Origin of the sequence: Chromohalobacter sp. 11-W (assembly GCF_029889905.1) — a bacterium.
Taxonomy (GTDB): Bacteria; Pseudomonadota; Gammaproteobacteria; order Pseudomonadales; family Halomonadaceae; genus Chromohalobacter.
The window spans coordinates 114477-229521 of sequence record NZ_JARANZ010000007.1 but is presented as its reverse complement, the minus strand read 5'-3'; the positions used below and the strand labels follow the sequence as shown (position 1 = coordinate 229521).

General features: G+C 63.1%; 97 protein-coding genes and 3 tRNA genes (2 of these 100 only partly in view). 60 read left to right on the top strand and 40 right to left on the bottom strand.

The features are described from left to right. The 4 genes in view from OP494_RS11915 to OP494_RS11900 are tightly spaced (at most 26 nt apart) and all read right to left on the bottom strand, a layout consistent with a single transcriptional unit that may run on beyond the window. Nucleotides 1-606 carry the 5' portion of an ABC transporter substrate-binding protein gene (locus tag OP494_RS11915; RefSeq protein WP_280541021.1) on the bottom strand. Its footprint begins 333 nt before the window's first position, so only the first 606 of its 939 coding nucleotides appear in the window; it begins with the start codon at nucleotides 604-606; its stop codon lies off the left edge, out of view. A 26-nt stretch (nucleotides 607-632) separates the two neighbouring features. Then, nucleotides 633-2225, bottom strand: coding sequence for a 5-guanidino-2-oxopentanoate decarboxylase (locus tag OP494_RS11910; RefSeq protein WP_280541020.1), 1593 nt, complete (start codon nucleotides 2223-2225; stop codon nucleotides 633-635). After that, the gene (locus OP494_RS11905) at nucleotides 2222-2800 is read right to left on the bottom strand and encodes an HD domain-containing protein (protein WP_280541019.1); all 579 of its coding nucleotides are present in this window, start codon (nucleotides 2798-2800) and stop codon (nucleotides 2222-2224) included. The genes OP494_RS11910 and OP494_RS11905 overlap by 4 nt, the downstream gene beginning before the upstream one ends. Beyond that, on the bottom strand, nucleotides 2797-3960 hold the full coding sequence (locus OP494_RS11900) for a TauD/TfdA family dioxygenase (protein WP_280541018.1): 1164 nt from the start codon (nucleotides 3958-3960) through the stop codon (nucleotides 2797-2799). The genes OP494_RS11905 and OP494_RS11900 overlap by 4 nt, the downstream gene beginning before the upstream one ends. 128 nt (nucleotides 3961-4088) lie before the next feature. Here OP494_RS11900 and OP494_RS11895 point away from each other — a divergent pair, with 128 nt between their 5' ends. Then, on the top strand, nucleotides 4089-5102 hold the full coding sequence (locus OP494_RS11895) for a GlxA family transcriptional regulator (RefSeq protein ID WP_280541017.1): 1014 nt from the start codon (nucleotides 4089-4091) through the stop codon (nucleotides 5100-5102). Nucleotides 5103-5185: 83 nt separating this feature from the next. Then, complete coding sequence (locus tag OP494_RS11890; RefSeq protein WP_280541016.1) at nucleotides 5186-5857, top strand: fumarylacetoacetate hydrolase family protein; 672 nt, start codon at nucleotides 5186-5188, stop codon at nucleotides 5855-5857. Nucleotides 5858-5889: 32 nt separating this feature from the next. On the opposite strand, the gene speA is transcribed toward OP494_RS11890, so the two are convergent. From speA to OP494_RS11870, 4 genes are all read right to left on the bottom strand, one after another. Beyond that, complete coding sequence (gene speA / locus OP494_RS11885) at nucleotides 5890-7791, bottom strand: biosynthetic arginine decarboxylase (protein WP_280541014.1); 1902 nt, start codon at nucleotides 7789-7791, stop codon at nucleotides 5890-5892. Nucleotides 7792-7884: 93 nt separating this feature from the next. Then, nucleotides 7885-8190, bottom strand: coding sequence for a hypothetical protein (locus OP494_RS11880; RefSeq protein WP_280541013.1), 306 nt, complete (start codon nucleotides 8188-8190; stop codon nucleotides 7885-7887). A 107-nt stretch (nucleotides 8191-8297) separates the two neighbouring features. Further along, the gene (locus OP494_RS11875) at nucleotides 8298-9275 is read right to left on the bottom strand and encodes a homoserine kinase (RefSeq protein WP_280541012.1); all 978 of its coding nucleotides are present in this window, start codon (nucleotides 9273-9275) and stop codon (nucleotides 8298-8300) included. Nucleotides 9276-9371: 96 nt separating this feature from the next. Then, a complete protein-coding gene (locus OP494_RS11870) occupies nucleotides 9372-9650 on the bottom strand; it encodes a DUF2782 domain-containing protein (RefSeq protein ID WP_280541011.1) in 279 nt (92 codons plus the stop codon). Between the two features lie 180 nt (nucleotides 9651-9830). Here OP494_RS11870 and polA point away from each other — a divergent pair, with 180 nt between their 5' ends. Next, nucleotides 9831-12602, top strand: a complete 2772-nt coding sequence (gene polA / locus OP494_RS11865; RefSeq protein ID WP_280541010.1) for a DNA polymerase I — start codon at nucleotides 9831-9833, stop codon at nucleotides 12600-12602. 54 nt (nucleotides 12603-12656) lie between these two features. Here polA and OP494_RS11860 read toward each other — a convergent pair whose 3' ends face one another. After that, a complete protein-coding gene (locus OP494_RS11860; protein ID WP_280541009.1) occupies nucleotides 12657-13682 on the bottom strand; it encodes a Fe(3+) ABC transporter substrate-binding protein in 1026 nt (341 codons plus the stop codon). Nucleotides 13683-13869: 187 nt separating this feature from the next. On the opposite strand from OP494_RS11860, the gene OP494_RS11855 reads away from it, so the two are divergent. Continuing rightward, on the top strand, nucleotides 13870-14991 hold the full coding sequence (locus OP494_RS11855; protein WP_280541007.1) for an ABC transporter ATP-binding protein: 1122 nt from the start codon (nucleotides 13870-13872) through the stop codon (nucleotides 14989-14991). On the opposite strand, the gene OP494_RS11850 is transcribed toward OP494_RS11855, so the two are convergent. Beyond that, the gene (locus OP494_RS11850; RefSeq protein ID WP_280541006.1) at nucleotides 14965-16668 is read right to left on the bottom strand and encodes an iron ABC transporter permease; all 1704 of its coding nucleotides are present in this window, start codon (nucleotides 16666-16668) and stop codon (nucleotides 14965-14967) included. The genes OP494_RS11855 and OP494_RS11850 overlap by 27 nt on opposite strands. 195 nt (nucleotides 16669-16863) lie before the next feature. Between OP494_RS11850 and OP494_RS11845 the strand changes: the two genes are divergently transcribed. Together OP494_RS11845 and OP494_RS11840 are read left to right on the top strand one after the other, a co-directional pair. Beyond that, complete coding sequence (locus OP494_RS11845) at nucleotides 16864-17916, top strand: HlyD family secretion protein (protein WP_280541005.1); 1053 nt, start codon at nucleotides 16864-16866, stop codon at nucleotides 17914-17916. After that, nucleotides 17917-19467, top strand: a complete 1551-nt coding sequence (locus tag OP494_RS11840; RefSeq protein ID WP_280541004.1) for a DHA2 family efflux MFS transporter permease subunit — start codon at nucleotides 17917-17919, stop codon at nucleotides 19465-19467. 46 nt (nucleotides 19468-19513) lie between these two features. On the opposite strand, the gene OP494_RS11835 is transcribed toward OP494_RS11840, so the two are convergent. Next, nucleotides 19514-19750: a SlyX family protein gene (locus tag OP494_RS11835; RefSeq protein ID WP_280541003.1), complete on the bottom strand. Its 237-nt coding sequence runs from the start codon at nucleotides 19748-19750 to the stop codon at nucleotides 19514-19516. Between the two features lie 186 nt (nucleotides 19751-19936). Here OP494_RS11835 and OP494_RS11830 point away from each other — a divergent pair, with 186 nt between their 5' ends. Then, nucleotides 19937-20404, top strand: coding sequence for a cold shock domain-containing protein (locus tag OP494_RS11830; RefSeq protein ID WP_040239538.1), 468 nt, complete (start codon nucleotides 19937-19939; stop codon nucleotides 20402-20404). Between the two features lie 72 nt (nucleotides 20405-20476). On the opposite strand, the gene OP494_RS11825 is transcribed toward OP494_RS11830, so the two are convergent. The 8 genes from OP494_RS11825 to map all read right to left on the bottom strand — a co-directional run bounded on the left by OP494_RS11825 (nucleotide 20477) and on the right by map (nucleotide 29326). After that, complete coding sequence (locus tag OP494_RS11825) at nucleotides 20477-21412, bottom strand: cation diffusion facilitator family transporter (RefSeq protein ID WP_280541001.1); 936 nt, start codon at nucleotides 21410-21412, stop codon at nucleotides 20477-20479. 59 nt (nucleotides 21413-21471) lie between these two features. Continuing rightward, nucleotides 21472-21861, bottom strand: a complete 390-nt coding sequence (locus OP494_RS11820) for a hypothetical protein (protein WP_280540999.1) — start codon at nucleotides 21859-21861, stop codon at nucleotides 21472-21474. Nucleotides 21862-21869: 8 nt separating this feature from the next. Then, nucleotides 21870-23027: a succinyl-diaminopimelate desuccinylase gene (gene dapE, locus OP494_RS11815; protein ID WP_280540998.1), complete on the bottom strand. Its 1158-nt coding sequence runs from the start codon at nucleotides 23025-23027 to the stop codon at nucleotides 21870-21872. Then, nucleotides 23014-24039: a 2,3,4,5-tetrahydropyridine-2,6-dicarboxylate N-succinyltransferase gene (gene dapD, locus OP494_RS11810; RefSeq protein ID WP_280540997.1), complete on the bottom strand. Its 1026-nt coding sequence runs from the start codon at nucleotides 24037-24039 to the stop codon at nucleotides 23014-23016. Before dapD ends, dapE begins: the two co-directional genes overlap by 14 nt. Nucleotides 24040-24098: 59 nt before the next feature. Then, complete coding sequence (locus OP494_RS11805) at nucleotides 24099-24446, bottom strand: ArsC family reductase (protein WP_280540996.1); 348 nt, start codon at nucleotides 24444-24446, stop codon at nucleotides 24099-24101. Nucleotides 24447-24487: 41 nt separating this feature from the next. Then, a complete protein-coding gene (dapC, locus tag OP494_RS11800) occupies nucleotides 24488-25687 on the bottom strand; it encodes a succinyldiaminopimelate transaminase (RefSeq protein WP_280540995.1) in 1200 nt (399 codons plus the stop codon). Between the two features lie 116 nt (nucleotides 25688-25803). After that, the gene (locus OP494_RS11795; RefSeq protein ID WP_280540994.1) at nucleotides 25804-28479 is read right to left on the bottom strand and encodes a [protein-PII] uridylyltransferase; all 2676 of its coding nucleotides are present in this window, start codon (nucleotides 28477-28479) and stop codon (nucleotides 25804-25806) included. Nucleotides 28480-28534: 55 nt separating this feature from the next. Then, nucleotides 28535-29326, bottom strand: a complete 792-nt coding sequence (map, locus tag OP494_RS11790) for a type I methionyl aminopeptidase (RefSeq protein ID WP_280540992.1) — start codon at nucleotides 29324-29326, stop codon at nucleotides 28535-28537. Between the two features lie 355 nt (nucleotides 29327-29681). Between map and rpsB the strand changes: the two genes are divergently transcribed. The 18 genes from rpsB to tilS all read left to right on the top strand — a co-directional run bounded on the left by rpsB (nucleotide 29682) and on the right by tilS (nucleotide 50542). Then, a complete protein-coding gene (rpsB, locus tag OP494_RS11785) occupies nucleotides 29682-30428 on the top strand; it encodes a 30S ribosomal protein S2 (protein ID WP_040239550.1) in 747 nt (248 codons plus the stop codon). A 267-nt stretch (nucleotides 30429-30695) separates the two neighbouring features. After that, nucleotides 30696-31565, top strand: coding sequence for a translation elongation factor Ts (gene tsf / locus OP494_RS11780; protein WP_280540990.1), 870 nt, complete (start codon nucleotides 30696-30698; stop codon nucleotides 31563-31565). A 124-nt stretch (nucleotides 31566-31689) separates the two neighbouring features. After that, the gene (pyrH, locus tag OP494_RS11775) at nucleotides 31690-32451 is read left to right on the top strand and encodes a UMP kinase (protein WP_261505851.1); all 762 of its coding nucleotides are present in this window, start codon (nucleotides 31690-31692) and stop codon (nucleotides 32449-32451) included. A gap of 4 nt (nucleotides 32452-32455) precedes the next feature. Continuing rightward, nucleotides 32456-33013: a ribosome recycling factor gene (frr, locus tag OP494_RS11770; protein WP_280540987.1), complete on the top strand. Its 558-nt coding sequence runs from the start codon at nucleotides 32456-32458 to the stop codon at nucleotides 33011-33013. A 50-nt stretch (nucleotides 33014-33063) separates the two neighbouring features. Further along, nucleotides 33064-33822 (top strand): polyprenyl diphosphate synthase, encoded by a 759-nt coding sequence (gene uppS, locus OP494_RS11765; protein WP_280540985.1) that lies wholly within the window; start codon nucleotides 33064-33066, stop codon nucleotides 33820-33822. Further along, nucleotides 33815-34615, top strand: a complete 801-nt coding sequence (locus OP494_RS11760; RefSeq protein WP_280541063.1) for a phosphatidate cytidylyltransferase — start codon at nucleotides 33815-33817, stop codon at nucleotides 34613-34615. Before uppS ends, OP494_RS11760 begins: the two co-directional genes overlap by 8 nt. An 8-nt stretch (nucleotides 34616-34623) precedes the next feature. After that, nucleotides 34624-35829 (top strand): 1-deoxy-D-xylulose-5-phosphate reductoisomerase, encoded by a 1206-nt coding sequence (ispC, locus tag OP494_RS11755; RefSeq protein WP_280540983.1) that lies wholly within the window; start codon nucleotides 34624-34626, stop codon nucleotides 35827-35829. Between the two features lie 40 nt (nucleotides 35830-35869). After that, complete coding sequence (rseP, locus tag OP494_RS11750) at nucleotides 35870-37225, top strand: sigma E protease regulator RseP (protein ID WP_280540981.1); 1356 nt, start codon at nucleotides 35870-35872, stop codon at nucleotides 37223-37225. A gap of 198 nt (nucleotides 37226-37423) precedes the next feature. Then, nucleotides 37424-39760 carry an outer membrane protein assembly factor BamA gene (gene bamA, locus OP494_RS11745; protein WP_280540979.1) on the top strand — a complete coding sequence of 779 codons (2337 nt, stop codon included), beginning with the start codon at nucleotides 37424-37426 and terminating at the stop codon, nucleotides 39758-39760. 84 nt (nucleotides 39761-39844) lie between these two features. Then, nucleotides 39845-40348, top strand: a complete 504-nt coding sequence (locus OP494_RS11740) for an OmpH family outer membrane protein (protein ID WP_280540977.1) — start codon at nucleotides 39845-39847, stop codon at nucleotides 40346-40348. A 49-nt stretch (nucleotides 40349-40397) separates the two neighbouring features. Then, nucleotides 40398-41447: a UDP-3-O-(3-hydroxymyristoyl)glucosamine N-acyltransferase gene (lpxD, locus tag OP494_RS11735; protein ID WP_280540975.1), complete on the top strand. Its 1050-nt coding sequence runs from the start codon at nucleotides 40398-40400 to the stop codon at nucleotides 41445-41447. Nucleotides 41448-41561: 114 nt separating this feature from the next. Then, nucleotides 41562-42005, top strand: a complete 444-nt coding sequence (gene fabZ, locus OP494_RS11730) for a 3-hydroxyacyl-ACP dehydratase FabZ (protein WP_075367952.1) — start codon at nucleotides 41562-41564, stop codon at nucleotides 42003-42005. Then, on the top strand, nucleotides 42002-42769 hold the full coding sequence (gene lpxA, locus OP494_RS11725; protein WP_280540973.1) for an acyl-ACP--UDP-N-acetylglucosamine O-acyltransferase: 768 nt from the start codon (nucleotides 42002-42004) through the stop codon (nucleotides 42767-42769). Before fabZ ends, lpxA begins: the two co-directional genes overlap by 4 nt. Before the next feature lie 12 nt (nucleotides 42770-42781). After that, nucleotides 42782-43945, top strand: coding sequence for a lipid-A-disaccharide synthase (gene lpxB, locus OP494_RS11720; RefSeq protein WP_280540971.1), 1164 nt, complete (start codon nucleotides 42782-42784; stop codon nucleotides 43943-43945). Next, the gene (rnhB, locus tag OP494_RS11715; protein WP_280540970.1) at nucleotides 43942-44544 is read left to right on the top strand and encodes a ribonuclease HII; all 603 of its coding nucleotides are present in this window, start codon (nucleotides 43942-43944) and stop codon (nucleotides 44542-44544) included. The genes lpxB and rnhB overlap by 4 nt, the downstream gene beginning before the upstream one ends. Before the next feature lie 80 nt (nucleotides 44545-44624). Beyond that, complete coding sequence (dnaE, locus tag OP494_RS11710) at nucleotides 44625-48131, top strand: DNA polymerase III subunit alpha (RefSeq protein WP_280540969.1); 3507 nt, start codon at nucleotides 44625-44627, stop codon at nucleotides 48129-48131. A gap of 172 nt (nucleotides 48132-48303) precedes the next feature. Beyond that, nucleotides 48304-49257, top strand: a complete 954-nt coding sequence (gene accA / locus OP494_RS11705; protein WP_280540967.1) for an acetyl-CoA carboxylase carboxyl transferase subunit alpha — start codon at nucleotides 48304-48306, stop codon at nucleotides 49255-49257. Continuing rightward, nucleotides 49241-50542, top strand: a complete 1302-nt coding sequence (tilS, locus tag OP494_RS11700) for a tRNA lysidine(34) synthetase TilS (RefSeq protein WP_280540965.1) — start codon at nucleotides 49241-49243, stop codon at nucleotides 50540-50542. Before accA ends, tilS begins: the two co-directional genes overlap by 17 nt. On the opposite strand, the gene ppx is transcribed toward tilS, so the two are convergent. Continuing rightward, on the bottom strand, nucleotides 50539-52035 hold the full coding sequence (gene ppx / locus OP494_RS11695; RefSeq protein WP_280540963.1) for an exopolyphosphatase: 1497 nt from the start codon (nucleotides 52033-52035) through the stop codon (nucleotides 50539-50541). The genes tilS and ppx overlap by 4 nt on opposite strands. A 119-nt stretch (nucleotides 52036-52154) precedes the next feature. On the opposite strand from ppx, the gene OP494_RS11690 reads away from it, so the two are divergent. The 7 genes from OP494_RS11690 (at nucleotide 52155) to OP494_RS11660 (ending at nucleotide 61346) form a co-directional block, all read left to right on the top strand. Next, nucleotides 52155-52487 carry a thioredoxin domain-containing protein gene (locus OP494_RS11690; protein ID WP_040239573.1) on the top strand — a complete coding sequence of 111 codons (333 nt, stop codon included), beginning with the start codon at nucleotides 52155-52157 and terminating at the stop codon, nucleotides 52485-52487. A 431-nt stretch (nucleotides 52488-52918) separates the two neighbouring features. Then, entirely contained in the window at nucleotides 52919-54178 is a 1260-nt protein-coding gene (gene rho / locus OP494_RS11685; protein WP_178998501.1) for a transcription termination factor Rho, read from the top strand. A 299-nt stretch (nucleotides 54179-54477) separates the two neighbouring features. Next, the gene (gene ubiD / locus OP494_RS11680) at nucleotides 54478-56004 is read left to right on the top strand and encodes a 4-hydroxy-3-polyprenylbenzoate decarboxylase (RefSeq protein ID WP_280540959.1); all 1527 of its coding nucleotides are present in this window, start codon (nucleotides 54478-54480) and stop codon (nucleotides 56002-56004) included. Continuing rightward, nucleotides 55994-56806, top strand: coding sequence for an NAD(P)H-flavin reductase (locus OP494_RS11675; protein ID WP_280540957.1), 813 nt, complete (start codon nucleotides 55994-55996; stop codon nucleotides 56804-56806). Before ubiD ends, OP494_RS11675 begins: the two co-directional genes overlap by 11 nt. Beyond that, nucleotides 56803-57516, top strand: coding sequence for a dihydromonapterin reductase (folM, locus tag OP494_RS11670; protein ID WP_280540955.1), 714 nt, complete (start codon nucleotides 56803-56805; stop codon nucleotides 57514-57516). The genes OP494_RS11675 and folM overlap by 4 nt, the downstream gene beginning before the upstream one ends. Nucleotides 57517-58025: 509 nt before the next feature. Continuing rightward, on the top strand, nucleotides 58026-59096 hold the full coding sequence (locus OP494_RS11665; protein ID WP_280540953.1) for a 3-deoxy-7-phosphoheptulonate synthase: 1071 nt from the start codon (nucleotides 58026-58028) through the stop codon (nucleotides 59094-59096). A 99-nt stretch (nucleotides 59097-59195) separates the two neighbouring features. Next, a complete protein-coding gene (locus OP494_RS11660; RefSeq protein WP_280540951.1) occupies nucleotides 59196-61346 on the top strand; it encodes a PhoX family phosphatase in 2151 nt (716 codons plus the stop codon). A gap of 147 nt (nucleotides 61347-61493) precedes the next feature. On the opposite strand, the gene ppk1 is transcribed toward OP494_RS11660, so the two are convergent. The 14 genes from ppk1 to OP494_RS11590 all read right to left on the bottom strand — a co-directional run bounded on the left by ppk1 (nucleotide 61494) and on the right by OP494_RS11590 (nucleotide 76174). Beyond that, nucleotides 61494-63695, bottom strand: a complete 2202-nt coding sequence (gene ppk1 / locus OP494_RS11655; protein WP_280540949.1) for a polyphosphate kinase 1 — start codon at nucleotides 63693-63695, stop codon at nucleotides 61494-61496. Between the two features lie 172 nt (nucleotides 63696-63867). Continuing rightward, the gene (tatC, locus tag OP494_RS11650; protein ID WP_280540947.1) at nucleotides 63868-64647 is read right to left on the bottom strand and encodes a twin-arginine translocase subunit TatC; all 780 of its coding nucleotides are present in this window, start codon (nucleotides 64645-64647) and stop codon (nucleotides 63868-63870) included. Further along, nucleotides 64644-65039, bottom strand: a complete 396-nt coding sequence (gene tatB / locus OP494_RS11645; RefSeq protein ID WP_280540944.1) for a Sec-independent protein translocase protein TatB — start codon at nucleotides 65037-65039, stop codon at nucleotides 64644-64646. The genes tatC and tatB overlap by 4 nt, the downstream gene beginning before the upstream one ends. 5 nt (nucleotides 65040-65044) lie before the next feature. Beyond that, nucleotides 65045-65320 carry a Sec-independent protein translocase subunit TatA gene (tatA, locus tag OP494_RS11640; protein WP_280540935.1) on the bottom strand — a complete coding sequence of 92 codons (276 nt, stop codon included), beginning with the start codon at nucleotides 65318-65320 and terminating at the stop codon, nucleotides 65045-65047. 37 nt (nucleotides 65321-65357) lie between these two features. Continuing rightward, a complete protein-coding gene (locus OP494_RS11635) occupies nucleotides 65358-65696 on the bottom strand; it encodes a phosphoribosyl-ATP diphosphatase (protein WP_280540931.1) in 339 nt (112 codons plus the stop codon). Between the two features lie 71 nt (nucleotides 65697-65767). After that, nucleotides 65768-67390: a ubiquinone biosynthesis regulatory protein kinase UbiB gene (gene ubiB / locus OP494_RS11630; protein ID WP_280540929.1), complete on the bottom strand. Its 1623-nt coding sequence runs from the start codon at nucleotides 67388-67390 to the stop codon at nucleotides 65768-65770. Further along, nucleotides 67387-68037 (bottom strand): SCP2 sterol-binding domain-containing protein, encoded by a 651-nt coding sequence (locus tag OP494_RS11625; RefSeq protein WP_280540928.1) that lies wholly within the window; start codon nucleotides 68035-68037, stop codon nucleotides 67387-67389. The genes ubiB and OP494_RS11625 overlap by 4 nt, the downstream gene beginning before the upstream one ends. A 7-nt stretch (nucleotides 68038-68044) precedes the next feature. After that, a complete protein-coding gene (gene ubiE / locus OP494_RS11620) occupies nucleotides 68045-68791 on the bottom strand; it encodes a bifunctional demethylmenaquinone methyltransferase/2-methoxy-6-polyprenyl-1,4-benzoquinol methylase UbiE (RefSeq protein ID WP_246967420.1) in 747 nt (248 codons plus the stop codon). A 98-nt stretch (nucleotides 68792-68889) separates the two neighbouring features. Then, nucleotides 68890-69273 carry a DUF971 domain-containing protein gene (locus OP494_RS11615; RefSeq protein WP_280540926.1) on the bottom strand — a complete coding sequence of 128 codons (384 nt, stop codon included), beginning with the start codon at nucleotides 69271-69273 and terminating at the stop codon, nucleotides 68890-68892. Nucleotides 69274-69334: 61 nt separating this feature from the next. Further along, nucleotides 69335-70660, bottom strand: coding sequence for an ATP-dependent protease ATPase subunit HslU (gene hslU / locus OP494_RS11610; protein ID WP_040239595.1), 1326 nt, complete (start codon nucleotides 70658-70660; stop codon nucleotides 69335-69337). 38 nt (nucleotides 70661-70698) lie between these two features. Then, complete coding sequence (gene hslV / locus OP494_RS11605; RefSeq protein ID WP_040239597.1) at nucleotides 70699-71217, bottom strand: ATP-dependent protease subunit HslV; 519 nt, start codon at nucleotides 71215-71217, stop codon at nucleotides 70699-70701. A gap of 153 nt (nucleotides 71218-71370) precedes the next feature. Then, a complete protein-coding gene (locus OP494_RS11600; protein WP_280540923.1) occupies nucleotides 71371-72069 on the bottom strand; it encodes an SPOR domain-containing protein in 699 nt (232 codons plus the stop codon). Nucleotides 72070-72071: 2 nt separating this feature from the next. After that, nucleotides 72072-73757: an arginine--tRNA ligase gene (gene argS, locus OP494_RS11595; RefSeq protein WP_280540922.1), complete on the bottom strand. Its 1686-nt coding sequence runs from the start codon at nucleotides 73755-73757 to the stop codon at nucleotides 72072-72074. A gap of 167 nt (nucleotides 73758-73924) precedes the next feature. After that, nucleotides 73925-76174: a primosomal protein N' gene (locus OP494_RS11590; protein ID WP_280540921.1), complete on the bottom strand. Its 2250-nt coding sequence runs from the start codon at nucleotides 76172-76174 to the stop codon at nucleotides 73925-73927. Between the two features lie 188 nt (nucleotides 76175-76362). Here OP494_RS11590 and rpmE point away from each other — a divergent pair, with 188 nt between their 5' ends. Together rpmE and OP494_RS11580 are read left to right on the top strand one after the other, a co-directional pair. Then, nucleotides 76363-76578: a 50S ribosomal protein L31 gene (gene rpmE / locus OP494_RS11585; RefSeq protein WP_040239602.1), complete on the top strand. Its 216-nt coding sequence runs from the start codon at nucleotides 76363-76365 to the stop codon at nucleotides 76576-76578. Between the two features lie 276 nt (nucleotides 76579-76854). Further along, nucleotides 76855-78129 carry a malic enzyme-like NAD(P)-binding protein gene (locus OP494_RS11580; protein ID WP_280540920.1) on the top strand — a complete coding sequence of 425 codons (1275 nt, stop codon included), beginning with the start codon at nucleotides 76855-76857 and terminating at the stop codon, nucleotides 78127-78129. 75 nt (nucleotides 78130-78204) lie between these two features. Here the strand turns inward: OP494_RS11580 and OP494_RS11575 are convergent, their stop codons facing one another. Continuing rightward, nucleotides 78205-78957: a DUF481 domain-containing protein gene (locus OP494_RS11575; protein ID WP_280540918.1), complete on the bottom strand. Its 753-nt coding sequence runs from the start codon at nucleotides 78955-78957 to the stop codon at nucleotides 78205-78207. Between the two features lie 92 nt (nucleotides 78958-79049). Continuing rightward, complete coding sequence (locus OP494_RS11570; protein WP_280540917.1) at nucleotides 79050-81569, bottom strand: penicillin-binding protein 1A; 2520 nt, start codon at nucleotides 81567-81569, stop codon at nucleotides 79050-79052. 281 nt (nucleotides 81570-81850) lie between these two features. Here OP494_RS11570 and pilM point away from each other — a divergent pair, with 281 nt between their 5' ends. The 12 genes from pilM (at nucleotide 81851) to eno (ending at nucleotide 98931) form a co-directional block, all read left to right on the top strand. After that, nucleotides 81851-82921: a type IV pilus assembly protein PilM gene (gene pilM / locus OP494_RS11565; protein ID WP_280540915.1), complete on the top strand. Its 1071-nt coding sequence runs from the start codon at nucleotides 81851-81853 to the stop codon at nucleotides 82919-82921. Beyond that, entirely contained in the window at nucleotides 82918-83484 is a 567-nt protein-coding gene (locus OP494_RS11560; protein ID WP_280540913.1) for a PilN domain-containing protein, read from the top strand. Before pilM ends, OP494_RS11560 begins: the two co-directional genes overlap by 4 nt. Next, nucleotides 83481-84119 (top strand): type 4a pilus biogenesis protein PilO, encoded by a 639-nt coding sequence (locus tag OP494_RS11555; protein WP_280540911.1) that lies wholly within the window; start codon nucleotides 83481-83483, stop codon nucleotides 84117-84119. Before OP494_RS11560 ends, OP494_RS11555 begins: the two co-directional genes overlap by 4 nt. Continuing rightward, nucleotides 84112-84669: a pilus assembly protein PilP gene (locus OP494_RS11550; protein ID WP_280540910.1), complete on the top strand. Its 558-nt coding sequence runs from the start codon at nucleotides 84112-84114 to the stop codon at nucleotides 84667-84669. The genes OP494_RS11555 and OP494_RS11550 overlap by 8 nt, the downstream gene beginning before the upstream one ends. Before the next feature lie 28 nt (nucleotides 84670-84697). Further along, entirely contained in the window at nucleotides 84698-86707 is a 2010-nt protein-coding gene (locus OP494_RS11545; protein WP_280540909.1) for a type IV pilus secretin PilQ family protein, read from the top strand. Continuing rightward, entirely contained in the window at nucleotides 86707-87249 is a 543-nt protein-coding gene (gene aroK, locus OP494_RS11540; RefSeq protein WP_040239614.1) for a shikimate kinase AroK, read from the top strand. Before OP494_RS11545 ends, aroK begins: the two co-directional genes overlap by 1 nt. A gap of 2 nt (nucleotides 87250-87251) precedes the next feature. Continuing rightward, on the top strand, nucleotides 87252-88382 hold the full coding sequence (gene aroB, locus OP494_RS11535; protein ID WP_280540906.1) for a 3-dehydroquinate synthase: 1131 nt from the start codon (nucleotides 87252-87254) through the stop codon (nucleotides 88380-88382). A gap of 450 nt (nucleotides 88383-88832) precedes the next feature. Then, nucleotides 88833-93284: a glutamate synthase large subunit gene (gene gltB / locus OP494_RS11530; RefSeq protein WP_280540904.1), complete on the top strand. Its 4452-nt coding sequence runs from the start codon at nucleotides 88833-88835 to the stop codon at nucleotides 93282-93284. Between the two features lie 57 nt (nucleotides 93285-93341). Further along, nucleotides 93342-94760: an FAD-dependent oxidoreductase gene (locus tag OP494_RS11525; protein WP_280540903.1), complete on the top strand. Its 1419-nt coding sequence runs from the start codon at nucleotides 93342-93344 to the stop codon at nucleotides 94758-94760. Between the two features lie 239 nt (nucleotides 94761-94999). Then, nucleotides 95000-96655, top strand: a complete 1656-nt coding sequence (locus OP494_RS11520) for a CTP synthase (RefSeq protein WP_280540901.1) — start codon at nucleotides 95000-95002, stop codon at nucleotides 96653-96655. A gap of 9 nt (nucleotides 96656-96664) precedes the next feature. Further along, nucleotides 96665-97516 (top strand): 3-deoxy-8-phosphooctulonate synthase, encoded by an 852-nt coding sequence (kdsA, locus tag OP494_RS11515; RefSeq protein WP_280540899.1) that lies wholly within the window; start codon nucleotides 96665-96667, stop codon nucleotides 97514-97516. Nucleotides 97517-97635: 119 nt separating this feature from the next. Further along, nucleotides 97636-98931: a phosphopyruvate hydratase gene (eno, locus tag OP494_RS11510; protein ID WP_280540897.1), complete on the top strand. Its 1296-nt coding sequence runs from the start codon at nucleotides 97636-97638 to the stop codon at nucleotides 98929-98931. 550 nt (nucleotides 98932-99481) lie between these two features. Here the strand turns inward: eno and fdxA are convergent. Together fdxA and mutS are read right to left on the bottom strand one after the other, a co-directional pair. Next, nucleotides 99482-99805 (bottom strand): ferredoxin FdxA, encoded by a 324-nt coding sequence (gene fdxA, locus OP494_RS11505; protein WP_280540895.1) that lies wholly within the window; start codon nucleotides 99803-99805, stop codon nucleotides 99482-99484. A 172-nt stretch (nucleotides 99806-99977) separates the two neighbouring features. Beyond that, on the bottom strand, nucleotides 99978-102557 hold the full coding sequence (mutS, locus tag OP494_RS11500) for a DNA mismatch repair protein MutS (RefSeq protein WP_280540893.1): 2580 nt from the start codon (nucleotides 102555-102557) through the stop codon (nucleotides 99978-99980). A 157-nt stretch (nucleotides 102558-102714) separates the two neighbouring features. Between mutS and OP494_RS11495 the strand changes: the two genes are divergently transcribed. From OP494_RS11495 to OP494_RS11455, 9 genes are all read left to right on the top strand, one after another. Continuing rightward, on the top strand, nucleotides 102715-103239 hold the full coding sequence (locus tag OP494_RS11495) for a CinA family protein (RefSeq protein WP_280541061.1): 525 nt from the start codon (nucleotides 102715-102717) through the stop codon (nucleotides 103237-103239). 138 nt (nucleotides 103240-103377) lie between these two features. Further along, on the top strand, nucleotides 103378-104454 hold the full coding sequence (gene recA / locus OP494_RS11490; RefSeq protein WP_280540891.1) for a recombinase RecA: 1077 nt from the start codon (nucleotides 103378-103380) through the stop codon (nucleotides 104452-104454). A gap of 2 nt (nucleotides 104455-104456) precedes the next feature. Next, a complete protein-coding gene (locus tag OP494_RS11485) occupies nucleotides 104457-104915 on the top strand; it encodes a regulatory protein RecX (RefSeq protein ID WP_040239629.1) in 459 nt (152 codons plus the stop codon). 205 nt (nucleotides 104916-105120) lie between these two features. Continuing rightward, the gene (gene alaS / locus OP494_RS11480) at nucleotides 105121-107727 is read left to right on the top strand and encodes an alanine--tRNA ligase (protein ID WP_280540890.1); all 2607 of its coding nucleotides are present in this window, start codon (nucleotides 105121-105123) and stop codon (nucleotides 107725-107727) included. 79 nt (nucleotides 107728-107806) lie between these two features. Next, nucleotides 107807-109051 (top strand): aspartate kinase, encoded by a 1245-nt coding sequence (locus tag OP494_RS11475; protein ID WP_075370051.1) that lies wholly within the window; start codon nucleotides 107807-107809, stop codon nucleotides 109049-109051. A gap of 218 nt (nucleotides 109052-109269) precedes the next feature. Next, nucleotides 109270-109467: a carbon storage regulator CsrA gene (gene csrA / locus OP494_RS11470; RefSeq protein ID WP_040239634.1), complete on the top strand. Its 198-nt coding sequence runs from the start codon at nucleotides 109270-109272 to the stop codon at nucleotides 109465-109467. Between the two features lie 228 nt (nucleotides 109468-109695). After that, nucleotides 109696-109788: transfer RNA gene (locus tag OP494_RS11465), tRNA-Ser, on the top strand. Between the two features lie 29 nt (nucleotides 109789-109817). Continuing rightward, nucleotides 109818-109894, top strand: a tRNA-Arg gene (locus tag OP494_RS11460). A gap of 99 nt (nucleotides 109895-109993) precedes the next feature. Further along, nucleotides 109994-110070, top strand: a tRNA-Arg gene (locus tag OP494_RS11455). 143 nt (nucleotides 110071-110213) lie between these two features. Here the strand turns inward: OP494_RS11455 and OP494_RS11450 are convergent. Next, nucleotides 110214-110561 carry a hypothetical protein gene (locus OP494_RS11450; protein ID WP_246941210.1) on the bottom strand — a complete coding sequence of 116 codons (348 nt, stop codon included), beginning with the start codon at nucleotides 110559-110561 and terminating at the stop codon, nucleotides 110214-110216. Beyond that, a complete protein-coding gene (locus OP494_RS11445; RefSeq protein ID WP_246941212.1) occupies nucleotides 110554-111027 on the bottom strand; it encodes a PepSY domain-containing protein in 474 nt (157 codons plus the stop codon). The genes OP494_RS11450 and OP494_RS11445 overlap by 8 nt, the downstream gene beginning before the upstream one ends. Nucleotides 111028-111262: 235 nt before the next feature. Between OP494_RS11445 and OP494_RS11440 the strand changes: the two genes are divergently transcribed. The 5 genes from OP494_RS11440 to OP494_RS11420 all read left to right on the top strand — a co-directional run. After that, complete coding sequence (locus OP494_RS11440; protein WP_280540884.1) at nucleotides 111263-111604, top strand: PepSY domain-containing protein; 342 nt, start codon at nucleotides 111263-111265, stop codon at nucleotides 111602-111604. Beyond that, complete coding sequence (locus tag OP494_RS11435; protein WP_280540882.1) at nucleotides 111601-112272, top strand: response regulator transcription factor; 672 nt, start codon at nucleotides 111601-111603, stop codon at nucleotides 112270-112272. Before OP494_RS11440 ends, OP494_RS11435 begins: the two co-directional genes overlap by 4 nt. After that, on the top strand, nucleotides 112269-113651 hold the full coding sequence (locus tag OP494_RS11430) for a sensor histidine kinase (RefSeq protein WP_280540880.1): 1383 nt from the start codon (nucleotides 112269-112271) through the stop codon (nucleotides 113649-113651). Before OP494_RS11435 ends, OP494_RS11430 begins: the two co-directional genes overlap by 4 nt. A gap of 106 nt (nucleotides 113652-113757) precedes the next feature. Continuing rightward, nucleotides 113758-114717: a sugar-binding transcriptional regulator gene (locus OP494_RS11425; RefSeq protein ID WP_280540878.1), complete on the top strand. Its 960-nt coding sequence runs from the start codon at nucleotides 113758-113760 to the stop codon at nucleotides 114715-114717. Nucleotides 114718-114831: 114 nt separating this feature from the next. Further along, nucleotides 114832-115045: the start of a sugar ABC transporter substrate-binding protein gene (locus tag OP494_RS11420; RefSeq protein WP_280540876.1), read on the top strand. Its footprint extends 1097 nt past the window's final position; only the first 214 of its 1311 coding nucleotides appear in the window; it begins with the start codon at nucleotides 114832-114834; its stop codon lies off the right edge, out of view.

Sequence of the window (115045 nt, the reverse complement as noted above, 5' to 3'; positions counted from 1 at the left end):
CGTCCAGCCGTAGAAGGCGATCCAGCGCTTTTCGTCGTAGGCGCTGCGCACCGCGCTGAGCATTCCTGGCGTCGAGGACTCCAGCAGTTCCCAGTCGCCCAGGCCGTAGGTGTCGTCGCGCTGGGCGTCGTGGATGAAGTCGCTGACCGTCGAGCCGCTCTCGATGGAGTAGTAGCGCCCATCGAAACGTTCGCGGTTCTCGGGGTCGTCGAGCTGCTCGGCGCTGGTCACGCCGGCATCATAGACATAACCGGGGACCGCGAAGCCCATGCGCGCGCCGGTGACGTTGTTGCCTAGGTCGACGATGCTGCCGTCGTCCATCGCAGCGTCGTAGCTATTCTGCTGGGCGGGGAGCCAGCCGGCGAGAAAAACGTCGCTGTCGCCGGTTTGCAAGGTCTTGTAGCCCACCGTGCTGCTGAGTTCCTGGCGCTCGTTGGTATAGCCCAGCGGGGCGAGGATCTGCGCCATGATCTCGGTCTTGACCGTGACGCCGGGCCACGGTGGGGCGATGAAGGAGACCTGGGTAGCCTCGTCGGTGGCATGGGCGTGGGCTGCCAAGGGCAGCAGGGCAAGGGCGGCCATCAGCCGCGTGGTGGTGCGTCGCATGAGCTCTCCTGGTGAATACGATGAATTCAAGCGGACCATCGGTGCGCCTCGACCTCGATCAGAGTCGGCCCGGGTGCCTGGCGCGAGGCGCTTAACGCCTGATGCAGCGCGGCTCCCGTCGAGACACGCACGCCGTAACAGTCGAGCGACTTGGCCAGCGTCACGAAGTCCGGTGCGGGCAGGTCCACGCCGAGGCGGGGAACGTCCTGGGCATCCATGTAGCGACGGATCTCGCCATAGCCGGCGTTATTCCAGATCACCACCGCCAGGGGCACGCAGCACGCGCGGGCGGTGGCGAGTTCGCCGAGGGTGAACATGAGCCCGCCGTCGCCGACCAGTGCGATCACCGGGCGTTCGGGCACGCCCAGTGCCGCGCCCAGGGCGGCGGGCAGGCCGTAACCCAGCGTGCCGTAGCCGGTGGCAGAGTTGAACCAGCGGCGTGGCGCAGGCATCTCGGCGATGAAGTTGCCGGCGTAGACCGGCCCCGTGGAGTCGCCGACGATGGTGGCATCGGGCAGCGCCTCGCGCAGTGTATCGAGGAAGCCGGCATAGGGCGCGACATCGTCGGCGTCACGCAGCGCCAGCGTTGTCCTGGTGTGTGCAACACGCTCGGCGCCGGCGCGCGAGGCCTGCGTCGGCAAGCGTGCGAGCAGTCCCAGGGCGACCTCGCCGACATCGGCGAGCAGGGCGAGATCGGCGGTCTGGTTACGCGCCAGTTGCTGGGCGTCGATGTCCACGCGGATCAGCCGTCCCTTGAGGTGGAAGCCGCTGTCGAAGGTCAGGTCGTAGTCAGTCTCACCGAGTTCCGTGCCCAGCGCCAGCACCACATCGGCGTGGCGCGCGAGTTCGCGTCCGGCGGGCAGGCTCGCGCAGGCACCGAGATCCAGCGGATGCTCGCATCCCAGCACGCCCTTGGCGTTGATGGTGGTCATGGCGGGGGCGTCGAGGCGCTCGACGAGGGCACGTACCGTGTCGCTGGCAGCGGCGCAGCCGCCCCCGAGCAGCACCAGTGGGCGCTCGGCGTCGGCCAGCCAATCGGCGGCCCAGGCCAGCGCGGCATCCGGCGCCGCCGGTGGGAACACCTCGGTGGTCTTAGGCACGAGCGCCGGGCAAGCCTGCGGCATCACGTCCAGCGGAATCTCGATGTGCACGGGGCCGGGGCGGGCGCTCTTGAAAATGGCGAATGCGCGGGCCAGCACCTCGGGCAGTGCCTCGGGCGTCTGCAGGGTGTGGCTGAACACACTGACGCCGGCCAGGGTGCGTTGCTGGTCGGGCAGCTCGTGAAGGCGTCCCTGGCCGCGCCCCAAGGTATCGCGGCGATTGACGCTGGAAATCACCAGCATCGGCACCGAGTCGGCAAGCGCCTGGCCCATGGCGGTGGCGATATTGGTCATGCCCGGCCCGCTGATGATGAAGCAGGCGGCCGGTTTGCCGGTCGCTCGGGCGTAGCCGTCGGCCATGAAGCCGGCGCCTTGCTCGTGGCGCGGTGTGACGTGCTTGAGGCCGCTGTCGGGCAAGCCGCGATACAGCTCCACGGTATGCACGCCGGGGATGCCGAAGACGGTGTCGATACCGTGGGCGACGAGCAGGTCGAGCAAGCGTTGGGCGCAATTGCTCATGGCGTGCCCTCGACGCTGGCTGTCTCGCCGAACGGCGGCCGCGACATGACACGCTCGACCATGGGTATGAAGTCCTCGAGGGGACGGGTGGGATAGTCGGGGTCGAAGGAGCACTGATCCCACTCATCGCAGAAGCGTACGGTGCGCGCGTAGGCCGGATGCTCGCGATAGGCATCGCGGGCGTGTGGGTCGAGGCCGTAGAAGGTGCGGTAGTGATAGCCCTGAAACAGCTCGTGATGCCGGATCATCCACACGTTGAGCGGGTCGATGAACGGCTCGAGGATCGCCGCGGCGATTTCCGCGTGATTGGCGGGCGCCAGGTCATCGCCGATGTCGTGAAGCAGGGCGCAGACCACGGTTTCCTCGTCGGCACCGGCGTCGAGCGCTCGAGTTGCGGTCTGCAGGCAGTGTTCATAGCGGTCGACGGGATAGCCGTGGGTATCGCCCTTGAGGCGCAAGAGATGCTCGAGCACGCGGCGGCAGGCATCGTTCTGGTAATGCTGGAAATGCGCGTCGATCAGGGCCCAGTCGTCGCGGGTGCTCTCGTCGAAGCGGGTAAACGTCGCCTGGTTCATGCGTTGGCTCCTTGGGCGGATCGCGGTGCGTCATCATTGGCGCTGCCGGCGCGCTGGGTGGCGAGTACGCGACGCCGGCTGGCGGTGCTATCGCGATCGACATAGCCCTGGCGCAGATGACGCACGCCGCCTTCGAGCTGGTAAGCGGTGCGTCCGTGCAGCAGCCGGTAGTTGTCCATGATCAGCATGTCGCCGGGGCCGAGTTTGAGATGCACGGTCAACGCTTCATCGGTGATCAAACGATAGAAGCGCTGCCGCGCGGCGTAGTAGCGCTCCAGCAGGGCCGCGTCGTGGGCGGCGATGCGTTCGGTGCGGTTGGAGTAGCGTACGCGCGCCAGTTGCCCTTGGCTGTCGAGTTCGATCAGTGGACCTTCGCTCGCCAGATCGGTGGTGGCGTCGGTATAGCGAAACTGTGTCGAGAGGCGTGTCAGGCAGTCGAATTCCTCGGGCGCTTCGGTCTTGAGGCGCTGCGCAGCCATGAAACCGTCGGTGAGCGTGCTGTCGCCCCCGGCGGCGGCATTACTCAGGCAGTGCAGCCAGATGTAGCCGGGAATCGGATCGCGATAGGGGTTGTCGGTGTGCGGCTCGAGCCCGCGTTGCGTCATGGTCAGATCGTAAGCGTTGGCCACCGATTTGACGTCGGCGATACCGCCCCAGTTGGTGCGGCGCAGCGGGCCGATGCGGTCGATCAATGGCTGCATGCCGTCTTCCTCGCACGGTACACCGCTTACCTTGACGAAACCGTAACGGTGCAAGGCCTCGAGCATCGCCAGCAGGGCGTCGTCGTCCTTGAGCGCCGCGTCGAAGCGGGCCTGGGGCAGTGTCTCGAGATCGGCGTCCCATAAGCTGAGCCCGGGCGCGACGTCGGCATTGTCGGGCGCGGCGTCGGTGAGCAGGGCGTCCAGCGCATAGGTGGTGGTGTGATCATCGCTGAAGCGCACGTGTAGGGCCTGCGCGTCGCAGCTTGCCGACTCGATCTGCAATGTCAGCGGCAACTGGGCGGCCTCGATCAAACGCTGCCCGGTGCGGGTGTCGAGCGTGGCTGCATCCGGTGCGCGCTCACGCAGCCAGAGGGCGGCGAATTCACGCCGCTGGCCGGCGGCGTTCAGAATCAGACGGCGCCCTTCGTCCTGGAGTTCGACGTCGGCGGAAATGGACATGAACGATGCTCTCCACTGCTGGCATGGGATCGACTGCCCCGGCGTGCGAGCCAAGGCGTTTCCCTACCCTAGGCGGATTGAGCGAACGTGATTTGCACTAATTCGCCATTTAATAGACGATTCTGGCCATGAGCGAGAATACTAGAACCGATTGGCCCTATCCCCGTCCCGAGCAACCGCCGGTTCCCAGGCCCGGCGACGCGGCGCATACCGTGAATGTCTGGTTGGTGCCCAATTTCTCGATGCTGACGCTTTTTTGCCTGCTCGAGCCGTTGCGCGTGGCCAACCGTTTCGGTCGTGAGTTGTTCGCCTGGCGGCTGCTATCGGCGGATGGCGACCCTGTGGTGGCCAGCAACGGCGTGCGTATCGAGGTCGAGGGCGTCCTGGCGGAACACGCCCTCGGCGATTTGTTGATGGTGATTTCTTCGTACGAGGCGGAAGTCAGCGTGACCGGTGCCGAGCGCGCAGTGCTACGGCACGTCGCGGCGCATGGTGGGCGTGTCGGTGGGCTCGATACCGCGCCATTCATCCTCGCCCGGGCGGGCTTGCTCGATCAGCATCGCGTGGCGCTGCACTGGGAAAGCGTGCCGGCTTTCCGTGCGGAGTTTCCGCATATCAGCGTCAGCGAGGCGCGTTTCGAATTCGCCGGGCAGCGTTTGACTGGCTCCGGCGGCGCAGCGGGTATCGACATGATGCTGCAATGGATCGAACACGATTACGGGCCGGCGCTGGCCAATGCCGTGGGGCGGCAGCTCGTGCACCAGCGCGTTTCCGAGGAAGAAGCCTGGAAGGCCGGCGCGGCGCGTACCCTGGAAGATTTGCCGCGCAGCGTGGTGCGCGCGCTGGCGGTGATGGAAACCCACCTCGATCAGGTCTTGTCGATCCCCGAGATATGCCGTCTGATCGGCCAGTCCCAGCGGCAGTTGACGCGTCTTTTCATGGCGCATTTCGGCGAGACGCCCAAGCAGTGCTATGTGGGGATGCGCCTCGACTATGCCCGGCGGCTGCTCGCCGATAGTCGCTGCCGGGTGACCGAGGCCGCCTTGACCAGCGGTTTCGTGCATTTGGCACACTTCTCACGCGTTTACCAGGCACGTTTCGGTGAGCGGCCCAGCGCGACGGCTGAGAGAGGTACCGTGTAGAGAGGCACCGTGTGAAGCGCCGGCGGGCGCGTTAGACTCGGGGCTTCGCCGTCGCGGCGCTTTATCATTTGTGAGGAGTCTGCATGTCCACCCAACCCTTCGTGACTCGCCTGGCCGATGGCGGTGTCTTTCCCCATATGCTGGGCAAGATCGTCTGCGTGGGTCGCAACTACGCCGCGCACGCCCGAGAACTCGACAACCCGGTGCCCGGTGCGCCGCTATTGTTCATCAAGCCCGCCACCAGCGCGGTCCCCATGGCACGCGACATTGCCGAGCAATTCACGCGTGGCGAGGTGCATTTCGAAACCGAGTTGGCGCTGCTCATCGGCAAGCGGTTGAGTGGGGCCAGTGCCGAGCAGGCCCCGCGCGCCGTCGCCGGGCTTGGCCTAGCGCTGGATTTGACGCTGCGCGACGTGCAATCGCAATTGAAGGAAAAGGGCCATCCCTGGGAAGTCGCCAAGGCCTTCGACGGCGCTTGTCCGCTGACGCCGTTCGTGGCGTTGGATGAGGTGCCCGACTGGGCGGATTTGCGCTTTACGCTGGAGATCGACGGCGAACGCCGTCAGACCGGCGAGACGCGTGACATGCTGTTCGCCATTCCTGAGCTATTGGCCGAGATGTCGCGGCATTTCACGCTGCAGCCCGGCGATGTGGTGCTCACCGGCACGCCGGCCGGGGTCGGGGCGCTACCCCGCAATGCCCAGCTATCGCTGTGGGGCTCGTTCGGGCTCGAGGCGTCCACGCAGACGCGGTGACGTAGATTCGGCGTCACTCCAGAGATTCGGCGTCACTCGAGGTAGGTGTAGCCTTCCAGGCCGGCGGCGAGGTCGCGCATGAAGTCATCACGCTGGGCATCGCTCAGCGCGCTGTTTTTGAGCTGGTGCGATAGACGCTGGCTGAGTTCGTCGGCGTCGAAGTTCACGTAACGCAGCACGTCGGCGACGGTATCGCCCTGTTGGTGATTGCTGAGTCGCCATTGGCCGTTAGCGTCCAGCGTGGCGTCCACGGCGTCGGTGTCGCCGAACAGGTTGTGCAGATCGCCGAGGATTTCCTGATAGGCGCCGACCAGAAATAGCCCCAGCAGCTTGTCCTCGCCGTCCTGCCATTCGGGTAGCGGGAGCGTCGCTTCCAGCCCCTGACCGTCGACATAGCAGTCGATGCGCCCGTCACTATCGCAGGTGATGTCCTGGATCACGCCGCGCCGTGTGGGCGGGCGGTCGAGGCCGGTGAGCGGCAGCACCGGGAACACCTGGTCGATGCCCCACACATCGGGCACCGACTGGAACAGCGAGAAGTTGACGAACAACTTGTCGGCGAGCTTCTCGGCGAGTTCATCGGCGATCTCGCGGTGCGCGCGATTGCGCGGGTCGAGCTGTGCGCTCAGGCGTCGGCAGGCGGCGAAGTAGACCGTCTCGCCCTCGGCGCGCGCGTTGAGGGTAGCCAGGCCCAGCACGAAGCGATCCTGCAGTTCGCCGATGGCCTGCACTAGGTCGTGGTAGGCCTCGGCGAGGCCGCGCGGGTCCTGCGTGGTATTCAGCTTGGCGTGGACGCGCCACAATTCATCGAGTTCGGCATCGCCGCCGAGGCGTTGCGTGGGCGCTTCCTCGCTCAAGCGTTCCTCGCCGATGACGTTGGTGATCAGCACCGCGTGATGTGCGGTCAGGGCGCGCCCCGATTCGGAAATCAGATGCGGATGCGGCAAGCCTTCGGCGTCGCAGGCCTGACGAAAGGCCCACACCACGTTGCTGGCGTATTCGTGCATCGAGTAGTTGATCGAGCAGAAGCTCCGCGAGCGTGTGCCTTCGTAGTCGACCCCCAGGCCGCCACCGACATCGACGGTATCCACCGGAGCGCCGAGCGCACGCAGGCTCTGATAGAAGCGTGCACATTCGCGCAGGCCGCGCTGGATGTCGCGGATGTTGGCGATCTGCGAGCCGAGGTGGAAATGCACCAGTTGTAGGCTGGCCAGGGCATCGGCCTCACGCAGGCGCTCGACGACGTCGAGGATCTGGCTGGCGGTGAGTCCGAACTTGGACTTCTCGCCACCCGAGTTCTGCCACTTGCCCTTGCCCACCGAGGCTAGCCGTGCGCGTAGGCCGATGCGCGGCGTGACCTGCAGGCGTTCGGCTTCCTCGAGAATCAGCGTGAGTTCGGAATGCTTCTCGACCACCAAGTAGACGCGATGGCCGAGCTTCTCGCCCATCAGCGCCAGGCGCACGTATTCGCGATCCTTGTAGCCGTTGCAGACGATCAGCGAGGGGCCGTCTCCCGAGAGCGCCAGCACCGCCAGCAGCTCCGGCTTGCTACCGGCCTCGAGGCCGACCCGCCCATGGCCGCGCGCCTGGGTGGCGAGCATTTCTTCCACCACGCGGCGCTGCTGGTTGACCTTGATGGGATACACGGCGGTGTAGCCGCCCGCATAGGTTTCATCCTGCATGGCGGTATCGAAGGCGGCGCACAGTTGTTCGACGCGGTCATGGAGGATGTCGGTGAAACGCACCAGCACCGGCAGACGCAAACCCGCTTGGCGCAACTCGTCGACCAGGGCCTTGAGCGGCAGGGCGGGGCCTGCGGTGTCGCTCCCTCGCGGACACACGACGGCATGGCCGGCGTCGTCGACGTCGAAGTAGCCGCTGCCCCACTGATCGATGTTGTAGGTGCGGCGGGCCTGATCGGCGGGCGAGGTCATGGCGCACTCCTGGACGGGCCGGCGCGGCCCGGTGAACGAACGGGCTGGCATTATGCCGCTCGCATGCGGGGCTGCAAAGAGGCGCCGGCGCGTTCAGCGCAGAATAAACAGCACGCCGAGCGTGGCGGCACTGGCCATGCCGAGATGCGTGAAGGCCTCGCCGAATGCGGCATCCAGGCGCTCGGAAGTCACGCCTTTGCGCTGCAGGGCGTCACCCAGTAGTGCGCTGCAAAGGCCGAAGGTGAGCAACAGGGCGGGCACCGTGCCTTGGGATTGCCAGGCCAGGCCCGTGAGTGCCAGGGCCAGCGACGCGCAGCCGTAGCGCAGGTAGCGATGCTGGGTGGCAGAGACGACGCGAAGGGGGCGTAAGGTCGTAACGACGTGCGTGAAGGTGGGCATGGCGAGCTCCCGTCCAAGGCGGAGCGTCGTGCTCCGCCGTCAATGACGTGTTGTCGTTTCCAGCCTATGCCGCGTTTCTTAAAGGAGTCTTACGGCGCGCAGACGCCTTACCGCGTAGGTGATGGGAGCGGGCCGGCGGGCGGCAAGGGCGGGGCGCCGTGTTCGAGGCGCATCGCGAGCATGTGGCGGTACTGGCTGGGGTCCTTGGGCGTGAGGTCGTGCGCGGGCGGGTCGACGTAGACGACCAGCAGCCGCGAGAGCCAGTAGCGCAATGCCGTCATGCGCAGCATCACCGGCCACAGCGTCTGCTCGGTTTCGGTCAGCGGACGGCGCGCCTGGTAGGCGCCGAGGAGCGCCGAATAGCGCGCATCGTCGAAACGGCCGTCGGCAGCGCTGGCCCAGTCGTTGACGACGATGGCCAGATCGAAGAGCAAATCGCCCGTGCAGCCGTTGTAGAAGTCGATGATGCCGCCCAGCCGGTCGCCGTCGAAGAGGGTGTTGTCGCGAAACAGGTCGCCATGGATCGCCCCTTGGGGAAGCGACGAGGCATCGCCGAAAATGCCCTGATAGGCGTCGATCTCGTCGCTCATCAAGCGCTGATCGGCCTCGGACAGATAGCTCATGACCTTGTGTTGCGCGCTGGACAGCCAGTGCAGGTCGCGGGGGTTGGGGCGCTGGCCTTCGAAGTGCTGCGAGACCTTGTGCATGCGCCCCAGGGCATCGCCGAGTTCACGGCACTGAGCGAGCGTCGGTGATTCGGGATGCCGACCCGGAAGGCGCGGGAACAGCAGCGCCGGACGCTCTGCGAGCGTTTGCAGGGCGACGCCATCACGATCGTGAACGGGCCCCGCGACAGGCAACCGGTGTTCGTCGAGATAGTCGAGCAACGCCACGAAGAAGGGCAGTTCGTCGCTTTCGCCCTGCTCGAACAGGGTGAGCACGAAGCGTCCCTGGTCGGTGGTGACGAAGAAGGTGGAGTTCTCCGTCCCACTGGGCACGCCTTCCAGCGTGGTTAACGTGCCGATAGCGAAACGCTCGAGAAAGCGTTCGACCTGGGTCTCGGTCAAAGGAGTGAATACGGCCATGTGTCTCTCGCCCGGGGTGCCAAGCGCGCATTGTAGCGGCTTGGCGCGGGCAGTCCTACCGCCATGCGTGAGGTCGTTGATGTGCGGCAGGTAACATCATTCGCTGCCGGTGACCCAGTCCGGCACCTCGACGCGTGTGGTATCGCGGCGTTCGAAGTTGCCGTCGCCGTCGTCATCGATCAGGAAATAGCGGGCGCCTTGCCGGGGAACGATCTCGATGGCATAGAGTTCGCCGTTGACGCGGTATTCCTTGAGTGTGCGGTTATCGTCCTGGCGCACGGTGATGTCCGGTGACGGCTGCGCGACGGCAAGCGAGGCGCTGGCGCCGATAATCAGGCCGAGCCCTAGACATAGAACAATAGGTAGACGCTGCATGACGGTCTCCTCGGCTGGCGGGGCAAACACGGTGGTATTGCGCCTCGAGCCCATGAGGTAATGAAAGGTCATTATCCCACATCATGAGCGTTCGGCGCATGTTAAGAGGGTTTCGCCTGACGCTGCGCAATGCCTTGCGTATCATGGCGACATCGCGAATTTCCAATGGATGCTGATGCCATGGCCAACACGCCCCCCATCGTTCTCGTCGACGGCTCGTCGTACTTGTATCGGGCTTTTCACGCCTTGCCGCCGCTGACCACGTCCAAAGGCAATCCCACCGGCGCGGTGAAGGGCGTGCTCAACATGCTCAAGAGCCTGCTCAAGCAGTATCCCGACAGCCCCATGGCGGTAGTTTTCGACGCCAAGGGCAAGACCTTCCGCGACGAGATCTACGCCGAGTACAAGGCGCACCGCCCGCCGATGCCCGACGATCTGCGGCCCCAGGTCGAACCGTTGCATGACTGCATTCGTGCGCTGGGCCTGCCGCTTTTGTGTATCGAGGGCGTCGAGGCCGATGACGTGATCGGCACCTTGGCGCGGCATGCCACCGAGGCGGGGCGTGATGCGGTGATTTCCACCGGTGACAAGGACATGGCACAGCTTGTCAACGCGCACATCACCCTGGTCAATACCATGAAGGGGGAGACGCTCGACGTGGCCGGCGTCGAGTCCAAGTTCGGAATTCCGCCGTCGCTGATCATCGACTACCTGGCGTTGATGGGCGATAAGGTCGATAACATTCCTGGCGTACCGGGTGTCGGCGAGAAGACCGCACTCGGCCTGCTGCAAGGCATGCAGGGGGGGCTCGAGACCCTCTACGCCGATCTCGAGCGTATCAAGACGCTGGACTTTCGCGGCGCCAAGACGCTGGGCAAGAAACTCGACGCCAATCGCGATCAGGCCTTTTTGTCTTACCAATTGGCGACGATCAAGACCGATTGCGAGCTACCGGTGGGCCTCGACGATCTGGATATCGCGCATCCTGACCGCGAGGCGCTCAAGGCGCTTTATACCGAGCTGGAATTCAAGAACTGGCTGGGCGAATTGCTCGAGGGGCGCGACGAGGGCGTCGATGATGTGGCAACGGGGGCGCCAACGAAGGAGGAAGGCGACGCCCCGGCGACCGACACCAGCTCAGCGCCGCGCGAGGATCATGTCATCGTCACGCAAGAGGCCTTCGATGCCTGGCTCGCGCGTCTGGGCGAGGCGGATATCTTCTGCTTCGACCTGGAAACCACCAGTCTCAACTACATGGAGGCCCAGGTCGTCGGCATCGGCCTGGCGTTGGACGCCGGCGAGGCTGCCTATATTCCGGTGGCGCACAGCTATCTTGATGCGCCCGATCAGCTCGATCGCGACACGGTGCTGGCCGCGCTCAAGCCGCTGTGGGAAGACACCACCAAGGCCAAAATCGGCCAGAACCTCAAGTACGATATTTCCGTGCTGGCGCGTTATGACATCGAGGTCGCAGGGCGCCTCGAGGACACCATGCTGGCGTCCTACGTGCTCAACGCCACGGCGACGCGCCACGACATGGACTCGCTGGCGCTCAAGTATCTCGGCGAGAAGACCATCACCTTCGAAGAGATCGCTGGCAAAGGCGCCAAGCAGCTGACCTTCGATCAGGTCGCACTCGAAGAAGCCGCGCCCTACGCCTGCGAAGATGTCGACATTACCCTGCGCCTGCACCGTGAGTTGCGCCCACGCGTGGATGGCGAAGGCCGCTTGGCGACAGTGCTGGATGAGATCGAGCTGCCGTTGGTGCCGGTGCTCTCGCACATGGAACGCAACGGCGTGGCGCTGGACGCCGAGCGCCTGCACACCCAGAGTCGCGCGCTGGACAAGCGTCTGCGGGAATTGGAAGCGCGTGCGTACGAGCTGGCCGGGCGTGAGTTCAATCTCGGCTCGCCCAAGCAGCTCGGCGAGATCCTCTTCGATGAATTGAAGATCCCGGTGATCAAGAAGACGCCCAAGGGCGCGCCGAGCACCGCCGAGGCGGTGCTCGAGGAACTGGCACTGGATTATCCGTTGCCCAAGGTGATCATCGAGCATCGCGGCTTCGCCAAGTTGAAATCGACCTATACCGACAAGCTGCCGCAGTTGGTCAATCCCACCACACGGCGTCTGCATACCAGCTATCACCAGGCGGTGACGGCCACCGGGCGCCTGTCGTCATCCGACCCCAACCTGCAGAACATTCCCATCCGAACCGAAGAAGGGCGCAAGATTCGCCAGGCCTTTGTGGCGCGCCCCGGCTATCGCATCGTCGCCGCCGACTATTCGCAGATCGAGCTGCGCATCATGGCGCATCTCTCCGGCGACAAGGGGCTGCTCGAGGCGTTCGCCGAGGGGCGCGACATCCATACCGCCACCGCGGCGGAAGTGTTCGGCGTGGCGCTCGATGCCGTCAGCGGCGAGCAACGGCGCAGCGCCAAGGCCATCAACTTCGGGCTGATCTACGGCATGAGCGCTTGGGGGCTCGGACGGCAGTTGCATATCGAGCGCAATCAGGCGCAGACCTACATCGATCGCTACTTCGATCGTTATCCCGGCGTGGCACGCTTCATGGAACGCATTCGTGCCCAGGCCGCTGACGACGGCTATGTCGAGACGGTGTTCGGCCGTCGCCTCTATCTGCCCGAGATCAACGCCCAGAACCGTACCCGGCGCCAGGCCGCCGAGCGCACCGCCATTAATGCGCCGATGCAGGGCACCGCCGCCGATATCATCAAGCTGGCGATGATCGATGTCGACCGCTGGTTGCGCGATGGCGACTTCGACGCCTGGATGGTGATGCAGGTGCACGACGAACTGGTCTTCGAGGTTGCGGAGAGCCAGGTCGACGCCTTCACCGACGCCGTTCGCCAACGCATGGAAGACGCCGCCAAGCTCGACGTGCCGCTGACCGTCGAAGCCAACGACGGCGCCAACTGGGACGAAGCGCACTGAGGACGGGCCCACGGCGATGCCGGGGCCCGGTGACGGCAGGTCGCGGCGCGGGTCTCAACGCCAGCCGACGCGATCGAAGATGCGGATGGCCTCGGGGTTGTGTTCGCCCAGGGCGTTGATGTTGAGGGCGTCTCGCTTGAAGTCGCCCCATGTCGCGAGGGTGCCTTCGACCTCGACGCCGTCGACGACAGGGAACTCGTGATTGCCAGCGGCGAACAGGCGCTGGGCCTCGTCGGAAGCAAGGAACTCCAGGAAGCGGATGGCGTTGTCGCGATTGGGAGCGTCCGCCACCACGCCGGCGCCGCCGACGTTGACATGGGCGCCGCGTCCGTCCTGGTTGGGTAGCAGGATCTCGACGCTCTCGGCGGCCTCACGGTCACTGGCGTCATCGGATTCGAGCAAGCGCACGTAATAGTAGTGATTGGCGACGGCGATATCGCATTCGCCGCTGGCCACGCCGCGAATCTGATCGGTATCGCCGCCCTCGGGATCGCGCGCCATGTTGTCGACGACGCCCTGGGCCCAGGCCTCGGCGTCGTCCATGCCGTGGTGGGCGATCATCGAGGCGAGCAGGGACTGGTTGTAGATGTTGTTCGACGAGCGAATGCAGATATCGCCCTCGAAACGCGGATCGGCGAGATCTTCGTAGCGTTTGAGGTTCGCCGGGTCGACATCGTCGGGATCGTAGAAGATCGCTCGCGCGCGCTGGCTGAAGCCGAACCACTTGCCTTCCGGATGACGCATGGCGTCGGGCAGACGCTCGTTCAGTACATCGGACTCGATGCCCTGGAAAACGCCTGCCTGCTCGGCGCGCCACAGGCGGCCGGCGTCGACGGTCAGCATGATGTCCGCGGGGCTGGCGGCGCCCTCGCGGCGGATCCGTTCGATGAGCTGGTCCGAATCCCCTTCGAGTATGTTGACGTCGATGCCGGTTTTCTCGGTAAAGGCATCGTAGAGCGTCTGGTCAGAATCGTAATGGCGTGCGGAGTAGATGTTGACCTCTTCGGCCAAGGCGTCCCCGGCGAAGATGGCGCCGGCGATCAGGGCAGTGGCCGGTAAGACGAGTGGACGTTGCGGCATGCGATATCCCCTTGTGATATGATTAGTAATGATAATAAGTCGTATTAACGAGTGTATTGAAGCCCAGTCGGCTGGTGGCGTCAATTCACTGTGTTTAATCACCGTTTAACGGCATGCGGTGGCCGGTGGCGTCAGCCCCCATGGGTTGCCGATCGCCTCATCGCTTGCCGTGCCTGGGCCCTTGACCATGAATCAACCGTTCAATGCCTTCCGCACATGCGCGGCCGCGTCGGTTTCTCCTCGTCTGGACGTGCGCCGGTTGCAGCATCGTTATGCCGAGCATGTCGCCGTGGAAGAGGTCAGTCTCGAGGTGATGCCGGGCGAAGTGGTGTGCCTGCTGGGACCGTCGGGCTGCGGCAAGACAACGGTGTTGCGCCTCGTGGCGGGTCTCGAACGTTTGCAGCATGGCGAACTCTACCTGGGAGGCGAGGCGCTCAGCACGTCCGGTGGCCGTCATGTGCCTCCCGAGAAGCGCAGCGTCGGCTTGGCGTTTCAGGAAGCGGCGTTGTTCCCTCACCTCAGTGTGCTGGACAACGTCGCCTTCGGCCTGGATGGCCTGCCGGCGTCGCAGCGGCGCGCCCGCGCCCGCCATTGGCTCGATCAACTGGGCATGGCGACCCGCGCCGAAAGCTATCCGCACCAGTTGTCGGGTGGCCAGCAGCAGCGCGTGGCCCTGGCCCGCGCCCTGGCGCCGTCGCCGCAGCTGATGCTGCTGGACGAGCCGTTCTCCAGTCTCGATGCGCGCCTGCGCGAACAGATTCGTGACGATACCCTGCACGCGCTCAAGCAGGGAGAAGCCGGGACGCTGCTGGTGACGCACGACCCTGAGGAGGCGATGTTCATGGCGGATCGTATCGCCCTGATGCGCGAGGGGCGCGTGGTGCAGTGGGGGACGCCCTATCAGTTGTACTGCCAGCCGCAGGCCCCTTTCGTGGTGACGTTTTTCGGTGCCGTCAACGAGTGGTCAGGCGACGTCCGCAACGGTGCCGTGGCGACACCGGCGGGTGCGGTGGCGGCGCCGACGCTTGCCGAGGGGGCGCGGGCGCGCGTGATGATTCGCCCGGAGGCGATCCGTGTGACGCCGCTCGCTCACGCCGCCAACGCGGTGGAGACGTCTGCGTCCCGGCAGGCTCGCGTGGTCATGGCCAAGCTCCTGGGACGTAGCAGCCTGCTGCATCTGGCCGCGGCCGATGGCAGAGGTGGCGAGGTGCATCTGCACGCTCAGGTGCCCGGCGTTTTCCTGCCGGATGTCGGCACGTCGTTGGCCTTGGAACTGGATGCTTCACAGTGCTTCGCGTTTCCCGCCTGAGGCCCCGGGGCGCGCGTGGCGGATCGCTCGACTGAGCAGGATGACGGGAATGACGCCGACCAGGACGATGGCCAACGATGACGAGGCGGCCTCCGCCAGGCGCTCGTCGGCGGCCAGGTTGTGCGCGCGCACCGCCAGGGTGTCGAAATCGAAGGGGCGCAGGATCACTGTCGCGGGCAATTCCTTCATGACATCGACGAAGACCAGCAGCAGGGCCGCCCACAGGCTGCCTCTCATGAGTGGGGTATGAACGCGCCGGAGGGTGCCGCCGGCGGTCTGGCCTAGCGTGCGGGACGCAGCATCCATGCCGGGGGTGACCTTGGCCAGGCTCGCTTCCACGGTATTGAACGATACCGCCAGAAAGCGCACGACATAGGCATATATCAAGACGAAGGCCGTCCCGCTCAGTATCAGGCCGATCTCAATGCCGAGCTGACCGTTCAACCAGGCATAGAGGTGGCGGTCGACCCAGGTGAGAGGGATCAGAATCCCCACGGCGACGACCGAGCCGGGTACGGCATAGCCCATGGCGGCGATGCGTGTGGCCGTCCGGGTGGTGCGGCCGGGATTCAGGCGCACGCCATAGCTGAGCACGAGTGCGAGGCCCACGGTGACCAGTGCCGCGAGTGCCGCGAGCATGAGGCTGTTGCCGGCGTAGTCCAGGAATCGGGCGCCGAGAACGTCATCGCCCGTATCCAGGGCGAGGTCGGCGAGAATGGCGCCGGGCAGCACGAAGCCGATGCCGATGGGCAAGGCACAGGCAAGGCAGGCGCCTCCGGCATGCCAGCCGCGGAGGGTGAACTCCGGCAATTGGCGATAGCGGCCGGTGGTGTGGAAGTATCGACGGCGGCCGCGCGAGAGGCGTTCCAGGGCGACCACGATGATCACGAAGGCCAGCAGGCAGGCGGCCAGTTGCGCGGCGGCGACGGGTTCGCCCATGCCGAACCAGGTGCGATAGATCCCCGTGGTGAAGGTGTCCACGCCGAAGTACTGCACCGCGCCGAACTCGTTGAGCGTTTCCATCAATACCAGAGAGACGCCGCCGATGATCGCCGGTCGCGCCAGTGGTACGGCGACCGTCGTGAACAGTCGCCAGGGACCACGCCCCAGCGTGCGCCCCACATCCAGCACGCAGGCCGACTGTTCGAGGAATGCCGCGCGGGTGAGCAGGTAGACGTAGGGATAGAGCACCAGGGTGATCAGCAGCGTAGCGCCGCCCAGCGAGCGGATATCGGGAAAGACGTAGTCCCCGTGGTCCCAGCCGAAGAGCGCGCGCAGTTCGCTTTGCAGGGGGCCGGCATACTGCAGGAAGTCGGTATAGGCGTAGGCGATGACGTAAGTGGGCACGGCCAGGGGCAACAGCAGCGCCCACTCGAAGACGCGGCGGCCCGGAAAGCGGCACATGGCGATCAGCCAGGCGGTGCCGGTTCCGATGACGGTCGTGCCGATGCCGACACCCAGCGCCAGCCAGAGGGTGTTGGTGAGGTACCCGGTGAGCACGGTGTCCGCGAGATGCGCCCAGATCGCCCGCGCGGGAATCAGCACGTGGACGAGGACCGTGATGACCGGCAGGGCCACGCTCAGTGCAACGCCAAGCGTCACCAGGCTCCAGGGGTCGACATGCCGACGGTGTCGGGAACGGAAGAAGAAGGCCGGTCGGCTACCGAAGAGTGGCATGTCACGTTCCTTTGGCGGGCGGCGATGAGATGCGGGTGAGACGCGCTGGCAACTGCGAATGCTATCATCTTCGCCGTATAGCGACATCGCCCATCGGGCGCGGAGGCGTCGTTTCGTCGGTGTGTCCCCAAGCGTCCACCGGGCGGATTAGTGTATCCTACACGGCCTCTGTAGATCGTCCGGTGAACGTGAGTTATGAAAATCAAGAAGCGACTTTATACGGCGCTGGCATTGGCCGTATTGGTACTGGCGGCCCTCGCTTGGGGAATACATTGGTGGCAAACCGGCCGTTTCTTCGAAGAGACCGATAACGCTTACGTGCATGCCGACAGTGTGGCGATGCGGGCCGAGGTCAGCGGGCGTGTCGACGAGGTCGCGGTGTCCGACAACCAGCGCGTCGAGGCCGGCGATATTCTGGTGAAGCTCGACCCCAGCGATGCCAAGTCTCAACTTGCCCAGGCCCAGGCGGCATTGGCCGTGGCTCAGGCCAATGCCGTCAGTGCCGATCGCCAGATCGAGCAGCAACGCGCGTCGATCGAAGAGGCCAAGGCTCAGGTGACCTCGGCGCAGGCGGACCTTAAGCAGGCACGCTTGCATCTCGAGCGCTCGAAGCGTCTGGCCGAAAAGAACTACGCTTCTCAACAAGACTACCAGGACGATCAGGCGGCCGTGCAGGTGGCGGAAGCGACGCTCGCGGCGCGGCGTGCCACGTTGTCGTCATCACGCAAGCAGCTCGATGTGCTCGAGGCCAAAAGCGATAGTGCCGAGGCCAACATCGAATCCGCCCAGGCCGATGTTGATAACGCTCGCCATCAACTCGACAAGACGCGTTTGACGGCGCCGGTGGAGGGCGTGATCGGCAACAAGACGGTCGAGGTCGGAACGCTCGCCCAGCCGTCATTGACCTTGATGCAATTGGTGCCGATTCGCTCGGCCTATGTCATTGCCAATTACAAGGAAACCCAGACGGCGCGCATGCGGCCGGGGCAGCCGGTGTCGTTGCACGTCGATGCCTATCCCGATATCGAGTTCGAGGGCGTCGTCGATAGCTTGGCGCCTGCCACGGGCTCGCGCTTCAGTCTGTTGCCGCAGGATAACGCCACCGGCAACTTCAATAAGATCGTCCAGCGGGTGCCGGTGCGTATTCGTGTGACGGGGCCAGATGATGCCTTGGAGCGCTTGCGCGATGGCCTCTCGGTGGTGCCCTCGGTGGATACACGCGACCTCGACCCCGAGGACGACGATTAAATGGCCGAGGCGACCGCAACCGACTCGTCGGGCCCGCAGGAAGCCCCTTCACGGCGCACCCAACTGGCCTTCGTGGCGGCGGTGTTCGGTATGTTCATGGCGATTCTGGATATCCAGATCGTCGCCAGTTCCCTCAATGAGATTCAGGCCGGAGTCTCGGCCAGCGCCGACGAGATATCCTGGGTTCAGACCTCTTATCTGATTGCCGAGATCATCATGATTCCGCTGTCGGGCATGCTGACGCGGATTCTGTCCACCCGCGTCGCGCTCGTGAGCTCGTGCCTGGGCTTCACGCTGGCGAGCCTCGGCTGCGCCATGGCCAACTCCATCGAATCGCTGATCGTGCTGCGGGCCATCCAGGGTTTCATGGGCGGGGCGATGATTCCCATCGCCTATGCCATTAGCTTCAGTGTCTTTCCGCGACGCATGATGGGCACGGTGCAGGGTGTGATGGGCTTGGTGGCGACCTTGGCCCCGTCGATCGGGCCGACCGTGGGCGGCTACATCACCGAGTTCGCGAGCTGGCATTGGCTGTTTCTCGCCAATCTCGTGCCCGGTGTCCTGGTGTCGCTAGCGGTGTGGCGGCTTCTGGACATCGATCGTCCCGATCATCGTGCGCTGCGCCATCTCGATCTCATCGGCCTGGCGCTTTTGGCACTGTTTCTAGGCACGCTGGAGTTTTCGCTCGAGGAAGGCCCTGGCGATGACTGGTTCGCCAGCCGTACGATCCTCATCGCCGCCATCGTCTGCGCGCTCACCTCGGTGGGATTCTTCTGGCGCGCGCTACGCCACCGTCACCCCATCGTCGACTTGCGTGCCTTCGTCAATCTCAACTTCGCCGTGGGGGCGTGGCTAGGGTTCGTGGTGGGGATCGGCTTGTATGGCCTGGTGTATTTGTTGCCGCTGTTTCTGGGCAACGTGCGTGGCTATTCGGCCTTACAGATCGGCGAGGTCATGATCGTGACCGGGGTGGCGATGTTTTTGACCGCGCCACTGGTGGGGCGTGCCTCGGACAAGGTCGATCTGCGGGTCTTGCTGCTGTTGGGCATGCTGTTGACCGGTATCGGCACGGTGATGAATGCCAACCTGACCGCCGAATCGGGTTTCGACACGTTTTTCTGGCCGCAGGTAGTGCGCGGCGTGGGACTGGTGATGTGCTTGATTCCGACCTCGCGCATCGCCTTCGGCACCTTGCCGCCCAGCGAGGTCGGCAACGCCAGTGGCCTGTTCAACGTGATGCGCAATCTCGGCGGGGCGGTGGGCCTGGCGTTGCTGGACACGATTCGCGACTGGCGGGAGGACTATCACTGGAATCAGCTGATTCCTGCCATCGATCAAGGCCGCGAGGTGGTCAACGCGACCCAGGCGCAGTATCAGCAACTGCTGGCATCGACCGGCGACCCACAGGCAGCCTCGGTCGAGATGATGGCGCGGACCCTGCTCGAGCAGAGCATGGTCATGGCCTACAACGATATCTTCCTGTGGCTGGGGGCGCTGTACCTGTTAGTGGCGCCGTTGATTCTGCTACTGAAAAAGCCCCAGCACGCGTGATTCACGTGCCAACGGCCGAGTCAGCAATCGTTCAGCAAAGCAGTCGTTAGTAATGGGGAGGAATCTCGTCGCTAGGCGTCGGGGCATCGTCATCGCTCATATGGTCGACGCTTTGACGCAGGTTCCGCAGGCGTTCGCGCAGCATGTCATTGGTGCGTTCGAGCTGGGCCACGCGGCGGTCCTGCGCGGCCAGGGCATGGTCGAGCGTGTCCAGCCAGTCTTCCTGGTAGGCGAGCCGGGACTCCAGTGCGTCGAGGCGTTCGCGCGTGGTGTCCTCGGTCATGCTAGAATCTTTCGACGGTGTGTCACCGTTCATTTCTGGCACCTTATACAATGCGTTCAAGAGCATTGTGTTCAAACGTTGTGTTCATCACGTTGCGTACGTAGTCAATGCGCAACTCATGTCGGCTCTGGACGCGCTCAGGCGCCAAGGAGCATTTCCATCGGACAACAAGAGATATCGAGGTCCATGAATCGTAAGATATTCCTACGTTGTAGTCTCATCAGTGTCCTGTTGGCCATTCCTTCTCCACTGTTGATCGCACTGTTCGTGACGCTGACCGGTAGCGTACTGGAGTTTTCCCTGCTGCTGGAGGCCGACGGCATCGCCATCGCCTATAGTGCCACGGCCTTGGCCGTGTTCGTGCTGCTGTTGCTGGGAACGCTGAGCACGCAAGCCCTGGCCCCGCAGTCGCGGCAGCTGGCGCATCTCGCCGAGTTGGAAAACGATGACCGCGAGATCGGTGAAGTGAAGTGGTTCAACGTCAACAAGGGGTACGGCTTCATCACCCGCGATAGCGGCGAAGACGTGTTCGTGCATTTTCGCGCCATCCGTGGCAAGGGACATCGCACGCTCGCGGAAGGTCAGAAGGTCCGCTACCACGTCATCGAAAACGAACGTGGCCTGCAGGCCGATGATGTGACCGTGATTTCCTGACCGCAGACCCTGCCACGCAGGCATGACAACGCCCCGTCCGGTTGCATCGGACGGGGCGTTTCACGTGGGTGACTACTTACCGTCATTAGGCGGTGGGTCATCCACATCGGCACGCGCCTCGGCCTCGACGAACACGCGTTTGACCATACTTTCCTCGGCCTTGATCGCGCGGTCGAGTTCGGCAATGGCACGCTCGATGCGTTCGGCGGGCAAGCCCCGCTGAAAGCGGATGCTCAAGGTGACGAGGATGAAATCCGGCCCCATGTGCATGGTCAGTACCTCGTTGACCGCTTCCACACCATCGGCTTGGCCGGCCAACTGGCGAATGGTCTCGACCACGTCGCGGTTGGCGCTTTCGCCGATCAAAAGTCCCTTAGTCTCGGCGGCCAGCCAGATCGCCGTACCGCCCAGTACAAAGCCGATGACCACCGAGGCGATACCATCGAAAACCGGGTTGCCGGTCGCTTGACTCAGGGCGATGCCCACCAGGGCGACGATCAGGCCAAGCAGTGCGGCGGAATCCTCGAATACCACCACGAACATCGAAGGGTCCTTGCCACGCCGCACGGCCTGTACGTAGCTCCACTTGCCCTTGGTCTTGCGGAATGCATTCAGCGCGAAGGCCCATGAGGCGCCTTCGAAGAGAATACCCAGCCCCAGCACGATGTAGTTGATCAGGGGCGACGTCATCGGTTCGGGATGCAGGATGTGCTGGATCCCTTCGTAGATCGATACGCCCGCCCCCACGGCGAAGATCAGGATGGCGACCACGAAGCTCCAGAAGTAGACCTCCTTGCCATGGCCGAAGGGGAACTGTTCGCTGGGTGGGCGGCTGGCGCGTTTCATGCCGAGTAGCAAAAGCACCTGATTGCCGGTGTCGACCACCGAGTGAATGCCCTCGGAGAGCATCGCCGAACTGCCGGTGAACGCGGCCGCCACGAACTTGGTGATCGCGATCAACAGGTTGCCGCCCATGGCCGCATAGATGACCGGTTTGGATTCCGCCATGAAAGAGCGTCCTTGTCTGGTAGGTGCTGGCGCCCGAAGCGGGCAACGTGCAGCGTCGTTTACTGTCCCGAGTCTGGCCAGTCGATAGCGCCTTCCTCGCCGTCCGCGCGGACGCGCCAGAAGCGGTCCGGCTCGTCGCCGGGCTGCCACCCGCCCAACGAGCAACGCACCTCGCAGCCAAGCGCCCGCGCGGCATCACGTGCGCAGTCCACATCGCGCGGCCAGGGGGTATGCGGACTGTCGAACCACAGGCTGGCGAAGCCGTCGGCGGCATGGGTCACCAGCAGGATGGGTACCTCGTTGTCGGCGTGGCGTGCGCGTGCCTGCCATTGGGCCTTGCCGCGCTTGACCAGCGTGGGATGTTCGTCGAAGTGCCCGGCGAGCCAGCGTTGCATGGCCTCTATGTCGGCGTCGGCCAGGTAGATCTCGATGTCGGGATAGCGCTCCACGGCGGACCTCAGGTAAGCAAGCGTTGCATGATGGTCGTATAGAGACGGCTCAGCGTCTCCAGATCGGCGGCGCGTATGCGCTCGTCGACCTTATGTATCGTGGCGTTGGTCGGGCCCAGTTCGATGACTTGCGCGCCCAGCGTGGCGACGAATCGGCCATCCGAGGTGCCACCGCCGGTCGATAGCTGCGGCCGATAGCCCAACATGTCTTCCACGCTGGCTACGGTGGCATCGACCAGGGCGCCCCCGGCGGTGAGGAAGGGCTCACCGTTGAGCGTCCAGTCGAGCGTGTAGTCGAGCTCAAAATCATCCAGAATCTCGGCGGTGCGCGCCTTCAACGCCTCGGCGGTGACCTCCGTGGAGAAGCGGAAATTGAAGACCACTTCCAGTTGACCGGGAATCACGTTGGTCGCCCCGGTGCCGGCCTGGAGGTTAGATATCTGAAAGCTGGTCGCGGGGAAGAAGTCATTGCCGGTATCCCAATGCTCGGCGGCCAGCGCGGCCAATGCCGGGGTCGCCTCGTGTACGGGATTGCGCGCCAGATGCGGGTAGGCGACATGGCCCTGGACGCCCTTGACGCGCAGCACGCCACCCAACGAACCGCGTCGCCCGTTCTTGAGCGTGTCGCCCAGGCGTTCGCTGGACGAGGGTTCGCCGACGATACAGTAGTCCGGGGCGACGCCACGTTCGCGCAGATGTTCGACCACGGCCCGGGTCCCGTGAACGGCGGGGCCTTCCTCGTCGGCGGTGATCAGAAAGCCGAGTCGGCCGGGATGCGCCGGGTGCGCGGCAAGGAAGTCTTCCACGGCGGTGATCATCGCCGCGAGGCTGCCTTTCATGTCCGCTGCACCGCGTCCGCAAAGCATGCCGGCGGCGTCGATGCACGGCTCGAAGGGCGGATATTCCCAGTCGCTTTCGGGCCCGGTGGGTACGACATCGGTATGCCCGGCGAACACCAGCATGGGGCCGCTATCGCCGCGGGTGGCCCAGAAGTTGTCCACCTCGCCGATGCGCAAGCGCTCGACATGAAATCCCAGCTGCTCCAGGCGCGCGATCATCAGCGCCTGACAGCCGGCGTCGTCCGGGGTCACCGAACGACGACGCAGCAACTCGAAGGCCAGCGCCAGGGTCGGCGACGCTGGCGTGGTGCGATCAGTTGTGGGCATGCAGTGCCTCGTTGAGCGCCACGGCGCTCTTGTTGGTCAGGCACTCAATGCGGCCGTTCTGCGAGTTGCGACGCAGCAGCAAGTCGCTCTGGTTGGCCAGGTCGCGGCCGCTGACGGTACGCACCAGTTCGCCCTGATCGTCGAGCACGGCGATCTTGGCGCCGGCAGTGATGTAAAGACCGGCTTCCACCGTGCAGCGGTCGCCCAGCGGGATGCCGATGCCGGCGTTAGCGCCGATCAGGCAGCCTTCGCCGATGGAGATGATGATGTTGCCGCCGCCCGAGAGGGTACCCATGGTCGAGCAGCCGCCGCCGAGATCCGAGCCCTTGCCGATCACCACGCCGGCGGAAATACGTCCTTCGACCATGCCCGGGCCTTCGGTGCCGGCATTGAAGTTGCAGAAGCCTTCATGCATGACCGTGGTGCCCTCGCCGAGGTAAGCGCCCAGGCGCACGCGGGCAGTGTCGCCGATGCGCACGCCCTTGGGCACTACGTAGTCGGCCATCTTGGGGAACTTGTCGACGCAGTCGACAGTGAGCGGGCGGCCTTCGAGGCGCGCCTTGAGGCGGCGTGCACCAAGTTCGTCGACATCGATGGGGCCCTTGTTGGTCCAGGCGATGTTCTTGAGCAGGCCGAACATGCCGTCGAGCTTGATGCCGTGGGGCTTGACCAGGCGATGCGAGAGTAGATGCAGCTTGAGGTAGACCTCAGGCACGCTGGCCGGTGCATGATCCTCGTCGAGGAAGACGGCGACGAGCGGCCGCTGGCCAGCGGCGAAGGCGTCGGCCAATTCGGCTTGTTGGGTATCGCCGGCCTGGCGCAGTGCCTCGGCGAGCGCCTGGCAGTGCTCGGGCAGGAAACTGACCACGGCGTTGCCCGCCGGCGCGCTCAGCGCCTCGCGCGCCGCTGCGACCATGGCGTCATCGGGGTTGAGCAGCGGCGACGGGTAGTAGACGTCCAGCCACTCACCTTGGGTGTTCTGGTGGCCGATTCCGAGAGCGAAGCTCAGCATGGGAAAGTCCTCGAAGGTTAGATGAAAAAGGTCGGTGATATGTGTAGTGCCGGTGGGCGCTAGGCTGCCTGCAGGGCGCGATAGGCGTCGGCCTTGAAGCCCACCAGGAAATGATCCGGTGTTTCCAGAACGGGGCGCTTGAGCAGCGTCGGGTGCGCCAGCAGCAGCGCGCGGGCTCGCTCGACGTCGAGGTCGCGCTTGTCGGCGTCGTCCAGCCCGCGCCAGGTGGTGCTGCGCGTGTTGAGTAGCGTGTTCCAGTCGCTGCGTGCCAGGAAGGCATCGAGCCGTGTGGCATCGAGGCCGTCCTCGCGCAGGTCATGATAACGATACGCGATGCCCAGGTCGTCGAGTGTGCGGCGTGCCTTGCGGCAGGTATCGCAGGTCTTGATGCCGTAGAGCGTGACCATGACGGCCTCCTCATGAATGGGTTGCGATGTAGCGCGGTGGATCAGGCGTGGCGCTCGATGAAACGTCGGATGCGCCATGCGGCTTCCACGGTGGCGTCAAGCTCGGCGACCAGCGCCAGACGCACGCGCCCCGCACCGGGGTCGCTGTGGGCGCCGTCGCGCGACATGTAACGTCCGGGCAGCACGGTGACGTGCTCCTCGGCGAATAGATCGCGAGCGAAGGCTTCATCGTCGCCGCCGGGCACCGCCGGCCACAGGTAAAAGCTGGCGTGCGGTGTGGGGAAATCCATGACCGGTGCCAGAATCTCGCCCACCGCGCTGAATTTTTCGCGATAGGCATCGCGGTTGGCGCGCACATGCGCTTCGTCGTCCCAGGCGACGATCGAGGCGTGCTGGGTCGTCAGCGGCATCGCGCAGCCGTGATAGGTGCGGTAGCGCTTGAAGGGTGCGATCAACCCGGCATCCCCGGCGACGAAGCCCGAGCGCAGCCCAGGCAGGTTGGAGCGCTTGGACAGCGAATGAAACACCAGACAGCGGCGGTAATCGTCGCGCCCCAGCGAGCGGCAGGCCTCGAGCAGCCCCGGTGGCGGTGCGGCCTCGTCGAGATAGAGCTCCGAATAGCATTCGTCGGAGGCGATCAAGAAGTCGTGCTCGTCGGCCAGGGCGATCAGTTTTTGATACTCGGCCAGCGGTGTGACGGCACCGGTAGGATTGCCCGGCGAACAGACGAAGACCAACTGCACGTCGCGCCAGGTGGTGGCGGGCACGGCATCGAGGTCGGGCAGGCAGCCGTTTTCGGGGGCGCAATCGAGATACAACGGCTCGCCGCCGGCCAGCAGGGTCGCGCCTTCGTAGATCTGATAAAACGGGTTGGGCATCGCCACCTTGGCGGGTCGCGTGCGGTCCAGTGCGGTCTGGACGAAGGCGAAAATCGCCTCGCGGGTGCCGGTGACCGGCAGCACGTGGCGCTCGGGGTCGAGCGAGCCGGGTGTCAGCGTGTAGCGCTGTGTCGCCCACCGGGCGATGGTGTTGCGTAGCTCGGGGAGCCCGGCCGTGGCTGGGTAGCGCGCGACCTCGCCCTCAAAGCGGCGCAGCGCCTCGAGCACGGCCGTCGGCGGCGCATGGCGTGGCTCGCCGATGGAGAGCGCGATGGGCGATAGCGCGGGCGGCGTTACCTCGGCCTTGAGGGCGGCAAGCTTCTCGAAGGGGTAGGGCTTGAGGGCGTCGAGATCGGGATTCATCGGTAATCCAGCAGCGAGTCCGGCGTCGCGGACATGGCGTTATTATGAAGGCGCGCGGCGCCATCGGGAGGGCCCGATTATAGGCAAGCCGGCCAAGGGCCTCAAATGAGGCTCGTTTAGACGTCGAGGGTCTCGCACAGGCTTTCGCGTAGCTGTGCCTGGCGCTCGGGGTCGGTGAGCGGCTCGCCGGCCTTGTCGGTGATGAAGAAGACGTCCTCGACGCGTTCGCCCAGGGTGGCGATCTTGGCCGCCGAGAGGGCGATATCCTGCTCCATGAAGATGCGTCCCACGCGGGCCAGCAGGCCGGGGCGGTCGGGGGCAATGAGCTCGACGATGGTGCGGGCATTGGCTTCGTCTTGTTCGATCATTACCCGGGTGGGTACCTTGAAGTGCTTGAGCTGTCGCGAGGTGTGGCGAGTGACGATGCGCGGGTAGTCGGCCGGGTCGTCGAGCTCTTCCACCAGATGGTGACGGATTTCCTCGAGGCGTTGCGGGTCGCGAATCGGTTCGCCTTCGTCGTCGAGCACGATGAAGGTGTTGAGCGTCCAGTCGTTGCTGGAGGTGGCGATGCGTGCATCGTGGATCGACAACCCCAGTTGCTCCATGGCGGCGGCGGTAGCAGCGAACAAGTCGTTGACCGAGCGGGTATGGATGAACACCTTGGTGCCGCCCTCGGCCATGTCCTCGGTGGGTGCATTGGCGAGGATCAGCGGTAATTCCGAGGGCTGGTGCTCGAGGATTCCTTGTGTCTGCCAGATGATCTCGCTGGGCGCGTACTGCAGGAAATAATCGTCGCCGAACGACGCCCACAAGGCGTCCGCGCTGGCGGCATCGATGCCCACCGTGCCGAGCAGGCCACGGGCTTCTTCGCGCGACTCGCGGGCCCATTCGTCGCGGTCGATGGCGTGATCGAGGCCACGCCGCAGGGCACGCTTGGTCTCGGTATGCAGTTGACGCAACAGCGCAGCGCGCCAGCCGTTCCACAACGAGGGGTTGGTGGCGGTGATGTCGGCCACGGTGAGGACGTAAAGATAGTCGAGGTGGACTTCGTCACGCATCGCCAGCGCGAATTCATGGATGACGTCGGGATCGGAAATATCGCGCTTCTGAGCGGTCTTGGACATCAACAGGTGATGTTCGACCAGCCAGGCCACGAGGCGCGTATCGCGCACCGAGAGGCCGTGACGCTCGCAGAAGGCGGTGGCGTCGATGGCGCCGAGCTCGGAATGATCGCCGCCGCGCCCCTTGCCGATGTCGTGATAGAGCCCGGCGATCCACAGCAGTTCGAGCTTGGGTAACTGATGAATGAGGGTCGCGGCGACGGGGAAATCCTCGTGGCCTTCGGGTTTGCGGAAGCGTTGCACGAACTTCAGGAGACGCAATGTGTGGGCGTCGACGGTGTATAGGTGAAACAGGTCGTGCTGCATCAGGCCCACGGCCTGCCCGAACTCGGGCAGGTACTTGCCGAGGATGCCGTAGCGATTCATGCGCCGCAGTTGGCGCGGTATGTTGCCGCCGCTACGCAGCAGTTCCATGAATAGGCTCTGATGGCGCAGGTCGTCGCGAAAGCTCTCGTCGATCAGGTGGCGATGATCGCGGATCAGACGGATGGTCTCGGCGCGCACGCCCTCGATCTCGGGGTGCTGGGCCATCAACAGGAACAGTTCGAGCAGGGCGCCAGGGCGGTGGCGAAACACATTGGCGTGGCGCACCTGGATATAGCCGCCGAGAATCTCGAAGCGCGCATTGAGCGGCGTGATGTCCGGCGTCTCGTGGGCGCGCAGGATGACCTCGTCGAAATGCTGAAGCAGCATGTCGTTGAGCCCCGCCAGCGCGGTGACATGGCGGTAGTAGCGCTTCATGAACTGCTCGACGGCGAGGCGCTCCGGCGTGCCGCGATAGCCGAAGAGCTCGGCGATGGCGCTCTGATGGTCGAACAATAGGCGGTCCTCGGCACGGCCGTTGAGCATGTGCAGCGCATAGCGCACCTGCCACAAGAAGGATTGGCCCTGGCTGAGGATGCGTAACTCGGCGTCGTTCATGAAGCCCTGGGCGACGACGTCCTCGTAGCGCAACTCGCCGAAATGACGCTTGGCCACCCAGCCGATCATCTGGATGTCGCGTAGTCCGCCCGGCGAGCTCTTGATGTTGGGCTCGAGGTGGTACTCGGAGTTGTTGTAGCGGTAGTGACGGGCGATCTGCTCCTGCCACTTGGCCTCGAAGAAGGCGTCGCTTGGCCACATCGCCTCGTTGGAGAGGCGCCCGCGCATCGTTTCGCGCAGGTGCTCGGGGCCGGCGAGGGTGCGTGATTCCAGTAGGTTGGTGATGACCGTGAGATCCGCGCGCGCCTCGCGCTCGCAATCGGCCAGTGAGCGCACGCTATGGCCGATTTCCAGGCCGATATCCCAGAGGAAGGTGATGAAGCCGGTCAGTCCTTCGCGGTAGGGGGTGTCGTCGTCTTGTTCGAGCAGCAGCAACAAGTCGATGTCGGAATGCGGGTGCAGCTCGCCGCGACCATAACCGCCGACGGCGAGCAGGGCGATGCCAGCGTCGGGCCAATCATAGCGCTCCCAGGCGATGGCCAGTAGCTGGTCCAGGCACCAGGCGCGGCCATGGACCAGGTCGCGAATGTCGCTGCCGGCGTGAAAGCGTGCATCCAGACGCGCTTGCAGCTCGCGTAGCGCGTCCTTGAATACGGCGATCGGTGTGCGACTGGCGGCTAGCGCTTCGCGGAAGGCGGACGCATCGAACAGCGTCTCGTCGGGCACGAAGCGATAGTGATGAAGCAGCATTCGCGTGGCACTCCTGTTCGCGCGTTACGTCGGGTGTCCGGTTGAGCGACGGCGCTTACGCCTCGAGGAAGCTCAGGTCCTCGTCGCCGCGCAGGGTGAGTACCTCGACGCCGGTCGCGGTAACCAGCAGCGTGTGCTCCCACTGGGCCGACAGGCTCTTGTCTTTAGTCACCGCCGTCCAGCCGTCGCGCAACACCTTGGTGCGATAGTCGCCGACATTGATCATGGGCTCTATGGTAAAGCACATGCCTTCGGCCAGTACGGCGTCGGCGCTAGGCTCGTAGCCATCATAATGCAGGAACTGCGGATCTTCGTGGAAACCGGCACCGATGCCGTGGCCGCAGAAGTCGCGCACGACCGAATAGCCGTTGCTTTCGGCGTGCTGCTGGATCGTGCGCGCCAGCTCGGAGAGGTGTACGCCGGGGCGCACCTGGGCGATGCTCTTGTACAGACATTCTTGGGTAATGCGGGCCAGGCGGCCGCCCTGGATGCTGTCGCCGACCACGAACATCATGCTGGAGTCGCCGTGATAGCCGTCGGCGGTTTTGACGGTGATGTCGAGGTTCATGATGTCGCCATTCTTGAGCTTCTTGGCGAAATCGGGAATGCCATGGCAGACGACATGGTTGATCGAGGTGCAGGTCGCCTTGGGGAAGCCATGATAGTTGAGTGGCGCGGGAGTGGAGCCCAACTCGTCCACGATGTATTCGTGGCACAGGCGGTCGACTTCGCCGGTGCTGATGCCGGCCACGACATGCGGCGTGATCATTTCCAGTACTGAAGCGGCCTGGCGGCCGGCTTCGCGCATTTTTTCGATTTCGTCGGCGGTTTTGATGGGAATGTTCATGCGGTCTCGAATTCGGAGGGTTCGGGTCTGGCGTCAGGGTCGCTCCTGGCCTATAGTCTCGGCGCTCAGGCTGGCGCGAGACGCAGTATATGCGCGCAGCCATCAAGCGCGGCAACCGGGAGCGGCTTCATCTTGGAATCGATCTATGGTATAAAGCCGCGCGCCTTACTGCAATCGCCGCCTAGCGCGTTCGGCTCGACCGAGACATTGGCGCGGTGAGGCTAGTAGGTGAAATGATAACGCCTTGAAAACACACATGCACCGTCACATGGTCCCGGGTGCCGGGGCGGCAGTCGTGCCGTCGTGGTCGGATCCATGGGGTGTATGGAGGCCTAACCCGATTCAGGAGTCATCCATGGCACAAGTCAATATGCGTGACCTGCTCAAGGCAGGCGCTCACTTCGGTCACCAGACCCGTTACTGGAACCCGAAGATGAGCAAGTACATCTTCGGTGCACGCAACAAGATCCACATCATCAACCTCGAGCACACGCTGCCGGCGCTGAACGACGCGCTCGCCGTGGTCGAAAAGATGGTGGCCTCCAACAACAAGGTCCTGTTCGTCGGCACCAAGCGCGCCGCCAGCAAGATCGTCAAGGAAGAGGCGCGTCGTGCTGGTCAGCCGTTCGTCAACCATCGCTGGTTGGGCGGCATGCTCACGAACTTCAAGACCATTCGCGTGTCGATCAAGCGTCTGCGCGAGCTTGAAGCCATGCACGAAGATGGCACGTTCGAGAAGCTGACCAAGAAAGAAGTCCTGATGGCGACTCGCGAGCAAGACAAGCTCGAGCGCAGCGTTGGTGGTATCAAGGACATGGGCGGTCTCCCTGACGCGCTGTTCGTGATCGATGTCGATCACGAGCGCATCGCGATCAACGAAGCCAATAAGTTGGGCATTCCGGTCATCGGTGTCGTCGATACTAACTCCAATCCGGACGGTGTCGACTACGTGATCCCGGGCAATGACGACTCCATCCGTGCGCTTCAGATCTACACTCAGGCCGTCGCCGACGCTTGCGTGCAGGCCAAGGGCAATAGCGCCAGCGAGTTCGTCGAAGTGACCGACGAGGCAAGCGAAGCGAACGAAGCCGCCGCCGAGTAATGGTGGCGGGTCCGTGCTGACGCTCGCCCACGAGCGACGAGACACTAGGCGGCCCGTGAAAGCGGCGCAGCACGGACCAAAAAGGGGGCTACAAGCCCCCTTTTCACCGTCCGGATGCAAGGGCGGTGAACCCTGAAGGAATTCTTCATTCAAAGGAGATGCTGGTCGCGCGTCGCGCGTGCATGTCACGCCAAGTCACGCTCAAACCGTGCCGGCGACGAGGCAGCGTTTCCACCAGACGTCGAACCACATTCAGAGGTATTTACCATGGCAGCTATCAGCGCATCTCTGGTCAAGGAACTGCGCGAGCGCACTGGCCTCGGCATGATGGAGTGCAAGAAAGCGCTTACCGAAGCCGACGGTGACATCGAAACCGCCATCGAAAACCTGCGCAAGAACTCCGGTCTGAAAGCGGCCAAGAAAGCCGACCGCACGGCAGCCGAAGGGGCCGTGGTGACGCGTGTCGCCGATGACGGTTCTTACGGGGTGATGCTCGAGGTCAACTCCGAGACCGATTTCGTGGCGCGCGACGATAACTTCACCGCCTTCACCGACCAGGTCATCGCCAAGGTTTTCGAGACCAAGAGCGAGGACGTGGCGAGCCTGATGGAAGGCGGGCTGGAAGACGCGCGTCAACAGTTGGTGCAGAAGATCGGCGAAAACATCAGCGTGCGTCGCGCGGTGGTCATCGATGCGCCGGCAGGCGGTGTCGTGGGTGCTTATGTACACGGTAGCCGCATCGGCGTGCTGACCGTTCTCAGTGCCGGCGATGCCGACGTGGCCAAGGACATTGCCATGCACGTGGCGGCCATCAATCCGAGCGCCGCGCACCCGGAAGATATGCCCCAGGCGGAGCTGGACAGCGAAAAGGCGATCATCCTGGCGCAGCCGGACATGGCCGGCAAGCCGGCGGAGATCGCCGAGAAGATGGTGCAGGGACGCTTGAAGAAGTACCTGGCCGAAAATAGCCTGACTCAGCAGCCTTTCGTCAAGGACCCCAATCAGACCGTGGCCGAATACGTGAAGGCTGCGGGTGGCGAAGTGGTCAGCTTCACTCGCTTCGAAGTGGGTGAGGGCATCGAGAAGGAAGAAGTCGACTTCGCTCAGGAAGTCAAGGATCAGGCGCGTCGCAGCTAAGCTGCCGTGTGCCTGTGCTGTCGTTGGCGTGCGCGGTTGCGCACGCCTTCGCGTATCCGGCCGTTGCCTGGCCGAGCCGTTCCTACCCACGCCGATACAGTCCGCTGAGACGAGGAGAGTCCGAATGTCTGTTCCCACCGATCGTAACGCCGCTTCCCAGGAGCGTAACGAGAAGTCGAAGTACAAGCGCATTCTGTTGAAACTGTCCGGCGAAGCCCTGACGGGCGAGCACGAGTTCGGCATCGATCCCAAGGTGCTCGACCGCATGGCGCTGGAAATCGGCCAATTGGTCGGGATCGGGGTCCAGGTAGGGATCGTGGTCGGCGGTGGCAATCTGTTCCGTGGGGCGGCGCTACACGCTGCGGGCATGGAGCGTGTCACCGGCGATCACATGGGCATGCTGGCGACTGTCATGAACGCTCTGGCGATGCGTGACGCTCTGGAGCGTTCCAATATTCGCTCGCGGGTGATGTCGGCGATTCCCATGAGCGGCGTCGTCGAGCATTACGATCGGCGTACCGCCATCCGCTACCTGACCTCGGGCGACGTGGTGATTTTCTCCGCGGGAACCGGTAACCCGTTCTTCACTACCGACTCGGCGGCCTGCCTGCGCGGCATCGAGATCGATGCCAATGTGGTGCTCAAGGCCACCAAGGTGGACGGTGTTTACAACAAGGATCCGGTCAAGCACAGCGATGCCGCCAAGTACGAACGTCTCTCCTACGACGACGTGCTCGATCAGAAGCTCGGCGTGATGGATTTGACCGCTATCTGCTTGGTGCGGGACCATGACATGCCGGTGCGCGTGTTCGATATGACCAAGCCGGGGGCCTTGCTCAACCTCGTGGTTGGGGGCAAGGAAGGAACGCTGGTAGATAGAGGCTGAAACAGTGATCAACGATATCAAGAAAGACGCCGACGCGCGCATGAAGAAAAGCGTCGAGGCGCTGAACGCCAATTTTCACAAGATCCGCACCGGGCGCGCGCATCCCAGCCTGTTGGATGCGGTGCACGTGAATTACTACGGCGCGGACATGCCGCTCAACCAGGTGGCGAGCGTCAATGTGGAAGACGCACGAACCCTAGCGGTAGTGCCGTGGGAAAAGAGCATGGTGCCCAAGGTCGAGAAGGCCATCATGACGTCCGATCTGGGCCTCAATCCCGCCGCCGCGGGTAACGTGATTCGCGTGCCTTTGCCGCCACTGACCGAGGAAACGCGCCGCAATTATATCAAGCAGGCGCGTGGCGAGGCGGAAAACGCGCGCGTCGCGATTCGCAACGTGCGGCGTGATGCCAACGGCGATCTCAAGGCACTCCTCAAGGAGAAAGAGGTCACCGAGGACGATGAACATCACGCCATCGATGAGATCCAGAAGATGACCGACAAGTATGTCGCCGAAATCGACAAGCTTCTGGAAACCAAGGAACACGACCTTTTGCAGGTCTGAGAGGTGACCGTCGGGACGCGCTTCCGTCGATCTCCATGATACGGGATCCCATGACCTCACAGCCGTTTTCTCCACCCCGTACGGGCGAGCTGCCACGCCATGTGGCGGTCATCATGGATGGTAACAATCGCTGGGCGCGTGCACGTGGGCTGTCCGGCATCCGCGGACATCGCGCGGGTGTCGAGTCGGTGCGTGCAGTGATCCGCCGTGCCGCCGAGCGTGGCATCGATACACTGACCTTGTTCGCCTTCTCCAGTGAGAACTGGAAACGCCCTGCCTCCGAGGTTGACGCGCTGATGGAGCTGTTTCTGATCGCGCTCAAGCGCGAGGTGAAAAAGCTCCATGGCCATGGTGTTCGTCTATCGGTGATCGGTCAGCGCGAGGAGTTTTCCACGTCCATCCAGCAATACATCGAGCGTGCCGAAGCCATGACCCGCGACAATCAGGGCCTTCACCTGGTGATCGCGGCCAATTATGGTGGCCGCTGGGACATTACGCGTGCCGCGCGGCGGTTGGCACAGCGGGTCTCTGCGGGCGAGTTGGCACCCGACGCCATCGATGAGGAAGCGCTGGGCGCTGAAATCAGCCTGGCCGATGAAGCACCCGTCGACCTGTGCATCCGCACCAGCGGTGAGCAGCGGGTTTCCAACTTCTTGTTGTGGCAACTGGCCTACGCGGAATTCTATTTCACCCCCGAGCTGTGGCCGGATTTCGGTGCCGAGGCATTCGATGCCGCGCTGGACGCCTACAAAGAGCGTCAGCGCCGTTTCGGCATGTCCCCTGAACAAGTCGAGGCGCATGGTGCTTAGGCAACGTATTCTTACTGCGTTGGTCCTGGCGCCATTGGCACTGCTGGGTTTGTTTGGGCTTACCGGTCTCCCTTTTGCCTTGTTCACGGGCGCGATCGTATTGATCGGTGCCTGGGAGTGGGCCAACTTGGCCGGTTTCGAGCGCCAGATGCCGCGTCTTGCCTTTGTCGCCGTCTGTGGCGTGGCGATGCTTCTTCTATGGCTGAGTGGTGCTGTGCACCAGTCCTGGCTTTTGTGGCTGGGTATGCTGGGGTGGCTGGCCAATCTCTATTGGGTAGTTCGCTATCCCCAGCAACATGAGCAATGGCAAGGTCGCGCGGTGCGTCTGAGCATGGGCCTGTGGGTGCTGCTACCGTGCTGGATCGGCTTCGTTCAATTGCGCGGCGACGGCGCGGCGTGGCTGCTGTTCGTGCTGTTGTTGGTCTGGGTGGCGGATATCGGCGCCTACTTCGCGGGGCGTGCGTTCGGGCGCCGCAAACTGGCCGTACACGTTAGCCCCGGGAAGTCCTGGGAAGGCGTCTATGGCGGTATGGCGGCGGTGGCGGTGCTGGCCCTGGTCTTCGCGCAGTGGCAGGGAGCGGCCGGCAGTGACGCGCTGTGGCTGATGGTCCTGGCGTTGCCGGTAGTGCTGATATCGGTGCTGGGCGATTTGTTCGAAAGCATGCTCAAGCGCCAACGCGGCTTGAAGGATTCGAGCCACTTGCTGCCCGGACATGGCGGTGTGCTCGATCGCATCGACAGCTTGACCGCCGCGATTCCGCTTTTCGTATTGTTGCGCCCATGGTTGGGCTGAGGTGACGCATGGAATATGCCGATTGCGCTCGGATACAACGTGTGACCGTGCTTGGAGCCACCGGCTCCATCGGCAAGAGCACCCTCGATGTCATTGCCCGTCATCCCCAACGTTATCGGCTGCATGCCTTGACCGCCTACCGTTCGCGCGAAACGTTGCGCGATCAATGCCTGGTTCATCGCCCCGAGGTCGCGGTGCTCGGCGAGGAGCGCGACGCCGCCTGGTTGCGCGATGCTCTCGCTGAGGCCGATGTCGATACCCAGGTGCGCGCCGGCGAGGCGGCGCTATCGGAGGTTGCCGGAAGCGCCGACAGCGACGTGGTAATGGCCGCCATCATGGGCGCGGCCGGCTTGATGCCGACGTTGGCGGCGGTGCGTGCCGGCAAGCGCGTGCTGCTCGCCAACAAGGAAGCTCTGGTGATGTCCGGCGCGCTGTTCATGGACGCCGTCGAACAGCATGGTGCGGTATTGTTGCCCATCGATTCTGAACATAATGCCATTTATCAGTGTCTACCCACCGAGCACCGTGGTGGGTTGGCGCGGCATGGCGTGACCCAGTTATTGCTGACCGCTTCCGGGGGGCCCTTTCGTGACTGGTCCCAGGCGCAACTGAAAGCGGTGACGCCGGAGCAGGCGTGCGCGCATCCCAACTGGTCGATGGGGCGCAAGATTTCGGTGGATAGCGCCACCCTGATGAACAAGGGACTCGAGCTGATCGAAGCATGCTGGTTGTTCGATGCGCGTGCGGACCAGGTCCAGGTCGTGGTGCATCCGCAAAGCGTCGTTCACTCCATGGCTGCCTATAGTGACGGCTCGGTGATCGCGCAGTTGGGCAATCCCGATATGCGTACGCCGATCGCCTATGGGCTGGCGTGGCCCGAGCGCATCGATGCCGGCGTGGCGCCGCTGGACCTGTTTCAGGTGGCGCGGCTCGATTTCGAGGCGCCCGATGAAGCACGCTTCCCTTGTCTGCGTCTCGCCCGCGAGGCGATGGCGGCGGGCGGTACTGCGCCGGCGACGCTCAATGCCGCCAATGAAGTGGCGGTGGAGGCGTTTCTCGACGCACGGCTAGGGTTCGCGGATATTCCTCGTCTCGTGGCGGCGGTCTGCGAGGCTTGCGAGGTTCATTCGGCGCATGAATTGAGCGCGGTGCTGGCTGCGGACGAGGTGGCGCGGCGCGAGGCCGAGCGGCAATTGACGCGGTTCACGTCATGATGCGCGAGCTTGGCAAGCCGCAGGAAGGAGGGCGACCCCCATGGGCGTGATTGAGAATCTGCTGGCGGTCATCGTGGTGCTGGGATTGTTGATCACCTTCCACGAGTACGGACACTTCTGGGTCGCGCGGCGTTGTGGCGTCAAGGTGCTGCGTTTTTCGGTAGGCTTCGGCAAGCCGCTATGGTCGCGCGTCGACCGCCATGGCACGGAGTTCGCCGTGGCTGCGATACCGTTGGGTGGCTACGTCAAGATGCTCGACGAGCGTGAGGGGCCGGTGGCGCCGGAGGAGCAAGCGCAGGCATTCAATCGCAAGAGTGTCTGGGCGCGCATCGCTATCGTCTCCGCCGGTCCCGTCGCCAACTTTCTGCTCGCCTTCGTCGCTTATTGGGCACTGTTCGTCTATGGCACGACCACGGTGGCGCCGGTGATCGGCGACATTGCCGCAGACTCGCCGGCCGCCCGAGGCGGCTTGCAGTCCGGACAGGAGATCGTGGCCGTCGAAGGGGAGCGCACGCCTTCCTGGGGAGAGGTCAATCTCAAGTTGGTGGCGGCCATTGGCGCCAATGGCGAGCTCGAGATCACCACGCGTGCGTCCGAGACGGCTTCGCCGGAGCGTCATCGTGTACCGGTCAGTGACTGGCTGGTCCGTCAGGATCCGCCGCGTCCCTTGGCCACGTTGGGGGTGACGCCGTGGCGTCCCGAATTGCCCGCCGTGCTGGGCGAGATACTGGATGACGGGCGTGCCCAGCAAGCTGGGCTGCAGAGCGGTGATCGCATCGTCAGCGTCGATGGTGCTGTCGTCGAGGATTGGATGGCATTCGTCGAGCGTGTGCGTGACAACCCCGGTAAGACGCTTGCGCTGCGCGTCGAGCGTGACGGTGAGCGCCGCGATTTGATGTTGACGCCGGCCACGCGTGAGCAGGAAGACGGCACGGCGATGGGTTACATCGGCGTTGGGGTGCAAACCACTGAATGGCCCGAGCGTTACCGTCGCGAGATTCGGTATGGGCCGCTGGACGCCGTCGGTGAGGCGGTGAGCAAGACCGGCGAGATGAGCTTGCTGACGATTGATTCGATCCGCAAGATGCTGGTAGGACTGATCTCGCCCTCCAATCTGTCGGGGCCGGTGACGATTGCACGCATCGCGGGTGATTCCGCGCGTAATGGCGTGGAAAGCTTCATCAGCTTCCTGGCCTATTTATCGATCAGCCTGGGGGTTCTCAATCTCTTGCCGATTCCCGTGCTCGATGGCGGTCACTTGGTTTATTACCTGATCGAAGCGGTGCGAGGGCGTCCGGTGCCCGAGGCGGTGCAAGCTTTTGGGTTGCGTATCGGTGTCGCCTTGGTGGGCTCGTTGATGTTGATGGCATTGTATTTCGATTTGATGCGTCTGTAGGGGGCGTCGTTGCGAGACGTCCCGCCAGCAGGCTTTAATGTGGGCCATCAATGGCATGTCGTAAGCGGTCATCGGCCGCAAGGATGAGCGACCCGGGTGTCACTGCGAGGTGGGGGTACGACCTTGCCAGTCACCCAGGGAAATGTATAAGGTGCCTGTTCCATGAGCGGGCGGACTCGAGAAAAGCGAATCGACTGCATGAAGATCAAGACCATCGGATTGGCGGTGCTGCTGCTGTCCGCGACTCCCGCGGCATCGGCGGCCTCCTTCGAGATTTCAGATATTCGCGTGGAAGGGCTGCAGCGCGTATCGCCGGCATCGGTGTTCAATGCCTTTCCCGTCAGTGCGCATGACCAGGTCGATGACCGCGAATTGGCCGAGGCGTCGCAGGAGCTGTTCGATACGGGCCTGTTCGACGACATTGAGCTTTCGCGTGACGGCGATGTATTGATCGTCAATGTGGTTGAGCGCCCCACCATCGCCAGCATCGAGCTCAACGGCAACTCTCAGGTGGCCGATGAGGACCTTCGCAAGGGTATGAAAGAAGCCGGGCTCGATGAAGGCCAGGTGTTGCAGCGCTCGACGCTCGATGAGGTGCAGCGCGAGCTCGAGCGGCTTTATCAATCCCAAGGGCGCTATAGCGCCAATATCGAGACCAGCGTCGAGGAACTCGACAACAACCGCGTCGAAGTCGATATCGACATCAACGAGGGCGCGGTCGCTAAGATTCACCAGATCAACTTCGTCGGCAATCAAGACTTCGACGACGAAACCCTGCGTGACTTGTTCGCGCTGGAAGACAAGCCAGGATGGTTCTTTGGCTGGTTCTCAGACGATGAATATTCTCGCGACAAGCTCTCGGGCGATCTCGAGACGCTACGCTCCTTCTATCTGGATCGCGGCTACGTCAACTTCGACATCAGCTCGTCTCAAGTGTCGATCAGCCCTGACAAGTCCGATATCTTCATCACCATCAACGTCGATGAAGGCAAGCGCTACAAGCTCGACGAAATTCGTTTTGCGGGCGATCTCAAGATCGGCGAAAGCGAAGCGCGTGAGCTGGTGAGCGCCGAACCCGGCGAGTATTACTCGGAAAGCGCGATGACCGAGTCCGCCGAGGCCTTGCGCAAGCGTCTCGGTGCCGAAGGGTTCGCCTTCGCCGAGATCAATAGCGTGCCCGAGGTCGATGCCGACGGCGATACCGTGGACGTCACCTTTCAGGTCGAACCGGGGCGGCGTGCCTATGTGCGGCGCATCAACTTCGAGGGTAATACCACGACCCAAGACGAAGTGCTGCGTCGCGAGATGGTTCAGATGGAAGGTGCGCCGGCTTCCACCGATCAGATCAGTCAATCCCGCGAGCGCCTGCAGCGTCTGGGCTTCTTCCGCTCGGTCGACGTCGAAACGCGCCCCGTCTCCGATGAGCCCGACCAGCTCGACGTGACCTACAACGTCGAGGAGCAGCCGTCCGGCTCGGTCTCGGCCAGCCTGGGGTATTCGCAAAGCGCCGGGGTCATCTACGGGGCGTCGCTGTCTCAGAGCAACTTCCTGGGTACCGGTAACCGTGTCAACGTCAATGCGCAGAAAGGTGATTACTTCACCAATCTCAACTTTGGCTACACCGATCCCTACTGGACGCTGGACGGCATCTCGCGCGGTTATAATCTCTATTATCGCGAGACCAATTACGAAGACTTCGATGACATCTCGACCTATTCCTCGGATGCCATCGGGGGCAGCATCAATTTCGGGTATCCGATCAACGACCTGTCGCGCCTCAACTTCGGTGTCGGCGTCGAGGACCTGTCGCTCGATACCTATCGCGATACGCCGGCCGAAATCATCCAGTACACGGAAGACGAGGGCGACGACTTCCTGAACTACAAGCTCACCGCCAGTTGGACGCGTAACAACCTCAATCGCGGCATCATGCCCACCGACGGCAGCTATCAGAAGCTGTCGTTGGAGACCGCAGTGCCGGGGAGCGATACGCAGTACTACAAGACGCGCTACGAAGGCAAGAAGCTGTTTGAGTTTCGTCCCGAGTGGTCACTGAAATTCAGCACCAACATTGGCTATGCGAACACCGTCGGTGACGATGCCTACCCGTTCTACGAGAACTTCTATGCGGGTGGCCTAGGTTCGGTGCGCGGCTTCTCCAGCAATACGCTGGGACCGAATACCACGCCGCGTAATGACGGGGATGACGATACCCTGGGGGGCAACGTGCTCGTCGAAGGCTCGGCCGAGTTGATCTATCCATTCCCCTGGGTCGAGGATCGCCGCTCGCTGCAGACCAGCGTGTTCTTCGATGCTGGTAACACCTACCTGACCGATTGCTACGATGTGCCGGAGGGTACGAGTTCTAGCTGCAGCAGTGGCGTGGATATGGGGGACTTGCGCTATAGCGTCGGGCTGGGACTTTCCTGGTTGACCCCTGTCGGGCCGTTGACCTTTAGTGTCGCTAAGCCGCTCAGCGACGAAGACGGCGACGATACTCAGGTCTTTCAGTTCTCGCTGGGTCAGACCTTCTAAAGCAGGTTGACGCAGCGTCATGCGCCAGGTGCGGCGGCGTGACCGCCGCATCGAGTGACCATAACGAATCAAGGAGAGGGTGTGATGCGCAAATTGACGGGTGCCCTATGTCTTGGGGTGATGAGTGTGCTGTCCATGCCGGCGATGGCGAACGAGGTTGGCGTTATCGACTGGCGTCAAGCGTTGCTGAATTCGGACGCCGCCCAGCGCTCGATGAACGAGCTCAAGAATCAGATCGGCAGCAAGAAGCAGCGCGCCGAGTCACTTAGCCAGGAACTGCAGCAGTTGCAACAGAAGCTTCAGCAGGATGGCGCGGTGATGTCCGATTCTGAGCGCACTAACGCGCAACAGGAGTTGCGTGCCAAGGGGTCCGAGTTCCAGCAGTTGCGTCAGCAGATTCAAAGAATGCAACAGAAAAAGGAACAATCCTTCATGCAGTCGGCCAAGCCCAAGCTCGATCGCGCCATCGAACAGGTCGTCGAGCGGCATGACCTGGACCTCGTGGTGGATCGTGATGCGGTGGTATATTCAGAGGATGGCCTCGACGTCACCGAGGAAGTCACCCGCATCTTTAACTCGCTCAACTGAGCCCATGGGGGCGCCGACAGCGCCCCATGGTTAGCGGTTCCAAGCGCACATGAAGACCCTTACTCCTTGCGCCTTCACGCTCGGTGAACTGGCCGAACGTCTCAAGGCCCGCTTGGTCGGCGATAGCGATCACCGTGTCACCGGCCTGGCTACTTTGCTTGATGCGGGCCCGAACGACATTACGTTCCTGGCCAACAAGACCTATCTCAAATACTTGCCCGAAACGCGTGCAGCCGCCGTGTTGGTGCATCCCGCCTATGGCGCCGAGGTGCCTTGCGCGCGGCTCGAACTCGACAACCCCTATCTCGGTTACGCCGGGCTCTCGAGGCTGTTCGATCCGCTGGCGGGGCAGGCGCCGGAAGGCGTTCATCCCAGTGCGGTGGTCGCCGAGAGCGCGTGCCTTGGGGCCCGCGTCTCGGTCGGCCCACAGTGCGTGATCGAAGCCGGCGCGGTCATCGGTGATGGCTGCGTGATCGGTGCCGGTAGCATCATCGGCGCTCACAGCGAAATCGGCGCCGACTCTCGCCTGCATGCCAATGTCACCGTCTACCACGGCGTGAGCGTCGGGCGGCGTGCCATCTTGCACAGCGGTTGTGTGGTGGGTGCCGATGGCTTCGGTTTCGCTCATGATGGACAAGGCTGGCACAAGATTGCGCAGTTGGGTGGCGTCATCGTGGGCGATGACGTCGAAATCGGTAGCTGCTCTAGCATTGACCGCGGCGCCTTGGGCGACACGTTGATCGGCGATGACGTCAAGATCGACAGCCAGGTGCAGATCGCGCACAACGTGCAGGTCGGCGACCATAGCGCCCTGGCGGGTTGCGTGGGTATCGCGGGCTCGACGCGCGTCGGACGCCACTGCATGCTGGGTGGCGGCGTGGGTCTCTCGGGGCACCTGACGATTTGCGATGGCGTTCAGGTTACCGGTATGAGTCTTGTCACCAACTCCATCCACGAGCCCGGGGTGTATTCCTCGGGAACGGGCGCCATGCCCAATGGCTTGTGGCGCAAGAACGCGGTGCGCTTCAAGCAACTCGACGAGCTTGCCAAGCGTCTGGCGCGTCTGGAGCGGGATGCCTCGGACGCTGCCCAAGGCTGATGGCTGCTAGCGAGGCGGATCTGTATAATCCTAGCCCACCCAGATAGGCGGAGTACTCCGTCCTCGTGTGCCTGCCTTCATGGCAGGCACTTCGTTATTTCAGAGGTTGTATCGATGGTAATGGACATCAACGAGATCCGTGAGTATCTACCGCATCGTTATCCGTTCTTGCTGGTGGATCGCGTCATGGAGATCACGGTCGGCGAGTCGATCGTCGCCAACAAGAATGTCAGCATCAACGAGCCATTTTTCAATGGGCATTTCCCGCATCATCCGATCATGCCCGGCGTGTTGATCATCGAGGCCATGGCTCAGGCATGCGGTATCCTGGGTTTCAAGACCGTCAACAAAATGCCCGCCGACGGTTATGTCTATTATCTTGTAGGAAGCGATAACGTGCGCTTCAAGCGTCCGGTGATGCCGGGCGATCAACTGCGCCTGGAAGCCAACGTCATCAAGGGCAAGCGCGGGATCTGGAAATTCGCCTGTCGTGCTACGGTCGACGGCGAGCTAGCCTGCGAAGCCGAGATCATCTGTGCCGAGAGGAAAGTCGCTTGATTCATCCCACCGCCATCGTCGACCCCAGTGCGCGTGTGTCCGATGACGTCGACATCGGCCCGTTCTGCGTGATTGGCCCCGAAGTGGAAATCGGGGACGGCACGGTGATCGGTCCGCACGTGGTGCTCAAGGGGCCCACGCGCCTGGGGAAGCGCAATCGGATCTTCCAGTTCGCCTCCGTCGGCGAGGACTGTCAGGACAAGAAGTACGCCGGAGAACCCACGCGCCTGGAGATGGGCGACGACAATGTCGTGCGCGAAGGCGTTACCCTGCATCGCGGTACAGTGCAGGACAAAGAAGCAACTATTATCGGCTCGCGCAATCTTTTTATGGCCTATGCGCATGTCGGACACGACTGCGTCATCGGTGATGATTGCATTCTCGCCAACCAGGCGACCTTGGCCGGGCATGTCACCATCGGCGATCACGCTATTCTGGGTGGTCTCTCGGCGATCCATCAGTTTTGCCATATCGGTACCCATGCCATGTGCGGTGGAGGGTCGATCATCACCAAGGATGTTCCGGCCTACGTCATCGTCAATGGCAACCCTGCGCAGACGCACGGGCTCAACCTGGTGGGGCTCAAGCGCCGCGGTTTCTCGCGCGAGGCCCTGCGAGCGCTGGGAGAAGCTTACCGTACCGTCTATCGCCAGGGACTGACCATGGAGCAAGCGCTGGAGCGTCTCGCGAACGATTTCGAAGGCCCGGAAGTCGCGACGTTCCTGGCGTCGCTGAAGGATTCCCAGCGCGGCATCACGCGCTGAACGAGGCACGTCATGCGTATCTACCTGGTCGCGGGAGAGCTGTCGGGCGATATCCTCGGCGCCGGCTTGATGCAGGCGCTGAAGCGTCGCTATCCCGACGCCGAGTTTCGCGGTATCGGCGGTCCACGCATGCTCGCCGAAGGCTTGCACTCGCTGTACCCGCTGGAGACGCTATCGGTCATGGGGCTGGTCGAGGTGCTCAAGCACCTGCCTGGCCTGATCAAGGTTCGGCGTCATTTGCGGCGTGACGCCCTGGCGTGGCAGCCGGACGCGATGATCGGCATCGATGCGCCCGACTTCAACCTGGGGCTCGAGCGTCAATTGCGTGTCACCGGCATCCCCACCGCGCATTACGTCAGCCCCTCGGTCTGGGCGTGGCGCCAGGGGCGAGTGAAGAGCATTGCCCAGTCGGTCGATGCCATGCTCACCTTTTTGCCTTTCGAGGCGGCTTTCTACGCGCGCCATGATGTACCGGTGGCCTTCGTCGGGCATCCGCTGGCCGATGAATTGCCGCTGGTCAACGATCGCCAGGCGGCACGCGCGTCACTGGGGCTCTCATCCACGGCCCCGTTGCTGGCGTTGTTGCCAGGTTCACGCGGTAACGAGATCCGCTTTTTGGGGCCCACGTTTCTGGATAGCGTCGCCTGGTTGCGCGAACGCATCCCCGCTCTGCAAGTGATCGTGCCGGCGGCGTCCCCGGCACGTCGCGAAGAACTCGAGGGCCTGCTGGCCGATCATCCGGTCCGCGATATCGTCGTCCTGTGCGATGGCGAGTCGCGTCAGGCGATGACCGCCGCCGATGCGGTATTGCTAGCGTCCGGGACCGCTGCGCTCGAAGCCATGCTCTGCCATCGTTCCATGGTGGTGGCCTACAAGATGGCGCCGACCACGCACTGGTTGGCCAAGCGCATGGTCAAGACCGACTGGATCTCGCTGCCCAATCTGATCGCTCAGGAGACGTTGGTGCCCGAGCTGGTACAGGACGCCGCCAGTGCTGATGCGATCGGCGCGGCGCTGCTCGAATGGCTTGGTGACGATGCCAAGCGCCAGGCGATGGAGGCGCGTTTTGCCGACTTGCACGCCACGCTCCAGCGTGGCGCCAGCGAGCGCGCCGCCGAGGCCATCGACGGCTTGATTACGCACGGCCGTTTGCCGCTAGGGGAGGAGAACGCATGACGGGGCTACCACCGTTGGTGATCGATTATCAGGGCGCGTGTCTGGCGGGCGTCGATGAAGTGGGGCGCGGCCCTTTGGTGGGCAGCGTAGTGGCGGCCGCGGTGATTCTCGATCCGGCGCGTCCCATCGAGGGGTTGGCCGACTCCAAGACCCTCAGCGAAAAACGCCGCCTAGTATTGGCCGAGGCCATTCGCCAACACGCGACGGCCTTCGCAATAGGCGAAGCGTCGCCCGCCGAGATCGACACTCTCAACATCTACCACGCGACGCATCTGGCCATGCGGCGTGCCATCGACGCCTTGCCGGTGGCCGCGGAATATCTGCTGGTGGACGGCAATCGGATGCCGGGGCATCATGTGCCGGGGCAGTGCGCGGTCAAGGGCGACCAGCGCCATGGAGCCATCGGCGCCGCCTCGATTCTGGCCAAGGTGACGCGCGACGCTCAGATGCTCGCGCTGCACGAGCGCTATCCCGAGTATGGGTTTGCGCGCCACAAGGGCTATCCTACCCGTGAGCACCGCGAGGCGCTCGAGCGCCTGGGGCCGCTCGATGAACATCGCCGCTCGTTTGCGCCGGTCAAGCAGTTGCTGCCGGCGTAGCGCCACATCACGCCGTTACCCAATTCATTCAGGAAGATGTCGCCCGGGCGGCATCGTCCGTTTCGTCTCAAGAGCTCGTCATGACTACGCCTTTCGTTCATCTGCGTGTGCACAGTGAATATTCCCTGGTCGATGGCCTGGTGCGCTTGAAGCCGCTGATCGAGGCGACGGCCGAGGGTGGCATGCCCGCGGTGGCGGTGACCGACGATTCCAATATGTTCGGTCTGGTCAAGGCCTATAAAGGCGCCCAGGGCGCGGGTCTCAAGCCGATCATCGGCGCCGACCTGTGGATGGAGAATCCTCACGACGAGGCGCATCCGTACCGCTTGACGCTGTTGGCGATGGGCAACGACGGTTATCGCCATCTCACCGAATTGATATCTCAAGGCTGGAGCGAAGGGCAGCAGCGCGGCCAAGGGATCCTCAAGAAGGAGTGGATCTTCGCCCGAAGCGCCGGGCTGATCGCTTTGTCCGGTGCCCGCGAAGGGGAAATCGGCCGCCATCTTCTGACCGAACACGGCCAGGCGGCGCGCGAAATGTGCGATGCCTGGAACGCCGCCTTCCCCGGCCGGTTTTATCTGGAAGTCCAGCGCACCGGGCGCGAACACGATGAGGAATGCCTGCACCTGTCGGTGGCGCTGGCGGCCGAAACCCAGACACCGGTGGTGGCGACCAATGACGTCCGTTTCCTGACCCGCGAGGGGTTCTGGGCCCACGAAACGCGAGTGGCGATCGGCGAGGGCAAGGCGCTGGATGACCCGCGTCGCGAACGCCGCTACAGCGAAGAGCAGTACCTGAAGAGCCCGCAGGAAATGGCCGAGCTTTTCTCGGACCTGCCCGAGGCGCTGGAAAATAGCGTGATGATCGCCGCGCGCTGCAACGTCGACGTACCGCTGGGAGAAATCTTCCTGCCCGAGTACCCGGTGCCGGACGGCATGAGCATGGAGAGCTTCTTCCGCAAGATCTCCCACGATGGTCTCACCGAGCGGCTCGAAAAGCTCTTTACCGGCGAGATGCCGATCTATCCCGGGCGCGATCTCAGTGAGCACGAGGGGGCCTATCGCGAGCGGCTCGACTTCGAGCTCAATATCATCCTCGAGATGGGCTTCCCTGGGTACTTCCTGATCGTCATGGACTTTATCCAGTGGGCCAAGGACAACGACATTCCGGTAGGGCCGGGGCGTGGTTCCGGGGCCGGTTCGCTGGTCGCCTACGCGCTCAAGATCACCGACCTGGACCCGCTCGAGTATGATCTGCTTTTCGAGCGCTTCCTCAACCCGGAGCGCGTGTCGATGCCCGACTTCGACGTCGACTTCTGCATGGAGAAGCGCGATCGGGTCATCGAGTACGTGGCCAGCCGTTATGGGCGGGACGCCGTCTCGCAGATCGTGACCTTCGGCACCATGGCCGCCAAGGCCGTGGTCCGCGACGTGGCCCGCGCCCAGGGCAAGCCGTATTCGATGGGCGACAAACTGTCCAAGCTGATCCCCTTCGAAGTTGGCATGACCCTGGCCAAAGCCATCGAGCAGGAGCCGGCGCTCAAGGAATACCTGGACAACGACGAGGAATCCCAGGAAATCTGGGATATGGCGCTCAAGCTCGAGGGCATCACACGCGGCACCGGCAAGCACGCCGGCGGGGTGGTGATTGCGCCCACCAAACTGACCGATTTCTCGCCACTGCTGTGTGAAGAAGACGGTAGCGGGCTGGTGGTGCAGTACGACAAGAACGACATCGAGGAAGCCGGGCTGGTCAAGTTCGACTTCCTGGGGCTGCGCACGCTGACCATCATCGACTGGGCGTTGGAGATGGTCGATACGGTGCGCGCCCGCGAAGGCCAGGGGCCATTGGATATCGCCTCGATCCCGCTCGATGACGTGCCCACCTTCGACATGCTCAAGAAGGCCGAAACCACGGCGGTCTTCCAGCTCGAATCGCGCGGCATGAAGGAGCTGATCAAGCGCCTGCAGCCGGACTCGCTGGAGGACATGATCGCCCTGGTGGCACTGTTCCGCCCGGGGCCGCTGCAATCCGGCATGGTCGATGACTTCATCAACCGCAAGCACGGCCGTGCCGAGGTTGCCTATCCACACCCGGATTATCAGCACGAGCTGCTCAAGCCGGTGCTCGGCCCCACCTATGGCATCATCCTCTATCAGGAGCAGGTGATGCAGATCGCTCAGGTGATCGCGGGGTACAGCCTGGGTCAGGCGGATATGCTGCGGCGTGCCATGGGCAAGAAGAAGCCCGAGGAAATGGCCAAGCAGCGCGCCGGATTCATGGAAGGGTGTGCCGCCAACGGTATCGACAAGGATCTGGCCGGCAACCTCTTCGATCTGGTGGAAAAATTCGCCGGTTACGGGTTCAACAAGTCACACTCGGCCGCCTACGGACTGGTTTCGTATCAGACGGCGTGGCTCAAGGCGCATTATCCCGCGCCCTTCATGGCGGCTGTGCTGTCCACCGAGATGGACAACCTCGACAAGGTCGTGCCGCTGATCGAGGAATGCCGCAAGCAGGGGCTGACGGTCACGCCGCCGGACGTCAACATCGGCAGCTACAAGTTCACCGTCGACGAGCAAAATCGCGTCGTCTATGGCCTGGGCGCGATTCGCGGTGTCGGTGAAGGGCCCATCGGTGCGATCGTCGAGGCGCGCGAGGCCGACGGCGCCTTCGACGACCTGTTCGATTTTTGTCGCCGTGTCGACGCCAAGCGGCTCAACAAACGCACGCTGGAGGCGTTGATCCGCTCCGGCGCGCTGGACAACCTGGGGCCGACCCGCGCGGTGTTGATGGCGTCGCTGGATGCCGCGCTCAAGGCGGCGTCGCAGAGCAATGCCAATGCCAGCGCGGGGATGATCGACATGTTCGGCGATGCCTTCGTCGAACCGGAAAGCGGCGATGTCTATGCCGATTATCACCATGCCCGCGAGTGGACCGACAAAGAGCGTCTGGCCGGCGAGAAAGATACCTTGGGCCTCTACCTGACCGGCCATCCCATCGACGAGTACGAAAGCGAGCTCAAGCGCTTCGTGTCGACGCGCATCGTCGATCTGAAACCCCAGCGCGGCGAATCGCAGCGTGTCGCGGGGCTGGTGGTGGCCATGCGCACCATGAAATCCAAGCGCGGCGACACTATGGCCTTCATTACCCTGGACGACCGTACCGGGCGTATCGAGGCGTCGCTGTTCGGCGAGATGTACGAGCAGATGCGTGGCAAGCTCGGCGCCGATGACGTCCTGATCATCGAAGGCGAAGTGAGCACCGACGATTATTCGGGCGGCCTGCGCCTGCGTGGCAAGGAAGTGACGCCGATGGTCGATGCGCGCACGCGCTATGGCGAGGCCGTCGAGCTTGCGGTGGACGGCGCGCGTCTCAACGGACGTTTCGCGCGCAATTTGCAAGATAGCCTGACGCGTTGGCGCGATCCCCAGGGTTTGCCGGTGCGCGTACGTTATCGCAATCCCCAGGCCAGCGGCGTGCTGGAACTGGGTGAACCCTGGCGGGTGTCGCCCAGCGACGACCTGCTCATCGCCCTGCGTGAAGTAGAGGGGCAGGAGGCGGTCACGTTGCGTTATCGTGGGTGATTCCGCCATCGCTGGCGATGTTGCTGGCGCGCGGTGTCTTGCGTGATGCGTTCAGGGTGCGATAATGCCGGTTTACGGCCGGTTGGCGCCATGCCCTGTCCGTCACAGCGTCGCCTCGTGCGACATCGGACGTGCGGCCCCGGGCTGCCCAAGACCACAAAGTAGACGTTCTATGAATCCCAACTACCTGGACTTTGAACAGCCGATCGCCGAGCTGGAAGCCAAGATCGATGAGCTACGCCTGGTCGGTAACGACAGCCGTATCAGCTTGAGCGACGAAATCGGCAAGCTTGAAGACAAGAATCGCAAGCTCACCGAATCGATTTTTCGCGATCTTAGCGCCTGGCAGGTATCGCAGCTCTCGCGTCATCCTCAGCGTCCTTACACGCTGGATTACCTCGACAGCCTGTTCGAGGATTTTGACGAGCTGCATGGCGATCGTCACTTCGCCGATGACGCCGCCATCGTGGGTGGCGTGGCGCGCCTCGACGACAAACCGGTGATGGTCATCGGTCATCAGAAGGGGCGTGACGTCAAGGAGAAGGTGCGGCGCAACTTCGGTATGCCGCGCCCGGAAGGTTATCGCAAGGCGTGCCGGCTGATGGAAATGGCCGAGCGCTTCAAGATGCCGGTATTGACCTTCATCGATACCCCCGGCGCCTATCCCGGGATCGACGCCGAGGAGCGCGGCCAGAGCGAGGCCATCGCCTACAATCTGGCGGTCATGTCGCGCCTCAAGACGCCGATCATCTCCACCGTCGTGGGCGAGGGTGGCTCCGGCGGGGCACTGGCGATCGGTGTCTGCGATGAGCTGCAGATGCTGCAGTATTCGACCTATGCGGTCATTTCCCCGGAAGGCTGCGCCTCGATCCTGTGGAAGAGCGCCGAAAAGGCCTCCGAGGCGGCGCACGCGATGGGTATTACCGCCGAGCGCCTCAAGGAGCTGGGCTTCGTCGATACCCTGATCAAGGAGCCGCTGGGGGGCGCGCACCGCAACCCGCAGAAGATGGCCGATAGCATCAAGGACGCCCTCGGCGCGAGCCTCGAGCGAATGGAAGCCATGGAGACGGATGACCTTCTGTCGCGTCGCTATGAGCGTCTGATGAGTTATGGCGCGCCCCAATAACGCACGGCCGATCCCCGAAGCCCTTGTCGACGACGCCCTGGCGATGACCTCGCCGGGGCGTTGCGTTTGGGTGGCGCTGTCGGGTGGCCTGGATTCCTCCTTGATGCTGACGCTGGCGGTAGAGGCGTGTCGCCGTCATCCACGGGCGCTCTATGCGTTGCACGTCAATCATGACCTGCAGCCCGCAGCCGAGGATTTCGAGCGGCATTGTCGAGTGCTTTGTTCACGCCTTGGCGTGCCGCTCTTCGTCGAGCGTGTCACGGTGGTATGTGGTGAGCGCGGCCTCGAGGCACATGCCCGTGAGGCGCGGCTCGCGGCGTATGCGCGCCGCGTTGCACCGGGAGACACACTGCTGCTGGCGCAGCATGCCGATGATCAGGCCGAAGGCCTGTTGCTGGCGGGCTTGCGCGGAAGTGGCTTGCGCGGCATGGCCGGCATGCCTGAGAGACGCGAGTGGCAGGGGCGTTGCATGGTCCGGCCGTGGCTGTCCGTGACGCGGGCAGCGCTGGAGCGCGAGGCCGCGGCACGTGGCCTGCGTTGGGTCGATGATCCGAGCAACGCCGACGAACGCTTCGACCGTAACTATCTGCGTCATACGGTCATGCCGGCGCTGGCGGCACGCTGGCCGGGTGCAGCGACATCGTTCGCGCGTACCGTCGAGCAACTGGGCGAGAGCGATGCGCTTCTGGAAGAGCTGGCTGCAGAAACCTTGCAGGCACTGGGTGGCGAAGCGGCCTGCTTGCCGGTGGCGGATCTCCTGGCGCTGTCTCGTCCACGTCAGCGGCTTCTCGTACGGCATGCCTGTCGGCAGCTCTGCCTACCCACGCCGCCGCGCGCGCGCCTCGAAACCTTGCTCGATCAATTGCAGGCCCGCGACGATGCCCAGGTACGCCTGGATTGGCCGGGTGCCCAGGCCAGGCGCTGGCGAGGGCATCTCTATCTGCTGGCGCCGCTCGAGCCTGTCGATGTTGGCTGGCAAGCCGCGTGGGATGGCGTCACCCCACTGGAAACGCCGTCGGGCCCCCTGGACTGGCAGCTGATACCCGAGCCGCCGCGTGATATCCGTCTCACGCTGGGCAGGCGTCGGGGCGGTGAGACGCTGCGCGTGGCGGGACGCGGCCGGCGCGACGTCAAACGGCTCCTGCAGGAAGCCGGGGTGCCCCCCTGGCAACGCGAACGCCTGTGGCTGGCCTGGGAAGGCGATACCCTGGTCGGGGTGCTGGGCGTGGCCGCTGCCGAAGGCTGGCGGCTGGCGCCGATGCCTCACGACCACCGGCTCGGTTAGGTGTCGATAACCAGCGAGAAGCCGGCGCTACGTTGGTACCGCGCTTCTTGCTCGAGGTCGGCCATCAGCAGCGGCTGTTCGGCCTGGCCGAGTGCCAGTCGCAGGGTGTCGCCATCGGCCTCGAGGCGGACGTCGAGGGCGGGCTGCTCGGGGCGCGAATGATTGAGCGCCACCGCCAGGCGCAATAGCCGCGCCAGTCGTGCATAAATCGATCGCGAGGCCGAGGGAAGGGCATCGAGCTCCTTGCCGGGGAACTTGCGTCGATGGGCACGCACCAGAAAGGCCAGGGCTTGTTGCTCGGGGCGCGAAAACCCGGCCAGGTCAGAGTTTTCCAGCAGATAGGCGCCGTGACGATGAAACTGGCTGTGCGAGACCGCCAGGCCGATTTCGTGCAACTCGGCGGCCCAGGCCAGGAACTGGCGCTGCTCCTGACTCAACGGCCAGGCGTCGGCGACGTGCTCGCAGAGTTGCACGGCAGTGGCGCGTACATTGTTTGCCTGACGCGTGTCGACGTCGAAACGCCGGCGCAGCGTGATTAGCGCCGAGGCGCGGGAATCCTCGGCGGTATTGCGGCCGAGAAGGTCGTAGAGCACGCCTTCGCGCAGGGCGCCATCCGAATAGCGCATGCGTTCGAGTTCGAAGGCCTCGAAGATGGCGCACAGAATGGCCACGCCGGCCGGAAATACCCGAGCCCGGTCGCTCTTGAGCCCTTCCATGGTGACCTTGTCGAGTTTCTTGCACTTCAGCAGACGACTGCGCAGGTTCTTGAGCCCCTGGCGCGTGATCATGCCCTCCGGCGCGTCGCCGCTTGCGGCCTGCACGGCGGCGATGGCCTTGATGGTGCCACTGGAGCCTACCGGGTCCTGCCAGCCGAGCTCTTGATAGGGGCGCCGAATGTTGGCGAGCTCCGAAAGCGCGGCGAGTTCGGCATCGCGAAAGCGCCGCTCGGTGATCGCGCCGTCGGTGAAGAAGCGCTGCGTATAGGCCACGCAGCCCATGTGCAAGCTTTCCAACGCCAGGGGTTCGAAGCGCTCGCCGATGATGAGCTCGGTGGAGCCGCCGCCGATGTCGACGATGAGGCGGCGTCCGTGCACCTCGGCCAGCGCATGCGCGGCGCCCAGATAGATCAGACGGGCTTCCTCGCGGCCGGCGATGATCTCGATGGGATGGCCGATCAGCGCCTCGGCTCGATCGATCAGCGTCTGGCGGTTGTGTGCCGCGCGCAAGGCGTTGGTGCCCACGATGCGCACGTCGCCAGCGTCGAGGCCGCTCAAGTAGGGGGCGAAGCGCTCCAGGCAGGCAAGAGCGCGCTCTAAAGCGGCATCATCGAGGCACTCTTCGGCGTCGAGCCCGGCCGCCAGTTGTACCTTCTCGCCGAGCTTGGCGACGACCTGAAGCTGACCGGCGTAATGATTGGCGACCAGCAGGTGGAAGCTGTTCGAGCCCAGGTCGATGGCGGCAAGACGCCGTGGCGCCGGGTGGCGGCTGCTCATGCGAGGATCCTTTTCACAGAAGTAGGGCAAGGTTGCGGGGGCGCCCGAGGCTTGTCAATTGTCGCCATGCGGCGTCCAATGGGGAATGATGAATTGGCCGAATGTTCAGGAGACGGCGTATGTCCGAACAGCTTTTCGAGGTGACGGACGACACCTTCGAGGCCCGCGTGCTGGAAGCAGCCACGCCCACCCTGGTGGCCTTTGTGGCGTCCTGGTGCAGCCCCTGCGTCGAATTGCGCCCGCGGCTATCCGCCTTGGCCAGCGCGCGCCAGACGACGTTGCAGGTCGCGCTGTGCGATGTCGATCTCAATACGGCCATGGCGCACAAGTACGGTGTGCGCGGCATGCCGACCTTGGCGCTGTTTACCGACGCGGGGCTGGATACTACGCGCGTGGGAGCGTTGTCCGCTGCGCAACTCGAGACATGGCTCGACCACCAACTCGTGAATTGAGCTCGCGCCATGGAGAGAGTTCATCCCCGATAAGCCCCGGCGTTGCGCCCCGGGATCACGCATGAGCAAAGTGGGCTTGCGTTTGGCTAGCGCCTTGACTACCATCGAGACGTTCGCCTGTTCCGAATGCTTCCCGACCGTTTACGCGGCATTGCCGTCGCGGTCCTCCAAGTCGTCAGATCGCCCCAAGTATTCTTGTCTCGCCAAGCCTCCCGATCAGGAGCTGGGCATGGCGCCAGGCGACGCGAACCGAATCTCTCAATACCGTTTTTCGCCAATCCCTCGCGCGGCGATGCCTTGAGGCATGAATGTGACGAGTGGAACGGATTTCCTGGGGCCCTCTGAACGCACCGCGCGGCGCACAACCGCCTCCTGTCTTTTGTCCGGCAATCCCATTGCCTCGCCGACACGAGCAATCTCTGACGAAACCGATGAATCTTACCGAACTCAAGCAAAAAACCGTTCCCGAACTGCTGGATATTGCCCGGGAAATGGGCATCGACAATCTGGCACGTTCGCGTAAACAAGACATCATCTTCGCCATTCTCAAGAAGCATGCGAAAAGTGGTGAAGACATTTATGGCGATGGTGTGCTGGAAATCCTGCAGGATGGCTTCGGCTTTCTTCGCAGCGCCGACAGCTCCTATCTGGCCGGCCCCGATGACATCTATGTCTCGCCGTCGCAGATCCGTCGCTTCAACCTGCGCAAGGGCGATAGTATCGCCGGCAAGATTCGGCCGCCGAAGGAAGGGGAGCGTTATTTTGCGCTTCTCAAGGTCAGCCAGATCAACTTTGACCGGCCCGAAAACGCCAAGCACAAGATCCTGTTCGAGAACCTGACGCCGCTGTTCCCGCAGGAACGCATGGTGATGGAGATCGGCAATGGCTCGACGGAGGATCTGACCTCGCGGGTCATCGATCTTACGTCGCCCATCGGCAAAGGCCAGCGTGGTCTGCTCGTGTCGCCGCCCAAGGCGGGCAAGACGCTGATGCTGCAGAACATCGCGACGTCGATCACGCGCAACAATCCCGAGTGTCATCTGATCGTGCTGTTGATCGATGAACGTCCCGAAGAGGTCACCGAGATGTCGCGCACCGTGCGTGGCGAGGTGGTGGCCTCGACCTTCGACGAGCCGCCCGCGCGGCACGTTCAGGTCGCCGAGATGGTCATCGAGAAGGCCAAGCGTCTGGTCGAGCACAAGAAGGATGTGGTCATCCTGCTCGACTCCATCACCCGCTTGGCGCGTGCCTACAATACCGTGGTGCCGTCCTCGGGCAAGGTCTTGACCGGCGGTGTCGATGCCCACGCGTTGGAAAAGCCCAAGCGTTTCTTCGGCGCGGCGCGCAACATCGAGGAAGGTGGCAGTCTCACGATCATTGCCACCGCCCTGGTGGATACCGGCTCCAAGATGGACGAAGTCATCTTCGAAGAGTTCAAGGGTACCGGCAACATGGAGGCGCATCTCGACCGCAAACTGGCCGAGAAACGGGTCTATCCGGCACTCAATATCCGCCGCAGCGGTACGCGCCGCGAGGACCTCATCGCCTCCGAGGAAGAAATGCAGCGCATGTGGATTCTGCGCAAGCTGCTCAATCCGATGGACGACGTGGCGGCGACGGAGTTTCTGATCGATCGTCTGAAGGATACCAAGACTAATCTGGAATTCTTCGAGGCCATGAAAAGGCGTTGATTCTGGCCTGCTGCGCTCGGCAACACGGCGTTGAACTCCGGTTCGCCATGCTCATGTACTAAAGTACACTCCGCTGGCTCGCCGGAGTTCGCCTTGTTTTGTCTTCGCTCGCTGCGGCCAGCTCTCAACGCTTGATAATCTGCTGAGGCGAGTGGCGCCCAGGGATGGGTTCATGGCGCCTCCGGAAGGCCTGCCTCGGCTGAGGCGTGCAAGATATCGCCGGGCTGAAGGCCGATGGGCGGTCAATGAAAGGGCAGCATGTTATGCTGCCCTTTTCGCGTTCTGGCACGGAAAACCACATGAAGTATCGGGACTTGCGCGATTTCATCGCGGCGCTGGAGGAACGTGGTGAGCTCCAGCGAATCACGGCGGAGGTCGATCCCTATCTGGAGATCACCGAGATCTGCGATCGCACGCTGCGTGCGGGTGGGCCGGCGCTGTTGTTCGAGAACGTCAAGGGCCACGCCATGCCGTTGCTGGGCAATCTGTTCGGGACGCCGGAGCGTGTCGCGCTGGGCATGGGCCAGGACTCGATAGCCGCGCTGCGCGAGGTCGGCGAACTGCTGGCGTTTCTCAAAGAGCCGGAGCCGCCCAAGGGCTTCCGCGATGCCTGGGAAAAGCTGCCGATCTTCAAGCAGGTGATGAGCATGGGGCCCAAGACGCTGCGCAAGGCGCCATGCCAGGAAGTGATCCGCGAAGGCGACGAGGTCGATCTCGACCAGTTGCCGATCCAGCATTGCTGGCCGGGCGATGTGGCGCCGCTGGTGACCTGGTCGCTGGTGGTGACCAAGGGCCCGCACAAGGAGCGCCAGAATCTGGGCATCTATCGCCAGCAAAAACTGGGCAAGAACCGCCTGATCATGCGCTGGCTCTCGCATCGCGGCGGGGCGCTGGATTTTCAGGAATGGCAGCAAGCCCACCCGGGCGAGCCGTTCCCGGTGGCGGTGGCGCTGGGCGCCGATCCGGCGACCATTCTCGGTGCGGTGACGCCGGTGCCGGATAGCCTCTCCGAATACGCCTTCGCCGGCTTGCTGCGCGGCTCGCGCACCGAGCTGGTCAAGTGCGGGCATGCCGATCTCGAAGTGCCGGCCTCCAGCGAAATCGTTCTCGAGGGTTACCTCTACCCCGACGATACGGCGCCGGAAGGTCCTTATGGCGACCACACCGGCTACTACAACGAGGTCGAAACCTTCCCGGTCTTCACCGTGGAACGCATCACCCATCGCCGCGATCCGATCTATCATTCCACCTATACGGGGCGGCCACCGGATGAACCTGCCATCCTGGGCCTGGCACTCAACGAAGTGTTCGTGCCGATCCTGCGCAAGCAGTTTCCCGAGATCGTCGATTTCTACCTGCCGCCAGAGGGCTGTTCCTACCGCATGGCGGTGGTGACCATGAAAAAGCAGTACCCGGGCCACGCCAAGCGCGTGATGATGGGCGTCTGGAGCTTCTTGCGCCAGTTCATGTACACCAAGTTCGTGATCGTGCTCGATAACGATGTCGACGCGCGCAACTGGGAAGACGTGATCTGGGCGATCACTACACGCATGGACCCGGCGCGCGATACGGTGATGGTCGAGAACACGCCGATCGACTATCTCGATTTCGCCTCGCCGGTGGCGGGCTTGGGCTCGAAGATGGGGTTCGATGCCACCACCAAATGGGCGGGCGAAACCGACCGCGAGTGGGGTACCCCCATCGTCATGGACGATGCCGTCAAGCGGCGTGTCGACGCGCGCTGGGAGGAATACGGCATCGCTACGCCGCCACCGGCCCCCCGCCATTCGCCCCAGAGCGACGAACGAGGACACGATGACGCCTAAGACGCTGACCTGCCATGTCGAATCGGTCGAGGACCTGACGACCGACGTATTTCGCGTCCATCTGGCGGGGCGCCGCGAGGCCATCGCGCATGCTCCCGGCCAGTATCTGGAACTCAAGCTCGACGAGGAGATCTGGGTACCGTTCTCCATCGCCAACGCCCATGTCGACGACGGCATCATCGAGTTGCACGTTCAGCATTGGCCTGAACGCAGCAATTCGGCACGCCTGCGCGAGATCCTCGTGCAGGCCGCTCAGTTAACGGTGCGCCTGCCCAATGGCGGCTGCGTGCTGGATACCCACAGTCGGCGGCCGCTGACGCTGATCGCGGCGGGCACCGGTTTCGCGCAGATGAAAGCCATCGTCGAGGCGGCCTTGGCCAACGACCACCCGGGCCCGATTCGGCTGTGGTGGGCGGTCAAGCATCCGCGGGATCTGTATCTGGAAAGCCTGGCGCTGCAATGGGTCGCCGAGCATACGCATGTCGAGATGCACACCGTCAGCGAGGAGAGCGATTCCGGACTGAGCACGCCGCCGGGCGTGACGCGTCACGTCGGGCGTATCGACGCGGTCCTCGCCGAGGTGCTGGGGGATGTCTCCGGCGAAGATGTCTATCTTTCCGGTTCGCCGGGCATGGTCTACGCCTGCATCGACACCTTGGCGCCGTTGGGGCTCGATCCGGAACGGGTCTTCTCGGATGTCTTTGCCTATGCGCCGCGCGTGCCGTTGATTCCGCTGCCGGACGACCCGGCCGAGAGCGTACCTTTGGCGCCCGGTGAGCGCCGCGCGGAGGACGACGCATGAGCCAATCGCCGATTCTCGTCACCGGGGGCGCCCAGCGCTTGGGGCGCCATTGCGTCGAGCGCCTGCTCGACGACGGACAGCCGGTGATCATGAGCTACCGTCGCGAGCGCGAGTCCCTGGAGGCGTTGCGGCGGCGCGGGGCGGTGACCCTGGAAGCGGACTTTTCCAGCGAGGCGGGCATTCACGATTTCATCGCGCGCCTCAAGGCGCAGACCTCGTCGCTGCGCGCCATCGTCCATAATGCCAGCGACTGGGCGCCGGACAGCCTCGACGACGATGCTGGCGCCAATTTCGAGCGCCTGTTTCGCGTGCACATGCAGGCCCCGTACCTGATCAATCTGCATGCCCGCGAATTGCTCGAGGCCTGCCAAGAACCGCAGCGCGACATCATCCACATGACCGATTACGTCAGCCAGAAGGGCTCGCGCAAGCACGCCGCCTATGCGGCGACCAAGGCGGGGCTGGACAATCTGACCCTTTCGTTTGCCGCGATGTACGCGCCGAGTATTCAGGTCAACGCCATCGCGCCGGCCTTGATCATGCTGGGCGACGGTGACGATGAGGCCTATGCCGAGAAGGCCAAAGCCAAGTCGTTGATGGCCAAGGTGCCGGGGCCGGGCGTGATCTATCAGACGCTGCGTTATCTGCTCGACAACGATTTCGTGACCGGTGCGATATTGCCCGTCGATGGTGGTCGTCACCTGCGATGAGCGATAGCCCCGCCTTGGGCTTGCCAAATGGCGACAGCCGTGTAGGATGAGAGCATGTTTTGGAGTCAACCCATGTCGATAGCATCAGCCACCGCAAGCATGTATTCCCTGCCGATTCAGGCAGCGGAAGAGAGTGCGCGCGCGTTCTTTGGCTTTAGCTATTGGTATTGGTTTAGCCCCGGCGTGCCCGGCGGTAGGGTCACATGACCTGATACGCCGCGAGGCACGCCCCACCCCGGGTTGCCTCCTGCGTCTTCGAACCCCCGGTCGGCAACCCGACCGGGGGTTTTTGCGTTTAATCCACCCCTTTTTTGACGAATGACACGGGAGCGAAACATGTTCGAGATCGGCGGCGCATGGCAGAGCACGCAGGCACTATATTATTGGCGATTTAGCGACGTCCGGTCGGTCTTAGCTGCCACCTCCGACCGTGAAACGCTGGGTGGCGTCCGCCGAACACGAAGTTCCGCTGTCCGCTCGTGACGGACAGCCCAGACAAGAGACTCGACATGAACGCACCCTTGACGATGCCCCAACGCCCCGAGATCGCCACGGCACCTTCTCATCAGCCCTTGCCCACACCGGGTGAGCTCAAGCAGCGCCTGTCGCTGGGAGACGCCCTGGAGGAGCAGATCGAACGCCAGCGTGGCGAGATTCAGGCCATTCTCGATGGCCGCGACGACCGCCTGCTGGTCGTGGTGGGGCCCTGCTCGATTCACGATCCGTGCGCGGCGCTGGAATACGCTGAAAAGCTCAGTGAGCTCGCCGCGCGCCTCGACGACCGTCTGCTGCTGGTCATGCGTGTATATGTCGAAAAGCCGCGTACCACCGTGGGCTGGAAGGGCCTCGCCTACGACCCGCACCTGGATGGCAGCGACGACATGGCGCATGGCCTGGAGGTCTCGCGGCGCTTGATGCGTGACATCGCCGCCCTGGGCATGCCCGTGGCCACCGAATTACTGCAGCCGATGGCCGCGCCGTACCTGGAAGACCTGCTCAGTTGGGTGGCCATCGGGGCACGCACCACCGAGTCGCAGATCCATCGTGAACTCGCCAGTGGCCTGCGCGCCGCGGTGGGTTTCAAGAATGGCACCGACGGCAGCGTCGATGTCGCCGTTGCCGCGATGCAGTCCGCTGCGCACCCGCATCGTCATTTCGCTCTCGACGATGCTGGTCGCCCGGCGATGCGCGAGACCGACGGCAATCCGCATACCCACGTGGTGCTGCGTGGCGGGCATGGCAAGCCCAACTACGATGTGGACTCGGTGCGTGCCTGTCGCCGCGAGCTACAGAATGCCGGTATCACGCCGCGTTTGATGGTCGACTGCAGCCATGCCAATTCGCGCAAAGACCACCGCCGTCAGACCGAGGTCATGCTCGATGTGCTCGAGCAGCGTCTGGCCGGCGATCGCGATTTGGTCGGCGTGATGCTGGAAAGCCACCTGTACGAAGGCAAGCAGGCGCTGAAGCCGGGTGCCATGCGTTATGGCGTCTCCGTCACCGATGCCTGCCTGGGCTGGGAAGGCACCGAGCACTTGCTGACATTGGCCGCCGAGCGGTTGTGCGACGCATGTGCTTGAGCGGCGCTTCATGGCACTGTCATATCGGCGGTTCAGGATATGACCTCACAGCATGTTCCGACACGCCGGTGTGTCGGTGGAACGCCGTGAGGAGAGACCATGAGCAAGGAAATCGAGACCCAGCACAACTTCAACCGTAGCGATAACGAACCGTTCTCGTCGGTACTGGCACGCCATGTTTCTCGGCGTGACATCATGCGCGGCGGTTTGAGCCTCGCTGCCTTGGGCATGTTGAGCGGCATCGGCGGGCTCAACCTGGCCAACGCGCAGGAAAACGGTGCCCGCAAGACGCCGCTGGCGCTGGCGTTCGAGTCACTGCGTGGCTCGCGTACCGATGCCGTGGTGGTGCCCGAGGGCTATACCGCCCAGGTGTTGATTCCCTGGGGCACGCCGCTGGATGAGCAGGGACCGGCTTGGCATCGTAAGCAGGAGATGACCGCCGAGGCGCAGGCCCACTGCGTGGGCATGCATCACGATGGCATGCATGCCTTCCCGTTGAGCGAGCAACATGCTTCGCGCGACTTCCTGCTCGCCCTTAATAACGAGTATATCGATCAGGACGCGCTCTGGGCGCCGCGCGGCGGGCCGACGAATCCCGACAGCGGTCAACGTCCTCCCGACGAGGTGCGTACCGAGATCAATGCCCATGGCGTCACCATCGTGCGGGTGCGCAAGCAGGAGGATGGCAGTTGGTTGCATGTGGTCGGCGATGCCCACAATCGCCGCTTCACCAGCGCGACGCCGATGGATTTGGCAGGGCCCGTGGCCGGCAGCGATTACGTCAGAACCCGTTACTCCCCGGATGGCACGCGCACGCGAGGCACCAACAACAACTGCGCCAATGGCTTCACTCCCTGGGGCACCTACCTGACCTGCGAAGAGAACTGGCCCGAGGTCTTCGTCAATCGAGGCGAGCTCAATATCGACGATCGTCGCCTGGGGCTCCCCACCGATCGGGGGCGCTACGGTTGGGAAACCGCGGCGGGTGACGCCGACGAGCGCGACGACGAATTCGCGCGCTTCGACGTCACACCTCGTGGCAACGGGCCGCGGGACGATTATCGCAACGAGACGCGCACCTTCGGTTATGTCGTGGAGGTCGACCCCTACGATGGCCAGTCCCGGGCGGTGAAGCGCACCGCGCTGGGGCGCTTTCGTCATGAAGGCTGCTGGCCGGGCAAGGTCGTTCCCGGCGAACCGTTGGTCTTCTATTCCGGGCATGACTCGCGCAATGAATACATCTACAAGTTCGTGTCTGCCAAACACTGGGATCCGGCACATGCCAGTCGCCCCGGCGCCACCGAGGATCGTCTAGCGCTCGGTGATCGTTATCTCGACGAAGGCACCCTCTATGTGGCGCGGTTCAACGCCGATGGCAGTGGCGAGTGGTTGCCACTCGAACCCTCCACGCTTCTGGCAGACGGGCGCACGCTGGCGCAGGCCCTATCGCTGGCGGAGGGCGATCGGGCAGGCATCATCGTGCACACCTGTGACGCCGCCGACCTGCTAGGGGCAACGCCCATGGATCGTCCGGAATGGGGGACCGTCGACCCGGTGTCCGGCGAGGTCTACATGACGCTGACCAACAACTCCCAGCGGACGTCGGCACACAGCGAGCCGACGTATACCAACGGCGGCGACGCTATCGACGCTTCGGGCGTTGGCTATGCCACGGCCCCCACCGATGCCGCCAATCCCCGGGCCGACAATGAGAGCGGGCAGATACTGCGCTGGCGCGAGCGAGGCGATGACGCCACGCGCTTCGACTGGGAGGTATTCGTGTTCGGTGCCGCCGCGGACGATACGACCAACCTTTCAGGACTTACCGAACGCAACCAGTTCGCCAGCCCCGATGGGCTGTGGTACGACGCGCGCGACGACGGCCAGGGCATCCTCTGGATCGAGACCGACAATGGCTACGATGGTGTCGCCGAGCAGACCAACGACCAAGTGCTGGCGGTCGTGCCGGGTGCCTTATCACACGATAGCGGTCAGGCCTCGGTGGTGGGCGCCGGCAACCAGCAGCAACTCAAGCGGTTCGCGGTGGGGCCCAATGGCTGCGAGGTGACCGGCATCTTCGCTACACCCGACAAGACAGCGTTGTTCATCAACATTCAGCACCCCGGTAATTGGCCAGCGGACCCTGATGCGGCGACGCAGGATGCCACGCACGCCACTGCCGACAGCGTACGCCCGCGGGCGGCCACGGTGGTGATCCAGAAAGACGACGGCGGCCAGGTCGGGGTATAGCGGAAAGTTGGAAGAGCGCCGCTACGCGGCTGGAAGCTGAAAAGAAAACCGCCTCCGTCGCTTGAGCTCGCGACGGAGGCGGTGGTGTTTAGGCTGCCTTCGAGCTTCGAGCTTCGAGCTTCGAGCTTCGAGCTTCGAGCTTCGAGCTCAGGGCTTGGCGGCGTAGGCGTAGAGCAAGGTTTCCTGGGCGCTGATCGGTTCGGCGTCGCCGGCATCGAGGAGACGGTAGCGGCCGTCGGTCTGCAGCTCCCAGCTCTGACAGTTGTCCACCAAGTAGGTGGCCAGATCCTTGCGTACGCGCTGGGCGAGCTTCTTGTCGAGCAGCGGGAAGCAGGTCTCCACGCGGCGAAACATGTTGCGTTCCATGAAGTCCGCGCTGGAGCACCAGGTTTCGGGCTTGCCGCCATTGTGGAAATGGAATACGCGGGTATGTTCCAGGAAGCGACCGATGATCGAGCGCACCCGGATATTGTCGGAGATCCCTTCGACGCCGGGGCGCAGGCAGCACATACCGCGAATGATCAGGTCGCATTGCACCCCGGCGCGCGAGGCGCGATACAGCGCGCGGATCAACTGTGGATCGGTCAACGAGTTGCACTTGATGATCAGCTGCGCCTTTTGGCCCTTTTCGGCGTGACGCGCTTCGCGGTCGATCATCGACACCAGGCGGTCGTGCAGCACGAATGGCGCGTGCAGGAGCGTGTCGATCTGGCGCGGCTTGCCCATACCCGAGAGCTGCTGGAAGACCTTGTGAACGTCTTCGCAAAGCGTCTCGTTGGCGGTGAGCAGACTGTAGTCGGTGTACAACTTGGCCGTCTTGGAGTGATAGTTGCCGGTGCCTAGATGCGCGTAGTAGCGCAATGCGCCGCGTTCACGGCGGACCACGTGGAGCATCTTGGCATGCGTCTTGTAGGCCATGACGCCGTAGATGACGATGGCGCCGGCTTCTTGAAGGCGCGATGCCAGCGCGAGGTTGTCGGCCTCGTCGAAGCGTGCCCGCAGCTCGATGACCACGGTGACTTCCTTGCCGTTGCGTGCGGCATCGACCAGGGCGCTGACGATGGGCGAATCGGCGCCGGTTCGGTACAGGGTCTGCTTGATCGCCAGCACGTCCGGATCGCTGGCGGCCTCCTGGAGCCAGTCTTCGATCAGTGCAAACGACTGGAAGGGATGGTGCAGTAGAATATCGTTCTGGGCGATCTGCGTGAACAGGCTGACATCGCTCTTGACCTGACGTGGCAACCCTGGCGTGAAGGTGCGATACAAAAGGTCAGGGCGGTCGACATCACTGAGTACCGACATCAGCCGAGTCAGGTTGACCGGGCCGGATACGCGGTAGAGGTCCGCCGCCTCGAGTTCGAACTGGGTGAGCAGGAAGCGCGACAGCCGGTCGGGACAATTATCGGCCACCTCGAGGCGCACGCCACTACCGTAGCGTCGTGCCAGCAGTTCACCGCGCAAGGCCGAGGCCAAGTCCGAGACGTCCTCGGGGTCGACGGCCAGATCGGCGTTGCGCGTCAGGCGGAACTGGTAGCAACCGCGTACCTGCATGCCGGGAAACACTTCCTGCGCGTGGGCATGGATCATCGACGACAGGAAGACGTATTCGGTATAACGGGCTTCGCTCAGTGCTTCGGGCAGGCGCATCAAGCGTGGCAGGGAGCGTGGCGCAGGCAGGATGGCAAGTCCCCCTTCACGGCCGAAGGCATCGGTGCCTTCGAGCTCGACGATGAAGTTCAAGCTCTTGTTGACCAGACGAGGAAATGGATGCGAAGGGTCCAGGCCGATGGGGCTGATCACCGGCATGATCTCCTCGGCGAAATACTCGCGTACCCAGTCGGCCTGGGCCTCGGTCCACTGCGTGCGGCGACGAAAACGCAGGCGTTGCTCTTCGAGCGCGGGAATCAACGTCTCGTTGAGGATGCGGTATTGCCGCTCGACTTGCTCGTGGGCGATGCGCGATATCTCGGTCAGCACTTGGCGTGGTGGCATGCCGTCGGCGCCGCTTTCCTCGCGGGCTAGAGCAATCTGGTGCTTGAGGCCGGCCACGCGAATCTCGAAGAACTCGTCCAGATTGGAGGAGAAGATCAGCAGGAACATCAGCCGATTGAGCAGTGGATGCGAGGTGTCCAAGGACTGTTCGAGAACGCGGATATTGAACTGCAGGTGCGAGAGTTCGCGATTGAAATACAGTGCCGGATCGTCAAGATCGGCCTCGGGGAACGGCGCGGGCTTGGCGTGAATGCCCGTGCGCGTGCGATTGACGCGTAGCGGCGGCGTTTCACCGGCCTCCTGAGAGGTGGTGTTGTCGCTACCGAGGGGAACATCGGAAGAGCGCGTACCGTCCATCATGAGCTCCCTGTCGTCGCTGGTGATCAACCGCTGCCCCGGAAGCATGACACCCGTCTGTGACAGGAATGTGACAGTGACGACCGGGCATCTTCAGTATACGCACGAAACAGGGCGCGACACGCGCCAACCTACGGAGAGGGCGGGCCAAGCGTGGCCCGCTTGTCGGAAATCAGTCTTCGTAGGGTGCTTCGTCATCGGCGTCATGCCGGTGACGCGGGACCAGGCGACCGAAGAGGATGCCGACCTCGAACAGCAGCCACATGGGGATGGCGAGAAGGCTCTGGGAGACCACGTCCGGGGGCGTCATCAGCATGCCGACCACGAAGCAGCCGACGAGCACGTAGGGGCGTTTCTTGCCGAGACTCTCGACACTGGTCGCGCCGGTCCAGATCAGCAGGAACGTGGCGATGGGAATTTCGAAGGCCGCACCGAAGGCGAAGAACAGCTTGAGCACGAAATTGAGGTACTGATTGATATCGGTCATGACCGTGACGTTCTCCGGCCCGGTATGGACGAAGAAGTCGAACAGCAGGGGAAAGACCGCGAAATAGGCGAAGGCCACGCCGCCGTAGAACAGCAAGATACTCGAGGCGAGCAGAGGAAATGCCAACGTCTTCTCGTGCCGGTAGAGGCCCGGGGCGATGAATGCCCAAGCCTGGTAGAGCACGAAGGGAACGGCGATGAACAAGGCCGTGAACAGCGTCAGCTTGAAGGGCGCCAGGAAAGGCGAGGCCACTTCGGTGGCGATCATCTGCGAGCCTTCGGGCAAGAGCGCCATCAGGGGGTCGGCAACGAAGCTGTAGATGTCGTTGGAGAAGGCGTAAAGCGCAGCAAAGATGACGACGATTACCGCCACTGCCTTGACCAGCCGCGAACGCAGCTCGATCAGGTGTTCGATCAAGGGTGTCTGGGCGTGCTCCTCCGGTTCGCGGGGCGGTGTATCGCTCATGGGGTGTTGGAATCCTTGGCGGACGAGGCGTCGGGTGTTTCCCGGGAGGTGGCGGGACGCGCCGTCGGGGTGTCATCACCCGGTCTAGGCGTCGCCGGGTCCCGGTGTGATCCGGCGTGATGCGTATCGGTGTCGTCGGCGTGGCGTTCGACCCCGTCGCGAACCTTGTGCAGACCGGCGTCGAGCTTGCGTTGTTGCTCGTTGAGCTTCTGGCGCAGGTCCTCGGCTTCCAGCTGTGCATTGATTTCGCGCTGCATGCCGGACACCGTGCGCTTGATCTTGCCGATCCACAGGCCCACGGTGCGCGCCGCCGTGGGCAGGCGCTCTGGTCCCAGCACCAATAGGGCCACGACACCGATGAGCATCAGTTCGAGAAAGCCCATATCGAACATGGCGGTTACTTCCGCTCGGAGGTTTCGTCGGCCTTGGACGATTGCGAGGTTTTCGAGTGCGTGTCGAGCGTCTCGTCGTTCGCCTCATGCTCGACACGCTGCTGCGTCGTGTCCTCGTCGTCGTGCGCTTTTTTCTGTTCCTCTTCGCCGACGGCGCTCTTGAACCCCTTGACGGCGCCCCCGAGATCGCTGCCCAGGTTGCGCAGCTTCTTGGTGCCGAAGATCAGGATGACGATGCCGAGAACGATCAGCAGCTGCCAGATACTGATTCCACCTAACATGGAAGATCTCCTTGATGCCCGCAGACGGCCGGGCCGATTAGCGTGATGGGCGTGACGCTTTCTCTTCCAGGCCGGACGTTCCGAAGCGTCGGGCCAGTTCATCCAGCACCGCCTGATGGTCGATGTCCAGATGCGAGAGCATCACTAGGCTATGAAACCACAGGTCGGCGGTTTCGGCGACCAATGCCTGCCGCGTTTTGTCGTCGCCGTGTTCGGCATCCTTGGCCGCAAGCAGGGCTTCGGTCGCTTCCTCACCGACTTTCTCCAGGATTTTGTTGAGGCCCTGGGCATGGAGCTTGGCAACGTACGAGCTGTCGGGGGCGGCATGGCGGCGTGCGGCCAGGACGTCCGATAGCTGGGAAAGCGTATCACTCATGATGTGACGGTTCCGAGACAAAGAGGATGGTGGGTAGATGATAGCAGCAACATTGCGCGCTGATAGGGGTATTAACGCCAGGCGATGAGTGCCAGTCCCAGTGCGGCGGCGACCAGCACCGGCCAGGGTTGGCTGTTCGCCCACTCCCAGAGGGGCTGCCAGGCCAGCGCTACGGCGATCAGCAAGGCACCGAAACGCAGCCGCCGCGCGCGCGTTCCGGCACTGTGCCAACGCCGTTGCAAGGCATTGAGCACCTCGGTTTGCTGGCGCTGCTGGCGGTGGCTGTCTTCGCTGCGGGCGAGCGCCTGGTGGGCCAGCACGGGCAGCTCGGGCAACTGGCGCGAGAGTTCGGGTGCGTGCTTGGTCAAGGCGTCCCAGAAGCCGCGAGGCCCGGCACGTTCTTTCATCCACTGTTCCAGGTAAGGCTTGGCGGTACTCCACAAGTCCAGGTCCGGGTACAACTGGCGACCAAGCCCTTCGATGTTGAGTAGCGTTTTCTGCAACAGCACCAGCTGCGGCTGGACTTCCATATTGAAGCGCCGCGCGGTCTGGAACAGCCCCAGCAGTACCTGGCCGAAGGAGATGTCCTTGAGCGGTTTCTCGAGAATCGGCTCGCAAACCGCGCGAATGGCCGCGGCGAACTCGTTGGCGCGCGTGTCCTCGCCGACCCAGCCCGATTCGATGTGCAACACGGCGACTTCGTAGTAGTCCTGGCGGAAGAAGGCGAGCAGATTGCGGGCCAGGTAATCCTGGTCCTCGCGGGTCAGGCTGCCGACGATTCCGCAGTCGATGGCGATGTACTGCGGGTCGCGCGGATTGTCGGCGGACACGAAGATATTGCCGGGGTGCATGTCGGCATGGAAGAAATTATCGCGAAACACCTGGGTGAAGAAGATTTCCACACCGCGCTCGGCGAGTCGGCGCAAGTCGATGCCGGCCGCTTGCAGGGCGTCCATGTCGGCCACCGGAATGCCGTGGATACGCTCCTGAACCATCACCTGCTTGCGTGTCAGCGACCAGTGAATCGCCGGCACGTAAAGGAGCGGCGAATCACGAAAGTTACGCTTGAGCTGTGAGGTGTTGGCCGCTTCCTTGTGCAGGTCCAGTTCATCGAACAGCGTCGCCTCGTAGTCGGCAACGACCTCGACGGGGCGTAGCCGCTTGGCTTCGGGAACACGCTTGAGCAGACGCGCGAAGGTATACAGCAGGCCAATGTCCTTGCGCATCACGCCATCGATGTTGGGGCGGATGATCTTGACCACCACGTCTTCGCCGCTGTGCAGGCGTGCGCCGTGGACCTGGGCGATGGAGGCCGAGGCGAGTGGCTCGCGGGTGAATTCGGCGAAGGCGGCATCGATATCCATGCCGAGCTCTTCCTCGACCAGTGCGCGGGCCTGCTCGCCGGGAAACGGCGGTACCTGATCCTGTAGACGCTTGAGTTCGTCGGCGATATCCGGCGGTAGAAGGTCACGTCGGGTGGAGAGCATCTGGCCGAACTTGACGAAGATCGGGCCCAGGGCCTCGAGGGCCAGGCGTAGGCGCTTGCCTCGGGTGTGCGGGCCGGTGGGTAGCAAGCGCAGTGGCGACAGCTTCATCGCCAGGCGCAGTATGCCGGGGAGGCGCTCTGAGGGGATCAGGGTGTCGAGGCGGAAGCGCGCGATCACCCAGCCGATACGAAACAGCCGCAAACTCACGACGCGTGTTCCTCCTGTTGGCGACGTTCGATCTCGCGAACCAACCGGTCCAGGCGTGCCTCGAGTCGGTCGGTGGCCAGGCCCAGTTGCGTCAGGTGCTCGCGGGCGATCTCCCATTGCGTGCGGCTGGGCAGTAGCCGTGCTTCCTCGGTCAGGTATTCATGCACGTCGCGTCGCAACTCGCCGCGCGTACGTAGACCGAAGCGGTTCAGGCGTCGCAAGCCTTGCGACAGGCTATGCGCGGGCATATCGCCTAGCCAGTGTGCGAGCTCGGCTTCCCAGTCGACCTCCAGATCACTGAGCAACTGACTGGCGCGTTCGAGCACGTGTGTGCGTCCGCGCACCGACAGCCTTCCGGCGAACATCAGTGCCTCGACACGTTCGCCACCCAGCAGCGCACCCAGGGTCTCGACATCCAGTTCGACGACCACGTCGCTATCGGCCTCGTCGGGGTCGTGCTGGGCGAGCAGGGTGATGCCGTGGGTGTCGAAATGCACCAACACCGCCAGTGCCGGGCGTTCAAGACGCAGCGATATGCGTTGTCCGGCAAGCTGCGACAATTGCGAGGGCGAAGCGGGATCGTGTGCAAGCAGCCCGTTGATCAGCGTTTCCGCGCTGGCCAGCAGGGTGGTGAACATCACCGGCATGACGGCCTCATAGTTTGATGCCACGGTGCAGGGCGACGACGCCCCCGGTCATGTTGGTGTACTCGACACGCTCGAGCCCGGCGTCTTCCATCATCGCCTTGAGGGTTTCCTGGTCGGGATGCATGCGAATCGATTCGGCCAGGTAACGATAGCTCTCGCCATCCTGGGCGACCCATTCGCCCATGCGCGGCAAGACGCGGAAGGAATATTCGTCGTAGAGGCGCGAGAGTGCAGCGCTCGCCGGCTTGGAAAATTCCAGTACCAGTAGGCGGCCGCCAGGCTTGAGCACGCGCGCCATGGAGCGCAGTGCAGCATCTTTATCGGTGACGTTGCGAAGGCCGAAGGCGATGGTGATGCAGTCGAAGCTGTTGTCGGCGAAGGGCAGCGCTTCGGCATTGGCCTGCACGTATTCGACATTGTCGCCGACACCGTTGTCGAGCAACTTGTCGCGTCCCACACGCAGCATCGAGGCGTTGATGTCGGCAAGCACCACGCGACCGCGAGGACCGACCAGGCGCGAGAACTTGAGCGCCAGGTCGCCGGTGCCGCCGGCGATGTCGAGCACGTGATGGCCGGGACGGACACCGGCGCGCTCGAGGGTCAGACGTTTCCAGAGGCGATGCACGCCGAACGACATGAGATCGTTCATGACGTCATAGCGGGCGGCGACCGAATGGAAGACTTGCGCCACCCGGTCGGCTTTCTCCTCGACCGGAACTTCCTGATAACCGAAGTGGGTCGTGCGCTTGTCCATGACCTTTCCTTGGGCAGGCGTGGAGTGCCCGCGCGGTGCGTGGAAGTGGGGCTGCATTGTAACGTCGCCCCCGGCGTTTGTCGCCACGCCGGGGTGTCTTATAACTCCTTGATGGTGATGGTGGAAGGCTCGCGCGAGGCACCGGCCTCCTCGAGACGGCGCAGGTAATCGGCCCACCATTGCTCTTGATGGCGGGCCATTTCATAGAGGTAGTCCCAGCTATACAGGCCGCTGTCGTGGCCGTCATCGAAGTGCAGCTTGAGGGCATAACGCCCGGCCTGGGTGATGTTCTTGAGGCCGACATCCTTCTTGCCAACCTGTAGTACAGCCGTGTCGGGGCCGTGGCCGCGAACCTCGGCGGAGGGTGAGAACACGCGCAACAGCTCCGCCGGCAAGCGGTAGGACGTGTCATCGGCATAGCCGAGCTCGAGCTCGCGGGCCTTCTGATGGTAATGGATGCGCGTGGGAACGGGTGCGGTCATGGAACCTCCGGTGAGCTTCGAGCTTCGAGCGGTTCGTTGCCCGAAGCTCGTAGCGCGTGGCTTAGAGAATGTACCGCGACAGATCTTCGTCGGTGGCCAGTTCGCCGAGTTGCTCGTCGACATAGGCGGCATCGATGGTCAGCGGGCTTGCCATGTCGCCGCCCTGGAAGGATGGCTCCTCGAGCAGGCGTTCCATCACCGTGTGCAGGCGCCGGGCGCCGATGTTCTCGGTGCCTTCGTTGACCTGCCAGGCGATCTCGGCGATGCGCGTGATGCCTTCATCGGTGAAGTTCACGTCCAGGCCATCGGTCGCCAGCAGCGCTTGGTACTGTTTGGTCAGCGCGGCGGACGGTTCGGTGAGGATGCGCTTGAAGTCAGCCGGCGTCAGTGCTTGCAGCTCGACGCGGATCGGCAGGCGCCCCTGCAACTCGGGGATCAGGTCCGATGGCTTGGAGAGGTGGAATGCCCCCGAGGCGATGAACAGGATGTGGTCAGTGTTGACCATGCCGTGCTTGGTGGACACCGTCGACCCTTCGATCAACGGCAGCAGGTCGCGCTGCACGCCTTCGCGGGAAACATCGCCGCCACTGCCCGAGTCACCGCGCTTGGCGACCTTGTCGATCTCATCGAGGAAGACGATGCCGTTCTGCTCCACTGCCTCGATGGCGCGGTTCTTGATCTGCTCCTCGTTGACCAGCTTGGCGGCTTCCTCGTCGTGCAGCAGGCGCCGGGCTTCCTCGACGGTCACGCGGCGCGATTCCGACTTCTGCTTGCCCATGTTGGAGAACATGCTTTGCAGCTGGCTGGTCATCTCTTCCATGCCCGGCGGCGCGGAGATATCGAAGTTGCCACCCTGGGGCGTGACTTCGATGTCGATCTCCTTGTCGTCGAGCTGGCCTTCGCGCAGCTTCTTGCGGAAGGTCTGGCGCGTTGAGGAGTCGTCGCGGGCATGGTCGTACTCGCTACCGCGCGGCCGCGGCAGAAGCGCGTCGAGAATGCGCTCCTCGGTGGCGTCCTCGGCCTTGTGAGCGACTTCTTCCTTGGCCTGCTCGCGGACCATCTTCATGGCCATCTCGACCAGATCACGAACGATCGACTCGACGTCACGGCCGACATAGCCCACTTCGGTGAACTTGGTCGCCTCGATCTTGATGAATGGCGCCCCGGCCAGCTTGGCCAGGCGACGGGCGATTTCGGTCTTGCCGACCCCCGTGGGGCCAATCATCAGGATGTTCTTGGGCACCACCTCGCCGCGCAGGCTGTCGTCGAGCTGCATGCGACGCCAGCGGTTACGCAGGGCGATGGCCACCGAGCGCTTGGCTTCCTGCTGGCCGATGATGTACTGATCCAGTGCGTGGACGATCTCGCGGGGAGTCATCTGTGTCATGACGGAGCCCTATGCTGCCCGGGAGCGGTGAGCGTGGCTCACAGCTCCTCGAGGGTAATGTTTTGATTGGTGAAGACGCAGATATCGCCGGCGATTTCGAGCGACTTCTCGGTGATGGCGCGCGCGTCGAGCTCGGTGTTCTCGAGCAGGGCGCGTGCGGAGGCCTGGGCGTAGTGGCCGCCGGAGCCGATGGCGATGATCCCGCGCTCGGGTTCGACGACATCGCCGTTACCGGTGAGGATCAGCGAGGCGTTCTTGTCAGCCACGGCGAGCATTGCTTCCAGGCGCCGCAGGGCGCGGTCGGTGCGCCATTCCTTGGAAAGCTCGACGGCGGCCTTGACCAGGTGCCCCTGGTACTTATCCAGCTGGGCCTCGAAGCGCTCGAACAGGGTGAAGGCGTCGGCCGTGCCGCCGGCGAAACCGGCCAGCACCTTGCCATGGTGAATGCGGCGTACCTTGCTGGCGTTGCCCTTCATCACCGTGTTGCCGAGCGAAACCTGACCATCGCCGGCGAGGGCGACATGTTCGCCGCGACGTACGGATACGATCGTGGTCATGGATGGGAACTCCTTGTGGGGTGTCGGGCACCCGATGACTTGATTGCCGAGGCGCCCGTGGCCCCCCAGGCGATAAAACGGTGGCGACGAATGCCATGATGCTCACGGTAATGCGGGCGGCAGACGGGGAAATCAAGCCGCCCGAGCGCCCCTTCAGTTCTGTAGCTTGATCAGCAGTGGCTCGATGCCTTGTGTCACCATCAGGTCCTGGGCGCGCGTCAGCTCATTCGTGTCTTGGTAGGGGCCGACCTGCACACGATGCCAGGTTTCGTCGTTGGAGGTTTGCACTTCGGTAATCTTGGCGATCAGTCCGAGGTCCTGAAGTCGACTTGCGAGGCGCTTGGCATCGGCGACCTTGCGAAACGAGGCCGCCTGCAGCATGTACTTGAGCCCATCGGCGGAGGGGTCGGCCACCACCTCATCAGCACGGTCGTCGCTCGTGTCCGGCGAACTCTCACCGCCGCTGCTGGGCGCCGCAGTGGTGTTATTCACCTTGGGTGCGATGACCTCCGATTCCGGCAATAAGGTATAGAACTCGAAGGTCGGCATGCGCGACTCGGAGGCGTCCTCGTTGGCGGCACCGCTGGGTGAGGCGCCATCGCCTGTATTACCCGTCGAATCGCTGCCGGACGAGGCGCTGTTGGAGGGCTTGGGCATGACCGTGGCGACCGGGTCCGGGGCCGACTGCTGTAAGTATTGGGCGAGCGCGAAGCCGGCGATCAAGCCGGCCACGCCCCATAGCCATCCTGGAAGGCCCGCGCGCGATGACTTGGTCTGGCGCTTGCGGCTGGTGGCGCCGCGTGACGCGGCGCGGGCGTTGCTCTTTCCTTGCTGAGCGGGGCGACGAGCCATGCTTACATCTCCTCGGGTGCGCTGACGCCCATCAGGTCGAGGCCGTTGCGTAGCACCTGGCGCGTGGCCAAGCCCAGTGCCAGCCGTGCATTGCGCAACTCATCGTCGTCGACCATGACTTTGACCGCGTTGTAGCAAGTGTGGAAATCGGAGGCCAGATCCATCAGGTACTGGGCGACCTGCTGTGGCTCGCGGGTCCGGGCGGCCCGTTCGACGACTTCCGGGTAGCGTGCCAGGCGGTTCATCAGCTCTTTCTCCTGCTCGGTGTCGAGCCGATTCAGGTGCTGCATGCCCAGCGCATGATCGAATGCCTTGGCGTCGGATTCGGCGCGGCGCATCATGCTGCACACGCGCGCATGGGCGTACTGGATGTAGTAGACCGGATTGTCGTTGGACTGCGAGCGGGCCAGATCGATATCGAAGGTCAATTGCGAATCGGCACGCCGTGCGGCGAGGAAGAAGCGGGTGGCATCACGGCCCACCTCATCAATGAGATCGCGCAGGGTCACGTAGCTGCCGGCGCGCTTGGAGAGCTTCACCTCGACCCCGGAGCGCGTGACCAGCACCATCTGATGCAGCACGTAGTCCGGCCAGCCTTGCGGGATGCCGGTTTCCAGCGCCTGAAGGCCGGCCCGCACGCGGGTGACCGTGGAGTGGTGATCGGCGCCCTGCTCGTTGATCACGGTGGTAAAGCCGCGCTGCCACTTGTCGAGATGGTAAGCGACGTCCGGCAGGAAATAGGTATAGTCGCCATCTTTCTTGCGCATCACCCGGTCCTTGTCGTCACCGAAGTCGGTGGTGCGCAGCCAGATGGCGCCATCCTCTTCATAGGTATGGCCACCGTCGACGAGTGCTTTCACCGTGGCGTCGACCTTGCCGTCGTTGTACAGCGACGACTCCAGGAAGTAGACATCGAACGCGACACCGAACGCCTTGAGGTCGAGATCCTGCTCGCGGCGCAGGTAGGCGACGGCGAAGTCCTGAATGGCCTTAAGATCCTCGGCATCCCCTTTGCCGGTGACTTCTCGATCATCGGCGGTAATCGTCTCGCCGGCCAGATACGCCTTGGCGACATCGGCGATGTAGGCGCCGCGATAGCCGTTCTCGGGCCACTCGGCGGCCTCTGGCGTGAGACCTTTCACGCGCGCCTGCACCGAGTGGGCGAGATTTTGGATCTGGACGCCCGCATCGTTGTAGTAGAACTCGCGGGTGACATCGAAGCCGGTGGCTTCCAGCAGCCGGCACAGGCAGTCGCCGATGGCGGCACCACGCCCATGGCCGACGTGTAGCGGTCCGGTGGGATTGGCGGAGACGAATTCCACCTGCACCTGCTGGCCCTGGCCGCTCAGGCTGCGCCCGAAGGTATCGCCGGCATCCAGGATGTTAGGAATGACCTGGGCGACGGCGTCGGTGGCGGCGAAGAAGTTGATGAACCCGGGGCCGGCGATGTCGACCTGGCGTATGGCGGCGCTTTCCGGCAGCGCCGCGACCAGTGCCTCGGCCAGCTCGCGTGGCTTGCGTCCGGCCGGCTTGGCCAGGGTCAGCGCGAGGTTGCTCGCGTAGTCGCCGTGGGCCTTGTCCTTGGTGGGCTCGACCTTGATGGCAAGCGGAGTGTCTTGGGGAAGAATGCCTTGCTGCTTGAGCTGCGTACCGGCCGCGTCGAGCAGTTCGATGATGGTGTCTTTCATGAAATTCCGATGTCCTGTGTCTGGCGCGCGACAGGCCGGCGAGCGCCAGGCTGCGCTAAGAGCGTTAGATCGCCTATTATCGGCGATTGGCCGACGCCTTTAAACCCAGCGACGCCATGTGTCTTTCGTTGCCGCTCGCGGCGGCGGGTGCGGGCGGTGGACACCCGTCAACTCAGCGTTTGTGGGTCGACATCCAGCGAGGCGCGTACGCGCCGACTATCGGGGTGATTGTCCAGCCACTGCACGAGCCAGGCACACGCACGGTGCAGGGCGCTACGGCGCGTGTCGGAGAGCATTAGCTGCATGTGATAACGATTCTGACGGCGCTCCATGGGCGCCGGCACCGGTCCCAGGCAGGTGACCGAGGTATCCTGGGTGACGAGCCATTCGCGCAATGCCTCGGCGGCGGCGGTGGCGAATTCGGCGACGTGCTGCTCGCGCGCGGCTTCGAAGCGGACCAAGGCCAGATGACGGTAGGGCGGCAGGCCGGCCAGGCGACGTTCTTCCAGCAGTTGGCCAGCGAGCGCTTCATAGCCGCTGTCGGCGAGCAGGCGCAGGTTGGGATCGTCGGGGTGCAGGGTCTGGACCAGTACGCGACCGGGATGTTCGGCGCGGCCTGCACGGCCGGCGACCTGCACCAGCAGTTGGGCGCTGTGCTCGAGAGCGCGGAAGTCGCTGGCGTAGAGGCCGGCGTCGGCGTTGACCACGACCACCAGCGTGACGTGCGGCAGGTGGTGGCCCTTGGCGAGCATCTGAGTGCCGACCAGCAGGCTAGGTTCGCCGCGCCGAATCTCGCGCAGAATATCCTCGAAGGCTTGCTTGCGTCGGGTGCTGTCTCGGTCGATGCGATGCACCGGCGTCTCGGGAAACAATGCAGCTAGCGTTTCCTCGGTGCGCTCGGTGCCGCTGCCCAGTGGGCGCAGGTCGCCACTGTCGCATTCCGGGCAGGCATCGGGCAGCGGGCGGTGAAAGTCGCAATGATGGCAGACCAGTTCCTGGGGCTGGCGATGCAGTGTCATGCGAGCATCGCAATGCGGGCACTCGGCTAACCAGCCGCACGCGTGACATGCCAGGGAGGGAGCGAAACCGCGCCGGTTGATGAAGACTAACACCTGGTTGCCCGCGTTCAGGGTCTGCCGAATTGCCTCGATGGCGGGGGCGATCAAACCGCCCTGGCGGTGGCGTCCGCGTAGGTCGGTAAGTTCCAGGCGTGCCGGGGCGTGCCGATTGGCGCGTTGGGTCAAGCGCAGATGGCGGTAGCGGCCGCTACGTGCCTGGGCGAGGGTCTCCAGCGCCGGTGTGGCGCTGCCCAGCACGATGGGAATGTTCTCGCGGTGGGCGCGAGCGATGGCCAAGTCGCGGGCGTGGTAGCGCAGACCTTCCTGTTGTTTGAAGGAGCCGTCGTGTTCTTCGTCGATGACGATCACCCCGGCAGCGGCCAGGGGGGTGAAGACCGCCGAGCGCGTACCGATGACGATCGGGGCTCGGCCGGTACGCGCGGCATCCCAGGCATCCAGGCGTTCGAGATCGGTGAGCCCCGAATGCAGGGCGACCACCGGAACTCGAAAGCGTTGCCGGAAACGGGTCAGCGTTTGCGGTGTCAGGCCGATTTCCGGTACTAGCACCAGCGCCTGGCGGCCTCGCGCGAGCACCGCCTCGATGAGCTGCAGGTAGACTTCGGTCTTGCCGCTGCCGGTAACGCCGTGCAGTAGGCACGGATGATAGCGCTCGAGACCTTCATGAATCTCGGCAAGGACGCCCGCCTGTTCGCGGGTCAGTGGCAACGAGGGTTCGGCGAGCCGCGAGCCGGATTCTTCCTCGGTGGCTGTCAGGCGTTCTTCGTGGCACTCGACGAGATGCTTGGCCTGCAGGCCTTCGAGCTGCGCGCGGGTGAAGCCTTGCGCGGTGATCGCGCGCGTCATCAAACCCCGTGGGTGCTGGCGCAGCATCGCCAGCAGTTCGGCCTGGCGAGGCGCACGTTCGAGCGGGCCGGTATCGCCGTCGCGCGCTATCCAGCGCTCCTGGTGGCGCGCCTGCAAGGGCCGTCCCTGGCGCAAGGCGACGGGGAGTGCCTGGGCGATGGTGTCGCCCAGCGGGTGTTGATAGTAGCGTGCGGTAAAGCGACACAGCCACCACCAGTCGTCGGGCAAGGGGGCATCGTCGAGACACGCCAGCACGGCCTTGAGTTGCGCGTCCGGCACGTCGCTGCGTTCGGGGCACTCGACCACCACGCCGATGAGCTGGCGACGTCCGAACGGCACCTTGACGCGAAGCCCTGGGCGCCAGCCACAGGCGGGAGCCTCGCGACAGGGGCGATAGTCGAAGAGGCGTCGCAAGGGCGTGGGCAGGGCGACCCTGAGTAGGCGCGGCGTATGGTCGGTGCTCGACAAGAGTCCTCCGAAAGAGTGGCGGCACATGGCGTTGCAGGTGCCACGCGTCTTTTCAGCGATATCACGGCACTGCTATAATGTTCGGCCCTTCGGCTTTGGGCCAAGGCGAGTATCGTCGGGGTCGCATGCCGAATCAATCGGTTGCATCTTTATCAACCCGTGTGCGGTGCCTGGCATCGACCAGGTGGCGGCGCACCATAGCGTGAGGCAGCAAAATGAAACAAGCGATCCATCCCGAATACAAGAAGGTCTCCGCCACCTGTTCTTGCGGCGCGACCTTCGAGCTGGGCTCCACGTCCAAAGACGACTTCTACCTGGATGTCTGCTCGCAGTGCCACCCGTTCTATACCGGCAAGCAGAAGCAGGCGACCACCGGTGGTCGTGTCGAGCGCTTCAACAAGCGTTTCGGTGCCGCGCTCAAGCGCGACTGAGCCAAGCAAGAGAACCGCTACGCCGACGCCGCGTCGGCGTTCGAGAAAACCCGCCCAATGGCGGGTTTTTTTATTTTTGAAAAGTCGAAAACGACGCTCCGATAAGGTTTGTTTTATGCCTGGTTAGTCAGGCATAAGTTTCAACAAATGGCTGTTAATTGCTTCAAACGGTCGCTTAAAAGTCTTTAATGTCGCGAACTTGGCGTAAGTTGTTTGGCGGAATCTTTTTCTATATTCTGGCGATCATGCCTCCATGCAGACGATTGGAAAAAGCTCATGAGTGACGAAAAAAGACAGGCAGCGCTGGATTATCACGCCAAGCCGATTCCCGGCAAATTATCCGTCGAACTGACCAAGCCCACCGAGACATCGAAACATTTGTCCTTGGCCTATAGTCCTGGCGTAGCCGAGCCGTGCCGAGAGATCGCCAAGGACGTGGAAAACGCCTACCTGTATACCGGCAAGGGCAACCTAGTGGCCGTGGTCTCCGACGGCAGCGCTATCCTAGGCCTGGGTAACCTGGGCCCCCTGGCCAGCAAGCCGGTCATGGAAGGCAAGGGCGTGCTGTTCAAGCGCTTCGCGGGCATCAACTCCGTAGACATCGAGGTCGATGCCGAGAGTCCGCAGGCCTTCATCGATACCGTGGCACGCATCGCTGATACCTGGGGCGGCATCAATCTCGAGGATATCAAGGCGCCGGAGTGCTTCGAGATCGAGCAAGCGTTGATCGAGCAGTGCAATATTCCGGTCTTCCACGATGACCAGCATGGCACGGCCATCGTTACGGCCGCAGGGCTGCTCAATGCTCTGGACATCGCTGGCAAGCGGCTCGAAGACGCCAAGATCGTCTGCCTGGGCGCGGGCGCGGCGGCCATCGCCTGCATGAAACTGCTGGTCTCGTGTGGCGCACGCGCCGAGCATATCTACATGCTCGATCGCAAAGGCGTGGTGCGCAGCGAGCGTGACGATCTCAACCAATACAAGGCGATGTTCGCCACCGAGACGTCGCGGCGTACGCTGGATGATGCCATCGAGGGAGCCGACGTCTTCGTGGGGTTGTCCGGGCCCAACCTGCTCAAGCCCGAACAGCTCGAGCGCATGGCGGCGAGTCCGGTGGTTTTTGCGTGCTCCAATCCGGATCCCGAGATTCATCCGGACGTCGCCAACGAGACCCGCGACGACGTGATCATGGCCACTGGGCGTTCCGATTACCCCAACCAGGTCAATAACGTGCTGGGCTTTCCCTTCATCTTCCGCGGAGCGCTGGATGTTCGCGCCACGCGCATCAATGAAGAAATGAAAGTGGCGGCCGTGCATGCCCTCAAGGACCTGGCGCGTGAGCCGGTGACCCGCGAGGTACTGGACGGCTACGGCATTGAGTCACTGGAGTTCGGGCGCGGTTACATCATTCCCACGCCGCTGGATTCACGGCTGCTCGCTCGTGTCGCCTCGGCGGTGGCGCAAGCTGCGGTAGATAGCGGCGTGGCGCGCAAGCCTTATCCGGCCCATTATCCGTTGACCAGCATCAAGGACGTTTACGGGCCGCTGTAGTCGTTTGCCGAACGGGCATGATATCGAAGGGCCGCTCCGAGAGCGGCCCTTTTGGGTTGTGGGGCGGGAACGGTATCACCAGCTATAGAGCAGTGACATCGAGGTGGTGCGGTCGGTGTTGGCTTCGGCGCCGTCGGGCGGATTCGTGTTGTTCTTGACCTCAAAGGACATCTTGAGCGCCAGGTGCGAATTGAGCTGGGAGGTCAACGACGAAATCGAGCGCGTCGTGGTGTTGGGTGCGGCCGCTTCGACGGAAACTGCCTGCTCGAAGTAGGCGCCTTCCGAGATGTTCCAGCGATAGTCGAGTGCCGCATAGGCCAAGCCGAGGTCGTCTTCCTTGCCATCCTGGTAGGCATCGTGACGATAGCCGGGGCCGAATTCCGTGGACAGTATGTGCGTCGGCCCGTCGAGCCATTGACGGCCATAGCCGCCGATGGTGGTGAACTGGTAGTCGTAACCACTGAAGCGGTCCTTTTCCCAGCGTCCGAAACCGAACAGATAGTGGGGACCTTCAAGCTCATAACGCTCGCGGCCGCCCAGCAGGTACTGCTCGGTACTGGTTTCATCGTTTTCCTGAACGCTGCGCGTCTCGCCGCGCAGCGTGTGTGTATGGCGTCCCGTCAGCCAGGTAAGGCGCCCCTTGGCGAGCAGCGTCCGACTGTTGCTGTTCCCGGAGAGGTGCGTATAGCCGAGTTCGGCCTCGCCGCTCACCTTGGGGGCATCGTCCTGCGGTGCAGGCGGTGCGTAGAACAAGTCGGCGTGCACTGGGAGTGCGCCGCCGAGCAGTATGACGAGCAATAACCATCGCGAGTCTCGCGACACGAGCATGATGGACTCCCTTTCAAAAACGGTTCTCGGTCAGTGGTGTGGGAGCTGGCGCGCTCATGGGGTGGCCGTCGAGGCCACCCATGGGGTGTCGACTAGAAAATGGCATCGTAAGTGCCGGTCCCTTGGGAGCCGCTGCTATCTTCGAGTTCGGGCTGGATCGAACGCGGCTTGTAGTCGGGGAGGTTGTCCTTGCGGAAGATTTCCTGCATGCCGCCCGATTGGTCGTTATGCAGGCGCAGCCCGGTCTCGGGATCAATGCGGACTTTGACGATATCGTCGGGGCGCGAGGGCATGCTTTCGGGCTGGCCTTGAAGCGCCTGCCCCATGAACGACTTCCAGATCGGCAAGGCGGCTTGCGAACCGTATTCACCGGTCGTGGAATTGTCGTCCTTGCCGACCCAGACGGTGGCCACCAGGTCGTCGTTGAAGCCCGAGAACCACGCGTCGCGTTGATCGTTGGTGGTGCCGGTCTTGCCGACGATATCGGGACGGTTGAGATCCAGTGCGCCGCGCCCGGTGCCCTTCTCGATGACGTCACGCATCATGTCGCGGATGATGTACATCTCTTCGGGCGTGGCCACGCGCTCGGCGATACGGCGGGTTTCACCGTTGAGTGCGACGGTCTTCTGATCGGGGTCGCACTCCCGGCATGCCACCACGGGGTTGGCTTCCTCGACCAGTTCGTTCTGGCTGCCATGGGTAACCGACTGGATATACCACGGCGCGACCTTGAAGCCGCCATTGGCCAAGACGGCGTAGGCATTGGCCATTTCCAGCGGGGTCAGTGACGCGCTGCCCAGTGCGAGCGATAGGCCATGCGGCAGCCGGTCCTTGGCGAAGCCGAAGTTCGTCAGGAATTCCAGCGTGTTATCCAGGCCTAGCGACTGCAGCACACGGATCGTGACGAGGTTGCGCGACTGGTAGAGGCCGACGCGCAACCGCGTGGGGCCGCGGAATTCGCCCTCCGCGTTTTCGGGGCGCCAGTCGCCGCCGACATCGGACATGACCACAGGGGCATCGTTGATGACCGTGGCGGCGTTCATCCCGTTGTGCAGTGCGGCGAGATAGATGAAGGGTTTGAAGATCGAGCCCGCTTGGCGTTGCGCCTGGATGGCGCGATTGAACTTGCTCGACGAGAAGCTGAAGCCACCCTGAAGGCCTCGAATGGCGCCGGTTTGAGGGTCCATGATGACGATCGCGGCCTGGGCGCCTGGCACCTGGGAGAGACGCCAATCGCCATCCTCGGTGCGCATGACGCGAATCAGGTCGCCACGCTGGGCAATGGCTTCGGCGTTGGCCGGGGTCTCGCCGCGCCACTCGGCGCTGTGGTACGTACGCGCCCAGTCAAGCCCATCCCAGCCGAGCGTTACGACGCCATCGTCACGCGTCAGGACGCGCATCTGGCGGCCATCGGTGTCCACGACGATGCCCGGCTCGAGGGGGCCATGCCGGGGGGTTCGGTCGAGTACCTTGACCCAGTTGCTGACATCGCCCTCGACCCCTTCGACCGACTCCTCGCTGCTCTTGGCGGCTTGGCGTGCGGTCTCCATGACCTCGGGCGATTCGGACAGCTCTTCCTCGAGCCCTTGGGAATCCGTGCGCTCTTGGGCTTCTACCAGGCTGGAGGGAATATCGGTTTCCTCGGCTCCGCGCCAGCCATGGCGCGTGTCGTAATCGATGAGCCCATTGACCAACGCATCGCGCGCGGAGGCCTGCAGGCGGCTGTCGATGGTCGTCTTGATCTGGTAATTGTCGGTATAAGCGTTGTCGCCGAAGCGTTCCACAGCATATTGGCGCGCCATTTCGGCGACATAGGATGCGTTGACCTCGTACTGCGAACGCGGCCGATGCGCGGTGATCGGCGCCTTGACGGCGGCCTGGTACTGAATCGGATCGATGAAGCCGAGTTCGCGCATGCGCAGCAATACCCAGTTACGGCGAATCAACGAGCGCTCGGGATTGTTAAGGGGGTTGAGCGCCGAGGGAGCCTTGGGCAGGCCGGCGAGCATGGCCAGTTGCGGCAAGTCGAGCTCCGCAAGCGGTTTGTCGTAGTAGCCTTCGGCGGCCGCTCCGATGCCGTAGGCGGCATTGCCGAGATAGATCTTGTTGACGTAGAGCTCGAGAATTTCCTGCTTGTCGAGCACCTGCTCCATTTGCAGCGACAGCAGGATCTCGCGAATCTTGCGAGTGAACGTGCGGTCCAGCGTCAACAGATAGTTGCGCGCTACCTGCATGGTGATGGTGCTGCCGCCTGACTGGATGTTGCCGCTGGTGGCAAGCTCCATTGCTGCGCGTGCGAGCCCCTTGGGATCGATGCCGGGATGCTCGAAGAAACTGGCATCCTCGGCGGCCAGCAGGGCGTCGATGTAGGATTGGGGGATCTCGTCGTAGCTCACCGGCATGCGACGTTGCTCACCGAACTCGCCGATTAGCTTGTCATCACGCGTGTACACGCGTAGCGGTGTCTGCAGTTCGAAGTCCTGCAGTTGACGAACGTCGGGCAGGCCCGGCGCGAAATAGATACCGGCGCCGATGATGGCCAGTACGCAGCCCAGTCCCAAAGACACAATTAGCCATAGGATGGACGTTAACAAGCGTTTGAAAAGCTTCATGAAAAGGCGTTTTCCGTCGTCTTGGGTGGCGGTCTGGCCGCAATGAATGGTGCAATCCGTTGCCATCGGCATTATAAGAACGCAGCCGCATAGGGGCTAGCGTTGATGCAAATCGACTGTCACGGCAGTATGCATAATGTAACCTTACGCAATGTGGCGTGCCTCATACGATAGTGTGGCACGCTGATAATAAAGCGGCTTGCCTCGGCACAGGGGCAGCGGGTTGGCTCGACGAACGATAGTACCGAGCCCCACGCCACGCCGAAGAATATCGCAGGGGTATGACAGTGTGGCGGTTTAAAAAGTCCCAACAAGGCCTGGTAGGGGTGGATATTACCTCGGCCACCGTCAAATTGATCGAGCTCGATCGTGCGGGGGCAGGCCAACGTATCGCCAGTTACGCCGTGCGCCCATTGCGTGAAGGCGCGGTAGTGGAGCGGCGCATCCGCGATCTCGACGAGGTGGCCGCGACGTTGACGCGCGCGGTCGAGCATGCGCGTCCGCATTCACGGCGCGCGGTGGCGGCGGTCCCCGCCAGCGCCACGATCACCAAGACGCTGACCTATCCGGTCTCCCTCAGCGATGATGAGATCGAGGCCCGCATTCAGCTCGAGTCCGAGCGCCATATCCCGTTTCCGCTCAATGAGGTGGCCTTCGATTTCCAGCGTCTGGGGCTCAACGCTCGCTACCCCGATCAGCAAGATGTCTTGCTGGTGGCGTGCCGCCTGCAGGATGTCGACCATCTCGCTGACGTTCTTCGCCGTGCCGGACTCGAGCCTGCCGCGGTCGACGTGGAATCGTTCGCCATGGAGCGTGCGGCCAGTGAGCTGTTGCGCGACGAGACGCCGTCCGAGCAGGCGGGAGAGTGCGCCGCGCTGGTCGATATCGGCGCCAATATGAACGCCTTCCATGTGCTCATCGATGGGCGTATCGCCTATACCCGCGACAACGTGCTGGGCGGTCGCCACTTGACCGAGGAAATCCGTAAGCGCTATGGCCTGAGCCTCGAAGAGGCGGGGTTGGCCAAGAAGCGCGGCGGTTTGCCCGAGGATTACGAGCATGCGGTAGTGACGCCGTTCATCGACATGCTGATTCAGCAAATCGGCCGCTCATTGCAGCTTTATCACACCTCGGGCAAGCCCCGTGATATCCAGCGCCTGATTCTGGCGGGCGGCTCGAGTGTCATTCCGGGGTTGCGTGAACGGCTCGCCGCGCAAAGCGGGTTGGAAGTGGTGATGGCCAATCCGTTCGAGCGCATGCGGGTGGCGTCGCGCGTCGACGTGCAGGCGCTTGCCAGCGATGCGCCGGCGATGCTCACTGCGTGCGGCCTGGCGATGAGAGGGCGGCGATGAGTATCGAAATCAACCTGTTGCCGTGGCGTGAGGCGCACCGGCAGCGACGCACACGACGCTTTTACATGGCGCTGGTGGGCGTGGCGGTGCTGGCACTGTTGTGCGCCTTGGGGGTGTCGCGTTGGTATCAAGCGGGGATCGACGCCGAACGTGGTCGCCTGGCCCTGATCGAGCGCCGTATGGAGGCGCTCGAAAAGGACATCGACACGGTCAAGGACTATCGCGAATTACGGGGTCGGATGCTCGAACAGATCGGCCTGATCCGCGAGCTGCAATTCAGCCGTCCGCAGACGGTGCGTATCTTCGATCAGCTGGCGGCAACGCTGGTCGACGGGGTGCATTACGACCGCTTGGTACGAGAGGGCGATCGACTCGAGCTGAGTGGCCTGGCGCGTTCCAATCGGCGCGTGTCCGAGCTGCTGCGGCAGCTCGATGCCTCGCCCGTGTTTGGCACGCCGGCGCTTTCCGACGTGCAGTCGGATGGCGACGATGCGACGCTGAAGCGCTTCAACCTCAGTGTCGAGGCGCGTACGCCTCGCCGTGATGCCGAGGAGGCGCCATGAGTCTGCGCTCACAGTGGCGGCAGTTGCGCGAGGTCGAGTGGCGCGATCTGGACCTCAAGGAAGCCGGCACCTGGCCGGCGTTGCTGCAGGCGATATGCCTGGTGGCGCTGTTTCTGGCCGTCTTCTGGGTAGCCCAGTGGTACGTCGCCGCTCCGCGCCAGGAAACCCTGGAGAGCTTGCAAGGGCGCGAGGGCGAGCTGCTCCAGGAATACGAAACCCGTGCTTATCAGGCGGCTAATCTCGAGCAGATGCGCATGCAGATGGCGGAACTCGACACGCGCATGCAGGCATTGCTGAAAATGCTGCCCACCGACACAGAGATCCCAGCGCTGCTGGATGACATCAGCGATGCGGCGCAGGACCATCGCCTCGCCATCGAGTCGATCCGGTTGCGTTCGCCGGTGCCGCAAGACTTCTACATCGAGCAGCCCTTCGATATCCAGGTACGCGGCGGCTATCACGACATTGCCGCCTTCCTGTCCAGCGTGGCGGCGCTGCCGCGTATCGTGACCCTGCATGACTTCTCGCTGTCGCCGGTGGGCGATGGCGATGCGCTGCGTCTGTCGCTGCTGGCCCGTACCTACAGCTATCGCGAAGACGCTGATCCCAAGGCCGAGGAGCGTGGCGATGACTGAATGGCTGACGAGCTCTCGGCGTTGGCGTGTCCTGCTTACGGGGTTGGTCGGGATGGTGTTGCTGGGCGGTTGTCGCGATGCCGAGATGACCACCCTGGATGCGCACCTGAATGCCCTGCGCCAGCGGCCGGAGGGTAGCATCGAGTCGCTTCCTCCCGCGCCGGTGTATCGCACGGCACATTATTCGCAGGCCCAGCAGCGTAGCCCGTTCAGTGCCGAGCGCCGCACGCAGGAAGGCGCCGTGACAGCATCACAGGGCGATGGCCCAGACCGTCAGCGTCCGCGTGAGCCCCTGGAGCGCTTTCCGTTGGAACAACTCGAACTGGTGGGAACCTTGACGGTAGGTGGGCAGCCATCGGCCTTGATCCGCGCGCCCGACGGCAACGTCTACCGCCTTTTCGAAGGTCACTATCTGGGGACCGATTTCGGACGTGTCACGGCGATTCAGGACGCGGGTGTCGAGCTGGTCGAGCGGGTGCGCGAGGGCGGCACCTGGCGTCAGCGGCAGCGTACCTTGGAATTCAACGATTCATCGCAAGCCGCCGAGTGATGGCGGTACGTACAGGCAGGAGAACGACATGATGCGAACGCTGCGCGACTGGCTGATGGGCGGGCTCTGCCTCGTGGGGCTGGCCGTCTGTGCCCAAGGACAGGCGGCGACGTTGACATCGCTCGAGTTCGCCCAGCGCGGGGATGGCGGAATCGATGCTCTGCTGGCGTTCGATGGTCCGGCACCCGAGCCGCATAGCTACCGAAGCGATTCGCCGGCGCAGGTCATCGTCGACCTGCCGGCAACGACAAACCAGCTCGATCAGCGCCGCTTCGGTATCGATCGGGACGGACTGCGCGAGGTCAGCGTGGCCGACACCGGGGAGCGCACGCGTTTGGTATTCGGTCTCGATGAGCCCCTGCCTTATTCGACCCAGCGTCAGGGGGAGCGGCTTCGCGTGCGCCTGGGTGGGGATGCCGCTGAGCGTTCCACCGCGCTGACGCGCATCCGCGATCTCGATTTTCGGCGCGGCGATAACGGCGCTGGTCGTTTGGTGGTCACGCTCGACCACGGTGGCGTGACGCCTGAAACGGATACTGAGGGTGATACCTTGACGGTATCGCTGCCTGGTGTCCGGCTGCCCGGAGATATGAACCGGATCCTCGACGTCAGCGATTTCGATACGCCGGTGTCGCGCATCGTGCCGCAGGAGGGCGATGAGGGTGTGACGCTGACGCTCGACAATCGCGAGGCTTTTCAGCACCTGGTCACGCAGCGCGGCGATCAACTGATCGTGGAGGTGCGGCCGCGCGCTGATGATGCGCGCGCGTTAGAAGACGACGCACAGGAATACGACGGCGAGCCGGTGAGTCTCAATTTTCAGAACATCCAAGTGCGCGAAGTATTGTCGGTGCTCTCCGACTTCAGTGGGGTCAATATCGTCGCCAGCGATAGCGTCCAGGGCAGCGTGACGCTCAATCTCACGCAGGTGCCGTGGGATCAAGCGCTCGATCTGATCCTCAAGAGTCATGGCCTTGCGAGTCGTCGCGAGGGGGATGTGATCGTGGTTGCGCCCGCCGATGAGCTAGCGCAGATGGAGCGCCAGACGCTGGAGAACCGCGCTCAGTCTCAACAGTTGGCTTCGCTGAAGACGGAATACGTACAGGTGCGTTACGCCAAGGCCACTGATCTGGCCACGATGCTGCGTGGCAGCGAAGGGTTCGGGCTGCTCTCCGAGCGTGGTCGTGTGACGGTCGATGAGCGGACCAATACCTTGCTGGTACGTGACACGCCCGAGCAACTGGCCGGTATCCGTGACATGCTCGACAGGCTCGATGTGCCGGTGCGCCAGGTGCAGATCGAGGCGCGTATCGTCATCGCCCGTGACACTGCCTCTCAAGAGTTGGGCGTCAATTGGGGCGTCTCGCAAAGCCAGGGGGTTACCTTCGACGAAGATGGCGTGGGGAGCGTGGTCGACCGCAACCCCAGCGGTGCCAATCGCGGCTCTGCCGGTCTCTCCGTCGATCTGGGCGATAGCGATGGCAGCGGCTCGGCATTCAGCTTCGGCTATCTTTCCGGCGATGTACTGCTCGATCTGGAGCTGCGCGCTCTGGAAAGCGAAGGCAAGAGTCAGACCATTTCCCAACCCAAGATCATCACCGCCAACCAGAAGAAGGCGGTGATCAAGCAGGGGCAGGAAATTCCCTACCAAGAGTCGACCTCGTCCGGGGCGACCAACGTGGAATTCAAGGAAGCCGTGCTGTCGCTAGCAGTGACACCGCAGATCACCCCCGACGACAGCATCGTCATGGACTTGCTGATCAACAACGATACTGTCGCCGATAGTAGCTATGATGGGGCGCCGGCGATCGATACCAATTCCATCGAGACCCAGGTGCTGGTGGATGATGGCGAAACGGTGGTGTTGGGCGGCATACTGACCTCCGAGCAATTGCGCAATCTCTACAAGACACCGCTGCTCGGTGATTTACCGTTCATCGGTTCGTTGTTCCGCTATACCCAGGAATCCAACGAAAAGGTAGAATTACTGATCTTCATTACCCCCAAGATCATCGGAGACGAACAGGCGAATCGCTGATGCAGGGTCTGCCCACGATCATTCTCGTCGGCCCTATGGGCGCGGGGAAAAGTACCATCGGACGCCTGCTGGCAGCCGAGTTGAAGCGCGAGTTTTTCGATAGCGATCACGAAATCGAGGCGCGCTGCGGTGCCAATATTGCCTGGATTTTCGATGTCGAGGGCGAGCGTGGCTTTCGTGATCGTGAAACCCTCATGCTGCGGGAGTTGGCCGGCCGCGAGGCCATCGTCCTCGCCACCGGCGGTGGCGCGGTGATGCGCGAGGATAACCGCCAGGCGCTGCGTGAGCGTGGCACGGTGGTGTATTTGGCGACCTCGGTCGAACAGCAGATTCGGCGCACGGCCCGCGACCGTAATCGCCCCTTGTTGCGCCAAGGCAACCCTGAGCAGGTGCTGCGCGATCTATTCGCCAAGCGTGACCCGCTTTATCGCGCCACCGCCGACTTGACGGTACGTACCGACCGGCGCGGCCCCAAGGCGGTGGTCAACGAGATCATTCGCCGCACCAAGCGTTTGTCCGATCCACTCGATCTAAAGGCTTGATCATGACCGCTTCGTCCGCTTCGTCCGCTTCGTCCGCATCGCCGTATCAACGTCTGCATGTCGAGCTCGACGCCCGGCGCTATCCCATCCATGTCGGGCCGGGGTTGCTCGACACACCGGACATGCTGGTGCCGTACCTAGCCGGGCGCCAGGTGATGATCGTCACCAACGAGACGGTGGCACCGCTGTATCTCGAGCGCCTCAAGCGCACACTGAGCGGTGACGATCGTGACGTGCGCGAGGTGATCCTGCCCGACGGCGAGCACACCAAAACGTTGGCCAGTGTCGAACGCATCTGGGATGCACTGCTGGCGGCGGGCTTCAACCGTCGTTGCACGCTAGTGGCGCTCGGCGGGGGCGTGATCGGCGACATGGCAGGGTACGCAGCGGCGTGCTATCAGCGTGGCGTGGCTTTCGTGCAAGTGCCCACCACCTTGTTGTCGCAGGTGGATTCCTCGGTGGGGGGCAAAACCGGCGTCAATCATCCGCGCGGCAAGAACATGATCGGCGCTTTCTGGCAGCCGCGCGCGGTATTGATCGACACCGATACGTTGGCCACGCTGCCGGGCCGAGAGCTAGCCGCGGGGCTCGCCGAGGTCATCAAGTACGGCCTGATACAGGATGCCGACTTCCTCGCCTGGCTAGAGGCGCGTATGTCGGCGCTGCGCGGGCTCGATGTCGAGGCGCTCACCGACGCCATTCTGAGAAGCTGTGCGATCAAGGCCGAGATCGTCGCCCGCGACGAGACCGAGCAAGGGCAGCGAGCGCTGCTCAACCTGGGGCATACCTTCGGGCACGCCATCGAAGCGCATCAAGGCTATGGTAATTGGCTTCATGGTGAGGCCGTGGGCGCGGGAATGCTGATGGCCGCCACGCTGTCGCAGCGTCTGGGCTGGCTTTCCAGCGAGGATATGGCACGTGTCGAGACGCTGGTGGCCAGTGCCGGGCTGCCGGTGACGGTGCCTGCTGCGATGAGTGCCGATGATTTTCTCGCCGCCATGCGCTTGGACAAGAAGAACATCGACGGCCGCTTACGTCTGGTGTTGTTGTCCGGCCTGGGTGAGGCGTGCGTCTACGACGATACTCCGCCGGATATGCTCAAGGCGCTGCTCGACGAGTTCCCTCGCGCCTGACGCGCTCTTCTCCCGCCGATCGACTCGCGACGCCTGCCTCCTCGGCAGGCGTTTTGCGTAGGGCCTTGCTGCGTTTGTGCAGCGGCGCTTTTCACGCGACAATATGCCTGTATCGGCATGCCTCATGCAGGATCGGCATGAGATGAGGCTGGGTTTTAGACTAAAGTCGCGTGCTTCGAGGCTCAGGCGTTCAAGCTTGCTAACGCGTTGACATGTCAGGGGTTTTAGCGAGGGTTTGCGGCTAACTCCGCGATTTTGCGCAGATTTGCGGCAAAGCGGCAGGTAGTGGAATTGCTTGAGAGGGGGCCAAGGGATATGCTGGTCGACCTTTTTCACGCCCGATGCGTCATCGCATGACGTGCTTTTCGACCTTCAAAAAATAAAAGATAACCGTAAAGCATAACACGATTATTTCTGGACACAAGTTTCAAAATTTTGTGAGGCACGCCCATGATGAGAGGCCTTCACCAGCCTGGCGAGTTCCGTGACAACTGCGGTTTTGGCTTGATCGCCCACATGGAAGGGCAGGCGAGTCATGACCTGCTCAAGACCGCGATCGAGTCCCTGACGTGCATGACCCACCGCGGCGGCATCGCCGCCGATGGCAAGACCGGCGATGGCTGCGGTCTACTATTCAAGATGCCCGGCGACTTCATGCGTGCCGTGGCGAGTGAGGACCTGGGTGTCGTGCTAGGCGAGCGTTTCGCCGTGGGGAGTGTGTTTCTGCCCGATGACGATGCGCGCGAGGCGCATGCGCGAGAGGTGCTCGAGGCGCAACTGACGGCGCGCGGGCTGCGTGTCAGTGGTTGGCGCGAAGTCCCCACCGATGCTTCAGTCTGTGGCCCCATGGCATTGGAGTGCCTGCCCCGGATTCGCCAGGTCTTCGTCGAAGCGGAAGACGAGCGTGACACCCAGGCGTTCAATGTCGATCTGTTCATGGCGCGTCGTTATGCCGAACAAGCGCTCAAGGACGAAGACAACTTCTATATCTGTTCGTTGTCCAGCGAGGTGGTGTCCTACAAGGGGCTGATGATGCCCGCGGACCTGCCGACCTTTTATCGTGACCTGGGCGATGAGCGGCTGCATACGGCGATCTGCGTTTTCCATCAACGCTTCTCCACCAATACCGCGCCGCGCTGGCCTTTGGCGCAACCCTTCCGGTTCATGGCCCACAATGGCGAGATCAACACGGTCGAAGCCAACCGTGGCTGGGCCAACGCGCGCAAGGAAAACTTCATCTCGCCGTTGTTGCCCGAGATCACCGAGCTCGACGAGATCGTCAATACCTCGGGTTCCGACTCCTCCAGCATGGACAACATGCTCGAGGTGTTGCTGACCGGGGGCATGGATCTTTACAACGCCGTGCGCATGATGGTGCCGCCGGCGTGGCAGAACGTCGAAACCATGGACGGCGATCTGCGCGCCTTCTATGAATACAACTCCATGCATATGGAGCCGTGGGACGGCCCCGCCGGTCTGGTGATGACCGATGGCCGCCATGCGGTGTGCATGCTCGACCGTAACGGGTTGCGTCCGGCGCGCTGGGTGATCACCGAGAACGGCTACATCACCCTGTCCTCCGAGATCGGTGTCTACGATTACAAGCCCGAGGACGTCATCGCCAAGGGTCGTGTGGGCCCGGGGCAGATCCTCGCCGTGGACACTCACACCGGTGAAGTCCTGCATACGCCGGATGTCGACGAACGCCTGCGCTCGGCGTATCCCTACCGTCGCTGGTTGAAGCAGCATGCGCATTACCTGGAGTCCGCGTTGACCGAGCTGGCGCGCTTCCAGCCCATGGCCGGTAACGAACTCAACGTCTACCAGAAGATGTTCCAGGTGACGTTCGAAGAGCGCGATCAGCTGTTGCGCCCGTTGGCCGAAGGCGGCCAGGAGGCGGTGGGCTCGATGGGTGACGACACGCCGATGGCCGTACTGTCGCGCCATGGACGCTTGCTGACCGATTACTTCCGGCAAAAGTTCGCCCAGGTCACCAATCCGGCTATCGACCCGTTGCGCGAAGCGATCGTGATGTCGCTGGAAACCTGTTGCGGCGCCGAGCTGAATGTCTTCGAGGCGACCCCCGAGCACGCGCATCGCTTGATTCTGACGACGCCGGTGCTCTCGCCGCGCAAGTTCACCGCGTTGGTGACCCAGGAGGATCCGGCATTCGCCAGCCATAAGCTGAGTCTGAGTTACGACCCTGAGCGCGATACGCTCAAGCAGGCGCTGCTTAATCTGTGCCAGCGAGCCGAGGACGCGATTCGCGAGGGCAAGGTGATTCTGGTGCTCTCGGATGCCGATCTGGAGCGCGGCAAATTGCCGATTCATGCCGTGCTGGCGGTGGGGGCGATCCACCATCACCTGGGCCGCAAGGCCTTACGGCCGCGCGTCAACCTGGTGGTCGAGACCGGCTATGCCCGCGACGCTCACCAGATGGCGGTGCTGTTCGGTGTGGGGGCCACGGCGGTGTATCCGTATCTGGCCTACCAGGTCATGGCCGACATGCACAACACCGGCGAGTTGACCGGCAATCCGGCGGATGCCCGCGAAAACTATCGCAAAGGCATGCAAAAGGGGCTCTATAAGATTCTCTCCAAGATGGGAATCTCGACGCTGGCCTCCTATCGTGGTTCTCAGCTATTCGAAGCGGTGGGGCTGTCCTCCGAGGTCATGGACATGTGCTTTGCCGGTATGGCGTCGCGCATCGAGGGCGCCGGCTTCGCCGAGCTGCAACTGCAGCAGGAACTGCTGGCCCGCGATGCCTGGATCCCGCGCAAGAGCATTCGTCAGGGCGGCCTGGTGAAGTACGTTCATGATCATGAATACCACGCCTACAACCCGGACGTGGTCATGCAGTTGCAGAGCGCGGTGCAAAGCGGCGACTACGCCAAGTGGAAGCAGTTCGCACAGACCGTCAACGAGCGCTCGGTGGCCACCATCCGTGACCTGCTCACGCTCAAACCGGCCCCCGAGCCGTTGCCGCTCGACGAGGTCGAGCCGGTCGAGAACCTGCTGCCGCGCTTCGACAGCGCCGGAATGTCGCTCGGCGCACTGTCACCCGAGGCCCATGAGGCGATGGCGCAAGCCATGAATGAGACCGGCGGGCGCTCCAACTCCGGTGAGGGCGGTGAGGATCCGGCGCGCTATGGGACCGTTCGCTCGTCGAAGATCAAGCAGATCGCCTCCGGGCGCTTTGGCGTGACGCCGGCGTATCTGGTCAATGCCGAGGTGCTGCAGATCAAGGTCGCGCAGGGGGCCAAGCCTGGCGAAGGCGGGCAACTGCCCGGCGGCAAGGTCAACGAGCTGATTGCCCGGCTGCGTTATGCGGTGCCCGGGGTGACGCTGATCTCTCCGCCGCCGCATCACGACATCTATTCCATCGAGGATCTGGCGCAGCTGATCTTCGATTTGAAGCAGGTCAACCCCGCGGCCCAGGTCTCGGTCAAGCTGGTCTCCGAGCCGGGCATCGGCACCATCGCCACCGGCGTGGCCAAGGCCTACGCCGATTTGATTACCGTCTCCGGCTACGACGGTGGCACCGCGGCGAGTCCGCTGACCTCGATCAAGCATGCCGGCAGCCCTTGGGAACTGGGCCTGCCCGAGGTGCATCAGGCGCTGCGCATCAACAGCCTGCGTGACAAGATTCGCCTGCAGACCGATGGCGGCCTCAAAACCGGCCTCGACGTGGTCAAGGCGGCGATTCTCGGCGCCGAGAGTTTCGGCTTCGGCACGGCACCAATGGTGGCGCTGGGGTGCAAATACCTGCGTATCTGTCACCTCAACAATTGCGCCACCGGCGTCGCGACTCAGCACCAGCATCTGCGCGACGAGCATTTCCGCGGCACCGTGGACATGGTCAAGCACTACTTCCGCTTCATCGCCGAGGAGGTCCGCGAGCTGATGGCGTTGCTCGGCGTGCGCCAGTTGACCGATCTGATCGGGCGTACTGACCTACTCGAGATCCTCGAGGGCGAGACGGCGTCTCAGCGCAAGCTCGATTTGATGCCGCTGTTACAGAACGATCATGTGCCCGAAGGGGCGCCGCAGTTCTGTCAGGTCGGGCGTAATGAGCCGCACGATCCGGGAGCCAAGAACCAGGAAATGCTGGATGCCTTGTTGCCTGCCATCGAGGCCAAGTCGGGCGGCGAGTTCCATTTGCGGATCACCAACTGCGACCGCAGCGTAGGGGCCCGAGTGTCCGGCGAGATCGCCAAGCGCTATGGCGAGAGCGGTCTTGAAGACGCGCCGATTACCGCGCGTTTCATCGGTGTGGCCGGGCAGAGCTTCGGGGTGTGGAATGCGCGTGGCCTGCAACTCTATCTCGAAGGGGATGCCAACGATTATGTCGGCAAGGGCATGAACGGCGGCAAGGTGGTCATCGTGCCACCGCATGAGAGCCGCTTCGAAAGCCACAAGACGGCGATCATCGGCAACACCTGCCTGTACGGCGCGACGGGCGGCAAGCTGTTCGCGGCGGGTACGGCGGGTGAGCGCTTCGCGGTGCGTAACTCCGGCGTGCATGCGGTCATCGAGGGCGCCGGCGATCACTGCTGCGAGTATATGACCGGTGGCCTGGTCGCCGTGCTCGGCGAGACCGGCATCAACTTCGGGGCGGGCATGACCGGCGGGTTCGCGTATGTGCTCGATGAAGATCGCACCTTCGTCGACAAGTACAACCACGAACTGGTCGAGATCCATCGCATCAATACCGAGGTCATGGAAGCCTATCGGCGCCACCTGCGGGAGATGATCGAGGAATACGTCGCCGAAACCGGCTCCGCGCGGGGTCAAGCGATCCTCGAGGACTTCTCCGACTTCATCCGACATTTCTGGTTGGTGAAGCCCAAGGCAGCAAGTCTCAACGGCCTGCTGGCCCAATCCCGGCGTCAGCCGGAATAAGAGCCGTCGGCGGCCCGAGTAGCGTCTGCTACTCACTGAATACGAGGAGAGACGATCATGGCAAACCGTCTGAATAACGATTTCCAGTTCATCGATGTCGGCCGGCAGGATCCGCAGAAGAAGGAAGCGCGCGCCCGGGCGCGCGAGTTCGCCGAGATCTACGAGCCTTACAAGCCCAGCGAGGCGGCCAGCCAGGCGCATCGCTGTCTGGATTGCGGCAATCCGTATTGCGAGTGGAAGTGCCCGGTCCACAATTACATTCCCAACTGGTTGAAGCTGGTCAGTGAGGGCAACATCCTCGAGGCGGCGGAAATGTCGCACCGCACCAACTCGCTGCCCGAGGTGTGCGGTCGCGTGTGCCCGCAGGATCGCCTCTGCGAGGGTGACTGCACTCTGAATGACGGCTTCGGTGCGGTGACCATCGGCTCGGTGGAGAAGTACATTACCGACACGGCCTTCGCCATGGGCTGGCGGCCGGATATGTCCAAGGTCGAGTGGACCGACAAGCGCGTCGCGGTGATCGGTGCCGGGCCGGCGGGGCTGGGCTGTGCCGACATTCTGGTGCGTAACGGCGTCAAGCCGGTGGTGTTCGACAAGCATCCCGAAATCGGCGGGTTGCTGACCTTCGGCATTCCCGAGTTCAAGCTCGAGAAAAATGTCATGAAGCGTCGCCGCGCGGTGTTCGAGGAGATGGGTATCGAGTTCCGCCTGGGCGTGGAAATTGGCAGCGATGTGTCCCATGAGGCGCTGCTCGACGAATTCGACGCCGTGTTCATGGGCATGGGCACCTACAAGTACATGGAAGGCGGTTTCCCCGGTGAGGATCTGCCGGGTGTCCACAAGGCGCTGGATTTTCTGGTCGCCAACGTCAATCACTGCCTGGGCTTCGAGAAGAATCCCGAGGATTACGTCTCGCTCGAAGGTCAGCGTGTCGTGGTGCTGGGCGGTGGCGACACGGCGATGGACTGCAACCGCACCTCGATTCGTCAGGGGGCGGCCAGCGTGACCTGCGCCTACCGCCGTGACGAGGACAACATGCCGGGGTCGCGTAAGGAAGTCGCCAACGCCCGCGAGGAAGGCGTGGAGTTTCTGTTCAATCGCCAGCCGGTGGCCATCGTCGGCGAGGACAAGGTCGAGGGCGTCAAGTTGGTGCGCACGCGTCTCGGTGAGCCGGATGCCAACGGGCGTCAGCGTCCCGAGGTGGTGCCGGGCTCGGAAGAGGTGTTCGCCGCCGACGCGGTGATCATCGCCTTCGGTTTCCAGCCCAATCCCGCCGATTGGTTCGACACGGTGGGCATCAACCTCGACGAGCGCGGCCGCGTCAAGGCGCCGGCCCAGGGTGGCTTCGCCTTCCAGACAAGCCATGAGAAGGTCTTCGCCGGTGGCGACATGGTGCGTGGCTCCGACCTGGTGGTCACCGCCGTCTATGAAGGCCGTCAGGCGGGTGAGGGCATCCTCGACTACCTCGGCGTGTGAATCTCGGCTGCGGGCCATGGCGGCCTGATCCGGTATCGGGTGGGAGCGAATTTATTCGCGATGGAGTTGGCTCCGTCGGGAACAAGTTCCCTCCCACCGGACTGCGGGCTGCGAGCAGGACGTAGGCACCATCCTGCTCGAAGCCCAAATTGAGCGTTCTGGGCGAATCTGCTATTCTGGCGTCCCATCCAGGCCCGGTTTTCTCCACGGCCTTCAGATCACGTTTCGACAGGTTTTCCATGACGCGATATATCTTCGTGACCGGCGGTGTTGTGTCCTCACTCGGCAAGGGCATCGCCTCCGCTTCCCTTGCGGCGATCCTCGAGGCGCGCGGCCTCAAGGTCACCATCCTCAAGCTGGACCCGTACATCAATGTCGACCCCGGCACGATGAGCCCGTTCCAGCACGGCGAGGTGTTCGTCACCGAAGATGGCGCCGAAACCGATCTCGACCTGGGCCACTACGAGCGTTTCATCCGCACCAAGATGACCCAGAGCAACAATTTCACCACCGGGCGCGTCTACGAGCACGTGTTGCGCAAGGAGCGCCGCGGCGATTACCTGGGTGGGACCGTGCAGGTGATTCCGCATATCACCGACGAGATCAAGCGCCGGGTCTATGAGGGTGGAGATGGCTTCGATGTCGCGCTGGTGGAAATCGGCGGCACGGTGGGCGATATCGAATCGCTGCCATTTCTCGAAGCGACGCGTCAGATCCGTAGTGAGAAGGGTGCCAGCCAGGCACTCTTCATGCACCTTACGCTGGTGCCTTATATCAAGACCGCTGGCGAGACCAAGACCAAGCCGACCCAGCACAGCGTCAAGGAGCTGCGTTCCATCGGTATCCAGCCGGATATTCTCATCTGTCGTAGCGAAGTCGAGCTCGAGGAAAGTGAACGGCGCAAGATTGCGCTGTTCACCAACGTCGAGGAGCGCGCCGTGGTGCCGCTGCAGGATGCCGATACCATCTATCGCATTCCGCTGATGCTGCATGAGCATGGCCTGGACGACATCATCTGCGACAAGCTGCGCCTCGAGGCCGACGAAGCCGATCTCGGTGAATGGGTGCACGTCCTGGATGCCAAGCTGAACCCGCTCAAGTCGGTCAACATCGCCATGGTCGGCAAGTACATGGAGCTTCTCGACGCCTACAAGTCGCTCAACGAGGCGTTGATCCATGCCGGCATTCAGGGGCGGGTCAAGGTCAACATCGACTATATCGACTCCGAAGACATCGAGCGTCACGGTACCGAACGCCTCGCCGGCAAGGACGCGATTCTGGTGCCCGGTGGCTTCGGCGAGCGTGGCGTGGAAGGCAAGATCGCCACCGCCCGTTATGCCCGCGAAAATAAAGTGCCGTACTTGGGGATCTGTTTGGGCATGCAGGTGGCGGTCATCGAATATGCGCGCCATGTCGCGGGGTGGGCGGATGCCAACTCCACCGAATTCACCCACGACACGCAGCATCCGGTCGTGGGGCTGATTACCGAATGGGTCACGCCCGAGGGCAAGATCGAGCTGCGCGATGCGGCGTCCGACCTGGGCGGTACCATGCGACTCGGCGGCCAGGTGTGCCACCTCAAACCGGGCACCCGGGCGCACGCGGCCTATGGCCTGGAAGACATCACCGAACGCCATCGCCATCGCTTCGAGGTCAACAACCAGTTCGTCGAGGCCCTGGAAGACGCCGGACTGGTGATTTCCGGCAAGAGCGCCGATCACTCCCTGGTCGAGATGATCGAGCTACCCGATCATCCGTGGTACGTGGCGTGCCAGTTTCATCCGGAGTTCACCTCCACCCCGCGCGATGGGCATCCGCTGTTCTCCGGCTTCATCAATGCCGCGCTGGAGTACAAGGCGGCGGTCGTGCGGGCGCGTGCACAACAGCAGAACTGAGGAAGCACTATGGCCGAGACATCCAAACAAATTGAATTCGCCGGCCTGAGGGCCGGCAATTCATTGCCGCTGACGCTGTTCGGCGGCATGAACGTGCTCGAGTCCCGCGAGATGGCCCTGGAAGTCGCCGAGGCCTATGTCGAGGTGACGCGGCGCCTGGGCATGCCCTATGTGTTCAAGTCGAGTTTCGACAAGGCCAATCGCAGCTCGATCCACTCGTACCGTGGCCCGGGCCTGGAAAAAGGGCTCGAATGGCTGGACGAGATCAAGTCGCGCTTCAACGTGCCGGTGATCACCGACGTACACGAGCCCTGGCAGGCCAAGCCGGTGGCCGAAGTGGCGGATGTCATTCAGTTACCGGCCTTCCTGGCCCGTCAGACCGATTTGGTGGTGGCATTGGCCGAGACCGGCGCGGCTATCAACATCAAGAAGCCGCAGTTCATCGCCCCGCATGAGATGCGTCATATCATTCGCAAGTGCGAGGAAGCGGGTAATTCGCGGCTGATACTCTGCGAACGCGGCTCAAGCTTCGGCTACAACAACCTGGTGGTCGACATGCTGGGCTTCGGGGAAATGAAAAAGACAGGCTACCCGGTCTTCTTCGATGTCACCCATGCACTGCAGCAACCCGGTGGCCGCGCCGACAGCGCCGACGGACGCCGTGCGCAGGTTGCCGAGCTGGCGCGTGCGGGCGTCGCAGTAGGGCTGGCAGGAGTGTTTCTCGAGGCGCATCCCGACCCTGACAATGCCAAGTGCGACGGTCCCTGCGCCTTGCCCCTGAATCGTCTCGAGGGCTTCTTGAGCCAACTCAAGTCGATCGACGACATGGTCAAGGGTTTCGCGCCTCTGGAAATCGACTGAGACACTGACGAATGCGATAGTCGAGTACACGACGAGCGGAGCCGCCCGTAGCGGTCAACGTGACCGCTACCCTCTCGATATGCTGAAACGACCCATCGTTAACACGAGGATGACTCGCAATGGCTGAGATCAAAGATATCCACGCCCTCGAGGTGCTGGACTCCCGCGGCAATCCAACCGTTCAGGCCGATGTAGTGCTGGCGAGTGGCGTGCGTGGCACGGCTTGCGCGCCGAGCGGCGCCTCCACCGGCTCACGCGAGGCGCTTGAGCTGCGCGACGGAGACAAGTCGCGCTACCTGGGCAAGGGCGTACTCAAGGCGGTCGAGGCCGTCAACGGCAAGATTCGCGAGGCCCTGGTGGGTAAAGACGCGCTCGATCAGCGCGGTCTGGATAACGCCATGCTCGAGCTGGATGGCACCGACAATAAAGAAGGTCTCGGCGCCAACGCCATCCTCGCCGTGTCGCTTGCGGCCGCCAAAGCGGCTGCCACCGAGAAGGGCGTGCCACTCTACGCGCACATCGCCGAGCTGTACGGCCAGCCGAGCCAGTTCCGTATGCCGGTGCCGATGATGAATATCCTCAATGGCGGCGAGCATGCCGACAATAACGTCGATATTCAGGAATTCATGATCCAGCCGGTCGGCGCACCCGACTTCCGTGAAGCGCTGCGCATGGGTGCCGAGATCTTCCATACCCTGAAGAAGGTGCTCGCCGCGCGCGGCCTGTCGACCTCGGTGGGCGACGAGGGTGGTTTCGCCCCCAACCTGGCCTCCAATGCCGAGGCGTTGGCAGTGATCCAGGAGGCCGTGGAAAAGGCCGGCTATGCCTTGGGCAAGGACGTGACCCTGGCGCTGGACTGCGCCTCCTCGGAGTTCTACCAGGACGGTCAGTACAACCTCTCGGGCGAGGGTAAGTCCTACGACGCGGCAGGCTTCGTCGACTATCTCGCAGCGCTGTGCGATCAATACCCGATCGTCTCCATCGAGGATGGCATGGACGAGTCCGATTGGGCGGGCTGGAAAGCGCTGACCGATAAGCTGGGCGATAAGGTTCAACTGGTGGGCGACGATTTGTTCGTCACCAACACGCGGATCCTGAAGCGCGGTATCGACGAGCACATCGGTAACTCCATCCTGATCAAGTTCAACCAGATCGGCTCGCTCTCCGAGACGCTGGATGCCATCAAGATGGCGCAGGACGCCGGCTTCACGGCGGTCATCTCGCACCGCAGCGGCGAGACCGAGGACACCACCATCGCCGATCTGGCCGTGGGCACGTCCGCCGGCCAGATCAAGACCGGCTCGCTGTGCCGCAGCGATCGCGTGGCCAAGTACAACCGCTTGCTGGTCATCGAGCAGGCTTTGGGAGCAAAGGCGACCTACCCCGGTCTGGCCGCGATCAAGGGCCAGGGCTGACGCCGGACGCAAAGCGTACGTCTATGATATTCCGGTTGTAGCATCCACGGCGGCCTTAAGGGCCGCCGTGAGTGTTTTTGGAGTAAGCGTTATCTCCATTTATTGTAAGAGATTTCCTACAAAAAATGCCCTCAATATGTGATAAAGCGCGATGATCGACGCGATAGATACGTTTTCTACTGTCTTATCTTTTTGTTTTTAAAGATAATTTTATGTTTTCCGATGTCTGCCTTCAGAACGGAGGCAGCCAAATGGCCCGCTTGTCGCGACGATAAGGTTTGGTAACAATGCAATGGCACAGGATGAGCAAAGGCATTGCTTACCTGGAGGCAGATTGGGATGCAGCAAGGTGCGCCTGTCGTGGAGGGAGCCCATGGCAGGCATGGAGCGCACCTCGGGAGTCGAGCGGAGGGAGCCGCTCAGGGATGAATGGGATGCAGCGGCCTTCGGGCCGCTTTTTTTTGTCTTGCCGTTGCCTATCGACCCAAAAAAGCCGGCCTCGTCGAAAGGCCGGCGTTGTGTAGCGCGCCGAGGACGTTGGCAATCAGTGTCAGCGTTCGAGGTATTGCCGCTTGTCGGCGCTGCCGTCCCACTGCTCCGCTTCCGGGAGAGGATCCTTCTTCTCGCTGATGTTGGGCCAAACCTCGGAAAGCTCGGCATTCAGCTCGGTAAAGTCCTTCTGATCCTCCGGAAGCTCATCCTCCGAATATATCGCCTCGGCCGGACATTCGGGCTCGCACAGCGCGCAGTCGATACACTCGTCGGGGTGAATCACCAGGAAGTTGGGCCCTTCGTAGAAGCAGTCCACGGGACAGACTTCGACGCAGTCGGTGTATTTGCAGCGAATGCAGTTTTCGGTGACGACGAATGTCATGAGGATCTCCTGAATCTCGGTCGCGGCAGCGCCAAGCGTGACAGTACGGTTATAAACGGGCGGCGATTTATAATGGCATATTCTAATGGCGCCACATTTTAGTCGCGCCCCTGGCGCGTGGGCAAGCGGGCGCCATAAACGTTTTGGAATGGCCTCATAGCCAAACGCACCTTCAGCATTGTTCACGCCACTCATAGAGCAAGGCCATGGCCTGGCGTGGGGAAAGGTCATCAAGGTCGAGCTTTTCCAGGGCCTCGACGACCGGGTGCGGCGCACTGGCGAAAAGGTCTGCTTGTTGCGGTTTAGGCGTCTCGCCCTCGTGCATCCCGCCACGAGTGCTGGCTTGATGGACTTCTTGTTGCTCCAGGGTGGCGAGCTTCTCGCGTGCTCGTGCCACCACGCGAGGCGGCACACCAGCGAGCTGCGCGACTTGCAGGCCGTAGCTCTGGCTTGCGGGCCCTTCCTCGACACGGTGCATGAAGACGATGCCGTCCTGATGCTCGGCGGCCGTCAGATGCACATTGGCCACGCCGTCGTAGGGTTCCGTCAGGGCGGTCATCTCGAAGTAGTGCGTGGCAAAGAGCGTGAACGCGCGCCGCTCGACCAGGTGTTCGGCGCTGGCCCAGGCCAGCGAGAGACCGTCGAAGGTGCTGGTGCCGCGACCGATCTCGTCCATCAGTACCAGGCTGTGCTCGGTGGCGTTATGCAGGATGGTCGCGGTTTCGGTCATCTCCACCATGAAGGTCGAGCGTCCGCCGGCCAGATCGTCACTGGAGCCGATACGTGTGAAGATGCGGTCCACGGGGCCGATTTCGGCATCGTCGGCGGGCACGCAACTGCCCGTATGCGCGAGCAGCGCAATCAAGGCCGCTTGGCGCATGTAGGTCGACTTCCCGCCCATGTTGGGCCCGGTGATGACCAGCAAGCGTCGCGTTTCGTCGAGCATTAGGTCGTTGGGCACGAACGGGTGGTCGCTGACGTGCTCGACCACGGGGTGGCGTCCGCCACGAATGCGCAGGCCGGGTTGATCGCTCAGCCGTGGGCGTACGAAATCCAGCGCCAGGGCGCGTTCGGCGAAACATGCCAGGACGTCGAGTGTCGCCAGGGCGCGTGCCGTGCCCTGGAGTGCTTGCAGATCGACGTTGAGCGTTTCCAGCAATCCATCATACAGCAGCTTTTCGCGCGCCAACGCACGCGACTTGGCCGAGAGCGCCTTGTCTTCGAATTCCTTGAGCTCGGGGATGATGAAGCGTTCGGCATTTTTCAGCGTCTGGCGACGAATATATTCGGCCGGGGCCTCGCGGGCCTGAGCGCGCGGAATCTCGATGAAGTAACCGTGGACGCGGTTATAGCCGACCTTGAGGCTGGCCAGACCGGTGCGTTCGCGCTCGCGAGTCTCGAGCTCGACCAGGTAGTCGCCGGCATGCTCGGCCAGGCCACGGTATTCGTCGAGTTCCTCGTCGAAACCTGTGGCAATTACGCCGCCGTCGCGGATCACCACGGGCGGGTTGTCCATCAGGGCACGGGTCAGCGTCTCGGCCAGTTCGGGATACGGCCGGATATGGCGCTTGAGCTCGTCGATGGCGGTGCCGTCGCCGAGCTCAGCGAGATCGCGCTCCAGCGCAGGTAGAGCATTGAGCGCATCGCGCAGGCGTGCCAGGTCACGCGGCCGAGCGCTGTAGAGGGCCACTCGGGCGAGGATGCGCTCGATGTCACCGATTGCCTTGAGCGGCTCGCGCAGGGCAGCATAACGGTCGTCGTCGATGAGACACTGTACCGCTGCCTGACGCGCCTGGACTTGGGTGGTATCGCGCAGCGGCCGGTTTAGCCAGCGCTTCAACTGACGCGAGCCCATGGCCGTAGCGGTGGTGTCCAACACGCTGGCCAGCGTATTCTCGAAGCCGCCGCCGAGGTTGATGTCGATCTCGAGGTTGCGACGACTGGCGGCATCGATCACCACCGCCTCGTCGCGGGTCTCCACGGCGATCCCGGTGACGTGGGGAAGGCGCGAGCGCTGGGTGTCGCGGGCGTAGTCGATGAGCACGCCAGCGGCGGTCAGTGCAGTGGTGAGATGGGCGCAGCCGAAGCCGCGCAAGTCGGCGACGCCGAATTGATCGCACAGCAAGCGCTGCGCGCTCTCTAGATCGAACAGCCAGTCGCCCTGGCGGCGAAAGCCAGGGCGCTCGGCGAGCGCAGGTGGCAGCGAGAGACTCTCTGCGGCGAGCAGTTCGGCGGGGTCGAGGCGCTGGATCTCGGACAGCAGATCGCTCTCGCCATCGACTTCGAGCACGCTGAAATGGCCGCTTGAAAGCTCTAGCCAGGCTAGGCCCCAGCGCTCGCCGTGAGAATGCACGGCAAGCACGAGATTGTCGCGACGCGCGTCGAGCAAGGCTTCGTCGTGCAGGGTACCGGGCGTGACGATGCGCACGACCTGGCGGTCCACGGGGCCCTTGGCCGTGCTGGGGTCGCTCATCTGCTCGCAGATGGCCACCGATTCTCCGGATTTGACCAGCCGCGCCAGATAGCCTTCGGCACTATGATACGGCACACCGGCCATGGGAATCGGCTTGCCCGCCGATTGGCCACGTTGGGTCAGGGTAATATCGAGCAATTTTGCGGCGCGCTTGGCGTCGTCATAAAACAGCTCGTAGAAATCGCCCATGCGGTAGAAGAGCAGCACCTCGGGATGCTCACGCTTGATCTTCAGGTACTGGACCATCATCGGGGTATGCTGGGCAGAGGCCTGGCTCATGCGAATCCTTGTCGTGCTGGTGGCTGATGTTGCCAAGTGGGATAAGGCGACGCCGTGCTGGATGCGCCTGCAAACGTTCGCCAAAGCCTCTATTCTACGCATTCGGGTGGGCGGCGTCAGTGGCATGCCGCTTGAGATGGCAACCGGGAGACACGACATGGCGGTGACGCTGACAACATGGCAGGCCTATTCGCTCGAGGCATTGGCCGAGCGCCTGGGGCGTGCCTGTCTCGCGGCGAATGCCAGCGTGACGGTGGCGGAGTCCTGCACCGGTGGTGGCGTGGCCAGTGCGATTACCGACATCGCCGGTAGCTCTGCGTATTTCGAGACCGGCTACGTGACCTATGCCAATGGTGCCAAGCAGCGCCTACTGGGGGTGCGTGACGCAACCCTTGCCGAGCACGGAGCGGTCAGTGCCGAAACCGTGGGTGAGATGGTGGCGGGCGCATGTCGCGACAGTGGTGCCACGCTGGGTGTGGCGATCAGCGGGGTCGCGGGCCCCGGTGGTGGCAGCGCCGCCAAGCCCGTGGGCACGGTATGTTTCGCCTGGGGCGACGTGCGAGCGCAAGAGAGCGAGTGCCATCATCTGCCGGGCACGCGTGACGTCGTACGTGGACAAGCGGTACGCGTGGCGCTGATCGGCTTGATCGACAGGCTTGAGAAAAGGGTATCGCCAGCGTGATATCGGGTAAGAAACAGAGGTAGGCGGAGAGGAATTTTTTCGTCATACTACTGTCTAGTCATACAGTGTTTTGCGGTCGGCGACGACATGCGTCAGCGCCACCGTACGAGCTTCGACGTCCTTCGATAGGAGACCTTCATGGCACAGGACGACAACCGTTCCAAGGCGCTCAACGCAGCGCTTTCCCAGATCGAGCGCCAGTTCGGCAAGGGCGCCGTGATGCGTCTTGGCGATACGCCGCGCGTAGCGACGCCGGCCATATCCACCGGGTCGCTGGGGCTGGATATCGCGCTTGGCGTGGGCGGCTTGCCGCTGGGTCGCGTGGTCGAGATCTTCGGCCCCGAGTCCTCGGGCAAGACCACGATGACGCTATCGGTGATTGCCCAGGCACAGAAGCAAGGCAAGACCTGTGCGTTCATCGATGCCGAGCATGCCCTGGACCCGACGTACGCCGAAAAACTGGGCATCAATCTCGACGATCTGCTGGTCTCGCAGCCGGATACCGGCGAGCAGGCGCTGGAAATCTGCGACATGCTGGTACGTTCCGGCGGTGTCGATGTGATCGTCGTCGACTCTGTGGCGGCGCTTACACCGCGTGCCGAGATCGAAGGCGAAATGGGCGATTCTCACGTCGGTCTGCAGGCCAGGCTGATGTCGCAGGCACTGCGCAAGGTGACCGGCAACATCAAGAACGCCAACTGCATGGTGATGTTCGTCAATCAGATCCGCATGAAGATCGGCGTGATGTTCGGGAGTCCCGAGACCACTACCGGCGGCAATGCGCTGAAGTTCTATTCCAGTGTGCGCCTGGATATCCGCCGGACTGGCTCGGTGAAGCAGGGCGACGAGGTGACCGGCAACGAAACCCGCGTCAAGGTCGTCAAGAACAAGGTGGCGCCGCCGTTCCGCCAGGCCGAGTTCCAGATCCTCTATGGCAAGGGTATCTACCATGCCGGCGAGGTCATCGATCTCGGGGTACAGCAAGGCTTGGTCGACAAGGCGGGTGCCTGGTACAGCTATCAGGGCAGCAAGATCGGTCAAGGCAAGGCCAACGCCGCTCAGTTCCTCGAGGACAACCCGGCGATCATGGACGAGATCGAAGGCGAGATTCGCGCACGATTGCTGTCCGCGCCCAAGGCGGAGGACGACAAGCCGGAGGAAGGCGCGAGCGAAGATAAGGCCGCAGCGACCCAGGACGACGATAGCCTTCTGTAACCATGGATAAGCAAGAGACGACACCTCGCGACGATGCCATCCGCCTGCTGGCGCGTCGCGATTACTCGCGGGCTGAGCTGGTGTCGCGGCTGACGACGCGTGGGCATGAGCGCGCCGATATCGCGTTGGCGCTGGATGGCCTGGCCGAAGAGGGCTTGCAGTCCGATGCGCGTTTCGCCGAGCAGTTCGTGCGTTCGCGTTTGTCCCGTGGCCAAGGGGCAATGAAGATTCGCGCCGAATTGAGTTCGCGTGGTGTCACCGACGAGCTGGTGGGCGAGGCGCTCGAAAGTGAGGCCCCCAATTGGCATCGCCTGGCGTGTGAGGCATTGGCCAAGCGCTTCGACTCACCCGGCCGCGAGCCGCGAGAACGCGCCAAGCGCGAGCGGTTTCTGGCTTCACGTGGGTTCGATTTCGACCAGGTGCGTCATGCCATGGCGCATGCTTGGGATATGGATTATTAGCGCGCATATCATCTTGCGTGTGCCTGCCGCCGGCTTGCTGGCACCTCTTTAGTCCCCCGCCGAACGCGTTATACTAGTGCGCCTTGCGATGGTTCGGGGCGACTCGTTTTCCGTCATTCGCCGACTTTCGCGTTTCTCGCCCACCGCTTGTCCGGTCGGGCCGCGCGTGCCCGCAGCGCCTAACGCACACCGCCACGGAATTTCTATGAAAAGCGCAGACATCAGACAAGCCTTTCTGACGTTCTTCGAGGAGCACGGCCATACCATCGTGCCGTCGAGCTCGCTCGTGCCTGGCAACGATCCGACGTTGCTGTTCACCAATGCCGGCATGGTGCCGTTCAAGGACGTCTTCCTGGGACGCGATCCGCGCCCCTACGTACGTGCCACCTCCCCACAGCGTTGCGTGCGTGCCGGGGGCAAGCACAACGATCTGGATAACGTCGGCTATACCGCGCGCCACCATACGTTCTTCGAGATGCTGGGCAACTTCAGCTTCGGCGATTATTTCAAGCGCGATGCCATTCGCTTCGCCTGGACGTTTCTGACCGAACGGCTGGGTTTGCCTGCCGACAAGCTGTGGGTCACCGTTCACGTTAGCGATGACGAAGCCGAACGCATCTGGAAGGATGAAATCGGCATCGACCCGGCGCGCTTCTCCAAGCTCGACGAGGACAACTTCTGGCAGATGGGCGATACCGGCCCCTGTGGCCCATCCTCGGAGATCTTCTACGATCATGGGCCCGAGGTCGCGGGCGGTCCGCCGGGAAGCCCCGACGAGGATGGCGATCGCTACATCGAGATCTGGAACCTGGTGTTCATGCAGTTCGATCGTGACAGCGGCGGGACGTTGAACCCGCTGCCCAAGCCTTCCATCGATACCGGCATGGGCCTGGAGCGCGTCGCGGCGGTCATGCAGGGCGTGCATTCCAATTACGAGATCGATCTGTTCCGAAATCTGCTCGATGCCGCGGCACAAGCGACGGGCTACGCGGACACCAGCGCCCCGTCGCTGCGCGTGATCGCCGATCATATCCGCTCCTGCGCCTTCTTGATTACCGACGACGTGTTGCCGTCCAACGAAGGGCGCGGTTACGTGCTGCGGCGTATCATTCGTCGTGCCATCCGCCACGGCCACAAGCTGGGTACGCGCGAGCCGTTCTTCCACAAGCTGGTGGCGGCGCTGGATGCCGAGATGGGCGATGCCTATCCGGAGCTGCGCAAGACACGCACCCAGATCGAGAAGGTGCTGCTCAAGGAAGAAGAGCAGTTCGCGCGGACGCTGGATCATGGCATGGGGTTGCTGACGGACGCGCTGGATACGCTCGAGGGCGACGTGCTCCCGGGCGAGACCGTTTTCAAGCTCTACGATACCTATGGCTTTCCGTTCGATCTGACGGCGGATGTCTGTCGCGAGCGTGGTGTGACGCCGGACGAGGTCGGCTTTCAGCGTGAGCTCGAGGCACAACGCGAGCGTGCCCGGGCGGCCAGTCAATTCGGTGCCGATTACACGGCGGCCCTGGAACTCGAAGGCGAAACGGTCTTCACCGGCTATGACTGTTTGGAAGACGAGGCCCGTGTCACCGCCCTGGTGGATAGCGAAGGCAATGCGTTGGCGGCACTCGAGGCCGGCCAGCAGGGCGTCGTGGTGCTGGATCGTACGCCGTTCTATGGCGAATCGGGTGGGCAGGCCGGCGACACCGGTTACTTGAACGCCAATGGCACGCGTTTCCAGGTCAACGACACCCAGAAACAGGGCGGGCATCACCTGCATCATGGCGTGCTCGTCGAGGGCCGGCTCGACGTGGGTGACAGTGTTACCCCCCAGGTCGATGCCAGCCTGCGCGCGGCGACCATGCGCAATCATTCGGCGACGCACCTGTTGCACGAAGCGCTCAAGCAAGTGTTGGGCGAGCATGTACAGCAGAAGGGCTCGCTGGTGACGGCGGAGCGTCTGCGCTTCGACTTCAGCCACTTCGAGGCGATGACTCCGGCGCAGCTCGACGAGGTCGAGCGCATCGTCAATGCGCAGATCCTGGCCAACGCCGACACGCGCACCGAGCAAATGACGCTCGACGAGGCCAAGTCTAAAGGTGCCGCAGCGCTCTTTGAGGCCAAGTACGCCGATAATGTGCGTGTGCTGACCATTGGTGCCGATGACTTTTCCATCGAACTGTGTGGCGGCACGCACGTGGCGCGTAGCGGCGATATCGGTTGTTTCCACATTCTTAGCGAGACCGGGGTCGCTGCGGGCGTGCGCCGCGTCGAGGCCGTCACCGGCGAAGGGGCCCTGACGTATTTCCGCGATCAGGAAGCCAAGGTCACGCGTGTCGCCGAGCAGCTCAAGGCCAAACCCGAGCAGGTGGAGTCACGTCTCGAGGCGACGCTCGAGCGCAATCGCAGCCTGGAGAAGGAGCTCGAGCGGCTCAAGGCCAAGTTGGCGAGTGCTGCGAGTGGCGACATGCTCGCCGAGGTGCGCGAGGTGGCGGGTGTTAAATTGCTCGCCAAGCAGGTCGAGGGCGTCGGTGGCAAGGAGCTGCGCGGCCTGCTCGATCAGCTCAAGAACAAGCTGGGCTCGGGCGTTATCGTGCTGGGCGTGGCCGGTGACGAAAAAGTCAGCCTGATCGCCGGGGTGACCGATGACCTAACCGCGCGCCTCAAGGCCGGCGACCTGGTCAAGCATGTCGCCGAGCAGGTCGGCGGCAAAGGCGGCGGCCGGGCCGACATGGCGCAGGCGGGAGGATCGCGGCCGCAGGCATTGCCTGATGCCTTGGCGAGTGTGCCGAGTTGGGTCGAGGCTCGGCTCGGCGAGTGAGATCGTGAAAAGGGTCGTGCGCATGGCGCCGGCCCTTTTCTTCATTCATGCTTGGGAAAACCACCACGGATAGGCAGCTATGGCGCTATACGTACAGAAGTTCGGGGGGACCTCGGTGGGCTCGGTGGAGCGCATCAAGGCCGTCGCCGAAAAAGTGAAGCGATTCCGCGACGAAGGCCATCAGGTGGTCGTCGTGGTGTCGGCAATGAGCGGGGAAACCAATCGGCTGATCGATCTGGCGAGCCAGATCAATGATGAGCCCACGCCGCGCGAGATGGATATGCTGGTGTCCACCGGCGAGCAGGTCACCAGCTCGCTGCTGGCCATGGCCTTGCATAAGCTGGATGTGGCGGCGACGTCCTATACCGGCGGCCAGGTCGGCATCCAGACCGACAGTGCCTATACCAGGGCGCGTATCCAGCGTATCGAGACCGACGACATTCAGGCCGATCTCGACGACGGTCAGGTCGTGGTCGTGGCCGGATTCCAGGGTGTCGACGACGAGGGCAACATCACCACATTGGGACGCGGCGGTTCGGATACCACCGGCGTGGCTCTAGCGGCGGCACTCAAAGCCGATGAATGCCAGATATACACCGATGTGGACGGCGTTTATACCACCGACCCGCGGGTTTGCTCCAAGGCACAGCGCCTGTCCTCCATCACCGTCGAGGAAATGCTCGAGCTGGCCAGCCTGGGCTCCAAGGTATTGCAGATTCGCGCCGTCGAGTTTGCAGGTAAATACAACGTACCGCTGCGTGTGCTGTCCAGTTTCGAAGACGGCCCCGGTACCCTGATCGTCGCTGAAGAAGAAGAGGCCTCCATGGAAGAACCGCTGATCTCCGGTATTGCCTTCACCTCCAGTGAAGCCAAGCTGACGTTGCTCAACACCCCCGATGTGCCGGGCGTGGCGTCCAAGATCCTGGGGCCCATCGCCGATGCCAACATCGAAATCGACATGATCGTGCAGAACGTGGCCCCGGCCGGTGACTACACCGACTTCACGTTTACCGTGGCCAAGAGCGATTTCAAACAGACTCGCAGCATCCTGCAGGATCAGGTGATCCCGGCGCTGGGCGGTGGTGAACTGCGCGGCGACGAGAATATCGCCAAGGTCTCGCTGGTCGGTGTGGGCATGCGTTCGCATGCCGGGGTAGCGTCCAAGATGTTCCGCGTGCTGGCTGACGAAAACATCAACATTCGCATGGTCTCCACCTCGGAAATCAAGATTTCCGTGGTCATCGACGAGAAGCAGATGGAGCTGGCCGTGCGTGCGTTGCACTCCGCCTTCGGTCTCGATAAAGACAGCATACAAGGCGAATAAGCAAAGAAATTTGGCCTTCCTGGCCCATCGGCTTCTACGCTGAGGGTGGCGTCAGGACGACGCCGGAAGGCCAGATGCGGCCTTCCATTCAGTGCATCCGTGGATGCAAAGCACGTGCCATTGGCTCTCGGGGCCTGTATGGCGCATAATTTGCCCTCGTACTGTCGCTTGGCGGTGCCTGCATCCCGTTGGAAGAAAGCCTGAGAAGGAGATCAGACATGCTCATCCTGACCCGTCGCGTCGGTGAAACACTGATGATCGGCGACGACATCACCGTTACGGTACTAGGAGTGAAAGGCAATCAGGTCCGTATCGGTGTCAATGCGCCCAAGGACGTAGCCGTACATCGCGAAGAGATCTACCAGCGTATTCAGCGCGAGAAGACCGATAGCGAAGACGGCGGTTCAAACGTTTGAAGTGACGCATGCGTGGGACCGTCTGAGCTGGTGAAGTCGTCCCCTTTATCGGCTCGGGCTTTTGGATAAGGCATGCTTTCTGGGGTGAGCAGTTCGGCACGCACGCATTACGGCAAGTGGGCCGTTCGCCAAGCAAACAGTGACGGTATTGGTTGATATCAAAAGATTTTCAATCCGCTCTAGACAAGACCCCAGTATAATCGGTAACATACGCGCCGTGTTGATGAGGGAGAGATGGCCGAGTGGCTGAAGGCGCTCCCCTGCTAAGGGAGTATGGGGTTTATAGCCCCATCGAGGGTTCGAATCCCTCTCTCTCCGCCACTCAACCGGATGCATTGCATCGAAGTATTGCGCCCGTAGCTCAGCTGGATAGAGTACCTGACTACGAATCAGGTGGTCGGAGGTTCGAATCCTCCCGGGCGCACCACTTTGGCTACGTGATTAATTCACGTGATGATGCATATGCGAGAGCCGTTGCTCTCGAAACAACGCGAAACACGGCAGAGCTGGTCGTGCGTTGTGTAGAGCGCCCGTAGCTCAGCTGGATAGAGTACCTGACTACGAATCAGGTGGTCGGAGGTTCGAATCCTCCCGGGCGCACCAAATATCAAGCCCGTCCCTCCGGGGGCGGGCTTTTTCGTCTGTGCCAACGATACCCCTTCCTTGACGGCGAACCCTGTGGTTTGCAGGTAAGCAGTCGTTTCTGGCACGCCTTGCGTGCCATTTTTTCGTCTCGTATTCCTTGATCAATCGCCTGACTTGACGCGGTAGTCGCCCTCGAGCACCTGAGACGCGTGCGTGGCGTCTTGCGCCGGGGCATCCTGGGCACCGTTGCCGCCAGCCGGGCGTGCATGGTCGGCGCGAAACACCTCGGCGCGTTTCTTCATACGGTGGCGCAAGAAGGGCAACATCGCCCAGCCGATGATCAAGAAGAACAGGCCGAGCAGGGTGCCGACGATCATCATGGCGCCGAACAATAACCAAGTGGCGAGCAGCTTGAGCCCGCCAGCGCCCTGTGACGGACGCGCCTGACGCGCCCGCTCTCGCCATTGTTGTGCCGCCTGCCAGGCGGCATTTTGCTGTCGATTAGTCATGTTCCACTCCGGTGACCGTTAGGTCATTGCGCTCGAGGCGAATGTCGATCTCACTATTCTGGGCGTCGTAGCCTTCGATATCTACATGCCCTCTTTCATCGACATCCAATTCGGAAAAGCGTTTCATGCCGGCATTCTGAGCGTTGTCCAGCGCCTGCTGCAGTTCGTCGCTGGTCAGGCTCCAGTCGGGAATGGTGCCCTTGTGGCGTTTCTCGTGCACCAGGCTGCCATCCTCGATAAGCATATCGATATCGAGTTGCCAGCCATCGTCACGCCAGCCTTCCACCTCAAGGCGATTACCGTCATCGATGGCGACTTCATCGTAATGGGTGAAGCCATAGGCGTCGGTGTCGTTGAGCAGTGACTCGAGCTTGCCTGGTGATAGGCTGCCATCATCGGCGAGCGCGGCGGTGGATAGCCCTCCTGTGAGGACCATCGGCATCATCAGCATATGCATCGTCTTCATGATTCACTCCTGGCTTGCGCCTCGAGGTTGGTATGACATACCGCGACTGCGGATAGAGGCACGCTAACGTCGTCTACCTTGCAGTCACCTGAAAACGATGTTCATCTTTCATTCATGTGAACGGGATTTGGGCATGCGCGGCGAACATCATGTCTCCGGCGTGGTAGAGGGTATGGAGTATCTAACTCCCGGGCATTCATGCTGCATTCATGTCGGCTGAGGCAGACTCGTGTCCATGAAACGCTTCAATCGCTGTATCAAAGCGCTGATGCTGGTGGCGGTGGGTATCATGGCCTGCCAGTCGCTGGTTGCGGCCGACGATGACGAATGGCGCTCACTGCACCGCGAGGTGGAAGAAGGGCGTGTGGTGGCGCTGCCCCAGGTGCTCGATTGGCTCGAGCGCCACTATATCGGTCAGGTACTGGAGGTGGAACTCGAGCGCGACGATGGCCTACCACGCTACGAAATCGACATGATCGGCCCGCAGGGCCAGGTAGTGGAATTCGAGTTCGATGCCACGAGCGGGGAAATGATTGGCATCGAAGGGGTCAATATCGAGGGGATGGCACGTCAATGAAGGTGTTGCTGGTCGAGGATGATACCGCGCTGGCAGAGGCGCTCGGCGAAGCGCTCGGAGAAGCGGGGCTGTTGTGGGAGCATGCCGCGACCGGCCACGCGGCCGATTATCTCGTGCGCGTCGAATCCTATAACGCCGTGATACTCGATCTGGGACTTCCCGATGGCGATGGCACGCGCTGGCTTGCGGCCTGGCGCGAGGATGGCATCGACTTGCCGGTATTGGTGCTCACGGCCCGCGAGCGCTGGTCGGACAAGGCGGCAGGCTTTTCTGCCGGCGCCGATGACTACGTCACCAAACCCTTCGAAACCGCCGAGGTGCTGTTTCGTCTGCGTGCCCTGGTGCGACGCAGCCACGGCCATGCCCATCCCATACTCAGGCTGGGCGAGTTGGCGTTGGATACGCATACCGGCAGCGTCACCCTGGCGGGGCGCCCGATTACCTTGACGGCCCAGGAATCGCGGTTGCTGGCGTATCTGCTGCATGCCGCGCCACGCATCGTGAGCCGTATCGAACTCTCCGAGCATGTCTATGATCGCGATCATGAGCCCGACTCCAATGTCATCGACGTGCAGGTTAGTCGCCTACGCCGTAAGCTCGGCAACCAGCGCATCGTGACTTTGCGCGGGCAGGGCTATCGTCTGGTAGCCCCCGAGGATGAGCAATGAGACGACGCCCCTGGCGCCAACGTCTCGCTCGTACTTCGATCCGCGCCCGCTTGCTGATCGCCTCGCTCTTGCTGGTCATGGTGGCGCTACCCTTGGCGGGAACGGGGCTTGCTTATAACTTCCGTGATTCCGTCACCACCGCCTTCGACGACCGTCTCGAGTCGCTGCTCAACGTATTGTTGGCCGGTGTGCAGGTCAATGCTCAAAATCAAGAACTGCACATGACGCGTTCGCTGGGCGATCCCCGGTTCGAGCGTGTCTTTTCGGGATGGTACTGGCAGGTCAGCGACGACGACGGACAAACGCTGACGTCGCGTTCGTTGTGGGATCAACGGCTACCGATCGATAACGCCACGGGAGTGGCTGTGAGCGAAGTCGAGGGCCCGCGGGGCGACATTCTGCGCGTCGTCGAACGTGATATCCGCCTTCCAGGGCATGCCGAGACACTGCATGTCAGTGTGGCGGCGTCACGCGAAGAGCTGGACACCGAAGTGGCGCGCTTCGAGTGGCTGCTGGGGTTGTCGCTGCTGGCGCTGGGCGCCTTGCTGCTCGTCGGGCTGGCCGTGCAGATTCGCTGGGGACTGGCGCCGCTGCGCCGCATGCATACCAACCTGCGTGCGGTTGAATCAGGTGATGCCGATAGCCTCGAGACGCATTTCCTGCCCGACGAGCTAGCTCGCCTGGCACGTGCCATGAACGGTGTGCTGGAGCGTGACAGGCGCCTGATCGAGCGTGGCCGCAACGCCGCCGGCAATCTGGCGCATGCGCTCAAGACCCCGGTCAGTGTGCTCACCACCCTTGCCGAACGCTTCCCCCCCGACACGCGCAACCGCCTGCACGGCGAGCTGGGGCGCATCGATGACGCCGTACGCCATCATCTTGCCCGGGCCTCGGCGGCCGGTGGGGTCGTTCTCGCCGGCAAGGTGGATGCTGCGCAAACCCTGGCGCCGGTGCTCGAGGGGTTGACGCGAATGGGCCAGCGGCGCGGTATCCAGTTGACGCAATCGCTGGCCGATGACCTCAAGGTGCGCATGGAAGCCCAGGATCTGCAGGAACTGGTCGGCAACCTGCTGGAAAATGCGCTGCGTTGGGCCGATAGCCAGGTCACCGTGAGCCTTCATCCGCAGGCGGCAGGCGTCGAATTGTTGATCGAGGACGACGGGCCGGGGATGAGCGAAGAGCAGCGTGACGCCGCCCTGGCGCGCGGCTCTCGCCTCGACGAGCGACGCTCCGGTTCCGGACTGGGCCTGGCCATCGTCGAGGATTTGATGACCTTGTACGGTGGTCGACTGTCGCTGTCACGCGCTTCGCTCGGCGGGCTCGCGGCACGTGTCTGGCTACCCACGTCACCGGTGGCGCCGAGCGGTCTCGAGTCCTGATCGTCACTGACGCGGTTTCAGCGTGCTCCGGAGGGCGCGCGTATTGTGCGCGTGGCGTGCGATTGCGATGATGCCGGCATTCTCCCTTCCAGCAGGAGCAGCGGCGATGGATAAGTACGAACTCAAACGCGAGCAGGCGGCGCGTGCGGCCTGGCTGTCCTATGTGGGAGGGCGCACCCAGGATGAAATCGCCGGCCAGTTGGGCGTCTCGCGCCCCGGTGTGCAGCGCCTGCTGGCATTGGCGCGGCAGGAAGGGCTGGTCAAGGTGCACATCGATCATCCCATTTCCGGATGCATGGCGATGGGCGAGGCGATTCTCACGCATTTCGGGCTGGATTACTGCGACGTGGTACCCAGCGACCCCGATGTGCCGGATAGCAGCCCACGCTTTCTCGCTCAGGCGGGCGCCGAACGTCTGGCCGGGCTTCTCGATCGCCAGCAAGCGCTGACACTATCGCTGGGGACGGGGCGTTCGGTGCGCGCCACGGTGGAGGCCCTGAGCCGCCTGGATCGTTCGCAGCATCGCATCGTTTCGCTGGTGGGCAATGTCGCCCGTGATGGCTCCGCCAACCGCTACGACGGGGTGATGGTCCTGGCCGACAAGACCGGGGCGGAGCGTTTCTTGCTACCGGCGCCGGTGGTCGCTGCCTCGGTGGAAGAAAAAGAAGCGCTGCTGGCTCAGCCGCTCGTGCAGGCGGTGTTTCATATTGCCCGCGAAGCAGAAACCGGGGTCATCGGCATCGGGCGCATCGATCCACGCGCAACCCTGTTCCAGGACCATTTCATCAGTGAAGCCGAACTCAACGAGTTGCTCGAGGCCGGCGCCGTGGGAGAGTTGCTCGGCTGGCCCTTGGATACCCAAGGGCGGCTCATCGATTGTCCTATCACGCGCCGAATCACCAGCTTGCCGTTGTCGGCGCTCGGCGGTCAGCCGTTGATGGGCCTGGCGGGCGGACACGACAAGGGTCCGGCGATTCTGAGCGCCTTGCGGGGTGGTTGGCTCAAAGGGCTAGTGACCGACGAGGCGGCCGCACGCTATATCGTGTCCACATTGGGGGCTGCTTAGGCCAAAGTCTAAGCGTGTGAGGTTTGCTTTTTTTGGCATTGCAAATGATCATTTGAATACTCAATGAGTAGATTGATCAAAACAAATTCAATGATCTTCTCCAAGGAGCTCGCCATGCGCCTTACACATGCATTACCCCTGGCCGGGGCCGCGACATTGGCCTCGTTCGCCGCACACGCTGAAACCATCACCGTGGCCACGGTGAACAACAACGACATGATCATCATGCAGGGCCTGACCGATGAATTCGAAAAGGCCCATCCGGATATCGATCTGGAATGGGTGGTGCTCGAGGAAAACGTGCTGCGTCAGCGCCTGACCACCGACA

What these genes read in the sequence shown, in the direction of transcription:
- OP494_RS11845 (WP_280541005.1), top strand. Translation starts at nt 16,864, where the DNA reads ATGAAAATCAAGAAGCGACTTTATACGGCGCTGGCATTGGCCGTATTG.
- tatC (WP_280540947.1), bottom strand. Translation starts at nt 64,647, where the DNA reads ATGAGCGATACACCGCCCCGCGAACCGGAGGAGCACGCCCAGACACCC.
- OP494_RS11840 (WP_280541004.1), top strand. Translation starts at nt 17,917, where the DNA reads ATGGCCGAGGCGACCGCAACCGACTCGTCGGGCCCGCAGGAAGCCCCT.
- OP494_RS11425 (WP_280540878.1), top strand. Translation starts at nt 113,758, where the DNA reads ATGGATAAGTACGAACTCAAACGCGAGCAGGCGGCGCGTGCGGCCTGG.
- aroB (WP_280540906.1), top strand. Translation starts at nt 87,252, where the DNA reads ATGACCGCTTCGTCCGCTTCGTCCGCTTCGTCCGCATCGCCGTATCAA.
- uppS (WP_280540985.1), top strand. Translation starts at nt 33,064, where the DNA reads ATGACCTCACAGCCGTTTTCTCCACCCCGTACGGGCGAGCTGCCACGC.
- OP494_RS11615 (WP_280540926.1), bottom strand. Translation starts at nt 69,273, where the DNA reads ATGACCGCACCCGTTCCCACGCGCATCCATTACCATCAGAAGGCCCGC.
- recA (WP_280540891.1), top strand. Translation starts at nt 103,378, where the DNA reads ATGGCACAGGACGACAACCGTTCCAAGGCGCTCAACGCAGCGCTTTCC.
- rpsB (WP_040239550.1), top strand. Translation starts at nt 29,682, where the DNA reads ATGGCACAAGTCAATATGCGTGACCTGCTCAAGGCAGGCGCTCACTTC.
- tatB (WP_280540944.1), bottom strand. Translation starts at nt 65,039, where the DNA reads ATGTTCGATATGGGCTTTCTCGAACTGATGCTCATCGGTGTCGTGGCC.
- OP494_RS11895 (WP_280541017.1), top strand. Translation starts at nt 4,089, where the DNA reads ATGAGCGAGAATACTAGAACCGATTGGCCCTATCCCCGTCCCGAGCAA.
- OP494_RS11590 (WP_280540921.1), bottom strand. Translation starts at nt 76,174, where the DNA reads ATGTGCCGCCACTCTTTCGGAGGACTCTTGTCGAGCACCGACCATACG.
- ubiE (WP_246967420.1), bottom strand. Translation starts at nt 68,791, where the DNA reads ATGGACAAGCGCACGACCCACTTCGGTTATCAGGAAGTTCCGGTCGAG.
- lpxB (WP_280540971.1), top strand. Translation starts at nt 42,782, where the DNA reads ATGCGTATCTACCTGGTCGCGGGAGAGCTGTCGGGCGATATCCTCGGC.
- rseP (WP_280540981.1), top strand. Translation starts at nt 35,870, where the DNA reads ATGGGCGTGATTGAGAATCTGCTGGCGGTCATCGTGGTGCTGGGATTG.
- accA (WP_280540967.1), top strand. Translation starts at nt 48,304, where the DNA reads ATGAATCCCAACTACCTGGACTTTGAACAGCCGATCGCCGAGCTGGAA.
- ppk1 (WP_280540949.1), bottom strand. Translation starts at nt 63,695, where the DNA reads ATGGACGGTACGCGCTCTTCCGATGTTCCCCTCGGTAGCGACAACACC.
- bamA (WP_280540979.1), top strand. Translation starts at nt 37,424, where the DNA reads ATGAAGATCAAGACCATCGGATTGGCGGTGCTGCTGCTGTCCGCGACT.
- OP494_RS11625 (WP_280540928.1), bottom strand. Translation starts at nt 68,037, where the DNA reads ATGCCGGTGATGTTCACCACCCTGCTGGCCAGCGCGGAAACGCTGATC.
- ppx (WP_280540963.1), bottom strand. Translation starts at nt 52,035, where the DNA reads ATGAGCAGCCGCCACCCGGCGCCACGGCGTCTTGCCGCCATCGACCTG.
- lpxD (WP_280540975.1), top strand. Translation starts at nt 40,398, where the DNA reads ATGAAGACCCTTACTCCTTGCGCCTTCACGCTCGGTGAACTGGCCGAA.
- OP494_RS11675 (WP_280540957.1), top strand. Translation starts at nt 55,994, where the DNA reads ATGACGCCTAAGACGCTGACCTGCCATGTCGAATCGGTCGAGGACCTG.
- OP494_RS11445 (WP_246941212.1), bottom strand. Translation starts at nt 111,027, where the DNA reads ATGAAGACGATGCATATGCTGATGATGCCGATGGTCCTCACAGGAGGG.
- OP494_RS11440 (WP_280540884.1), top strand. Translation starts at nt 111,263, where the DNA reads ATGAAACGCTTCAATCGCTGTATCAAAGCGCTGATGCTGGTGGCGGTG.
- rnhB (WP_280540970.1), top strand. Translation starts at nt 43,942, where the DNA reads ATGACGGGGCTACCACCGTTGGTGATCGATTATCAGGGCGCGTGTCTG.
- dnaE (WP_280540969.1), top strand. Translation starts at nt 44,625, where the DNA reads ATGACTACGCCTTTCGTTCATCTGCGTGTGCACAGTGAATATTCCCTG.
- pyrH (WP_261505851.1), top strand. Translation starts at nt 31,690, where the DNA reads ATGTCTGTTCCCACCGATCGTAACGCCGCTTCCCAGGAGCGTAACGAG.
- tatA (WP_280540935.1), bottom strand. Translation starts at nt 65,320, where the DNA reads ATGTTAGGTGGAATCAGTATCTGGCAGCTGCTGATCGTTCTCGGCATC.
- OP494_RS11475 (WP_075370051.1), top strand. Translation starts at nt 107,807, where the DNA reads ATGGCGCTATACGTACAGAAGTTCGGGGGGACCTCGGTGGGCTCGGTG.
- OP494_RS11600 (WP_280540923.1), bottom strand. Translation starts at nt 72,069, where the DNA reads ATGGCTCGTCGCCCCGCTCAGCAAGGAAAGAGCAACGCCCGCGCCGCG.
- OP494_RS11690 (WP_040239573.1), top strand. Translation starts at nt 52,155, where the DNA reads ATGTCCGAACAGCTTTTCGAGGTGACGGACGACACCTTCGAGGCCCGC.
- OP494_RS11855 (WP_280541007.1), top strand. Translation starts at nt 13,870, where the DNA reads ATGAATCAACCGTTCAATGCCTTCCGCACATGCGCGGCCGCGTCGGTT.
- OP494_RS11635 (WP_280540931.1), bottom strand. Translation starts at nt 65,696, where the DNA reads ATGAGTGATACGCTTTCCCAGCTATCGGACGTCCTGGCCGCACGCCGC.
- OP494_RS11740 (WP_280540977.1), top strand. Translation starts at nt 39,845, where the DNA reads ATGCGCAAATTGACGGGTGCCCTATGTCTTGGGGTGATGAGTGTGCTG.
- rho (WP_178998501.1), top strand. Translation starts at nt 52,919, where the DNA reads ATGAATCTTACCGAACTCAAGCAAAAAACCGTTCCCGAACTGCTGGAT.
- OP494_RS11910 (WP_280541020.1), bottom strand. Translation starts at nt 2,225, where the DNA reads ATGAGCAATTGCGCCCAACGCTTGCTCGACCTGCTCGTCGCCCACGGT.
- fdxA (WP_280540895.1), bottom strand. Translation starts at nt 99,805, where the DNA reads ATGACATTCGTCGTCACCGAAAACTGCATTCGCTGCAAATACACCGAC.
- dapC (WP_280540995.1), bottom strand. Translation starts at nt 25,687, where the DNA reads ATGAATCCCGATCTCGACGCCCTCAAGCCCTACCCCTTCGAGAAGCTT.
- map (WP_280540992.1), bottom strand. Translation starts at nt 29,326, where the DNA reads ATGAACATTCCCATCAAAACCGCCGACGAAATCGAAAAAATGCGCGAA.
- OP494_RS11665 (WP_280540953.1), top strand. Translation starts at nt 58,026, where the DNA reads ATGAACGCACCCTTGACGATGCCCCAACGCCCCGAGATCGCCACGGCA.
- argS (WP_280540922.1), bottom strand. Translation starts at nt 73,757, where the DNA reads ATGAAAGACACCATCATCGAACTGCTCGACGCGGCCGGTACGCAGCTC.
- pilM (WP_280540915.1), top strand. Translation starts at nt 81,851, where the DNA reads ATGACAGTGTGGCGGTTTAAAAAGTCCCAACAAGGCCTGGTAGGGGTG.
- tsf (WP_280540990.1), top strand. Translation starts at nt 30,696, where the DNA reads ATGGCAGCTATCAGCGCATCTCTGGTCAAGGAACTGCGCGAGCGCACT.
- OP494_RS11550 (WP_280540910.1), top strand. Translation starts at nt 84,112, where the DNA reads ATGACTGAATGGCTGACGAGCTCTCGGCGTTGGCGTGTCCTGCTTACG.
- OP494_RS11545 (WP_280540909.1), top strand. Translation starts at nt 84,698, where the DNA reads ATGATGCGAACGCTGCGCGACTGGCTGATGGGCGGGCTCTGCCTCGTG.
- csrA (WP_040239634.1), top strand. Translation starts at nt 109,270, where the DNA reads ATGCTCATCCTGACCCGTCGCGTCGGTGAAACACTGATGATCGGCGAC.
- OP494_RS11880 (WP_280541013.1), bottom strand. Translation starts at nt 8,190, where the DNA reads ATGCCCACCTTCACGCACGTCGTTACGACCTTACGCCCCCTTCGCGTC.
- OP494_RS11805 (WP_280540996.1), bottom strand. Translation starts at nt 24,446, where the DNA reads ATGGTCACGCTCTACGGCATCAAGACCTGCGATACCTGCCGCAAGGCA.
- dapE (WP_280540998.1), bottom strand. Translation starts at nt 23,027, where the DNA reads ATGCCCACAACTGATCGCACCACGCCAGCGTCGCCGACCCTGGCGCTG.
- OP494_RS11905 (WP_280541019.1), bottom strand. Translation starts at nt 2,800, where the DNA reads ATGAACCAGGCGACGTTTACCCGCTTCGACGAGAGCACCCGCGACGAC.
- OP494_RS11570 (WP_280540917.1), bottom strand. Translation starts at nt 81,569, where the DNA reads ATGAAGCTTTTCAAACGCTTGTTAACGTCCATCCTATGGCTAATTGTG.
- ubiD (WP_280540959.1), top strand. Translation starts at nt 54,478, where the DNA reads ATGAAGTATCGGGACTTGCGCGATTTCATCGCGGCGCTGGAGGAACGT.
- folM (WP_280540955.1), top strand. Translation starts at nt 56,803, where the DNA reads ATGAGCCAATCGCCGATTCTCGTCACCGGGGGCGCCCAGCGCTTGGGG.
- OP494_RS11430 (WP_280540880.1), top strand. Translation starts at nt 112,269, where the DNA reads ATGAGACGACGCCCCTGGCGCCAACGTCTCGCTCGTACTTCGATCCGC.
- OP494_RS11860 (WP_280541009.1), bottom strand. Translation starts at nt 13,682, where the DNA reads ATGCCGCAACGTCCACTCGTCTTACCGGCCACTGCCCTGATCGCCGGC.
- OP494_RS11795 (WP_280540994.1), bottom strand. Translation starts at nt 28,479, where the DNA reads ATGCTGCTTCATCACTATCGCTTCGTGCCCGACGAGACGCTGTTCGAT.
- OP494_RS11560 (WP_280540913.1), top strand. Translation starts at nt 82,918, where the DNA reads ATGAGTATCGAAATCAACCTGTTGCCGTGGCGTGAGGCGCACCGGCAG.
- OP494_RS11435 (WP_280540882.1), top strand. Translation starts at nt 111,601, where the DNA reads ATGAAGGTGTTGCTGGTCGAGGATGATACCGCGCTGGCAGAGGCGCTC.
- OP494_RS11850 (WP_280541006.1), bottom strand. Translation starts at nt 16,668, where the DNA reads ATGCCACTCTTCGGTAGCCGACCGGCCTTCTTCTTCCGTTCCCGACAC.
- speA (WP_280541014.1), bottom strand. Translation starts at nt 7,791, where the DNA reads ATGACCTCGCCCGCCGATCAGGCCCGCCGCACCTACAACATCGATCAG.
- OP494_RS11830 (WP_040239538.1), top strand. Translation starts at nt 19,937, where the DNA reads ATGAATCGTAAGATATTCCTACGTTGTAGTCTCATCAGTGTCCTGTTG.
- OP494_RS11555 (WP_280540911.1), top strand. Translation starts at nt 83,481, where the DNA reads ATGAGTCTGCGCTCACAGTGGCGGCAGTTGCGCGAGGTCGAGTGGCGC.
- eno (WP_280540897.1), top strand. Translation starts at nt 97,636, where the DNA reads ATGGCTGAGATCAAAGATATCCACGCCCTCGAGGTGCTGGACTCCCGC.
- OP494_RS11875 (WP_280541012.1), bottom strand. Translation starts at nt 9,275, where the DNA reads ATGGCCGTATTCACTCCTTTGACCGAGACCCAGGTCGAACGCTTTCTC.
- kdsA (WP_280540899.1), top strand. Translation starts at nt 96,665, where the DNA reads ATGGCCGAGACATCCAAACAAATTGAATTCGCCGGCCTGAGGGCCGGC.
- alaS (WP_280540890.1), top strand. Translation starts at nt 105,121, where the DNA reads ATGAAAAGCGCAGACATCAGACAAGCCTTTCTGACGTTCTTCGAGGAG.
- hslU (WP_040239595.1), bottom strand. Translation starts at nt 70,660, where the DNA reads ATGACACAGATGACTCCCCGCGAGATCGTCCACGCACTGGATCAGTAC.
- mutS (WP_280540893.1), bottom strand. Translation starts at nt 102,557, where the DNA reads ATGAGCCAGGCCTCTGCCCAGCATACCCCGATGATGGTCCAGTACCTG.
- OP494_RS11580 (WP_280540920.1), top strand. Translation starts at nt 76,855, where the DNA reads ATGAGTGACGAAAAAAGACAGGCAGCGCTGGATTATCACGCCAAGCCG.
- hslV (WP_040239597.1), bottom strand. Translation starts at nt 71,217, where the DNA reads ATGACCACGATCGTATCCGTACGTCGCGGCGAACATGTCGCCCTCGCC.
- OP494_RS11525 (WP_280540903.1), top strand. Translation starts at nt 93,342, where the DNA reads ATGGCAAACCGTCTGAATAACGATTTCCAGTTCATCGATGTCGGCCGG.
- aroK (WP_040239614.1), top strand. Translation starts at nt 86,707, where the DNA reads ATGCAGGGTCTGCCCACGATCATTCTCGTCGGCCCTATGGGCGCGGGG.
- dapD (WP_280540997.1), bottom strand. Translation starts at nt 24,039, where the DNA reads ATGCTGAGCTTCGCTCTCGGAATCGGCCACCAGAACACCCAAGGTGAG.
- OP494_RS11575 (WP_280540918.1), bottom strand. Translation starts at nt 78,957, where the DNA reads ATGCTCGTGTCGCGAGACTCGCGATGGTTATTGCTCGTCATACTGCTC.
- OP494_RS11450 (WP_246941210.1), bottom strand. Translation starts at nt 110,561, where the DNA reads ATGACTAATCGACAGCAAAATGCCGCCTGGCAGGCGGCACAACAATGG.
- OP494_RS11520 (WP_280540901.1), top strand. Translation starts at nt 95,000, where the DNA reads ATGACGCGATATATCTTCGTGACCGGCGGTGTTGTGTCCTCACTCGGC.
- polA (WP_280541010.1), top strand. Translation starts at nt 9,831, where the DNA reads ATGGCCAACACGCCCCCCATCGTTCTCGTCGACGGCTCGTCGTACTTG.
- OP494_RS11900 (WP_280541018.1), bottom strand. Translation starts at nt 3,960, where the DNA reads ATGTCCATTTCCGCCGACGTCGAACTCCAGGACGAAGGGCGCCGTCTG.
- rpmE (WP_040239602.1), top strand. Translation starts at nt 76,363, where the DNA reads ATGAAACAAGCGATCCATCCCGAATACAAGAAGGTCTCCGCCACCTGT.
- gltB (WP_280540904.1), top strand. Translation starts at nt 88,833, where the DNA reads ATGATGAGAGGCCTTCACCAGCCTGGCGAGTTCCGTGACAACTGCGGT.
- tilS (WP_280540965.1), top strand. Translation starts at nt 49,241, where the DNA reads ATGGCGCGCCCCAATAACGCACGGCCGATCCCCGAAGCCCTTGTCGAC.
- OP494_RS11825 (WP_280541001.1), bottom strand. Translation starts at nt 21,412, where the DNA reads ATGGCGGAATCCAAACCGGTCATCTATGCGGCCATGGGCGGCAACCTG.
- OP494_RS11870 (WP_280541011.1), bottom strand. Translation starts at nt 9,650, where the DNA reads ATGCAGCGTCTACCTATTGTTCTATGTCTAGGGCTCGGCCTGATTATC.
- OP494_RS11660 (WP_280540951.1), top strand. Translation starts at nt 59,196, where the DNA reads ATGAGCAAGGAAATCGAGACCCAGCACAACTTCAACCGTAGCGATAAC.
- ispC (WP_280540983.1), top strand. Translation starts at nt 34,624, where the DNA reads ATGGAATATGCCGATTGCGCTCGGATACAACGTGTGACCGTGCTTGGA.
- OP494_RS11485 (WP_040239629.1), top strand. Translation starts at nt 104,457, where the DNA reads ATGGATAAGCAAGAGACGACACCTCGCGACGATGCCATCCGCCTGCTG.
- OP494_RS11890 (WP_280541016.1), top strand. Translation starts at nt 5,186, where the DNA reads ATGTCCACCCAACCCTTCGTGACTCGCCTGGCCGATGGCGGTGTCTTT.
- OP494_RS11835 (WP_280541003.1), bottom strand. Translation starts at nt 19,750, where the DNA reads ATGACCGAGGACACCACGCGCGAACGCCTCGACGCACTGGAGTCCCGG.
- fabZ (WP_075367952.1), top strand. Translation starts at nt 41,562, where the DNA reads ATGGTAATGGACATCAACGAGATCCGTGAGTATCTACCGCATCGTTAT.
- OP494_RS11495 (WP_280541061.1), top strand. Translation starts at nt 102,715, where the DNA reads ATGGCGGTGACGCTGACAACATGGCAGGCCTATTCGCTCGAGGCATTG.